At 45.2% G+C, this 115343-nt stretch carries 107 protein-coding genes and 6 pseudogenes (1 of these 113 running past the window's edge); 80 read left to right on the plus strand and 33 right to left on the minus strand.

Annotated features, from left to right (window positions below; translation table 11 throughout):
* The 11 genes from EJQ19_RS04065 to bshB2 all read left to right on the plus strand — a co-directional run.
* A partial coding sequence (locus EJQ19_RS04065; protein ID WP_164716304.1) for a Ger(x)C family spore germination protein occupies positions 1 to 1165 on the plus strand: 1165 nt, incomplete at its 5' end.
* A gap of 17 nt (positions 1166 to 1182) precedes the next feature.
* A complete protein-coding gene (locus EJQ19_RS04070; protein ID WP_126139922.1) occupies positions 1183 to 1383 on the plus strand; it encodes a CLC_0170 family protein in 201 nt (66 codons plus the stop codon).
* Positions 1384 to 1547: 164 nt separating this feature from the next.
* On the plus strand, positions 1548 to 1799 hold the full coding sequence (locus EJQ19_RS04075) for a YolD-like family protein (protein WP_126139923.1): 252 nt from the start codon (positions 1548 to 1550) through the stop codon (positions 1797 to 1799).
* 274 nt (positions 1800 to 2073) lie between these two features.
* Complete coding sequence (locus EJQ19_RS04080) at positions 2074 to 3180, plus strand: GerAB/ArcD/ProY family transporter (protein ID WP_164716305.1); 1107 nt, start codon at positions 2074 to 2076, stop codon at positions 3178 to 3180.
* Positions 3181 to 3197: 17 nt separating this feature from the next.
* Positions 3198 to 4760, plus strand: a complete 1563-nt coding sequence (locus EJQ19_RS04085) for a spore germination protein (protein WP_241242724.1) — start codon at positions 3198 to 3200, stop codon at positions 4758 to 4760.
* A 22-nt stretch (positions 4761 to 4782) separates the two neighbouring features.
* Positions 4783 to 5982, plus strand: coding sequence for a Ger(x)C family spore germination protein (locus EJQ19_RS04090; protein WP_126139925.1), 1200 nt, complete (start codon positions 4783 to 4785; stop codon positions 5980 to 5982).
* Between the two features lie 6 nt (positions 5983 to 5988).
* A complete protein-coding gene (locus EJQ19_RS04095) occupies positions 5989 to 6222 on the plus strand; it encodes a hypothetical protein (protein ID WP_126139926.1) in 234 nt (77 codons plus the stop codon).
* 111 nt (positions 6223 to 6333) lie between these two features.
* Positions 6334 to 7206, plus strand: a complete 873-nt coding sequence (locus EJQ19_RS04100; protein ID WP_126139927.1) for a DUF4846 domain-containing protein — start codon at positions 6334 to 6336, stop codon at positions 7204 to 7206.
* Between the two features lie 187 nt (positions 7207 to 7393).
* Positions 7394 to 8176, plus strand: coding sequence for an SDR family oxidoreductase (locus tag EJQ19_RS04105; RefSeq protein ID WP_126139928.1), 783 nt, complete (start codon positions 7394 to 7396; stop codon positions 8174 to 8176).
* 35 nt (positions 8177 to 8211) lie between these two features.
* Positions 8212 to 8556 (plus strand): YojF family protein, encoded by a 345-nt coding sequence (locus EJQ19_RS04110; protein WP_126139929.1) that lies wholly within the window; start codon positions 8212 to 8214, stop codon positions 8554 to 8556.
* 22 nt (positions 8557 to 8578) lie between these two features.
* On the plus strand, positions 8579 to 9235 hold the full coding sequence (gene bshB2, locus EJQ19_RS04115) for a bacillithiol biosynthesis deacetylase BshB2 (protein ID WP_126139930.1): 657 nt from the start codon (positions 8579 to 8581) through the stop codon (positions 9233 to 9235).
* Between the two features lie 27 nt (positions 9236 to 9262).
* On the opposite strand, the gene EJQ19_RS04120 is transcribed toward bshB2, so the two are convergent.
* Positions 9263 to 10465, minus strand: coding sequence for a bacillibactin exporter BcbE (locus EJQ19_RS04120; RefSeq protein ID WP_126139931.1), 1203 nt, complete (start codon positions 10463 to 10465; stop codon positions 9263 to 9265).
* 175 nt (positions 10466 to 10640) lie between these two features.
* Between EJQ19_RS04120 and EJQ19_RS04125 the strand changes: the two genes are divergently transcribed.
* Positions 10641 to 12032 (plus strand): amino acid permease, encoded by a 1392-nt coding sequence (locus tag EJQ19_RS04125; RefSeq protein ID WP_126139932.1) that lies wholly within the window; start codon positions 10641 to 10643, stop codon positions 12030 to 12032.
* 8 nt (positions 12033 to 12040) lie between these two features.
* On the opposite strand, the gene EJQ19_RS04130 is transcribed toward EJQ19_RS04125, so the two are convergent.
* Complete coding sequence (locus EJQ19_RS04130; protein WP_126139933.1) at positions 12041 to 12667, minus strand: LysE family transporter; 627 nt, start codon at positions 12665 to 12667, stop codon at positions 12041 to 12043.
* Between the two features lie 148 nt (positions 12668 to 12815).
* Positions 12816 to 13181, minus strand: coding sequence for a hypothetical protein (locus EJQ19_RS04135; protein ID WP_126139934.1), 366 nt, complete (start codon positions 13179 to 13181; stop codon positions 12816 to 12818).
* 222 nt (positions 13182 to 13403) lie between these two features.
* On the opposite strand from EJQ19_RS04135, the gene EJQ19_RS04140 reads away from it, so the two are divergent.
* Positions 13404 to 17015: an NHL domain-containing protein gene (locus EJQ19_RS04140; protein ID WP_164716306.1), complete on the plus strand. Its 3612-nt coding sequence runs from the start codon at positions 13404 to 13406 to the stop codon at positions 17013 to 17015.
* 84 nt (positions 17016 to 17099) lie between these two features.
* On the opposite strand, the gene EJQ19_RS04145 is transcribed toward EJQ19_RS04140, so the two are convergent.
* The gene (locus EJQ19_RS04145) at positions 17100 to 18746 is read right to left on the minus strand and encodes a DUF2339 domain-containing protein (protein ID WP_126139936.1); all 1647 of its coding nucleotides are present in this window, start codon (positions 18744 to 18746) and stop codon (positions 17100 to 17102) included.
* Positions 18747 to 18942: 196 nt separating this feature from the next.
* Here EJQ19_RS04145 and EJQ19_RS04150 point away from each other — a divergent pair, with 196 nt between their 5' ends.
* Complete coding sequence (locus EJQ19_RS04150; protein WP_126139937.1) at positions 18943 to 20904, plus strand: elongation factor G; 1962 nt, start codon at positions 18943 to 18945, stop codon at positions 20902 to 20904.
* An 18-nt stretch (positions 20905 to 20922) separates the two neighbouring features.
* Here EJQ19_RS04150 and spoVB read toward each other — a convergent pair whose 3' ends face one another.
* Positions 20923 to 22461, minus strand: coding sequence for a stage V sporulation protein B (gene spoVB, locus EJQ19_RS04155; protein WP_126139938.1), 1539 nt, complete (start codon positions 22459 to 22461; stop codon positions 20923 to 20925).
* 222 nt (positions 22462 to 22683) lie between these two features.
* On the opposite strand from spoVB, the gene EJQ19_RS04160 reads away from it, so the two are divergent.
* The 7 genes from EJQ19_RS04160 to EJQ19_RS04190 all read left to right on the plus strand — a co-directional run bounded on the left by EJQ19_RS04160 (position 22684) and on the right by EJQ19_RS04190 (position 28563).
* On the plus strand, positions 22684 to 23757 hold the full coding sequence (locus EJQ19_RS04160; protein WP_164716307.1) for a YheC/YheD family protein: 1074 nt from the start codon (positions 22684 to 22686) through the stop codon (positions 23755 to 23757).
* Between the two features lie 91 nt (positions 23758 to 23848).
* Complete coding sequence (locus tag EJQ19_RS04165; protein WP_126139940.1) at positions 23849 to 24532, plus strand: response regulator transcription factor; 684 nt, start codon at positions 23849 to 23851, stop codon at positions 24530 to 24532.
* A complete protein-coding gene (locus tag EJQ19_RS04170) occupies positions 24525 to 25781 on the plus strand; it encodes a sensor histidine kinase (RefSeq protein WP_126139941.1) in 1257 nt (418 codons plus the stop codon). The genes EJQ19_RS04165 and EJQ19_RS04170 overlap by 8 nt, the downstream gene beginning before the upstream one ends.
* A 94-nt stretch (positions 25782 to 25875) precedes the next feature.
* Entirely contained in the window at positions 25876 to 26304 is a 429-nt protein-coding gene (locus EJQ19_RS04175; RefSeq protein WP_126139942.1) for an FMN-binding protein, read from the plus strand.
* Between the two features lie 17 nt (positions 26305 to 26321).
* On the plus strand, positions 26322 to 27206 hold the full coding sequence (locus EJQ19_RS04180; RefSeq protein WP_126139943.1) for an FAD:protein FMN transferase: 885 nt from the start codon (positions 26322 to 26324) through the stop codon (positions 27204 to 27206).
* Positions 27207 to 28043 carry an RnfABCDGE type electron transport complex subunit D gene (locus tag EJQ19_RS04185; RefSeq protein ID WP_126139944.1) on the plus strand — a complete coding sequence of 279 codons (837 nt, stop codon included), beginning with the start codon at positions 27207 to 27209 and terminating at the stop codon, positions 28041 to 28043.
* A complete protein-coding gene (locus EJQ19_RS04190; protein ID WP_126139945.1) occupies positions 28009 to 28563 on the plus strand; it encodes a hypothetical protein in 555 nt (184 codons plus the stop codon). Before EJQ19_RS04185 ends, EJQ19_RS04190 begins: the two co-directional genes overlap by 35 nt.
* A 97-nt stretch (positions 28564 to 28660) precedes the next feature.
* Here EJQ19_RS04190 and EJQ19_RS04195 read toward each other — a convergent pair whose 3' ends face one another.
* Positions 28661 to 29179, minus strand: a complete 519-nt coding sequence (locus EJQ19_RS04195; RefSeq protein ID WP_126139946.1) for a DUF3231 family protein — start codon at positions 29177 to 29179, stop codon at positions 28661 to 28663.
* Between the two features lie 482 nt (positions 29180 to 29661).
* Complete coding sequence (locus EJQ19_RS04200; protein ID WP_126139947.1) at positions 29662 to 30426, minus strand: YheC/YheD family protein; 765 nt, start codon at positions 30424 to 30426, stop codon at positions 29662 to 29664.
* 213 nt (positions 30427 to 30639) lie between these two features.
* Here EJQ19_RS04200 and EJQ19_RS04205 point away from each other — a divergent pair, with 213 nt between their 5' ends.
* Positions 30640 to 31587: an NAD(P)-dependent oxidoreductase gene (locus EJQ19_RS04205; RefSeq protein ID WP_126139948.1), complete on the plus strand. Its 948-nt coding sequence runs from the start codon at positions 30640 to 30642 to the stop codon at positions 31585 to 31587.
* A 92-nt stretch (positions 31588 to 31679) separates the two neighbouring features.
* Here EJQ19_RS04205 and mreB read toward each other — a convergent pair whose 3' ends face one another.
* From mreB to EJQ19_RS04230, 5 genes are all read right to left on the minus strand, one after another.
* Entirely contained in the window at positions 31680 to 32723 is a 1044-nt protein-coding gene (mreB, locus tag EJQ19_RS04210; RefSeq protein ID WP_126139949.1) for a rod shape-determining protein, read from the minus strand.
* A 212-nt stretch (positions 32724 to 32935) separates the two neighbouring features.
* Positions 32936 to 34276: a sugar phosphate nucleotidyltransferase gene (locus EJQ19_RS04215; RefSeq protein ID WP_126139950.1), complete on the minus strand. Its 1341-nt coding sequence runs from the start codon at positions 34274 to 34276 to the stop codon at positions 32936 to 32938.
* Positions 34277 to 34304: 28 nt separating this feature from the next.
* Positions 34305 to 35417: a glycosyltransferase family 4 protein gene (locus tag EJQ19_RS04220; protein ID WP_126139951.1), complete on the minus strand. Its 1113-nt coding sequence runs from the start codon at positions 35415 to 35417 to the stop codon at positions 34305 to 34307.
* Positions 35414 to 36208: a DUF6492 family protein gene (locus tag EJQ19_RS04225; RefSeq protein WP_126139952.1), complete on the minus strand. Its 795-nt coding sequence runs from the start codon at positions 36206 to 36208 to the stop codon at positions 35414 to 35416. Before EJQ19_RS04225 ends, EJQ19_RS04220 begins: the two co-directional genes overlap by 4 nt.
* A gap of 343 nt (positions 36209 to 36551) precedes the next feature.
* On the minus strand, positions 36552 to 37463 hold the full coding sequence (locus EJQ19_RS04230) for a hypothetical protein (protein ID WP_126139953.1): 912 nt from the start codon (positions 37461 to 37463) through the stop codon (positions 36552 to 36554).
* Positions 37464 to 38075: 612 nt separating this feature from the next.
* Here EJQ19_RS04230 and EJQ19_RS04235 point away from each other — a divergent pair.
* Both EJQ19_RS04235 and EJQ19_RS04240 read left to right on the plus strand, forming a co-directional pair.
* Positions 38076 to 38456 carry a cupin domain-containing protein gene (locus EJQ19_RS04235; RefSeq protein ID WP_126139954.1) on the plus strand — a complete coding sequence of 127 codons (381 nt, stop codon included), beginning with the start codon at positions 38076 to 38078 and terminating at the stop codon, positions 38454 to 38456.
* Positions 38457 to 38469: 13 nt separating this feature from the next.
* The gene (locus EJQ19_RS04240; protein WP_164716308.1) at positions 38470 to 39522 is read left to right on the plus strand and encodes a Gfo/Idh/MocA family protein; all 1053 of its coding nucleotides are present in this window, start codon (positions 38470 to 38472) and stop codon (positions 39520 to 39522) included.
* 17 nt (positions 39523 to 39539) lie between these two features.
* On the opposite strand, the gene EJQ19_RS04245 is transcribed toward EJQ19_RS04240, so the two are convergent.
* The 4 genes from EJQ19_RS04245 to EJQ19_RS04260 all read right to left on the minus strand — a co-directional run bounded on the left by EJQ19_RS04245 (position 39540) and on the right by EJQ19_RS04260 (position 43366).
* Positions 39540 to 40280 (minus strand): helix-turn-helix transcriptional regulator, encoded by a 741-nt coding sequence (locus EJQ19_RS04245; RefSeq protein ID WP_164716309.1) that lies wholly within the window; start codon positions 40278 to 40280, stop codon positions 39540 to 39542.
* A gap of 148 nt (positions 40281 to 40428) precedes the next feature.
* On the minus strand, positions 40429 to 41805 hold the full coding sequence (locus tag EJQ19_RS04250; RefSeq protein ID WP_126139957.1) for a sensor histidine kinase: 1377 nt from the start codon (positions 41803 to 41805) through the stop codon (positions 40429 to 40431).
* Between the two features lie 4 nt (positions 41806 to 41809).
* On the minus strand, positions 41810 to 42382 hold the full coding sequence (locus tag EJQ19_RS04255; RefSeq protein WP_277600921.1) for a response regulator transcription factor: 573 nt from the start codon (positions 42380 to 42382) through the stop codon (positions 41810 to 41812).
* Between the two features lie 222 nt (positions 42383 to 42604).
* The gene (locus EJQ19_RS04260; RefSeq protein ID WP_126139958.1) at positions 42605 to 43366 is read right to left on the minus strand and encodes a YheC/YheD family protein; all 762 of its coding nucleotides are present in this window, start codon (positions 43364 to 43366) and stop codon (positions 42605 to 42607) included.
* 250 nt (positions 43367 to 43616) lie between these two features.
* On the opposite strand from EJQ19_RS04260, the gene EJQ19_RS04265 reads away from it, so the two are divergent.
* The 4 genes from EJQ19_RS04265 to EJQ19_RS04280 all read left to right on the plus strand — a co-directional run bounded on the left by EJQ19_RS04265 (position 43617) and on the right by EJQ19_RS04280 (position 46824).
* On the plus strand, positions 43617 to 44291 hold the full coding sequence (locus EJQ19_RS04265; RefSeq protein WP_126139959.1) for a response regulator transcription factor: 675 nt from the start codon (positions 43617 to 43619) through the stop codon (positions 44289 to 44291).
* The gene (locus tag EJQ19_RS04270) at positions 44281 to 45591 is read left to right on the plus strand and encodes a sensor histidine kinase (RefSeq protein ID WP_241242725.1); all 1311 of its coding nucleotides are present in this window, start codon (positions 44281 to 44283) and stop codon (positions 45589 to 45591) included. The genes EJQ19_RS04265 and EJQ19_RS04270 overlap by 11 nt, the downstream gene beginning before the upstream one ends.
* Before the next feature lie 134 nt (positions 45592 to 45725).
* The gene (locus EJQ19_RS04275) at positions 45726 to 46157 is read left to right on the plus strand and encodes a hypothetical protein (RefSeq protein WP_126139960.1); all 432 of its coding nucleotides are present in this window, start codon (positions 45726 to 45728) and stop codon (positions 46155 to 46157) included.
* A gap of 1 nt (position 46158) precedes the next feature.
* Positions 46159 to 46824 carry a PspA/IM30 family protein gene (locus EJQ19_RS04280; protein WP_126139961.1) on the plus strand — a complete coding sequence of 222 codons (666 nt, stop codon included), beginning with the start codon at positions 46159 to 46161 and terminating at the stop codon, positions 46822 to 46824.
* A gap of 88 nt (positions 46825 to 46912) precedes the next feature.
* On the opposite strand, the gene EJQ19_RS04285 is transcribed toward EJQ19_RS04280, so the two are convergent.
* Positions 46913 to 47422: a C40 family peptidase gene (locus EJQ19_RS04285; RefSeq protein ID WP_241242726.1), complete on the minus strand. Its 510-nt coding sequence runs from the start codon at positions 47420 to 47422 to the stop codon at positions 46913 to 46915.
* A gap of 316 nt (positions 47423 to 47738) precedes the next feature.
* On the opposite strand from EJQ19_RS04285, the gene EJQ19_RS04290 reads away from it, so the two are divergent.
* Both EJQ19_RS04290 and EJQ19_RS04295 read left to right on the plus strand, forming a co-directional pair.
* Positions 47739 to 48338: an undecaprenyl-diphosphatase gene (locus EJQ19_RS04290; RefSeq protein WP_126139962.1), complete on the plus strand. Its 600-nt coding sequence runs from the start codon at positions 47739 to 47741 to the stop codon at positions 48336 to 48338.
* Entirely contained in the window at positions 48335 to 49345 is a 1011-nt protein-coding gene (locus EJQ19_RS04295) for an alkaline phosphatase family protein (RefSeq protein WP_126139963.1), read from the plus strand. Before EJQ19_RS04290 ends, EJQ19_RS04295 begins: the two co-directional genes overlap by 4 nt.
* A 74-nt stretch (positions 49346 to 49419) precedes the next feature.
* On the opposite strand, the gene EJQ19_RS04300 is transcribed toward EJQ19_RS04295, so the two are convergent.
* Positions 49420 to 50619 (minus strand): COG4705 family protein, encoded by a 1200-nt coding sequence (locus EJQ19_RS04300; protein ID WP_126139964.1) that lies wholly within the window; start codon positions 50617 to 50619, stop codon positions 49420 to 49422.
* 247 nt (positions 50620 to 50866) lie between these two features.
* On the opposite strand from EJQ19_RS04300, the gene EJQ19_RS04305 reads away from it, so the two are divergent.
* On the plus strand, positions 50867 to 51379 hold the full coding sequence (locus EJQ19_RS04305; protein ID WP_126139965.1) for a P-loop nucleotide/nucleoside kinase family protein: 513 nt from the start codon (positions 50867 to 50869) through the stop codon (positions 51377 to 51379).
* An 87-nt stretch (positions 51380 to 51466) separates the two neighbouring features.
* Here the strand turns inward: EJQ19_RS04305 and EJQ19_RS04310 are convergent, their stop codons facing one another.
* Complete coding sequence (locus tag EJQ19_RS04310; RefSeq protein ID WP_126139966.1) at positions 51467 to 53179, minus strand: copper amine oxidase N-terminal domain-containing protein; 1713 nt, start codon at positions 53177 to 53179, stop codon at positions 51467 to 51469.
* A gap of 268 nt (positions 53180 to 53447) precedes the next feature.
* Here EJQ19_RS04310 and EJQ19_RS31710 point away from each other — a divergent pair, with 268 nt between their 5' ends.
* From EJQ19_RS31710 to cntE, 11 genes and pseudogenes are all read left to right on the plus strand, one after another.
* Positions 53448 to 53588, plus strand: coding sequence for a hypothetical protein (locus EJQ19_RS31710; RefSeq protein ID WP_164716310.1), 141 nt, complete (start codon positions 53448 to 53450; stop codon positions 53586 to 53588).
* Positions 53589 to 53782: 194 nt separating this feature from the next.
* Positions 53783 to 56851, plus strand: a complete 3069-nt coding sequence (locus tag EJQ19_RS04315) for a type 2 lanthipeptide synthetase LanM family protein (RefSeq protein WP_164716311.1) — start codon at positions 53783 to 53785, stop codon at positions 56849 to 56851.
* The gene (locus tag EJQ19_RS04320; RefSeq protein WP_126139968.1) at positions 56848 to 58986 is read left to right on the plus strand and encodes a peptidase domain-containing ABC transporter; all 2139 of its coding nucleotides are present in this window, start codon (positions 56848 to 56850) and stop codon (positions 58984 to 58986) included. Before EJQ19_RS04315 ends, EJQ19_RS04320 begins: the two co-directional genes overlap by 4 nt.
* Positions 58987 to 59001: 15 nt before the next feature.
* Positions 59002 to 59526 carry a TlpA family protein disulfide reductase gene (locus EJQ19_RS04325; protein WP_126139969.1) on the plus strand — a complete coding sequence of 175 codons (525 nt, stop codon included), beginning with the start codon at positions 59002 to 59004 and terminating at the stop codon, positions 59524 to 59526.
* On the plus strand, positions 59523 to 59945 hold the full coding sequence (locus tag EJQ19_RS04330) for a vitamin K epoxide reductase family protein (protein WP_126139970.1): 423 nt from the start codon (positions 59523 to 59525) through the stop codon (positions 59943 to 59945). Before EJQ19_RS04325 ends, EJQ19_RS04330 begins: the two co-directional genes overlap by 4 nt.
* A gap of 144 nt (positions 59946 to 60089) precedes the next feature.
* Positions 60090 to 60224 (plus strand): annotated as a pseudogene (locus EJQ19_RS33005) (hypothetical protein); the annotation flags it as partial.
* A 79-nt stretch (positions 60225 to 60303) separates the two neighbouring features.
* Positions 60304 to 61015, plus strand: a pseudogene (locus EJQ19_RS04340) (PAS domain-containing protein); the annotation flags it as partial.
* A 91-nt stretch (positions 61016 to 61106) separates the two neighbouring features.
* The gene (locus EJQ19_RS33010; RefSeq protein WP_126139974.1) at positions 61107 to 61418 is read left to right on the plus strand and encodes a PAS domain-containing protein; all 312 of its coding nucleotides are present in this window, start codon (positions 61107 to 61109) and stop codon (positions 61416 to 61418) included.
* Positions 61394 to 61624 (plus strand): annotated as a pseudogene (locus EJQ19_RS04355) (ATP-binding protein); the annotation flags it as partial. The gene EJQ19_RS33010 and the pseudogene EJQ19_RS04355, both read left to right, overlap by 25 nt.
* A gap of 219 nt (positions 61625 to 61843) precedes the next feature.
* Positions 61844 to 62395, plus strand: coding sequence for a glutathione peroxidase (locus EJQ19_RS04360; protein ID WP_126139976.1), 552 nt, complete (start codon positions 61844 to 61846; stop codon positions 62393 to 62395).
* 4 nt (positions 62396 to 62399) lie between these two features.
* Positions 62400 to 63104 (plus strand): annotated as a pseudogene (gene cntE / locus EJQ19_RS04365) (staphylopine family metallophore export MFS transporter CntE); the annotation flags it as partial.
* A gap of 70 nt (positions 63105 to 63174) precedes the next feature.
* Here the strand turns inward: cntE and EJQ19_RS04370 are convergent.
* The 3 genes from EJQ19_RS04370 to EJQ19_RS04380 are packed head-to-tail and all read right to left on the minus strand — an operon-like array spanning position 63175 to position 66863.
* Positions 63175 to 64263: a GerAB/ArcD/ProY family transporter gene (locus EJQ19_RS04370; protein ID WP_126139978.1), complete on the minus strand. Its 1089-nt coding sequence runs from the start codon at positions 64261 to 64263 to the stop codon at positions 63175 to 63177.
* Positions 64264 to 64276: 13 nt separating this feature from the next.
* Positions 64277 to 65428, minus strand: coding sequence for a Ger(x)C family spore germination protein (locus EJQ19_RS04375; protein ID WP_164716312.1), 1152 nt, complete (start codon positions 65426 to 65428; stop codon positions 64277 to 64279).
* Positions 65412 to 66863 (minus strand): spore germination protein, encoded by a 1452-nt coding sequence (locus EJQ19_RS04380; RefSeq protein ID WP_241242727.1) that lies wholly within the window; start codon positions 66861 to 66863, stop codon positions 65412 to 65414. Before EJQ19_RS04380 ends, EJQ19_RS04375 begins: the two co-directional genes overlap by 17 nt.
* Before the next feature lie 166 nt (positions 66864 to 67029).
* On the opposite strand from EJQ19_RS04380, the gene EJQ19_RS04385 reads away from it, so the two are divergent.
* Both EJQ19_RS04385 and EJQ19_RS04390 read left to right on the plus strand, forming a co-directional pair.
* The gene (locus tag EJQ19_RS04385) at positions 67030 to 67329 is read left to right on the plus strand and encodes an ArsR/SmtB family transcription factor (protein ID WP_126140046.1); all 300 of its coding nucleotides are present in this window, start codon (positions 67030 to 67032) and stop codon (positions 67327 to 67329) included.
* A 367-nt stretch (positions 67330 to 67696) separates the two neighbouring features.
* Entirely contained in the window at positions 67697 to 68863 is a 1167-nt protein-coding gene (locus EJQ19_RS04390; RefSeq protein WP_126139980.1) for an iron-containing alcohol dehydrogenase, read from the plus strand.
* 121 nt (positions 68864 to 68984) lie between these two features.
* On the opposite strand, the gene EJQ19_RS04395 is transcribed toward EJQ19_RS04390, so the two are convergent.
* Positions 68985 to 70034: an alpha/beta fold hydrolase gene (locus EJQ19_RS04395; protein WP_206438363.1), complete on the minus strand. Its 1050-nt coding sequence runs from the start codon at positions 70032 to 70034 to the stop codon at positions 68985 to 68987.
* A gap of 364 nt (positions 70035 to 70398) precedes the next feature.
* Between EJQ19_RS04395 and EJQ19_RS04400 the strand changes: the two are divergent.
* From EJQ19_RS04400 to EJQ19_RS32390, 11 genes and pseudogenes are all read left to right on the plus strand, one after another.
* Positions 70399 to 70716, plus strand: a pseudogene (locus tag EJQ19_RS04400) (arsenate reductase/protein-tyrosine-phosphatase family protein); the annotation flags it as partial.
* A 409-nt stretch (positions 70717 to 71125) separates the two neighbouring features.
* A complete protein-coding gene (locus EJQ19_RS04405; RefSeq protein ID WP_126139981.1) occupies positions 71126 to 71554 on the plus strand; it encodes a chemotaxis protein CheW in 429 nt (142 codons plus the stop codon).
* Positions 71555 to 71570: 16 nt separating this feature from the next.
* Positions 71571 to 73586 (plus strand): chemotaxis protein CheA, encoded by a 2016-nt coding sequence (locus tag EJQ19_RS04410; protein WP_241242728.1) that lies wholly within the window; start codon positions 71571 to 71573, stop codon positions 73584 to 73586.
* 10 nt (positions 73587 to 73596) lie between these two features.
* Entirely contained in the window at positions 73597 to 75183 is a 1587-nt protein-coding gene (locus EJQ19_RS04415) for a methyl-accepting chemotaxis protein (protein ID WP_126139983.1), read from the plus strand.
* 216 nt (positions 75184 to 75399) lie between these two features.
* The gene (locus EJQ19_RS04420; RefSeq protein ID WP_126139984.1) at positions 75400 to 76212 is read left to right on the plus strand and encodes a helix-turn-helix domain-containing protein; all 813 of its coding nucleotides are present in this window, start codon (positions 75400 to 75402) and stop codon (positions 76210 to 76212) included.
* Positions 76213 to 76304: 92 nt separating this feature from the next.
* A complete protein-coding gene (locus EJQ19_RS04425) occupies positions 76305 to 76682 on the plus strand; it encodes a VOC family protein (RefSeq protein ID WP_126139985.1) in 378 nt (125 codons plus the stop codon).
* A 538-nt stretch (positions 76683 to 77220) separates the two neighbouring features.
* Positions 77221 to 78219 (plus strand): helix-turn-helix transcriptional regulator, encoded by a 999-nt coding sequence (locus EJQ19_RS04430; RefSeq protein ID WP_126139986.1) that lies wholly within the window; start codon positions 77221 to 77223, stop codon positions 78217 to 78219.
* Entirely contained in the window at positions 78216 to 78518 is a 303-nt protein-coding gene (locus tag EJQ19_RS04435) for a putative quinol monooxygenase (protein WP_126139987.1), read from the plus strand. Before EJQ19_RS04430 ends, EJQ19_RS04435 begins: the two co-directional genes overlap by 4 nt.
* A gap of 44 nt (positions 78519 to 78562) precedes the next feature.
* Positions 78563 to 78769, plus strand: coding sequence for a DUF6157 family protein (locus tag EJQ19_RS04440; RefSeq protein ID WP_126139988.1), 207 nt, complete (start codon positions 78563 to 78565; stop codon positions 78767 to 78769).
* Positions 78756 to 79613: an aldo/keto reductase gene (locus EJQ19_RS04445; RefSeq protein ID WP_164716313.1), complete on the plus strand. Its 858-nt coding sequence runs from the start codon at positions 78756 to 78758 to the stop codon at positions 79611 to 79613. Before EJQ19_RS04440 ends, EJQ19_RS04445 begins: the two co-directional genes overlap by 14 nt.
* 96 nt (positions 79614 to 79709) lie before the next feature.
* Positions 79710 to 79890 (plus strand): annotated as a pseudogene (locus tag EJQ19_RS32390) (staphylopine family metallophore export MFS transporter CntE); the annotation flags it as partial.
* 125 nt (positions 79891 to 80015) lie between these two features.
* Here the strand turns inward: EJQ19_RS32390 and EJQ19_RS04455 are convergent.
* The 5 genes from EJQ19_RS04455 to EJQ19_RS04475 form a co-directional block, all read right to left on the minus strand.
* Positions 80016 to 80435 carry a disulfide oxidoreductase gene (locus EJQ19_RS04455; protein ID WP_126139990.1) on the minus strand — a complete coding sequence of 140 codons (420 nt, stop codon included), beginning with the start codon at positions 80433 to 80435 and terminating at the stop codon, positions 80016 to 80018.
* Positions 80432 to 81181 (minus strand): DsbA family protein, encoded by a 750-nt coding sequence (locus EJQ19_RS04460; RefSeq protein WP_126139991.1) that lies wholly within the window; start codon positions 81179 to 81181, stop codon positions 80432 to 80434. Before EJQ19_RS04460 ends, EJQ19_RS04455 begins: the two co-directional genes overlap by 4 nt.
* Positions 81182 to 81341: 160 nt before the next feature.
* The gene (locus EJQ19_RS04465; RefSeq protein ID WP_164716314.1) at positions 81342 to 82931 is read right to left on the minus strand and encodes a copper resistance CopC/CopD family protein; all 1590 of its coding nucleotides are present in this window, start codon (positions 82929 to 82931) and stop codon (positions 81342 to 81344) included.
* A 42-nt stretch (positions 82932 to 82973) separates the two neighbouring features.
* On the minus strand, positions 82974 to 83597 hold the full coding sequence (locus tag EJQ19_RS04470; protein ID WP_164716315.1) for an SCO family protein: 624 nt from the start codon (positions 83595 to 83597) through the stop codon (positions 82974 to 82976).
* 13 nt (positions 83598 to 83610) lie between these two features.
* Complete coding sequence (locus EJQ19_RS04475) at positions 83611 to 84030, minus strand: FixH family protein (RefSeq protein WP_126139994.1); 420 nt, start codon at positions 84028 to 84030, stop codon at positions 83611 to 83613.
* A 203-nt stretch (positions 84031 to 84233) separates the two neighbouring features.
* Between EJQ19_RS04475 and EJQ19_RS04480 the strand changes: the two genes are divergently transcribed.
* The 4 genes from EJQ19_RS04480 to EJQ19_RS04495 all read left to right on the plus strand — a co-directional run bounded on the left by EJQ19_RS04480 (position 84234) and on the right by EJQ19_RS04495 (position 89529).
* A complete protein-coding gene (locus tag EJQ19_RS04480; protein ID WP_126139995.1) occupies positions 84234 to 85070 on the plus strand; it encodes a sensor histidine kinase in 837 nt (278 codons plus the stop codon).
* A gap of 126 nt (positions 85071 to 85196) precedes the next feature.
* The gene (locus EJQ19_RS04485; protein ID WP_126139996.1) at positions 85197 to 86216 is read left to right on the plus strand and encodes an ABC transporter substrate-binding protein; all 1020 of its coding nucleotides are present in this window, start codon (positions 85197 to 85199) and stop codon (positions 86214 to 86216) included.
* Positions 86216 to 87205: a FecCD family ABC transporter permease gene (locus EJQ19_RS04490; protein WP_126139997.1), complete on the plus strand. Its 990-nt coding sequence runs from the start codon at positions 86216 to 86218 to the stop codon at positions 87203 to 87205. Before EJQ19_RS04485 ends, EJQ19_RS04490 begins: the two co-directional genes overlap by 1 nt.
* A 125-nt stretch (positions 87206 to 87330) precedes the next feature.
* Positions 87331 to 89529: a heavy metal translocating P-type ATPase gene (locus EJQ19_RS04495; RefSeq protein ID WP_126139998.1), complete on the plus strand. Its 2199-nt coding sequence runs from the start codon at positions 87331 to 87333 to the stop codon at positions 89527 to 89529.
* 55 nt (positions 89530 to 89584) lie between these two features.
* On the opposite strand, the gene EJQ19_RS04500 is transcribed toward EJQ19_RS04495, so the two are convergent.
* The gene (locus tag EJQ19_RS04500) at positions 89585 to 89950 is read right to left on the minus strand and encodes a c-type cytochrome (RefSeq protein WP_126139999.1); all 366 of its coding nucleotides are present in this window, start codon (positions 89948 to 89950) and stop codon (positions 89585 to 89587) included.
* A 239-nt stretch (positions 89951 to 90189) separates the two neighbouring features.
* On the opposite strand from EJQ19_RS04500, the gene EJQ19_RS04505 reads away from it, so the two are divergent.
* The gene (locus EJQ19_RS04505; protein ID WP_126140000.1) at positions 90190 to 90843 is read left to right on the plus strand and encodes a response regulator; all 654 of its coding nucleotides are present in this window, start codon (positions 90190 to 90192) and stop codon (positions 90841 to 90843) included.
* Here EJQ19_RS04505 and EJQ19_RS04510 read toward each other — a convergent pair.
* A complete protein-coding gene (locus EJQ19_RS04510) occupies positions 90813 to 91553 on the minus strand; it encodes a response regulator transcription factor (RefSeq protein ID WP_126140001.1) in 741 nt (246 codons plus the stop codon). The two genes, EJQ19_RS04505 and EJQ19_RS04510, sit on opposite strands and share 31 nt — an antisense overlap.
* Before the next feature lie 173 nt (positions 91554 to 91726).
* Between EJQ19_RS04510 and EJQ19_RS04515 the strand changes: the two genes are divergently transcribed.
* The 5 genes from EJQ19_RS04515 (at position 91727) to EJQ19_RS04535 (ending at position 96979) form a co-directional block, all read left to right on the plus strand.
* Positions 91727 to 92122 carry a cupredoxin domain-containing protein gene (locus tag EJQ19_RS04515; RefSeq protein ID WP_126140002.1) on the plus strand — a complete coding sequence of 132 codons (396 nt, stop codon included), beginning with the start codon at positions 91727 to 91729 and terminating at the stop codon, positions 92120 to 92122.
* 192 nt (positions 92123 to 92314) lie between these two features.
* Positions 92315 to 93682, plus strand: coding sequence for a PepSY-associated TM helix domain-containing protein (locus EJQ19_RS04520; protein WP_126140003.1), 1368 nt, complete (start codon positions 92315 to 92317; stop codon positions 93680 to 93682).
* Between the two features lie 96 nt (positions 93683 to 93778).
* Entirely contained in the window at positions 93779 to 96025 is a 2247-nt protein-coding gene (locus tag EJQ19_RS04525) for a heavy metal translocating P-type ATPase (protein WP_126140004.1), read from the plus strand.
* A gap of 148 nt (positions 96026 to 96173) precedes the next feature.
* Positions 96174 to 96386, plus strand: a complete 213-nt coding sequence (locus tag EJQ19_RS04530; RefSeq protein ID WP_126140005.1) for a cation transporter — start codon at positions 96174 to 96176, stop codon at positions 96384 to 96386.
* On the plus strand, positions 96383 to 96979 hold the full coding sequence (locus EJQ19_RS04535) for a hypothetical protein (protein ID WP_126140006.1): 597 nt from the start codon (positions 96383 to 96385) through the stop codon (positions 96977 to 96979). The genes EJQ19_RS04530 and EJQ19_RS04535 overlap by 4 nt, the downstream gene beginning before the upstream one ends.
* Positions 96980 to 97111: 132 nt before the next feature.
* Here the strand turns inward: EJQ19_RS04535 and EJQ19_RS04540 are convergent, their stop codons facing one another.
* From EJQ19_RS04540 to EJQ19_RS04550, 3 genes are all read right to left on the minus strand, one after another.
* The gene (locus EJQ19_RS04540) at positions 97112 to 98179 is read right to left on the minus strand and encodes a TIGR03943 family putative permease subunit (RefSeq protein ID WP_164716316.1); all 1068 of its coding nucleotides are present in this window, start codon (positions 98177 to 98179) and stop codon (positions 97112 to 97114) included.
* Positions 98180 to 98203: 24 nt separating this feature from the next.
* Positions 98204 to 99214, minus strand: a complete 1011-nt coding sequence (locus tag EJQ19_RS04545; RefSeq protein ID WP_241242729.1) for a permease — start codon at positions 99212 to 99214, stop codon at positions 98204 to 98206.
* A 143-nt stretch (positions 99215 to 99357) separates the two neighbouring features.
* Positions 99358 to 100377 carry a CobW family GTP-binding protein gene (locus EJQ19_RS04550; protein WP_241242730.1) on the minus strand — a complete coding sequence of 340 codons (1020 nt, stop codon included), beginning with the start codon at positions 100375 to 100377 and terminating at the stop codon, positions 99358 to 99360.
* A 275-nt stretch (positions 100378 to 100652) separates the two neighbouring features.
* On the opposite strand from EJQ19_RS04550, the gene EJQ19_RS04555 reads away from it, so the two are divergent.
* The 15 genes from EJQ19_RS04555 to EJQ19_RS04625 form a co-directional block, all read left to right on the plus strand.
* Positions 100653 to 101078, plus strand: coding sequence for a Fur family transcriptional regulator (locus EJQ19_RS04555; RefSeq protein ID WP_126140008.1), 426 nt, complete (start codon positions 100653 to 100655; stop codon positions 101076 to 101078).
* A 279-nt stretch (positions 101079 to 101357) separates the two neighbouring features.
* Positions 101358 to 102065 (plus strand): metal ABC transporter ATP-binding protein, encoded by a 708-nt coding sequence (locus tag EJQ19_RS04560; protein ID WP_126140050.1) that lies wholly within the window; start codon positions 101358 to 101360, stop codon positions 102063 to 102065.
* The gene (locus EJQ19_RS04565; RefSeq protein WP_126140009.1) at positions 102011 to 102889 is read left to right on the plus strand and encodes a metal ABC transporter permease; all 879 of its coding nucleotides are present in this window, start codon (positions 102011 to 102013) and stop codon (positions 102887 to 102889) included. The genes EJQ19_RS04560 and EJQ19_RS04565 overlap by 55 nt, the downstream gene beginning before the upstream one ends.
* 48 nt (positions 102890 to 102937) lie before the next feature.
* Complete coding sequence (locus tag EJQ19_RS04570) at positions 102938 to 103906, plus strand: metal ABC transporter substrate-binding protein (RefSeq protein WP_126140010.1); 969 nt, start codon at positions 102938 to 102940, stop codon at positions 103904 to 103906.
* 124 nt (positions 103907 to 104030) lie between these two features.
* Entirely contained in the window at positions 104031 to 105245 is a 1215-nt protein-coding gene (locus tag EJQ19_RS04575) for a GTP-binding protein (protein WP_126140011.1), read from the plus strand.
* Positions 105246 to 105267: 22 nt separating this feature from the next.
* The gene (rpmG, locus tag EJQ19_RS04580; protein WP_126140012.1) at positions 105268 to 105417 is read left to right on the plus strand and encodes a 50S ribosomal protein L33; all 150 of its coding nucleotides are present in this window, start codon (positions 105268 to 105270) and stop codon (positions 105415 to 105417) included.
* A gap of 83 nt (positions 105418 to 105500) precedes the next feature.
* Complete coding sequence (locus EJQ19_RS04585) at positions 105501 to 105998, plus strand: hypothetical protein (RefSeq protein ID WP_126140013.1); 498 nt, start codon at positions 105501 to 105503, stop codon at positions 105996 to 105998.
* A complete protein-coding gene (locus tag EJQ19_RS04590; RefSeq protein ID WP_241242731.1) occupies positions 105995 to 106867 on the plus strand; it encodes an AAA family ATPase in 873 nt (290 codons plus the stop codon). Before EJQ19_RS04585 ends, EJQ19_RS04590 begins: the two co-directional genes overlap by 4 nt.
* A gap of 75 nt (positions 106868 to 106942) precedes the next feature.
* On the plus strand, positions 106943 to 108073 hold the full coding sequence (locus EJQ19_RS04595) for an NAD(P)/FAD-dependent oxidoreductase (RefSeq protein WP_126140014.1): 1131 nt from the start codon (positions 106943 to 106945) through the stop codon (positions 108071 to 108073).
* On the plus strand, positions 108067 to 109719 hold the full coding sequence (locus tag EJQ19_RS04600) for a nucleoside recognition domain-containing protein (RefSeq protein ID WP_126140015.1): 1653 nt from the start codon (positions 108067 to 108069) through the stop codon (positions 109717 to 109719). Before EJQ19_RS04595 ends, EJQ19_RS04600 begins: the two co-directional genes overlap by 7 nt.
* A 24-nt stretch (positions 109720 to 109743) precedes the next feature.
* Positions 109744 to 110946 carry a GTP-binding protein gene (locus EJQ19_RS04605; RefSeq protein ID WP_126140016.1) on the plus strand — a complete coding sequence of 401 codons (1203 nt, stop codon included), beginning with the start codon at positions 109744 to 109746 and terminating at the stop codon, positions 110944 to 110946.
* A gap of 183 nt (positions 110947 to 111129) precedes the next feature.
* Positions 111130 to 112383 carry an ATP-grasp domain-containing protein gene (locus tag EJQ19_RS04610; protein ID WP_126140017.1) on the plus strand — a complete coding sequence of 418 codons (1254 nt, stop codon included), beginning with the start codon at positions 111130 to 111132 and terminating at the stop codon, positions 112381 to 112383.
* The gene (locus EJQ19_RS04615; protein ID WP_126140018.1) at positions 112380 to 113228 is read left to right on the plus strand and encodes a Rossmann-like domain-containing protein; all 849 of its coding nucleotides are present in this window, start codon (positions 112380 to 112382) and stop codon (positions 113226 to 113228) included. The genes EJQ19_RS04610 and EJQ19_RS04615 overlap by 4 nt, the downstream gene beginning before the upstream one ends.
* Positions 113218 to 114015: a class I SAM-dependent methyltransferase gene (locus EJQ19_RS04620; protein ID WP_126140019.1), complete on the plus strand. Its 798-nt coding sequence runs from the start codon at positions 113218 to 113220 to the stop codon at positions 114013 to 114015. Before EJQ19_RS04615 ends, EJQ19_RS04620 begins: the two co-directional genes overlap by 11 nt.
* Positions 114016 to 114065: 50 nt before the next feature.
* On the plus strand, positions 114066 to 115343 hold the 5' portion of the coding sequence (locus EJQ19_RS04625; protein WP_126140020.1) for an ABC transporter substrate-binding protein. It continues 303 nt past the right edge of the window; only the first 1278 of its 1581 coding nucleotides appear in the window; the start codon lies at positions 114066 to 114068; its stop codon lies beyond the right edge, outside the window.

Genomic DNA, 115343 nt, shown 5'->3' on the forward strand with positions numbered 1-115343 from the left:
GCTGACTGGCTGCTGGGATCGACTGGAGATCGAAGATCGGGCCGTCGTGCTGGCGATTGGCATTGATAGTGCGAAACCGGGTGATGAAAAGGAAACCAGCAATTCCACGCATATTCTCAAGCCGGATACCGAGAGCAGTAAGGGACTTATTCGTATCACTGTTCAAATTGCTGTCCCTGGCCGAATTCCGCTAGGGACTGGAGACGGTTCAGGTGGACCTGCCGGAGCAAAACCGGTTTGGGTTTTATCCAGTGTCGGATACACCGTAGAGGATGCTATTACGAATCTTCAGCAGCAGCTTGCAGATGAGTTATTTTTAGGCCATTTACGGGTCATTGTCATCTCGGAAGACGTCGCAAAAAAAGGAATTGAGAATGAAAACGACTTCTTTCGCAGGCAACCGCAAGTCAGACGAACCGTTTGGATGGTTGTATGCAAAGGCAGCGCGGCTGACATTATGAATGCCACACCGCAATTAGAACGTGTACCGACGTTGTATTTGTTAGCCACTTTGGAGCATGCCAGAGAGATGGGCAAGCTTCCCAACATTTTTATGGGCGTTTTTTTCAGTGCCAGTTCTTCCAAAGGGAAAGAAGGCATGATTCCTTATTTGGTATTAAAGAAGGAATCCAACATTGAAATCGCCGGGATGGCTTATTTTAAAAACGATATCATGGTCGGCACCACAACAGCCTTGCAAATCGGACATTATATGGCAATCAAGGAAATCAACCCAGGAGGGTACAAGGTTCTGTTGCAAATGCCAGACTCAAAAACAATGGTCATCTTCAAATCTACACATCGGAAGGCAAAAATAACGACAACCATCCAAAATGGCAAGGTTCATGCCTTCGTTAAATGTCAAATCGAGGGTGATTTAGTTGAAAAATCGAATGAAAATGTCCTCATTACAAAGGAAAACTTGAAGAAGTTGGAGGAAAAAATTCAATCAGACGGAACGATCGGTTTTAAAAAATTAATCCAGCAGACGCAAAAGAATGGCAGCGATATTTTCGGTTTCGGGGAATATGTGCGCGCGACGCAGCCTGCTTACTGGAACAAGGAAGTTAAAACGAAGGAAGCGTGGGAGGAACAGTATAAGGAAATGTCCCTTGATCTCACACTTCAGATTAAAATTAGACGTGTTGGAACGAAAACCAATTAAGGAGGAATCGGCCGCCAATGATTACCTTTAACAATTATACGATTTTACTTCTGTTGATCACGGGGCTGCTTATTTTGGTTTTCGATGTGAAGAATTATGGGAAAGCCAATATGCCTAAAGAGAAAAAAGTGGCGGTCATCGCCGGTTGTTTGAATATCTCTTTGGGCGTCATTTCGTTCCTTGGTTATTTGGCGTATGAGAAGTGGTTTTGGAAATAAATCAGAAGTCGATGTGGACAATGGCGTCTAGCAAATGAGGTTTGCTCACAGGATGAAAAAACGGTAACATAAAGAAATGGCGGTCAGGGAGTTTATCTCGTGCCGCCATTTTTCTTTTATGGCCGCCTTCATCGTCGGTTCAAAAAACATGGGAGGTTCCAACTATGGCAAAAGCAAAGATCCCCAAGCGACCAACTCGTGATGAGTTTGTATTAGAGGAACTTGGAAATCAAATAACGGAAGCATACAACGAAAAATCACAAGTAGAATTAACGATCTGGGCATGGGAAGAACCGCTGCGAGGTGAAATTATTCACTTGGATTCAAGGACAGGCAAAGTTCACGTTCAAAAAGCGGCAGAAGTAATAAAAGTCCCATTTATGGACATTATGGCACTTAATTACCCGCGGGACTGAAGTAGCGACGAGCGTAGCCTCTTGGGCTTAGGAAATAAGCATTGTTCGTATAGGTCAGCTCTTTCCTATTGGAACGGGCTGGCCCTGTTGTCTTGCTCGCATTCGCATAATTTTGTTAAAAAGCAGCAAACTACAGGAAGAATTTACAATGCCAAATTCCAATATCCTACTGGGACTTGGGGGTATATGCCTACCGCAACTCAGCTTTTTTCATGATATGTGTGATTATGGGGATATTATCAGAAAATGGAACCGAAATATGAGGGAAATCATTATGATGCGAAATGTCAAAATATCCGTTAACCAATTTGCCGTCATTGTGATGATCTTTACGATTGGTACAACCATTCTGGTCATCCCGTCAGGCCTTGCAGCGGCGGCTAAACAAGATGCGTGGATAGGCGCGCTGCTTGGCGTTAGTCTGAATATAGGAATGGTCTGCTTATACAACAAAGTTGGCAGTTGTTTCCCGAACATGACATTAATCGCCTATAACGAGCAATTGTTTGGCAAATGGCTGGGGAAGCTGTTCTCTTTTGGATTTATTTTTTTCTCCTTCGTCGGAGCCACGACGGTCTTGTTTTATATGGGCAATTTCGTCACGACTCAAGTGATGCCCGATACACCGATTCAAGCGATCAATGTACTGTTTGCTCTTGTCGTCGTTATGGGCGTGCGGCTAGGTCTCGAAACGATTGCTCGTGCAGCAGAGATCTTTTTTCCATGGATCATCATTCTGTTTATAGTGTTAGTGGCGTGTCTGTTACCGGAAATAGAAGTTGAGAAGCTGCAGCCTGTATACTCTTCTGGAGGAGGGGGGCTGGTGAGAGCGGCTTTGGAAGTGGCCGGCACGTCTTCTCTGCCTTTTATCGTTCTGTTCATGATCTATCCCGTTCATGTCATCCAGATTCGCAAAGCCAAGAAAGCCTACTTGCTCGGCACCCTTTTCGGCGGACTATGCTTCGTCGTAATCACGTTCCTGTGCGTTGCGGTGCTGGGCACCAAATTGACCGAAAGACTGATGTATCCGAGCTATGTGCTCGCCAAGGAGATTAATATCGGCAACTTCTTCGAACGTGTGGAAATTCTCATCGCGGGGATCTGGTTTCTAACCGTTTTTTTCAAATTAACCTTTTACTTCTACAGCTTCGTCATAGGACTGGCCCAACTTTTGAGGATGGACGATTATCGGCCCCTGACAATGCCGCTGGGCATGATTCTGGTCGTGTATTCTCTGGTTGTTTATCCGAACGTTGCGTATATGTCCAAATTCGATTCCGAATCGTTCATCCCGTATGCGCTGACTGCTGGAGGGCTGTACCCTCTGCTCATACTGATCACTGCACGCATTCGGAAGAAAACGGGCCAGGCGAAAGCTTGAGTAGGGGGAGGAAAACATTGGGTTTCTTCAAAAGGCTATTTCAGCACAGCAGCTACTTCTCTGTGGACGCCAGTCTGCTTCCTCCGGATCTGATGCAGCCGGTTCATTCACTATCGGAGGCTATTGCTGTCAATTTCGAGAGGGTTCGGGAGGTTTTTGGACACAGCGGCGATATCGTAATGCAGACAATTCACTGGGATGCGGAAGAACCGGTTGAAATCGGCTTTATCTACATTCAAGGCCTCGTTAGCGGAGCTTTGATTCAAAACTTGCTTATGGAACAACTGAAAACGGATTCGGCCGGCTTCACGCTGAACACGATCCGCAATGCCATCAGCACGCTTGGCCAAGCACGTGAAATTTCCGACTTTGAAGCGTTGTATCAGTCCATTTTAACCGGACAAACCATTATTCTACTGAATGGATTTGCGCAAGGGTTTGCGGCACAAACCCAAGGCGGGGAGCACCGCACCGTGGAGGAACCGTCAACGCAATCCGTCGTTCGAGGACCTCGGGAAGGCTTCACGGAGCAAATCAGTACGAACACGGCGATGATCAGGCGCAAAATCAAAGATCCGAATCTTTGGGTGGAAGCGATAACGGTCGGCCGCGTGAGCCGTACGGAAGTCGTTTTGATGTACATGAACGGCATTGCCAATGAGAAGCTGGTCACGGAAGCGAGGATGCGGCTTCAGCGGATCGACATCGACGCCATCTTCGAAAGCGGAAATATCGAAGAGTTGATTCAAGATGATTCCTACTCGCCTTTCCCGACGATATACAATACGGAACGTCCGGATGTCGTTGCCGCGGGCTTAATGGAAGGCAGAATCGCTATTCTAGTCGACGGCACGCCTTTTGTGTTGATGGCGCCCGCCTTGTTCATCCAATTTTATCAATCGGCCGAAGATTATTACCAACGCGCAGATTTTGCGACATTGCTGAGACTCCTTCGGTTTGTTTGCTTTTTCATCTCGCTGCTGGCCCCTTCGCTCTATATCGGCATCACGACCTTTCATCAAGAACTTTTGCCGGCTTCTCTGCTGATCAGTCTTGCCGCGCAGCGGGAAGGAATCCCTTTCCCGGCGTTTATCGAAGCGGTCGTCATGGAGGTCACCTTCGAGATTCTTCGCGAGGCTGGCGTACGATTACCGAAAACCGTCGGACAAGCCGTATCCATTGTTGGCGCCCTTGTAATCGGCCAAGCAGCGGTTGAAGCAGGGCTTGTGTCTCCAGCGATGGTGATTATTGTGGCCATAACGGCCATCGCTAACTTTGCCATCCCTTCCTTCAATATGGGGATCTCACTCCGTATTTTGCGCTTTCTGCTGATGTTATTTGCCGCGTCCTTCGGATTGTTCGGCGTCACGGTCGGGATCATCGCCATCGTGCTGCATCTGTGCAGTTTAAGATCGTTCGGTATTCCATATATGTCGCCGATGGCTCCATTTATTATGGATGACCAGAAAGATACGATCTTTCGGTTCCCATTATGGGCATTAGTCACAAGACCGAGACTCCTCAGTCAGAAAAACAACATCCGGGAGAACAACGTTCCCTCGAATAAGCAGAAAATTTGAGCTTATAGAAAGGAGCCGCGGTATGCGCAAGCCTATCATGCTGTTCATCGTTTGTTTCCTGATGATGATCGTCCTGTCAGGCTGTTGGAGCCGACGTGAATTGAATGATTTGGCCATTGCCGTCGGCATGGGCTTTGACAAAACCAAGGACGGTGTTCAAGTCACGGTGCAAATTGTTAATCCTGGCGAAGTTGCTTCCAAGCAAGGGGCGACGGGCTTAACGACGCCTGTAAGCTCGTTCAAGACTACGTCAAAAACCATTTTCGAAGCGCTGAGGAAATTAACGAATCAAAGTCCACGCAAAGTTTATTCGTCCCATCTACGTGTTCTTGTCATTAGTGAAGCATTGGCCAGAGAGGGCATCATGCCGATTCTGGACGGGATTTCGCGAAACCATGAGATGCGGGCGGATTTTTACATTTTGGTTGCCCGAAATGCGACTGCTGAGAGCATTTTGAATACATTAACCTCCATTGAGAAAATTCCTGCCAACAAGCTGTTTTCGACCTTGGAAATGTCGGCTAAAGTATGGGCGCCTACCGTAGAAGTCAGACTCGATACACTGGTTACCGATCTGCAAACGGAAGGCAAAGATCCGGTATTGCCGGGGATCGTGTTGAAAGGGGACCCCCGCAGAGGCGATGAGAAAAGCAGTATAAACCGAATTGCTGCGACAACGATTTTGGAAAATTCGGGATTGGCCGTTTTCAAGAAAGATAAGCTGATCGGCTGGTTGAATGAGGAAGACAGTAAAGGCTACAACTACGTGACCGATAATGTCGTAAGCACGGCTGGGGAGATTTCATGTCCATCCGGAGGCATAATTGCGCTTGATGTGGTGCGCACGAAAACGAAGATGAGGGGAGATGTGGTCAATGATGAACCGCGAATCTCGATCGACATCTTTGTGGAAGAGAACGTGGGGGAAGTCCAATGCAAGATCGATCTTATGGAGCCTCAAACGATCGCTGAGCTGGAGCAGATTGCGGAGCGCGAGGTGAACAACATCATCGAGTCCGTTATCCAAAAAGTCAGAAAATATAAAGTAGACATCTTCGGCTTCGGCGATGCCATTTATCGCGCCAATCCCAAATACTGGAGCCAGCATCATCAAAACTGGCAAGAGCTATTTCTCCATTTGCCGGTCGATGTGCATACCGAGGTCAAAATTCGCCGCGTCGGCACCGTGACCGATCCCTTGGTCCAACAGGCAGAGGAGTGATAACACATGTGGTCAATCGCAATGATACTCGCAGCTTCTGCCCTCATTGGACTGCTGGAAATTCCGGCACTTTGGAAGAAAAAACAGCGCAAAGATTTCATGATCTTCTGTGGCTTGCTGCTGCTTGGATCCATACTGGGCATCGCACACAGTTTGCGGATGAAGCTGCCTAATCCGTTGGATTTCATATCTTTCGTTTTTCAGCCGATCAGCAAAGTCTTGATCCGTTGGCTTGCGTAATGCTGCAAGGCCAATGTGAACCAGGAACTCGCAGGATCGTCTATTTAATGACAACTCAATTTACCAATAATAGTGAATAAAGATAATTACCTATGGACGGAGTTGCTTTTGATGAAAAGATGGGTGACGGTGACAGCCCTTTCTGCACTGCTGCTAAGCTCTTGCTCAGCAGGCGAGGAACGGATGACAGCGGCGGGTACGACTAGGGGCACCAACTCTCACAAACAACAATTAATCCACGCGAATGGAACGAATGTGATGGAACGGATAGCCGTGCCAAACGGTTATGAACGAGTTCCCGCAGAGGAAGGGTCTTATGGGGATTATTTGCGAAAAATTCCGCTGAAGCCCCATGGCACCAAGGTGCATTTGTTTAATGGGGAGCTTAAAGCTCACGAGGTTTACGAAGCTGTGCTCGATGTGGATGTGGGGGATCGAGATCTGCAGCAGTGCGCTGATGCGGTGATGAGGCTGCGAGCGGAGTACCTGTATGGCAGCGGCCAGCATGATCAGATTCACTTCAATTTTACAAATGGCTTTAAAGCTGATTATGCGACATGGAGGAAAGGGAATCGGATTGAAGTTACCGGCAACAAGGTCTCGTGGATCAAAAAGGGAACGCCATCCGACAGCTATGAGGTCTTTCGCAGTTATCTGAACATGGTGTTTGCGTATGCGGGAACACTGTCGTTGTCGAAGGAAATGAAGCAAGTGCCGCTATCGGAGATGCAGGTTGGGGATGTGTTTCTGGAAGGGGGCACGCCGGGACATGCCGTAGTCGTATTGGACATGGCTCAGAACCCCAAGACCGGTGAAAAGCTTTTTATTTTAGCGCAGGGCTTCACGCCTGCACAAGATATACACATTCTGGAGAATGCGAGTAACGGAAAAGGGAATCCCTGGTATTCCACTGCGTTTGAGGGGAAGCTAAACTCCCCGGAATGGACATTTACAAGGGAACAACTGTATAGATTCGCAGATTGATATCTAAAAGGATATCAGGAAAGCGGCATCAAGCGCATCAAAAAAAAGGGATGACCCAATATGGTCATCTCTTTTTGCTGTGAATGGAAAAATCCAGTAAGATGCCTTTCTATCTGTATAAACTTCATGTACACTTACTGGTATGAAGTACGTTACCGTTGGAGATGAAAGGGAAGGTTGGAATCTGATGAAAATGAGCGGCAATACGGTTCTTATTACAGGCGGATCATCCGGGATTGGCTTTGAATTTGCAAGTCAGCTTTTGCAGCTAGGGAATACTGTGATTATCACGGGGCGGGATCAAGCAAGGCTTGATGCCGCTAAGAAAAAGCTGCCAACGGTGCACACGTTTCAGAGCGACGCGGGAGACCCGCAAGCAATCGCAGATTTGTATGCGGCGGTGGTGAGTCAATTTCCTAAACTCAACGTCTTGATCAATAACGCGGGTTTTATGCGAAGAATCAATCTTCATATGGCGGGTAACGACCAGGACGATTTGAATAGCGAGATCGTAACGAACCTCAGTGGTCCTATCTGGATGGTACAGCAATTTTTATCGCATCTAAAAAGGCAAGAGTCGGCTGCGATTATCAATGTATCATCGGGACTTGCGTTCGTGCCTCTTCCGATTTCGCCGATCTATTGCGCAGCGAAGGCCGGCCTTCATTCCTATACGCTTTCACTCAGAGCACAGCTTAAAAACACCAGCGTCAAAGTATTTGAGCTGGCTCCGCCGCTGACAGAAACGCCGCTTGTGGATGCATTCGATTCGGCAGAAATGGCAGGTTCAAAGGCGATGCCAGTTGCTGACATGGTGAGTTTTGCGATCACAAGAATGAAGCGTGATCACTACGAAATCCGGCCAGGGCAGAGCAACGCTTTGAAAATGCTGAGCAGGCTCGCGCCGAATTTTATTTTTAGCCAGCTCAGTAAGTCTGTGGATCACATGCTGGGCCAGACCAACAAGTAAGTTAAGTCAACCAATCCGAAAGCCGAGGGAAGAACATGCAGCTTATCGACAAAACCAAAGTCCAGCAATTGATTGATCGTTTTATCGATCAGGAGTTATATATCCATCTTGAGATGACGACGGGAGCTTACGCCGCTCATCTGGATCGTACGAAGCACCCAGCCGCGACCTTCATTTCAAACGCCATGATTCGCTATACGCACGGCTCGATTTCCGGAGACGGACCTTATCGCGTAGGCTTGAAAACCGGGCAGGGCTGGGTGTATTCCGAGGGACTAACCCACTATGAAGAGACGGAGTCCGAAAGACTTATCCTTGCTGGGCACGATGCGGCGGGGAAACTCATTGTGGCTTTACAATTAAGCCGAGAGCTATTCTAGCGTAAAGGAGAATTTGAATCAAATGGAACGACATATCTTAGTTGTGCTTCCGCATCCTGACGATGAAGCATTCAGCGCGTCCGGTACGCTTGCTATGCACCTTAAGCAAGGGACAGGCGTTACTTACGCTTGTTTGACATTAGGAGAAATGGGCCGCAACATGGGGATCCCGCCTTTTGCCAACCGAGTTTCTTTACCCGCTATACGTAAACAGGAGTTGGAAGCCTCATGCCGTGCCATTGGCATCCGGGATCTCAGATTGCTTGGATTTCACGATAAAATGATCGAATTCGAGAATAAAGCGCAGTTAGATGGAAGCATCGAAGCACTCCTAGAAGAGTTGAACCCTTCGTTAGTCATCACGTTCCATCCGACACTAAGCGTTCATCCTGATCACAACGCATGCGGGGCGGCGGTCATCCGAACGGTTGGTCGCATGCCGACCGACCGAAGGCCAACCGTGCATTGCATGGCGTTCGCTAACAATCACGAACAAGTGATCGGCAAACCCGATATTGTTAATGACGTTAAGGAATTTCTTGAACAGAAGATGGCGTCGATTCAAGCCCATAAGTCCCAGTTCCAAGCCGCCGAATTGTTAGGCAGCAAGCAATTAACCGATCAGGAAATCCAGACGCGCTTCGGAACAGAACGATTTTGGACATATCGATTCGATTAAGGAATCCGACAAGCTTGGGAATAGATGCTAAGCATTCTTGGAAGGATGAATCGTTAGAAGGGCAAGAACAGCCGCTATGAGACATGCACCTGAAATTGTGTAGAACATCGCAGCTGTAGAAGCCCTCATTAAGACAGAGGCCAGGGGAGGTCCAGCAGCAACGCCGATAAATCTCATCGAGCTATAAATCGAGGTGATGCTGCCCCTCTGCTCTTTCTCAATCCCTTCGGTTATCATGGCATCTAGACAAGGAAGCGCTCCGCCAATTCCTATTCCGCATACGCTAATCCACACCATGAGCAAAAAAATAGAACCGCCCAGTCCGCATAAGATAAGCGTCCCCGTCATGATTACAATACTTCCGAAATTCATCCATTTCATTCGCGGTTTATTTTTACCGATGACTTTACCCGTTAAATACGAGGACAAACAAAGCGCAGCAAGCGGAATTGCAAGAACGCAACCCTTGAGAATGCCGTGAAGATTATACTCATCCTCCAGGATATCGGATAAATAAAATAGCGTGCTAAAAATAACCAACATGCATATACCGCCGATGGCGAATATGCCGTACAGCCAACGCCCTTTCTTTTTAAAAATGTGTATGAGGCTCTGAAAAAAGGTGCTGAAAGGAAGGGGAGCTTGTTGTTTTTTATCGTCGGGTACTTTAACAAGGAAAACCACCATAACGAGTGAAGCGGCGCACAGAACAGGGATCGCCAGAAAGGGAAGAAACCAGACAACAAGAGCAAGTGCAGAGCCAAGAATAGGACTAAGCACTTTGCCGAATGTATTGGCAGTTTCTATTAAACCCAGCCCCTTGCTTACCTCGTCATCGCTTTTAAACATATCCCCTACTAAGGGGATTACAATAGGAAATGCTCCCGCGGCGCCAATTCCTTGAAGGAAGCGGCCGATCATAATAATGGCATAAGGCTGGTCCATCCACCAAGCTCCGAGTCCTGAAATCAAGCCTCCGATGCCGGCGAGAACTAAACTTGGAATAATCACTTTTTTTCTACCAAAACGATCTGAGAAGTATCCGGCAATAGGGATGAGCAGTATGGCGACTGCGGAGTAAATCGTAATTAATAGGCTGACTTGAAACGAACTAATCTTCAATTCGCTTCGAATGGAAGGCAGAACTGGAATGAACATGGAATTCCCAAGAGTCATAATCAGCGGAATGGACGCAATTGCAATTAAATCCCTTGTCTTTTTAGATTCCACTTTGTTACGGCACCGACTTTCCTCGAAAGAATTAGATCGTCAGATAGTATTTCCTTCCGGCATAATTCCTATTACACTGATCAGAATTCTTGTGATACATTCATGCATGAAATTGCAGGTAAGGCAAACACTAGCATTGTTTTGAAGCTCGGGCAATGTAAAGGGAGGCCGAACAATGGGTAAACGCAATAATTCTGAGAAATCAGGTTCGATGACATGGTGGCAACTTTCCTTATTTGGCGTAGCTTGTACGATCGGTACAGGCTATTTTTTAGGTTCAGGTATGGCGATGCAAATGGCTGGCGGCACCTCCATGATTCTATTCGCGCTCGCTGCAACCGGGACATATCTTGTCTTTGATGTTCTTTCCCTAATGGCCGCGGCTGACCCGCAGCAAGGTTCTTTCCGCGTATACGCCAAAAAGGCATTCGGAAGATGGGCTGGCTTCAGCAGCGGTTGGGTGTATTGGAGCTCGGAGCTGCTTATTATGGGCAGTCAATTAACCGCTTTATCCCTATTCACCAGAATTTGGTTCCCCGCTATTCCGATGTGGATATTGGCTGTCGGATACGCCGTCCTTGGACTCGGGGTCATTTTATTGGGAAGTAAGCCGTTTGAAAGGGCGGAGCATGTGTTTGCACTGATCAAAATTTCCGCGATCCTAATGTTTCTTCTAATCGCTGTTGGTGCGATTCTACATTGGATTCCAGGAAATGGACATCCACAGTTTCCGACAACGAAGCAAGCTTATATGCCGGATGGTTCTCTTGGTATTTGGTCTGCGTTTATTTATGCGTTCTATGCCTTTGGCGGGATAGAGATATTAGGGATGATGACGTTGAGGTTAAAGGATCCGCAGGAAATGCCGAAATCGGGGAAAGTTATGATCGGTGGATTGGCCTTTATCTATATAGCTTCCCTAGCATTAGCTCTGACATTGCTCAAAGCCGAACGGCTGCAGGCAAAAGAAAGTCCTTTCCAGCTTGCTTTAAGCCAGTATGATCTACCGCTCGTTCCGCACATCTTTAATGCGATTCTCATCATTGCAGGGTTTTCTACGATGGTTGCCTCCTTATTCGCAATTACAACGATTATGGTCACACTCGCGAAAGATCGGGACGCTCCGCCCATCTTTGCCAAGACAACGAATGGGAACAGAAAATTGCCTGTCTATGCAATAGGCTTTACAACTTGCGGCATCGGTTGCGCCGTGGTGATGGCTCTTCTTTTGCCTGACAGCTTGTATGCTTATATCACGACCGCAGCCGGTATCATGCTGTTATACAACTGGCTCTTCATTCTCTTATCTGCTGGCCGTTTATTAGAGCTATCCGTCTGGGGAAAAATCAAGCGGGTGGCCGGCATGGTCCTCATTCTTGCAGCGATTGTCGGAACGGTGTTCCATGGTACAAGCCGACCGGGTTTCTGGGTTAGTTTGCTCTTTATTGCCGTCATCAGTTGCTTAACGTTATGGATGACGCGGAAATGGAGACGAGGTGACACTTCCGGAGAAAAGCAAGCTAGAGAACTGGTTATTTTCGAAAGAAAAAAAGAAGGCGCGCGATAACCTGAATTTTAAAAGAACAGAGCATGAACCGCTTTTAATCCGAAGTGAGCACCAAAGCCAATCAGCGAGAGGCCGGAAAGCACGGAGATAACTGCAAGAGATTTGGGCGTTAAATAACGCCGGAAAGTGCTTGCCAATGCAGCCATGGCAATATCCCATAGGAGAATGCCTGAAAACATGGCTCCCGTATAAAGCAGCACATGATCTTTATCATAAACGGCAATCGTTTCCGCTAAAATTGAGCCATAAATGCCAATCCAGAAGAGAAGGGTAAGTGGACTGGCGATGGACATAAAAAAACCGGAAAATAACGATTTGGCTAGTGTATCAGCACTTCGGGATTGCATTTCTTGTGTCTTTCTAGCGCCAAGCAAGCTTTCAATACCGGTATACAGCAGAACGAAACAGCCGAACAACCAGAGAAACGTTTTCATGAATTCTGTAGTTAAAAAATGAATGACGCCAAAATAAATGAGCAGCATCAATAGGCCGTCAGCGAGCATAGCGCCGACGCCAACAAGCCACGCATGCCAAAAGCCCTGCTTGATCCCCTTGTCCAATTGAGCGGCGTTAATAGGTCCGATAGGGGCAGCAAGGGAGAGTCCTAGAATAAAAAAGCTGAGAATTACATTCATGGGAGGACACCATTCCTCGATCAAAGTCACTGCCCTTCAATTTTTATGTCAAGGAAACGGCTTGTATGACAATAGCTTGATCCTACTCTTCATAGGTAGAATCATTAAAAAAGCTCGGCTTTAGCCGAGCTCGTTGGCAATTGTATGTTTACATGAACGATTGATTGTTTCTGAACTCTCGAGAGGACTGATTATACGGAGTGTTGATTTGATAATTTGGCGTAAAATGAGTTTGGTGAGTTTGGGCGTTGGACAATTGGCTGCATAAATTCGAAATCTGTTGAAGTTGTTGAATTGCTGTTTGATGCCCTTGGAGTGCAGTTTGAATAATTTGCGCCGCTTGCTGCTCACGTTGAGCAAGCTGTTCAAGTTGAGCAGCGTTGGCTTGTTCTTGTCGCATTAAATTTTGGTACTGCATGGATGCTTGTTGGGTTTGTTGTGTTAATTGTTGGACTAGATTTTCACACTGGGACACAATTTGTTGCGGGGACGCTCCGTAATAATTTTGCTGCATAGGGTCAAAGACCTCCTTAGGGAATTTAAAAACCTTTGCTAGTATTCTGAACTTTCCAGATCCTTATACAACATAAAAGCACAACCTTTTGCCAACTGCTCGAATGTTCAGAATCCGTTCAAAGCTCGTTGATATACTTATTCGGAAGTATCAAAACGTATATCAACTTGAGGAGCTGACAAAATGAGAAAGGGTTCATGGATAGGAAAGTTACTGCTTTGCATGGCAGTCTTGCTGCTAATGCTGCCAGTGTTCACACCTGAAACAGGACAGGCAGCCACTGTGACGTATGGCACCACCAAGCTGGCAGGTACAGGAACTGCGGGATATGGTGGGGATGGAGGAGCGGCAACTGCGGCGAAATTGAACGGGCCTTCCGGGATTTGGCGGGACAAGGACAGCGGGGTTACCTATATCGCGGATACCCAAAATCACCGAATTCGCAAAATTGCGGCTAACGGCGACATCAGTACGGTCGCGGGAACGGGAACAGGCGGTTTCTCCGGGGACGGCGGGGACGCCACTTCGGCTATGCTGAATCAGCCGACTGATGTCATGATGGACGGAAGTGGAAACATGTACATCGCGGACAGCAACAATCAGCGGATCCGTAAGGTGAGCGCAGATGGGAAAATTAGTACGGTCGCAGGCGCGAGCACGGGGCAAGCAGGCTATAACGGTGATGGCATAGCTGCCACATCGGCCAAGTTGAACTTCCCTTACGGTGTTGCACTCGATAAAGACGGAAATTTACTGATAGCCGATACCGCTAATTCGCGAGTCCGTCAAGTGAATAAAAACACAGGCATGATCAGCACGATTGTCGGCACAGGCGTTGACGGGAATTCCGGAGACGGCGGAGCGGCGACTGGGGCTCAAATCAGTCAGCCTTTGCACCTGGCGGTTGATGTCGATGGGACGCTTTACATTGTGGATGCTGGCAACCAGAATGCTCGCAAGGTTGATTTGGAAGGAAAAATAAGCACGCTCAAAGGAAAGAATCCTACATTTCCAAACATGCAAGAGCAATACCTGGAACTCAACTATCCACAGGGGATAGCGGTGGATGGAATGGGGAACGTTTATGTCCCTGACTCGCTTAATCCTGTTGTCCGAAAACTTGGCAGCGACGGGTACGTTTACAACATTCAAACAGATCAAAAGTTCGTGCATGGCTTGAAGGTCGATGGCAACGGAACGATCTTCTTTGCCGATATGAACAACAATGCGGTTTATCAAATGACGATTCTGTCACCGGATGCCGGATTGACCAGTGTGGCTGGCCAGACGGACATTGCACCAGGGGGCGGAAGCGGCGGTAACGCCGGCAATGCAGTGGCGTGGTCCGTGAACGTGCCGAACAGCAAATCTGCCATCGGGCTAGCAGATGTCGTGCCGGCGACAGCCGCTAAAGCTAAGCTGTATAGGGACAGCGGCTTTTCATCCGAAGTGACCGGGAGCGGGACAATCTCCCTGAACGAAGGCGGTGCAACAGCCGCCTATGTGAAGGTAACGGCGGAGGATGCCATTACGGTAAAGTACTACGCGATTACCATTAACCGGGCTTCCGCGATCAGCAATAACGCCGGTCTGACCAGTGTGGCGAGCAAAACGGACAGTGCGCCCGGCGGCGGCGGCGGAGCGGAGGCGGAGAGCGCGATAACATGGTCAATTCATGTGCCAGACAGTCAGTCCACTGTGGGACTAGCCGATGTTGTTCCGGCCACCAATGCGACCTTCAAGCTATATACGGACGAAGGTTTAACTAACGAGGTGACGGGCATTGACGTCATCCCGTTAACCTCAGGAGCAGCGACAGAATTGTATATCGTCGTCACGGCGCAAGATGCGGCGACTGTGAAATATTATGCGGTGGCCGTATACCGCGCAGCTCCGCCTAGCACGAACGCCGGTATGATCAGTCTTGCCGGCAAGACGGATACCGCGCCTGGTGGCGGCAGCGGTGGGACTGCGGACAATACGGTGACGTGGTCCATTTACGTGCCCTATGGAAAATCGGCCATAGGCCGGGCGGACATCGCAGCGGAAACCGGCGCGAGCTTCCGGCTTTTTACGGATAGCGGCTTCACCGAGGAAGTAAGCGGGGACGCGGTGATCCCGTTAACCGAAGCTGGAGAAACCGCAGTCTATGTAAAGGTAACGGCGGAGGACGCCATTACGGTGCAGTATTATACGATAACGATTACCCGTGCCGCGGCACCCAGCAGCGACGCCGGTCTAAGGAGCGTGGCGGGCAAGACGGCAACCGCGCCTGCTGGCGGTAACGGAGACACGCCAACGGACTCGGTGAAATGGGCAGTTTATGTAGCCAATAACCAATCGGTTATTAGCACAGGAGATATCGTCCCAGCCGCAGGAGCAACCTACAAACTGTATGCGAACGATAGCTTCTCTGCTGAAGTGACAGGAACGGAAACGATTCATCTAACGGCTGGCGGGACGACAGTGATCTATGTAGAGGTAACCGCAGAGAACCGACTGGCTGTTAAATATTACGAGGTGAGCGTCACACGCGCTTCTGATCCCGAATCCGGAGCTGCGGCACTGTTGCTTGTTGAGCCTCAAGGCATTGAAGTATATGTGAACGGGAAGGCTGAAAAGATCGGAACCTTGTCTACAACGAAAGTCAACGATCGGACAGTAGCCACCTTGGCGTTGGACCAGCAGAAAATTTCCGATAAGCTTGCTGCGGAAGGCTGGAACGCCTTAGTGACCTTGATCCTGAACAAGGAATCAGACGTAGCAATTGCCAAATTAACCGGTGAAAACATCGGAAAGCTGAACGAATACGGAGCAACACTTGAGATGAAAACGGCGAAAGCCTCTTACAAACTTCCATCCCGGGAGTTGGATTTGTCCAAGCTGGCAGCTGCAGTAGGAATCGGTTCGGATCTTCAGCATGTAGAGGTGCAACTCGAAATTGCAGACAGCGAAGCGGATAAGGTGAAGTTGGCGGAGGATGCTGCGAAGGCAGGAGGCTTCTCGCTCGTCGTTCATCCCGTGGATTTCACCGTGAAGCTGACGCATCAGGGCAAATCCTATGAAATTCCACGATATTCCGTCTATGTGGAGAGAACCATCACCCTGCCAGATGGTATGGATGCCGGCAAAATCACAACGGGGCTCGTCGTTGAGCCAGATGGTACAACAAGGCATGTTCCTACCAAGATTGAAAAAATCGACGGCACCTATTATGCGAAAATCAACAGCCTGACGAACAGCACATACTCGGTTGTTTGGCATCCAGTGACCTTTGCGGACATGGAACAGCATTGGGCGAGGGACGCGGTGAATGATATGGGCTCGCGTTTCGTCATTCAAGGCGTAAACGACTCGGATTTCATGCCGGATGCAGACATTACGCGAGCAGAGGTTGCAGCAGTCATCGTACGTGGACTGGGATTGAAGCATGGCGAAGGCGCCAATCCCTTCAGCGATGTTCCAACTGGCGTGTGGTATGAAAGTGCTGTTCGCACGGCAAACGCCTATGGCTTGATCGATGGCTTCGAGGACGGCACGTTCCGCCCGAATGACAAGATCACACGCGAGCAAGCAATGATGATCATTGCCAAAGCCATGACCATCAGCGGTTTGAAAGATAAGCTGCAAAGACAGGGCGCTGGCGCACAGCTCAGCCAATTTGCTGACGCAGATGCAGTCGCCGCATGGGCCAAAGAGAGCGTATCCGATACGCTGCTTGCGGGTATTGTAACTGGCAGAGATGGTAAAATATTGGCTTCCCAAGCCTATGTTACTCGCGCCGAAATCGCTTTGATGGTCAGGAATCTACTTATCAAGTCACAATTAATTTAAATGACAGCTTGAAAAGCTGTCCCTAGTGCCGAGATGAATGGCTCAGGGACAGCTTCTTTGTTTGTGAAAAAGGCGGAATAGCAATCATTCTTTTTTATAGAAAAAGCGAGAAAGCAAAACGCCAATGCCGCCAAGTCCAATGAATAGTACAGCTTTGATGACGATCGAAACAGTGGGGAGGTCGAAAAAGATGACCTTCATTAACGTTAAAAACAGTAAGGCTAGACCAGCAAGGCGGACTTGTTTGATCCCTTTTGTCAGACCATAGGCTAAGACGGTGATCGCATAGCCCACCCATGCAGATGAAATGGTTAAGTGCTGTACATTTTTGCTGACGTTCACCGTTAAAGCCGTCGTTACATCTGTGATAAAGAATAAGATGAACAGGCCAAGCCCGCAGTAAATCAATTTCCTGATTATTTTCGTTTGTTCTCCAATGGGGTACTTCTTTAAAAGGACTACAATGCCAGCTAGCGTAACCAGCAAAACAATCCATATAAAGGTATTCGTTGAAGCGAGAGCCGGCATTCCTTTTGCCAAATACGCTAATCCAACTAGACAACTTAAAAGGTAAATGAGCAGTCCGTTAATTTTCTGGCATAACGATCGAATGACAAGTCCAAGAGCAAGAGCAACAAAACCCTCAACCATAAACAGTCCAATCGCCGCATCGCTTCTAACCATATTCATCGTAAAGAAAAGTAAGGCATACGAAGCAATTGCAAGGGAGAAGGGCAGAGCTTCTCGAGCATTCTTTTTCCAAAAGTAAACAGATAACGCACTATATATAAGCGAAAAGGCTAACAGGATTGCATTTATTTCCAAGTCCTCCAAGTCAAACTTAAACCAGAGTGCTGTCAGGACGAAGCTGGCTGCCAAGACACGTAATGGATGGCTCAGAACTCCTTGTCTAAGCAAGACCGCTCCAAGCAGCATAGCATGCTGAATGAGTACACCATAGGCCAGCCAACGTTCAGAGGAATACGCACCTAAACCATAAATCAAAAAGGCCGGGTGGATCAAAATAAATGACGTATAGAACAAAATGACAAAGCGTTGTTTCATTGCAACTAGCATAAAGCTGACGTATAGGAGGACTTCATACGCTACAAAGAAGGCTGTGGATGGATTGTCGCCGTTCACTAAGAATGGCGTGAGAATGCCAGCGATGCTGGCCATAACGCCTAAAGCTTGTGATTTGTACCGATAGGAGAACCAAAGGCCCAGTGCCGTCCAAAGTACATTGAGCATAAAAGCGAGCGGCGCATTGATGAAATCATACAAGTAATTAGCGGCAAAAGTGGTTAACATGAAAATGCCAATAGAACCTCCCAAAAGAACTTGGGATAATAAAGGTCGGTTTCGAATATATTGCCGTCTTCCTAGATATATGAACGCACCGCCTGCAAGCAGGCCGAGGATACATCTCATTTCTTCTGTGATATAACCGCCATCCACCGCAGCTTTAAAGCCCCAGATCAAACCGATTAAAAGAACAAACATGAACACGCGGGGCAGCCATACCCTTGCAAGGAGATGCTCCCAATCGGTTTCTTTTTTCTCGCTAATGCTTATCGTCTCCCGACGAGGAATGGTTTCCGCGGCCCTTGGATGAGAATTTGCTTCGTTTTCTATCCGCTTGGAAGCTCTATTCGTTTTTAATTCGCGTACTTCCTTTTCAAGTTCCGCAATTCGCATTTCTAGATGATCTAGCCGTTCTTCAGGATTCAAGGGGGAATGCTCCCTTCCTAATTATTGGGTTTCACGCTGTTGTTACAAATTATACAAGGCAAAAGCCGACATTAGGAAGTACTAGGTTTATGTAGTACTGCGTTAGAAGGAAGAGTGCTCTTCCCATTTTGCAAGGGGAATGAAATAATAGGAAGAGAAGCAAAGACAACTCGTCGTAAGCAAGGAGAACGTTACTATGACCAAGAAGACGATCGGCTTGTTCGCGCATGTGGATGCGGGCAAAACCACTTTCGCCGAGCAGCTGCTGTACCATACGCAGAGCATACGAGAAAGGGGAAGGGTGGACCATAAGGATGCTTTCCTGGACAGCCACGACATTGAACGGCAGCGAGGCATTACGGTGTTCGCCGACCAGGCTGTGTTCTCGTATAAAGAAACAACCTATTATTTGATTGATACGCCAGGTCACGTCGATTTCTCGCCGGAGATGGAACGCGCCTTGCGGGTGATGGATTACGCTATTCTTATCATCAGCGCAGTGGAGGGCGTCCAAGGTCACACCGAGACGGTCTGGGAGCTGCTTCATAAACACCGCGTCCCAACATTCTTGTTTATCAATAAGACGGACCGAAGCGGGGCGAATACCGCTAAAGTACTTTCTGACATCCGAGAGCAGTTGACGGGCGATGTGTGCGAGATCACCGGCCTTCTAACAGATGTATCCATCGGAGAGGCATTGCTGGAAAGCATAGCGGAGCAAGATGAGCGGCTGCTAGAGGCGTTCCTGGCCAATACGGAGGATCAAGCATTCTGGCTTCAGGAGCTGCAAACGATGATTCGGAGCCGGCAGCTGTTTCCGTGCGCTTGGGGATCTGCGTTGCAGGATGAGGGAGTGGTTGAGTTCCTTGATCAGCTGCACCTGTTAACGACAACGCATTATAACGCGCGGGCTGAGGCTCTTTTCGGAGGACACGTATATAAAATTCGTCACGACGGCAGCGGGACTAGGCTAACTTTCATGAAGGCACAGAGCGGCAAGCTGAAGGTGCGCGATGAACTCCAGTATACCTTTGGGGACGAACCCATCCGTGAGAAGATTACACGGCTGTTCCTTGTGAGCGGGACGAAAATGCAGCCGGTTGATCAGGTTGCGGCGGGTGATCTGTTTGCGTTAACGGGTCTTTCCGCCGCTGAGGCTGGCCAGGGGCTGGGCGGCTGCAGCGGTAAGATGGTTTACGACATGATGCCGACACTGAAGTCCAAGGTGGTATTCGACGCATCACTCAACGTGAAGGATGTGTTGAAGGCGTTCCGGATCCTAAACGCGGAGGATCCGTCTTTGAATGTTATCTGGGAGGAAAGCTTGCAGCAAATCCACATCAATGTAATGGGCCTTATTCAGCTGGAGGTGCTGGAGCAGCTGGTGAAAGAGCGTTTCCATCTCGACATCGCCTTCGGGAGTCCAGAGATTTTATATAAAGAAACGATTCTGTCCGCTGCAATCGGCTACGGACACTTTGAACCGCTCCGGCATTATGCGGAAGTGCATTTGCGGTTGGAGCCGGGGGAGCGGGGCAGCGGCATTACGTTCGAGAGCGCCTGCCATCTCGAGGATTTAAGTCAGGGCAACCAAAACTTGGTAAAGATGCATCTCTTTGAACGAGATCATCATGGTCTCTTGACGGGGATGCCGATAACAGATCTTAAACTTACACTCTTGAGAGGCCGTGCTCATAATGAGCATACGCACGGCGGCGATTTCCGGGAAGCGACGTTTCGCGCGCTCAGGCAGGGACTGGAGAAGTGTGACAATGTCCTCCTGGAGCCCTATTACGAGGTGAAGATCAAAGTCGAGCTGGACGATCTGGGCAGAGTGTTGTCCGATATTCAAAAGGCTTACGGCCGGTTCGACTCACCGCAAACGACGGATGCGCATGCTGTTATTACAGGAAAGGTACCGGTCGCGACGTTTATGAATTACAGTACGGAGCTCGCGTCTTTTACGCATGGGCGGGGCAGCTTGCATATGACGTTCGGCGGCTACGATCTATGTCACAATTCAGAAGAAGTGATCGAGCGAATCGGCTACCGGAAGGACGCAGATCCACTCTACACCTCGTCTTCGATCTTTTGCGCCAAAGGGAGCGGGTACACGGTGTCCTGGGACATGGCCGAAGCGAAGATGCATTTGTTATAAAATAGGCGAGGCTGCCGTTTATGAATAGATTCTTCTACTCCTTCGCTCCCAGGCTTTCGTCAAAGACAGGGCTGCAAAGTAGGCAAGCAAGGAGAAGCCGACGGAGCCGAGGACATTCCATAGCAGACGAACGTCCAAGCCATCCAGATACCTCATCGCCAGAAGCCCGCAAAACATCATGATGATCATCGAAAAAGTGACTCTCGCATAGATGCGGATATCCATGTAGAACCCGATGCTGCCGGAAATTGAGTAGAAGTTAAGCATCGTGATGAGCACAATGCTCAAGCCTAGCGCAAAAGCAATTCCTACGATGCCAAAATGGCTGCCGAGCACGTAAATAGCTGCAATCTTGAACACCGTGGTAATGACATAATTCCACAGGGTGGCATTTGCACGTCCGAGCCCCAGCAGTATGGCATGTAGCGGCGCATCGAAATAATGCAAGAAAAACATCGGCGCTAGAATCTTCAACAGCAAACCGGCTTCCGGTGCGTTATAGATGAGAGTGGTTAGCGGTGTGGACCAAACGTACAGGATGACGGTAGCCGGTGCCCCGATTAAAAGGCCAAGGCGCATGGCTTGCTCCATTCTTGTGTGCATCAACAGACTGTTCTTGTTGGCGGCCGCTTCACTAATGGCTGGGATAAGGGCGGTGGAAAGGGATTGGGTGATGAAGCTGGGCATGAAGAGCAGCGGGAACGCATATCCGGCGATCATGCCGAACTGTTTGGTAGCCAAGGCAGTACCAATGCCGGCTGCTGTCAAGCTTGTCGTAATGAGCAGTGGCTGAAAGGCGCCGTAGAGCGAGTGAACTACGCCATTGCCGGTAGTCGGCAAGCCAATCCGAAGCAGCTCCACGAGGGTTGATTTGCCATTCCGGAGATGGGCAACCCATGTCTCTCCCGGCTGTTTGACTTCTCCGCGCATCTTGTAACTGGCAAGCAGAAACAGCAGACTGCTGATTTCGCTAACCACTGAGGCGGCCATAGCGCCTGCGGCGGCATAGTGAACGCCGTAAGGCAGCAAGACGTGTACCAATGCGAGCACGCATGCGATCTGTACGGTGTTCTCCAATACATCGGATGCGGCGATGGTGTGCATCCTTTGTTTCCCGCGGTAATACCCCTTCAGAACCGCCGAAACCGCAACGATCGGCGCAATGGGCGTTATCGCGAGCATGGCGTAATACGCTCGTTGATCGCTGAGCAGTATAGATGCGATCCATTTCGAGCCGAGCAGGGAGAGGGTCGTCAATGTGATACTGAGAAAGCCGGTGATGAACAAGGAGATGTGCAGGATTCGTCTTACTTTGGTCCGATCCCCACAGGCATCAGCCTCAGCGACAAGCTTAGAAATTGCGACTGGCAGACCCAGCTCCGTAACCGTGATGACCAGCGGAACCAGGGGATGTGCCATCATCAACAGGCCGATTCCATCCGCACCCAGCACCCTGGCTACGAACATCCCGCTAATGAAGCCAAGGATGCGGTTAATAAACGCGGAGACGGATAAGAATAACGTCCCTCTCATGAAGGTTTGTGACGGTTGTGACATTGGGCATCATGTCCTCCTGTTGATCAAATACTTCCATTGTATTTCATCATTCGGAAAAAAATGTGAACGCGATTTGAGTTAATTGCTCGGCATTATGCTGAACAGACATTGTAAGCACTCGGTTCCATTAGGATTTCCAATGGCATGGGCACTCACCGTGATCAATTTAATAAAGTTGAATATGGTGTTGTAGGAAACCATATGGAACGAGGAAGTGTCAACATGAAACAACTGATTGGCATTTTATTAGATTGGGCTACTTTCAAAGGAATTCCTCGGGGCAAGACTGGATATGAAAGTTTACGCATGTACAACAAAGCCGCGAATCAGCTTCTGCTACAGCCCTTTTATATGACTTTGAATACGATAAAGGGGAAGACGGCACTTGGATACACCTTACATGGCAGGAGATATAGACTTGTAAGGCATACAATACCAGGAGTAACACATAACCGGGATATTACGGTTTCAAAAGCGAATTCATCAAAGCTATCGAAATTAGCTGAATCCACGATTTTATATAATCGGATCAACAGGTTCAGTAAGCATCGCATCCATCGCATTCTTTTAACAAATTCAGAGCTTGCAAAGCTTCTCCCGCATACCGTTGCATATTCAAAATTGAATTTGGAAAGATTGATGTTCAACCATTCAACCTTATTCATCAAGCCGACGAAGGGTAGTGTCGGGGATGGAATTGTAAAAATTACTAAAAAGAATGGCGGTTTATGGGAGATTCATCTCAAAAAAGGTAAACCCCTCCGAAAATCAATAAAGCAAACGCAGGCATTCCTCCGCAATTTTATTGGAAATAGAACCTACATTATTCAAGAAGCCATCCCGCTCGCCTTATATAAAAAGAGACCTTACGACTTGCGCGTTTCTGTTCAAAGAGGCGCGGATGGGCATTGGAAGATAACAGGTATGGTAGGAAAAGTTGCGGCAAAAGGTCGTCATGTAACGAATGTTGCAAAAGGAGGAAAAGTGAGGCGCTGCGAAGAGCTTTTCCTTGAAAGTGGATTTCCGTTCATTGAGACAAAAGAAGCGATTCAGAAATCAGCCTTACAACTCGCACAATATATAGGCGGTAAGATTCCTCATCTCGCGGATATTGGATTCGATTTGGGATTAGATAGGGACGGGAACGTGAAGTTTATCGAAATGAATGCCCGCGATCAACGGATTACCTTTAGAAAGGCTAAATTATTTCAAACATTTTACAAAACGTATCTAACGCCGCTTCAATATGGAAAATATCTTCTGGAAACTAAAAAAGGTAGAAAAGGTCTTGTCTAATCGTACAAGGTCTTTTTCTTTTGTCTACTAATTGTTTGTTCATTTTCTGTTAAAATAATCGTATAAACTATTATGGCATGAGGTGTAAAGCTTGAAGGTATTGGTCGTAGAAGATGATCTCGATTTACTGAAAGCGATTTTAGAAATATTTGATAACGAATCGTTTGAAACCACTGGGGTCTCAAAGGGAGATGACGGATTCTTCCTTGCAGAGCAAGGCGGTTATGATCTCATTATTTTGGATGTTATGTTGCCCATTCTGAGCGGTTTAGAAATTGTAAAGCGATTAAGGAAGCAGCAAGTATTAACGCCAGTGATTATGTTAACCGCCAAAGACAGTGTCGAGGATTGTGTTAACGGATTGGATGCAGGTGCTGATGATTATATAACCAAGCCCTTTTCGACATCGATATTGCTCGCAAGAGCAAGAGCGGCATTAAGACGACGTAGCAGCGGTGATCTGGACGGCAATTTGACATGTGGGCCAATTGTCCTCGCAGTTAGTCTCAGGGATGCTTTTGTAGATGAGCAATCATTGAAACTAACACCAAAGGAGTATGAGCTCTTTGAATTTTTCCTTCGGAATAAAGATCAAATATTGTCAAGGGATCAGATTTTTGAACGGATATGGGGATTCGATTCCGACTCTGCCTCATCCGCCGTCGATGTGTATGTTCACCATTTGCGTAAGAAGCTTGCACCGTATGGAGGAGATCTCTTTTTAAAAACTATCCGCGGCGTAGGTTATCTGCTCAAAGGAGAACCTCATGTTTAATAAAACCCGACGCCAATTAGTTGTATTAAATTCGGTGGTGCTGATGCTTTTCTTAGTTATTTTCGGCATTATCCTCTATGTGCATATCGAGTACAGATTGCTGCATCAAGCGGATGAAGCCATCACGAATACGGCAAGAGCGATGCAACTGAGCTCCATTGATCAAATGCTGCAGACAGATCATCCTGAACCTGATGCAGATCGAGATACTTCCTACCTGTTTTGGGATGGGAAGGGGCGTCTCCTTAATCAATATCCAAAGCAAATGTTCTCTGAAAAAGAGGCCGTGGAATTAAAAGAGAGCAGCATGGATGGTACTGTACATGGTGTTACCTTGGGAAATCGAGCTTATCGAATGTTGGGATTTGCAAATTCAATGTCAGAGGAACTTTCAGGAAACATCCCACACGTCTCTTATGTTGTAGTTCTGAGAAGCTTCGGTGATGCAAATCATATGCTGGCAACCCTTCGTTCAGATCTGCTAATTGGTTTTTCCACTGGAGTTCTGTTCTCCTTTCTTGCGGGGTTCTACTTAGCGGGACGCTCACTCATCCCCATTCGCAGGTCGTGGGAAAAGCAGCAGCAATTTGTCGCAGATGCATCTCACGAATTGCGTACGCCAATTGCCGTCATTCAGACTAGATCCGAGCTTATGTTCAAACATCCACAGCATACCGTTGAAGAAGAAAGTAAGAACATTGCCCTTATTCTGAAGGAGAGCAAACGGTTGAGGCATCTAGTGGAAGATTTGTTGACGTTGGCTAGAACCGATTCAAATCAACTCCAAATTCATAAAGCAGAGGTGCCTGTACATCAGCTTCTTCAGGAGATCACAGAACAATTCACGCTGCTGGCTGAAACAAAGTTTGTTCATATTCGTGCAAGGATTGAACCATCTATACTTTGGGGTGACGAACAACGTCTTCGACAATTATTTATTATTCTTTTGGATAATGCATTAAAATTTACGCCTCCTGAAGGGATAATTGAAGTCAATTGTCATCACATATCCAACTCCATTCGGATTGTCATTAAAGACAGCGGAAGTGGCATCAGTGAAGAGGACTTGCCGAGAATTTTTGAACGTTTTTATCGAGGAGATAAGAGCCGCAGCCGTTCTGATGGTGGAACGGGCCTAGGGCTTTCAATTGCAGAATGGATTGTAGCGGCCCACAAAGGAACGATTGGCGTTCAATCTCAAATTGCGAAGGGAACTGAATTTCAAATTGTGTTACCCAAAAAACAATAAATCGCTTCCCATATGACCTTCATTTTAAGAAAATTTAAATGTTAGCCTCCTATAATCATCTAAAGAGATGATGCTTGTGATAGGAGGTTTTTTCATGGCAAAAATGGATACAAAATGGGTTGTGTTATGTACAGCAGCCATTGGAGCGATATACGCGGCAGGATATTATTCCACTGAAACGACGGGGGCGATGCAAGCACCTGCAACTGTCAATCAAGATCACGTGGAGAACTCAAGCATTACTCAAATCAACAGTAAATATAAAAACGGGACTTTCTATGGAACAGGATCTAATCGCCGAGGAACCATTCAACTTGCTGTTACCTTGAAAAATGATAGGATCACCGATGTGGAAATTACCAACTTTGGTATGCATTATTCGGAAAGAGATGTCGTTGATTTACCGCAAGAGGTCGTTCATCTCCAAAGTGCACAAGTCTCTAATGTATCGGGAGCGACCTACAGTACTCAAGCGTTTAAGGATGCCGTGCAAAATGCACTTGCACAGGCACTAAACGGGTAGTGGTGGAAATCATGATCATGAGAAAAACGAAGTTATTTATGGATACCGCCATTGACATACAAGTCGTTATGGATGCCTCACAAAACGTGATGGCTGCAGCTGCTATTGATCGAGCTTTTGAAGCCTTTCGAAAAGTAGAGCATGCCTGCAGCCGCTTTAACCGAGACAGCGAAGTTATGCAGGTGACGAAAGAGATTCAGACGCCTGTAAAGATTAGTCCCTATTTATTCGAGCCCCTGAAGTTTGCTTTGGAGATTGCCAAAGTTACAAATGGCTTATTCGATCCAACGGTTGGTAAAGCGCTTGAGGATTACGGCTTTAATCAACATTATTTATCCGGGGAGATTGTGGATAGCGTAGCAAATCGATCAGCCACCTATCAGGATATCACGCTCGATGATGAACATCGTACGGTGACCATCAACAAACCTCTGGTTATCGATTTAGGCGCCGTTGCCAAGGGATTTGCAATTGATGTCGCGGCATATGAATTGAGAGAATTTGCAGGATATATGGTGAACGCAGGCGGAGATCTTTTTGCCGGAGGATTCGATGAACGGGGAAGAAAGTGGCAAGTTGGCATCCAACATCCACTGCATAAAGATGAGGTTATTGAATGGCTTGAAGTATCCGATGAGGCTGTTTGTACTTCGGGAAGTTATGAGCGCACAAGCCCACTGAGTCCGGATATTCATCACATTATCAGCCCAAACAGCAAGCGTTCCCCTGATGAATGGGTCAGCTGTAGTGTGATAGCTAGATACGCTTTGATGGCGGATGCATGCTCTACAGCCATATTTTTAATGGATACGACAGAAGCGAGATCTGTACTAGAGCAATGGAATCTAAAAGGGATTCTAATTGATCAAACCTTACAAGTGAATCGAATAGGAGGTGTCTAAGTGTCCGGTACGCCATGGCTTCGAACGCCGAAAAGATACGTCATGTTCACCTTGATCGGCTTTCTTTGTATCGTGACGGTTTATTCATTGGATTTCAGTGGCATCCTAAACTGTGTCATTGCAGTTGGTGTTTCCGTTATTGCCGATCACTTGTACTCGTATTTGATTAAAAAGAAAAGGACTTTCCCTGACGGTTCAATGATAACCGGGATGATCATCGCCTTGATTTTGAGTACAAGCACTTCGTGGTATGTCGTTTCAGCAACAGCGCTTATCTCGATATCATCCAAATATTTGCTCTCTTATAAGAAAAAGCCCATCTTTAACCCAGCGGCTTTCGGTTTACTCGCCTCACTTCTTTTATTTCGAACCGGACAAAGCTGGTGGGGGGCATTCGGGGATCTGCCTGCTTGGACAACCATCTTGTTGTTAGTCGGCGGATACTGGACAGTAAACCGTGTCAATAAATTCCCTATGGTTTTTTCCTATCTTGGTACCACATTTGTGCTTCTTTTGATTATGGGAATTGTTCATTTCGGCGATGCAAGTGATGCATTTCGATCACCATTTATCAATGCAACCCTGTTCTTCGCACTTTTCATGCTCACGGATCCACCAACAACACCAGCCAAAGAGAAGGAGCAGTACATCTTCGGGTTCTTATGCTCAGCAGTTGGCGTAATTATTTATGGAATTTTCGGAGGCTTGATGTATTTATTTATCCCATTACTTATCGGGAATCTTTATAGTATGTTAAGCCGAAGTCAGTGGAAACATTCGTATTCTAATGGAGGAAAACAAAGTGAACAGAATGGCAAAAGGAAATCACAAGTCTAACCAGGGATGGATACCCCAAAAAGAGCAAATAGGAATGATCATAGCGCTTATAGTCGCTGTTGTATACTTATTATGGCAGTTAAAAGGGTTATTACAAACCCCCTCTGTGACACTTCATAGTAAACACTTTGAACATGTCTATAAAGATTTCGGGTCTTACGCAAGAATTGCTTTATTTGTAGTACTCGCTTACTACGTTCTCCTATTTGCTTTAAGACAGCGGATTTGGGGGAATCTAAGTCGTGTGAAAAAATGGCTTTCATCCGTACTGCGACTTGCTCGGAGATTACACACACCACTAGCGATCATCGCGATAGCCTTAATCGTGCTGCATACAGTTGCTGTTTTCATGTATGGTTTTAAGTTCGATTTTAATAATATTAGCGGGTTACTTGCTTTACTTGTTCTTCTTCCGGTTCCAGTCTCAGGAATACTGAGGTATCAACGGCTTGATCGGAAGTGGCATTTGAGATCAGGACTTGCGTTTGCGGTTCTCTTTTTAATTCACTCCTTTTTATAAAGCTAAATAGCCAAAAAACAAGCACCCAGAATAAAAGATGCTTGTTTTTCTGTTTTTTCAAGAGAATTTCAGGTTTCTAATGGGAGAAAATAAGTTTCTAGGCTTCAACTAATTCAGGTCTTTTGATTTGTAGTGGAGGAGGGATTAACCATCCTTTTTCTTTATTCATTTTAAGTAGTCTAAGACCTAGCGCAGCTTTTGCTGCATTGTATTTTGCAAATAAGGCTCCTACATCTTCTCGAGTTGAGGCTACCATACTTTGACTGCACGCAACTAAGCTGACGGAATTATCCGCCCAAATCATAGAAGCAAGCTCTTGATCCGAGAATTTTACGCCCAATGGGATATCCTCAAGTTTGGTTTCAGGGCGATCAGGGAGAGAAGGAGGAGGGACAATGCCATTGCTGGTTAAAATAGCATCACTTTCGCTTGCCTCGAGTTCAGCTTGATCAATGACATCGTTGATTAGTTTTTTCAGATCTTTATCCCCGGCGTGGAATTGGTACGCTCGGTTCACGGAAATACAACCTTTTGCTGCCATAGAGAGTTGCCAAAGGGCATAGATTTCACCGTAATGCAACGGTTCGTCTTTTTGATTACCGCTTAAAATTCCCATTCCTATCAGCTCCTAAAGTAAATTTCTTTCCGCTTATATAGTTCCCTGAAGGAATGATTTTAACCAGGGAGAAGAGGATTATTACAATATGTCCGGAACCGTAAGAAACAGATTCACATCGTCCGTGGCGATTAGCCCTCGCATCTATGAATCTTGAGAATATTATATATTAACTCAATTGAAAGGAGTTGATATATATGACAATTTTGGTTAATCAATTTTATGGAATTGTTTACAGAAACGCCAATGGAACAACAACCGTTTTTAATGCACGTGTAGTGGCAAGAGGGTTAACAAGAATACGAATTAAATTCATGAACGCGAGAGGTATCATCGTTTTTAGATTTCTGTTCATTCGCCAAATTCTTAGATTGGTCTTAATCTGAGATGTAAAATTTAAATGATTATATGAAATGAACCAGGAAGATGTCCATAAGTTCATCTTCCTTTTTGTGCAGAATTCACGTCTAATAATGAAATTGTTATCTCCTAAATCTTCCGTGATTTCGTGCTAATCGCAATGCTTTTCGATACATATTCTTATTTTTAAGCTGATTGAATATAAAGGGGTCTGGTGCCGTATTGACTTCGATAATCCACGGCTTGAACTTTGTATCCACACCAATATCGACACCAATTTCCTTGAAACCAGGATGTTGTCTTTGGAATTGCTCAGCGATTCGCAATCCAAGTATTTTTAATTTATTTATATAAGCTTGAGTATTCATTGGGCTTAAATAGGCGCCGATCAGGAGTTCAAGTGATATAGGTTTGCCGCTATTGTGGTAGTTAGTCACAATTTTCTTCGGATGTGCGACTCGACCGATATAGCCGGTAACTTCCCACTCATTTTTCATGTTTTTTTGGACCATAACTCTAATATCAAAAATCCGTCTTTGATAGGTCAACAGCTGAATACCTTTTTGAATTAAGTAGGCTCGATGTAGTTTCGATTTGCTCAAAGACTGAAACATAGCATTGTATGTTACAAATCTCCGCTTCACTTTATCTACCTTGTAAGTGAAGGTACCACCTCCGGTTCGCTCCACACGGATCACGCCTTGGCCAGAGGTGCCACGAACAGGTTTGACGTAAACCATCCTGTGCTTATTCAGCATCGTAAACAGATTGGTGGAATTCAATAATTTCGTCTCGGGGACAAAGGCTCTAACTTCCTTGCTGCGTAGCAATATTTTCGTTTTGAGCCATTTACTGCTCAATGTGCGTGACTTTCGAACTTTTTTCATCCGTTGCACCTCATCTTCCGTAGTGGGAGGCATATTGTTCGGGAGCTATAGTTAAAATACGCAAAATATATTACCTGGCTTCCTTATTTCGAGTATACTTTGAGTATTCAACTGCATCTTATTCGAAAAGAACAGAGCATTCTTGGAGATGAGTCTAAACAGGCTGGATATATTTAATTTTTCTTTTTCAAAGAAATTGGAGGAGGCTTGGCAATGAAAATTCTTATAGTTGGCCATTTTACACAAAATTCAAAATCAACGATTAAAACATATTTTCCTAATGACTGGGACATTGTAATTGTGCCGCCTGGAGAAGAAATGCTTCATCATATTGGAGACTGCCAGGTAATCATACCTGAACATATCAAAGTGGATCGCGACTTACTATCCAAGGCAAAAAATTTGAAACTGGTACAGACGGGGGCAGGGTATGATAATGTAGATATTGATGCCTGCACGCAACTAGGTATTTGGGTAGCTAATGCTGCAGGAGTGAATGCGCAGGCAGTGGCCGAGCATGTAATGGCGCTGATGTTGTCTTATTATAAAAACATACCGTACCTTGATAAATTCATGAAAACCAGAATAGATGAAAAACAGTTGGATTATATAGGAAGTGAATTGAAAGGTAAAACGGTAGGGATTATCGGCTTTGGTGCTGTCGGAAAAAAAGTAGCTGAGTTTTGCAAGGTTTTTGATATGAATGTGCTGGTTACTGCTAGACATGCCGTTGTACAACCTGACAGCTTTGTAAAAATGACGGATTTCGATAATCTTGTAAGTGTATCAGATATAGTCACTGTACATACATCACTGAGTCCGCAAACCAAACAGCTGATTGATAAAGGAGTATTCAAAAAGATGAAGAATACCGCACTTTTTATCAATACGGCTCGCGGTGGGATTGTCAATGAAAATGACTTAATCGCTGCTTTAAAAAATAAAGAAATTTCAGGAGCATGCTTGGATGTGTTTGAATCTGAACCGCTTTCAATTGACAGTGAATTAAGGGATTTGAGTAATGTTATACTTACTCCCCATACTGCCGGCATGCCAGATGGCGTCAAATTGCATAAGAAAAGATATGATTTCTTTGTGAATAATATAAAACATATAAAAAACGGGGAAGAACCTGAAAGCAAGCTTAATCAGGTGTTATAGTACTGATAATTTTTCATTACTGAGGACTGTTCAAGTGTAGAAAAAAAATGTCCCTAACGTCATCAAATGACTCGGGGACACTTTTCTACATGTTACATCGCTATTTCATCTTGCGGTTTCTCGTTAGATGGTAAGGACCAGCTTTTGCTGCGACTGCCGTCCAGCATCATCCCGGTGCCAATCGCTGTGCACTCTAGCGGATGATCGGCAATATGAACAGCAACACCAGTTTCCATCCGGATGCGCTCGTCGATTCCTTCAATTAAGGCGCCACCGCCGCAGAGCAAGATACCTTGCTCAATGACATCGCCGGCCAACTCAGGGGGAACCCGCTCCATCGTCGCTCGAATCGCTTCAATCAAGGTTTCCAAGAAATCATTGATAACCGTGAAAATCTCACTCGACTTGAGGGGGATGGATCGCGGCAAGCCGTCAACCAAATCCCGGCCGCGGATGTCCAGCGTACGCTCTGCGCTTGAATCGGTTGCTGTTCCGATTTCCTTCTTAATATGTTCCGCGGTGCGTTCCCCGATTTCCAGATTATAGGTTCGTTTCACGTAATCGCGAATATCCCGATCAATTGACAAGCCGGCACGGTTAATCGTTTGGCTGGCGACAACGCCTCCCAGCGATAGAATCGCAACTTGCGAAGTGCCTCCACCGATATCAAGCACTAAATGTCCGATTGGCTCGTCCAGACGAAGACCCGCGCCAAGGGCAGCGGCGATCGGTTCCTCAATGGCAATCGCTTTTCGAGCTCCTTTATGGACAATGGTTTCTTCAATTGCACGTTTTTGAACATTGGTGATGCCGCATGGTACCGATATGTAAATCTGTGAGCTTCGTAAAAAAGAGGGTCTGCCTTGAATTTTTTTAATGAAATATTGCAGCATGACACTCGTTCTATCAAAATTGGCGATAACGCCATTTTGCAGCGGGTACGTAATTTCTACATATTCCGGAGAACGGCCGATCATGGCTTGCGCCTCAAAGCCTGCAGCGATGAATTCCGACGTTACTTGATGGAAGGCGATTACGGAAGGCTCATTAAGCACAATTCCTTTGCCTCGTTCGTAAATGACAGTGTTTGAGGTGCCCAAGTCGATGCCAAAAAACTTATCAAACTGTTTAAACATAGTTCATTTCCTCCTTTATTGTAAGTAAGGGTCCGGCATGGAGGCGGAAGACGGGTCCCCATAGTATTCTTCGGGTACACCTGTTTTCAGGGGGCTGTTCGACAAGTTACTATATTGTAAAAATTGTAAAATGGAATATAAATAAAAAAGCATACAGGAGTGTCGCTGCTAAGCGTCACAAACGTATGCTTCTTTGCCATTTTAAGACTAGACTACCAGTGCATTGCAAAACGAGTGATATCTTTTTTTGCAAGTTCTTCTCCCATCTGCACTTCCATGAACTGAAGAGGTGTAACTGCCTTAATCCCATGTTTGATTCCGATTGGAATCTGTAAAGCTTCGCCGGCTTGAAGCTTGTGGAGCCGATCCTCTATGAGGATCTCCGCACTTCCTGACAAAATGGTCACGATTTCTTGGCATTTGAGATGTTGATGATAGCTCGTATTTTTTCCTTGTGTAAGCGTCACTTTCTTAATCATAATCTCAATGCCATCTTCATTTTTCCAATAATCGATGATTCGAATGGAACCCCATCTTTTCTCTTCATACATGGGCATCTGAGATGTTGGGCCAAGTATTTCCTTGATGCGATCAGCTTTATCCTTATTGGAGATAAGAATTCCGTCAGAGTTAGCAGCTACAATAAGATCTGGAACGCCTATTATTTCAATGGGATAAGGAAGTTCGTTGATTAGATGGGAATTACCAGCATCGTCAGCTATTCCTCCTGAGCCGATCACTTGATCCTCGAAATGACTGCTGAGCGATGCCCAACTCCCCAGATCACTCCAGAAACCTTCATAGTCCATGACAACAATTGGCTGTGTATGCTCGACGACTTCTCGATCGAAGCTTAGAGCTGCAAGTTCTTCGTATTTCGCGAGCCATGGTTCAACTTGGGTAGGATGTCCATTGTTTTTCAGATAAGTCAGCATGAACTTGAAGGGGAATGCAAAAATACCGCAATTCCACAAAGCGTGTTGCTCAAGTAAACGACTGGCTGTTTGAACATCAGGTTTTTCAATAAACTGACTGACGAAAGCATACTCAGGGTGCGCCTTCGGTAGAATTGGGACAATATAACCAAACTGATCAGAGGGGGTATTAGGTTTTGTTCCCAGGAGGGCAAGGTCTGCATGAGATCGAGAAAGAACTTCGGGAAATTGGTGAAGGAGACGAAAAAAAGCGGTATCTACATAGGTGTCTACGGGAAGAATACAAACCGTTTCATCTGGATCCATCTGTACGTTTTCATTAAGATAACTGACAGCTAATGCGACTGCAGTGAATGTTCCTCGTTTATAAGGTTCCGCAATGATTGGAATGTGCTCTCCTACATAGGCACGTGTTATTTCTACTTGAGTTTGATGAGTGACGATATAGGTGGATTGCAGCAGTCCGACCTCTTCCAGTTGCCTGCATAACCGCTCTATCATGGATTCGATGACCCCATCTTCGGATTTCAAAAGCTTAAGAAATATCTTAGAGCGTATCTCATTGGATAAAGGCCATAGCCTTTTTCCAGAGCCCCCGCACAATAGTACAATACGCAAGTTACCACGCCTCCTTGGGGAACCCCACCTATTTCTTAGATCTAATTACGGTTTCAAGTGAATGCTTCATTAGCTTCCCGGCACGATCCCATGAAAAACGCAGCATATCCTTTCTGCCTTGGCGTCCCTTGGCTCTGCAAAGTTCCGGATTCTCATATGCTCTACGCATGTTTGCCTTTAAGCTGATTAAATGCGGTTCTGCCCATAGTTGTCCTTTTTGCGCGAACAGATTGCTGAACTTTCTTGAAATGGCGTGGGAACTGTTCATACTAACGGATGGGTTTTTCAGCTGATACGAAAGGAGGAACGAGTTAGTGGGGGTAAGGAAATCCATTTGTCCGCCCCAGCCTGTCGCGATGACCGGTACTCCGCTAGCCAGTGATTCTAGGAAAGGAAGTCCTACACCCTCGCCACGAGTAGGGAGGACGAAAACATCGCCGAGCGTGTACAAACCTTTCAGCTGCTTTTCACTGATATGCTTGCCAATAATGACGATAGGTGCAGTGTTTTTGCGAATACCGAGTTTTTCCTTGTATTTTTTTATTTTTCGCTTAATCCATTTCTCATTCTCATAAGCCGCATAACCATTCGTTTTAATCACAAGCATAACGTTATCCTCGGAAGAAAATTCTTCCCAATACGCTCTCAGCAGGCCTTCTGGATTTTTGCGATGCTGGAAGCCGAAGATAGACACAAAAATAAATTTTCCTTCAGCACCGGGCAAACTCATCTTTTTATTGTCTGGATGAAACTCCCTTGTATTTACACCGTGGGGCACCATGTATATCGGTACCTTAACTCCGCTATTTCGTAATGCCCTCTTATTATGTTGTGAGGGTACACATATGGCATCGAACTTGTTCATATTCGAAAGCCAGCTTTTGGGGGTCTTGCTTGTTTCCCAAACCGTATTTAAAATTATCGGATCATAAGATCTTCGCAATTTCTTCCACTTCATCTGAGTAGGAATATGATGATAAATAAGAGCCTTCTTCGCATTTGAAGTTAAATAATCTTTTTTAGAACCGACGCTTACCGGAACACCTTGCCGCCTCAGTGCTCGCAGGTACGCTCTGCTTGCGCGTCCAAGACCGCTTTTTTTGTGCACAGGCCCTTTCCAAACAACAGTATAGGGCTTCATTTAACCATCTTCTTGATGGTTTTAACGTAACCTTTACGTTTGTGAAAAGAAATAGACCTGTATCGCTTTTGCAAAGCAGACATCTTGAGCGGAGATATATAGGGACCGCTCATATTCAAGCTTTTATTCAATGCAGGCTTTAAGATCATCTTCTCAGGTCTTGTTGAATATAGAAAATTGCCATATGTCTCAAATTCCGAGAAGGCAAATTGCTTGGATGTATTCATGCTATTGATAATTGCTGAATACCAGCTTCTGCTATGCCTATGCTCAATCGCTTGCTTCAACTGTTTAATTTTCGATTTTTCAAATAACATGTAGTGAGTTACAAAAGACATGCGAGATGAGCGGCTTTTTCCCATTAATTTTTTATACGTAGTGAAGTATTCGCCTTGACTCCAGTTTCTACAGTAGAAAACAGTCTTGTTGCCTACTTTAAAGACGTGCGGTCGGATGAGTATCGTGTCGGCATCAATGACCAAATAGTATTTTGAACTGCCTAACGTATCGCCGTTCATTTTGAGCAGCTGTTGATAAAGCCACCCAGATCGATTCCAAGTTTTTCCTTGATAATGAATATCTTTCTTCGTTATCGGCAGTACGGTATCTTCGTGAATGAATCTGCACTTCTTGCGTGAGCAAAGATCAAGCATACGCTGAGTCCGCGGAGCCACGATAATGATTTCTCGAATGGGGTGCTTCACAAATTTTCTAACGGCATCAATCACATGGGGAAGCGTACCTAAATCTTTTTCAATCGCGGGGATTATCACGTCAATGGGGGTTGTCATTCTCTCATCTCCATAATCAAATTGTCTGATTTATGATATGTAGAGATAAAGAAATGGGGTGGGTATATTGACGTGGAATTCATGTATTTAACAATATTAATAATTTTCATAAAGCAGAGATGAGGGCGTGCATCCTCAATAATTCGTATGTGCCTGCACAATCATTAATATCCTTTTCCATCGCGTTAGCAGTCAAGTCCATGAAAACCTCCGACTCAAACAGAGATCGTCACTCCTAAGCGGTCTCCCGCGTCGAGTTCGGAAGTAGCAACCATGATGAAATCGATCATCTCTACGGGAGGGAGCGGAATCTCTCGAAGGGGATGGGATCTCGTTAGCCGCTCTATTTCGCATACCTGAAACTCTTTTTGTTGGTGCCATCATAAAGTTTATCCAAAATATAGATTTGCAACCATGTTCCCAAAATCCATGTTGTAGAATAAACACCAAACCCCCACCAATATTTAAAGACGTTGAGATTAAATATATATAAAAGATAATGTTGCAAGAAGAGAAGACCTGAAACAATAATATACCACCACCACTTAGGCTTAAAAAAATATGTGGTCATTGCAGTAATTCCCTGTAAAAATGTTAAACCGGCATACATAGTAGCTGCAATGGCAGAAGGGGTCGAAAACAAATTGGCTGTTAACGTCTGAACTCCAAACAAATACATGAACCAGCCAGGTGATGTGAACCAATTGATACCCAATAATCCAAACAAAATATAGATAAAATTTAAAACTCGGCCGTTTCCTTTCAGGCTTTTCATATATATTAATTTTGTTACACCAAAAAGAATGATAAGACCAACAAATGTCATCCATGTCCGGTACCAATTATGACTATAAATACCTAAATATAAAAACAACTCTTCTATTAGGCAGTATAGAAAGATACTAATTACATACCAATAAAACTTTAGATTACGAGCTGCTAGCAAAACAGCTGTTGCTGATATAGACATCTGTGAAAAATAATTACCAATAATCGATTCATTGTGCCAATAATATTCAGCATGAGGAAGCTTAAAATGTTGCCATGATTCCGGTAAAATCTTTGGGTAGTATGAATAAGACTTAAAGTCAGCCATGATAATAATTTCACACATAACCGTTACTCCCACAATACTTATAAACAAACCCAATAAAAGCTTTTTTCTTTTGTTGTTAATTATCCCAAATGTTAGTTCTATCATAGAGGCAATTCCTAAAATTATATACCAAATTGTATTGGTCCAGAAATATTTCATTCTGTGCTCCTTCTTTTGGTCACAATATCCACTTAGTAGTATAGTATTCAACAAAAAAAATACATTTCATACTGAAATGAGCATTTTTTATCATCTATATTTTCATTCCGAATCGGCTGGCATTGCGTATTGATCCAGAAACAAAAAATCTCGTCTGCTACAATCAGACGGCGAATCGCAAAGGAGACAGCCAGTCTATTAATTGTGTTGAAGTGCCGCGATCACATCGACAACTAGCCGATCGGCTCCAGCGATAAGACCATTTGGATGAGATGACATGCCCAGTCGCACCACGACCAGATGCTGGGAGGGTACGAATGCATCTAAAGGTGCTGTGACTGATTCTTTTATATAAGGTATAAAATGAGACGTCGACTCCGTCTACAGGGCGACGACTTGCTCGCCCAGAGGTACCGCCACCGCCAAGGCTTTGGCGGTTTTTTTGTTTAATACGACAGTGGGTAAACCGACATGCTTAGAATTAAAGTTTCGATAATATCGATTTTACACAAATTATATCGCCTTTCAACATTTACAATCCAGTTTGTCAAGCCTATGATTAATTTATCAAAATATTGTACACAACTCATGTTTGAAAAGGAGTTTTAATTTATGAAAAAAACGGATTTTATCGAGAATAAGTCACGAGCGTATGAGACTCGACAAAACTGCCATGGTGGGACTGGTCCTTTTCAACTAAAGGATATTATTCAAACGGTTGCATCGAGCGATAGGCAGTACATCAAATTCATTCATGATGATATCATCCCGCCAGGTTCTACCTTCGGCTATCACCAGCATAACAGCGATGTTCCCATGGAAGAGTGGTATTACTGCATTTCTGGTCACGGAATCATGGAGCTTGATGGCAACCAATATGAGATGTCAGCCGGGGACATAAGCGTCTGCCGTGCATCCGGCAGTCATGGTCTTATTAATAACGGTCCAGAGGATTTAAGAATTATCGTGATCTATGCTTCTGCAATCAATTAACGGGGGGATACGCTTGAACAACAGAAAACTTAAAGTAGGTGTTGTCGGATTAACTGTGGGAGCTAGTCATGTTAAAGACTACGCTAGCAGCGACACCGTTAAAGAAATTGTGTTGTGCGACGTTGATGAATCAAGACTGAAAGAGATAGGCGATATATATAACATTTCAAAAAAATATACGGATTTCGATAAGATGCTGAAAGAGGAAAATTTGGATGCGATTAGCATCGCAGTTCCTAATTTTTTGCATATGAGACTTTCCATTCAAGCGATGGAAGCGGGCGTGCATGTGCTTTGTGAAAAGCCTATGGCAAGAAATGCGGTTGAGGGGAGAAAAATGCTTGAGGCTTCTCAAAAGTACAACAAGAAGTTGATGATCAACTTCAATCAGCGTTTTCTACACGAATGCCAAACGTTAAAATCCGTGATCGACGAAGGCAAGCTCGGCGAGATCTATTATGTGCGGACGCAGTGGCAACGAAGACGTGGGGTGCCATGGTGGTATCCGCTTTCATCAGGGAAAGAGGTATGCGGCGGTGGAGCTCTCATTGATCTTGGCGTCCATGTGCTTGACCGTGCTATGTGGTTTTGCGGGTATCCAGATCCAGAGTGGGTACTAGGAAACACGTTTTGCAAGGTCTCCAAGGACGAGGCTGCACGCAAAGGCATTCAGAATTTCGAGCTTGAGGACATGGGGGTAGCTATGTTTCGTATGACCAATGGGGTCATGCTTGAATTGGAAGCATCCTGGGCAAGCAATCGAGAGAACGAGATGATTACAACACGAATTTATGGCTCGAAGGGCGGTGCGGTCTTGCAAAGAGAAATTGGAGCTGTGAATGATGCATGTAATACAGTGTTTTTGGAAATCGGCGGAGAAGTCCGTAACATTCCTTTAGAAGAGATGAAGATTTCTAAGAAGCCGAACGTTCGGCAAGCGTTTCTGGATGCCATTATTAAGGATGAAGAGGTACCGTGCACACCTCAACAGGGACTTAAGATCACTCAAATGTTAGATATGGTTTACTTGAGCGCTGAAAATGGCACGCCTGTCAAATTCGAATGATGGATTGATGCAGTATTTCAATTACGAAATCTGCTTGGAGACATTCCTGTTTTTGACTGAAAAAAACGAGAAAAATTATAGATATCCGAAAAGCCGCAACTGCTTGCAATGTCCGTGATACTGAGAGTAGACATGCGTAACAGCGTCTTGGCCGTTTCCAGTCTGCAGCGCTGCAGATAGGCGTAGGGCGTAACTCCACGTTCTTGTTTAAAAATGCGAATAAAATGATCTGTCGTAAGAGAAAAGTTCTGGGCAAGTTCGCTCATATCATATTGCTGCTCTGGGTGTTGTTGAAACATGCGGCAAAGCTCATCAATTTTTATTGTATATGCTCCGGTTGATGTTGGCGTTATCTGTTGATATTCCGTAATAAGCGCTTGCAACCACACTTCCATTTGCGTCAAGCTATTTCTCTCTTCGGCTAAACGAAAGCGATTGAAAAGCTCAAGGACAAAATGATATTGATCAAAATGACGATGCTCAGGCAAGTCAGACAAGATATCCGGATTTTGCAATGTGAAGTCTATGTAACGTACATCGAGACTGGTATGTTCACTTTGAAAGGCGTCGACCTCGTTCTGATAATTGATAAAAAAAACATCACCGACGCTTAATTTGTAGCAGTTCTTGCCTAGCATGATTTGACCTTCTCCACCCCAAATACTCCATAAGGTAAACCCTGGATGACAACCGACGGGAACATGCCATTTCCATTCTGGAACGCAGTGTTTCCCGAAATGCATTGATAGGATATCCATATATTCACTCCGGTTAATGGGTATCGATTTTTCATAAATCATTGTTTCATTTAACTCTCAAATAGTCAAGCCATCATTTTGAAAGCGCTTAGTTTGAGTCGCGAAACAATACTTTATCGTAAAGAAGATTAAGTATTTGAAAAACCCTTCAACTTTCATTAAAGTTGAAGGGTTTTCTCATAGGAAGAGAAATGTTTACTACGGTTCCCTTATTCTGTTCGCTATTAATTTGGATGTTCCCATTGTGAAGAGTGACAATTGACTTTGCAATAGCTAAACCCAAACCAGATCCGCCCGTTTGTCTGTTTCTTGAACGGTCAACGCGATAAAACCGTTCGAAGACGAAAGGTAATTCTTCAGTAGGAATGCCTTTTCCGTCATCAATTATATGGATGCATAGATGAGGATCTAGATTTTCAAGTTGAATGTTAATGCTTTGATTCGCATATTTTAATGCATTATCCAGGATAATTAACAGTACCTGTTTGATTTGAAATCGGTCGGCTTCTATCTGAATAGGTTGAACGGAGGGATAAAGAAAAATCTTTTTACTTGAGAGGGGCTGAAGAAGCTGGATCGTCTCTTTACAGAGTGATACAAGATCAAAGCCGCTAATCAAAAGCTTAGCTTCCTGTTCTAATTCCGCCAACTCGAGCATTTGATACGTAACCTGCCTCATACGGATACTTTCTTTATGAACGGCATCAATAGCTTCCCTTTGAAGATCAATGTTCTCTAATCCCCATCTTTGAAGGAGTGACGTATAGCCTTCAATAATTGTGAGTGAGGTCTTGAATTCATGGGAAGCATCGGAAATAAACTGTCTTTGTTTCTGTACACTAGATTCGATTCGCTCCATCATATGATTAAATGTATCAGACAACTCATACAGTTCATCTTTTGATTTTCGATTTAGCGGGAGTTTTCTAAATTCGACACTCGTTTCAATTTCTTTCATGATTTTTATCATCCGTGAAAGAGGTAAGAATAGCAGTCTAGATAATAAAAAACTCCCCGAAATTGAAATGAGTATTGCCCCGAAAGCAACATATCCGATGATGATGAATAAGTGATACAAGCTTTGTTCTAATTCGATCGGTTCCGATATGACCTCCAGAGTTCCGATGATTTCAGTCCCATTTCGAATAGGGGTGCGAACAATCAAGATCTTTTGCTGAAGATACGTATCGAAGTAAAATTCTTTAATTTCCGAGTATTTAGGAGGGATATCCATTAATTCAAACCGGTCAGAAACTTGGTTTCTCACCGTTGATGTCTTGTCTAAGACACGAATCATTGTGTGATTTGAAAGATAATTGCTTAAAACTAAGCTCGAATTATTCTTATTAAGCAGATCAGAAGGATGTATATTTTGTACTATTTCATTTGCAGCAGCCTGCAAATTCTCCATTTCTTCCTCTTTTTCGAACCGCGCATAAAAGTGGTAAATCACAAAAATAATAGGCAACAGAATTGCAATTAACCAGACGAATAACAGTAAAGCGGCTTTTGTTTTAATTTTCATGTTATTAAATTTCCAAAATGTAGCCAACGCCTCGGATCGTTCGAATATTGGGGAAGGAGGAATTCAACTTTTTACGGAGATAGCGGATGTAGACATCCACAATATTTGAATTTCCCAAGAAAATGTACCCCCATACTTCGTTTAGAATTTTTTTCCGAGTAAGAATTTCGTTCGGATGCTCTATTAAATATAGGAGAAGTTGAAATTCTTTAGGAGTTAAATTAATCTTAACACCGTTCTGTAGAACCTCTCTTGTTCTGAGATTTACGATAGTTTCTTTCAATGAATAAATGAAAGGTACGTTTTTTTCGATTTCTAGTGTAGGCTCAAAAGACCGACTCTGATTGCGAATGCAAGCGCGAATACGAGCTAATAGTTCCTCCACATGAAATGGTTTCGTGACATAGTCGTGCCCGCCTAGGTCAAGTCCAGCCACAATATCAGTGGGAGCGCTGCAGGCTGTTAGCACAATAATAGGCGTTTCCGTATTAATTTTACGAAAGGATGTTAGGAATTCGAAACCATTTATGCCAGGCAATAAAATATCAAGCAGTATAAGATTCCAATTATCCTTCAATGCTTTCTCTTAGCCGTCTGAACCATCTAAAGCTAACTCGACTAAATAACCTGCATGCATAAGCTCCAACTGAAGAAGTCGTGCAATTTTCTCTTCATCTTCGATGACGAGTATTTTGCATGGCATGAAATACCACTCTTTTCCGGTTAACGCTTTTAAATACGGAGATTGACCGCATCTCATCATATGCATGATAAAAGTCGGTTGTGCTGCCGCGGTACATTACTTTCGTTTTACACGTATGAACCGGCCATTTTCTCGGGCATAACGTAGAACTTTGAAGAACATCTTTTTATCTTTTAATTGATTGAAAATAAAAGGATCAGGCGCTGTGTTAACTTCAAGCACCCATGGTTTTAAAGTTTTATCGATTCCGATATCAACACCAATTTCTTTAAATCCGGGATAACTTTTATGATAATGCTTTGCAATGCGATACCCCAAGTTCCTCAATCTATGGATATACTCTTTTTTCTTCTGTCCGTTTATATAGGAACCAAGCAATACTTCTAAAGGCAACGGTTTTCCGCTGTTATGAAAGTTCGTCACGATCTTGCGGGGATGGGCAACTCTTCCAATGTAACCTGTGGCTTCCCATTTTTTATGCGGGGTTTTTTGAACCATAATACGCGTATCAAAAATTCGCTTCTGATAGGTTAAGAGATGAATACCTTGCTGTACAAGATAGGATTTTTTTAATTTTGCTTTGTTTAGAGCGGTGAATAAGCCTTGAAATGTTTCAAATGATCTGGCTGTTTTACCAGACTGAAAAGTGTATTTGTGGTTTTTTTTCACACGAATAACACCTTGTCCGAAAGAGCCATTGATGGGTTTGACATAAACCATTTTGTACTTATTTAACATTTGAAAAAGATTCGATTGATTGTAAATTCGTGTTTCCGGAACAAATTTACGAAGTTCTTTGTTTTGTAATAGAACCTTCGTTTTGACCCATTTGCTGCCAACCGTTCTTGATTTATTCATTTCAGCACCTCTTACTTAGAAATTTTCGTCGCATATATCTTTTCTACGCCCTCGACGTGTTTTTCTTCTGAACTTTCTAGGTATCATATTCAAATTCAGCTGAGGGACATGGGGGAGAGCGTAGAAGCTAAATTTAAATTTTTCTAATCTTGTCATTTAAACTGCACTCTGTATAATGAAGTCTTAACAACTTGAAGGCATACAGTATGGTGTGTTATTTTGACATTATTCCATTGTGGCGGTGAATATTGTGAATATTTTACTTGCAGAAGATGATCCTAAACTTGGCAAGCTTATTAAATATGTTCTTGAGAATAAGGGTGGATATCAAGTGGATTGGGTACGAAATGGAGAAGATGCTTTAGCTTACGCGGAAGGGTCTTCCTATGATGTGCTGGTTGTAGATTGGATGATGCCCTTAATGGATGGGATCAATGTATGTAAGAAATTGAGATCTGATAGGTATTATAAAGCAATTTTGCTGTTAACTGCGAAAGATACGTTACAAGACAAAATTGTCGGCTTGGATGCTGGGGCAGATGATTACATAACCAAACCATTTGAAATGGACGAATTACTTGCACGTCTCCGTACATTGTTAAGACGAAATTTTGCACCGATTCATTCGGATGTAGCGACGTTTAGAGTATTTTCTTTAAATCGGAGCTCTCATCAATTATTTCGGAATAATGAAGAAGTTTTCCTTAGTCAAAGAGAATATCAGCTTCTTGATTTGTTTCTTCAAAACACCGGGAATGTATTAACTCGGGAAGTTATTTTAGACCGTATCTGGGGTGTCGGAAGTGATGTATCTTATAAAAATGTAGATGTAACGGTCAAGATGCTCCGAGATAAATTGGAATCTGATCTTGATCAACCGTTGATTCATAGCATCAGGGGGGTGGGTTATCGATTTGAAAATTAGATTATTTAAGAAAGGCGATGTATTCGTTCAAACGGAACGAAAATTAACCATTTCTTATACATGGCTAATGATATTATTCTTAGTACTGTTCTCAATGATTGTATCCGTCTTCTTTGTTGGCATGGCTTATAGAGAACAACGTCAAACGATTCGGAATACACTCTATGCGACTGAGAATGGTAAGCCATTGATTCCTGATTTAACTAATTCAGGTAATGAGGAACTATATTTTTACTATTTAACGACGACTGAAGGGAATGTATTAGAAAGTAGTGAAGCCTTTACTAGCGACTTCAGTTATAATCTGGAAACTATTGAAAAGTGGCAACCCCAAAAAGATGAGTTTCATTTAAAATGGTTGTCTATCCCTCACAATCATCATGAGGGTAAAAAAGGGGATAGAGACAAGTTGCTATTCATTGGGGCGCGTCCAACAATCCTAGGAGATGGCCAGAACGGATTTATTTATGTTGCCAAAGATGTGACTTTTTATGTAGAAGTATTCCAGAATCTTTTGGTTGTGTTAATTTGTATCCTTGTGCTTTTTTGTATGATTGCAGTATGGCTAAGCTTATCGATGTCTAAAAAGGCTATGATCCCCATACAGCATTCGTATCGGCAACAGCAGCAATTTCTTGCGGATGTTTCACATGAGCTTCGGACTCCGTTAAGCATAATGAACACTTCGATCGACGTAATTGAAATGGAAAATGGAAATGATTTCACACCAATGACGAAAGAAGTCGTTATTGATATGAAAGAAGAAGTGGAACGAATGAGTCGTATGGTACAACATTTATTGTTGTTAGCGCGTTCTGATTCAGGCTCAGTCCAATTTGAGATGGTGTTGTTTGATGTCGTTCCAAGGATCCGTCAGTGGGTACAGGCATTTGATGCCATTGCTAAACAGAAGGAGATTGTTTTAGACATTCATGTGCCTAATGCGCTCGTTGTTAAAGGTGATCTTGAACGTATAAAGCAATTGGTGTATATCCTCCTGGATAATGCCATTAAATACACGCCAGTTAAGGGGAGGGTAGATCTATTTGTTACCCAGCAGTCAAAGTATTGGAGTATTTCTGTTCAAGATTCGGGTGTTGGTATACCTGTAGATGAGAGACAGCGAATATTTGATCGATTCTATAGAGTTGAAAAGCACCGTTCGCGCGAGGAAGGCAGTGCTGGTCTTGGATTATCAATTGCAAAATGGATCGTTGAAGCCCATCAAGGCACCATTGAAGTTGAGAGCGTTATAAATCAAGGAAGTACCTTTACAGTGAAATTTTCTAACGAGGACTAAGCTGCGCCCTTTCTCTTTTTAAAGAGAAGGGCGTTTTTATTTTTCTTTTACCGTACTTTTACTTTTAGAAGTTATAGTTACTCTTGTGAAAACAAGAGCAAGGAAAACAGTGAAAATGAAAGGGTTGATGCTACTTGAAACCACGTAAGCGATGGGTTAAAAAAGTGCTTCTTATAGCTCTTATAGCTGGAGTAATTGGAGCAAGTGCTGCCGCGGCAGCTGAGATGGTAAGTCCAGAGCACAGAGAAGCTGCTTTTAATCACGTTAAACAAAGCGCACAACAGTTTATTCCGAAAAGTAATGAGAAACCGATAAGTGGACATGTTTCTTCAGAACATGACAAAGGACTGCGAGAAGCGGGCCATGAGCACCATGATGATGGGATGAAAGCAGGCATGGCAGTTGGAGGAACAGTTCTTGCAGCTGGATTGTTATATTGGATTGTGAGAGGAAGAAAAAGAAATAGTAAATTGCTTAAATCAAATAGCACGCATGCCATACTTCCAACTTCAGATTTCTTGGACCAATGGGAAAATAATCTAATTAACTCAAAGGAGACGAACTAAAATGGGTATCTTAAGAAGAGTAAAGGAGCTATTCTTAGCTGAAACAAATGGCATGTTAGATAAATGTGAGCAACCAATCAATATGGTAAATCAGTATATGAGAGAATTCGATGTGGAGCTTGCAAAAGGGCAAAAAGCATTGGCAAATCAGTTGTTTATAGAAAGAAGGCAAGCCGCGCTAATCGCCGAAACAGAAACGCAAATCGAAAAAAGGGATCGTCAATCAAGACTTGCTGTAAAACAAGGTGAAGATCAGATTGCAAAGTTGGCCATCCAGGAAAAACTGTTGCAAGAGAAAAAACTGGCAACATATAAATCACAATATGCAACGATTCAAGAGCAAACAAGTTTGCTCGAGGAGAGAATTGCTCAATTACTTGTTCAATCGGAAGAGTTTAATCATCGCCGTTTATTATTAGCTTCGCGTGCGAATGTAGCTAGCTCGTTAAAGGAGATGTCGCAAAGCGTAGTTTCTTTTCAGACTGAGAATGTTACAAAAGGTTTTGCACGTGCTGAGGAAAAAATAATGTTAATCGAGGCAGAATTGGAAGCCATGCAGCGTTTTCAGTCACCGGTCAAACGTTCCACACCCCAATACCTGGATCCAAGCCTCAAAGAGGATATTGAAAAGGCTTTGGATGAGTTAAAACAGTTGCCTGAAGAATAATATGGTAAGCAATTAGGACACCCGGTTTGGGTGTCCTAATTGCTTACCTATGAAATCATAGCTATTTCGTTACGCCAAAGGGCAAGATTCATTGAATTACACGGCGTGCTGTCTTGTAATGCTTGCTCCACCAACCAGAATTCATATCTGATACCGTTACGCCCGGACTGCCGTAGGTATGAAGAACCTTCCCGTTCCCCATATAAATACCAACATGATGAATAGGCGAATAGAAGAAAACAAGATCTCCTGGCTTAAGCTGATTTCTAGGGACATAAGCGCCAACTTGTGATTGTTCTTTAGAAGAACGAGGAAGTGTAATCCCGTACTTGCCAAATACGAACTGCGTAAAAGATGAGCAATCGAAGGCGTTTGTACGGCCCTTCTGAGTACCATATACATATTTTACACCTAGATATTGTTTACCTGTAGCAATAATATTGGTTGCTTTAGTTGAAACAGTATTTACTGTCGTGGCGCTCGCGGCATGTGCAGATTGAGTCGTCATTATAAGGTTAGCTGATGCAAATAAGGATAAACTAAGTGTAATTCCTAAAAGCGATTTGGTAAGGCGGTTCTTATTCATGTTGTTAGTCATGATTGGTATCCTCCTTGAAGATCGTGTTTTAGGTATCAATCACCTGTGATAACCTTAGCAGATCTAGAGACACCTAGAGATTACCAAACATGACGAAAAACAAGGTGTATTCCTGCTTATAGAACGATTATTAGAAATCGATGAGAGGTTGATGAGCAAAAACGTATTGACTAGTTGTAAAATACATGCTTGCTGTTATAAGTGAAGAAAGAAATGGGGCGGGGTTAATACTTCTCATTTTCTTCTCATCTTCATCTTGTAAAGTTAATGTAAATGCTCATATAGGTGCATTTACACTAACTAAAGGATGATGATGATGAGCTTCACAGAGATAGACTATCATGTATTTCAGGCGATTAATCAATTAGGAAATAACTTTTCTGTTTTAAATCCACTTATGAAGATCTTAGCTTCAAAAGCAGAGTATGTATTTGATATCGGCGTTGTTATGTACTGGTTTACAAGACAAGAAAAGCATCGTCGTATGGTTGCACAGTCATTATTTTCCGCTTCCATCGCATTAGCAATCAGTGGTATATTGGGTCATTTTTTCTATAGGGATCGCCCCTTTGTTACACATGCTGTATTGCAATTAATTCCGCATCCAGCAAATGCCTCATTCCCAAGTGATCATGCAACAGCAGCCTTTGTTATCGCCACATCCATCTGGATATTCAGTCGGAGATCCGGTTATATTTGGCTCCTATTAGCTGCAAGTATTGCCTTCTCCAGAATTTGGACTGGCGTGCACTATCCATCTGATATCATTAGCGGTGCAGTGATTGGCGTCTTAACCGCTTTGCTCGTGAATCAGTTATTCTTACGATCTGAAAAAGCTCTTAAGTTTTTAAAGGTGCTCATTCATGGATATGAAATCGTGGAATCGAAAGTTTGGCGCAAGAAAATTAGAGCATGAAAGTAACAGTTGCAATCATCATTTCTTTCCTTTTCGTGGTGACAGCATGCTCTAATTCGGTCACAAGTGAACCCGTGGCAACGAAGCTGTCTCTAGATGCGAATTCCATTAGTTCGCCATCTAGAGCTCCAGGAAGCTCCAGTCAGCCACTTCAAACGGAAATCGTTACTCCAAAGCAATCTCCCGCGGCGAATCCGGAAACAACAGTTCCGCCGCAATCGAAAGTTACAGTCCCAGCTTTTGAAGGATCTAAACCTGATCATGTCGTCATTGTAGTTGAAGAAAATCACTCTTACGAAACTTTGATTGGGAATCGAGCGGCACCTTATATCAATGCATTGACTAAGCAAGGTGCATTTTTTACACATTCATATGCAGTAGCCCATCCTAGTCAACCGAATTACTTCGTTCTATTCTCAGGCTCTAATCAGGGTGTAAAAGATGACTCTTGCGGACATTCGTTTAAATCGCCAAATTTAGCAAGTGAACTGGTGCAAGCAGGATTTTCATTTGCTGGTTATTCGGAAGATTTACCTGCGATTGGTTCCACTGTTTGTACAAATCATCAATACGGACGTAAACATAGCCCTTGGGTAAGTTTCTCCAATGTTGCAAAGGAAAGTAATTTACCTTTCTCACAGTTCCCAACGGATTATAATAAACTTCCAACAGTTTCATTTGTCATACCGAATTTGGATAACGATATGCATGATGGAACGATTCTATCCGCTGATGATTGGCTGAAAACCAACATTGGTCCTTATGTTACTTGGGCTCAAAACCATAATAGTCTACTTATACTTACTTGGGATGAGGATGATTCCTCAAAGGATAATCATATTCCGACGATCTTCGTAGGAGCCATGGTCAAACCTGTCACTATCGACCAACGTATAACGCATCTGAATGTTTTGCGAACTGTAGAAGATTTATATCATCTGCCATATTTGGGCGCAACAGCTGACGTATCTGCCATTCAAGGTATATGGAATGACAAGAAACGGTAAGTGTTACTAGGTTAAGACAAAAGGCTATCCCTAGAAAAGTCAGAAATGACTCGGGGATAGCCTTTATTTTGGTATTAGCTAGTAAGAGTTATCAGTGCTTCTAGTGCTGATTTGCATGCCTCTGTATCTTGATGTACAGCTCGTACTTGCCTCAGTACTTTATCAATAGCATTATCAACCTCGGTCCACTTCTTCTTGTTCATAGGTTTTAGCTTGGCTTCTGAAGTATCCCACGTATGCTCCAAATCATCAACGCGTGATTTAGCTCCAGCACTATTCCCTGTATTCACAAATCCAAGCGTATCCTCCGCAATTTTCTTAAAACTAGACAAATCCCCAAGCGGTGAGGTTTGCTGAACGGAGTTAGTTGGATCCCCTTGCGGTAGCGTAACTTGGAGATTCATACTACGCCAATAATAGCCGGCTCCACTTGCAATCACCAGTACACTCACAACTATAATGACTTGCTTAACGACGGAAATACCTTTTGTCATATTCATCGGCTTTGTTGATATAGGCGCGACAACATCTCGCTTCGAAATGGAAAGGAAAATGATGATCAGTATGATGGCCAAAAGAAATATGATGCTTGTTAACGTTGCACCTAATCCTAACCCACCGAAATCTTGCGTTTGTGAAAGCAAGTCCCCAATTGAAGCCCCTAAAGGACGCGTCATGATATAAGCAATCCAGAATGATAACACGGCATGTAGACCAACACGCCAGGCAATGATCACGCAGGCAATGACTGCACAAACAATGAGTCCTGTAACAAGGTAGCCGAGTCCGAGGCTTTCTGCCATGAGGTCCCCAGCAGCCGTACCAAGTGCAAATGTAAAAAGGATTGTTAACCAATAATAAGCTTCTCTTCGCTTCGTAAAGATGGAGTGGATCGAGAGCGTTTTCTCTTGGGCATACCATAAAGAAAAGCTAAGAATTAAGAAAACACTAAAAATGGCAGTGCTTAACTCAAGTGGGACGCCCATACTATCTGTCAAATTGTCAGTAACGAGTGTTCCAAAGATGCTGATCAACACGACGGTTAACCAATACAGACTAGGAATGTATCTGGTCGCTTTAAACTGAAAGAAAATCGCGATGAATAATAGAGCACCCATAACAATGGACGTACCCGTCAGACCGAAGCCGAGATTGACGTTAAGGAAATCAGCCGCGGTTTCGCCAACAGTGGTACACAAGACTTTAATAAGCCAGAAATAAATAGTGACTTCCGGTACCTTACTTAACAAAGCTTTCGTTTTATTTCTTTCCATACTTTTTCTCCTTTATAAGATGTTATAGGCACCGCCTTACTGTAAATCCTTAACATGAAAAAATGATGAGAATACGAGTACGAATACATTCATGGATATCTTTTTAGGGGAGGAGAATATGATGCCAAAACCGAATTCTTAAAGTTATATATTTGACAAAGCGAATAGAACGGCTTCCGCGGGGCAGCCGTCATTGTGCTAAAGCAATTATCGTTATCCATTTTATTTTTTGAAGGAGGCGAGTTTAATGCTATATATATTTAGTGGCTTGCCAGGCAGCGGGAAGTCCACGTTATCGTCAGCTTTGGCTAGAGAGTTACAGGCCGCGTATCTCCGGGTTGATGTCGTGGAGCAGGCTATGCGGGATGCTGGAACTTGGGTAGATGGACCTGCGGGTTACATCGTAAGTTATGCAATTGCATCGGAGAATCTCCGGTTGGGCCTCGACGTGATAGCAGATACAGTCAATCCTATACAAGTAACGCGCCAAGCTTGGCGCAACGTGGCGGAAAATCTTGAAACTCCGTTTGTGGAAATCGAAGTAGTCTGCTCTGATGATCGTGAACATCGACATCGAATCGAAACGCGTGTAGCCGATATTCCCGGCATTGTTCTACCTACGTGGGAGAAGGTCAGGAACCGACAGTACGATGCTTGGGACCGAGATCACATTGTCATCGACACAGCTCATCAAACTGTGTCCGAAAGCTTGACGACCTTACGTGAACAGTTGGATCGGGAGCGTAGAAAAATCAGTTGACTGCACTCCCTCAGAGACGATAGTTAGGCGTCAGTACCCAGAAAAAAGAAGAACCCTTGGAAAGTATCCAAGAGTTCTTCTTTTTTGTTATTCATAGTCGGCCAGTCCGAGATAGTGCAGAGAGAACAGGATTTCGAAGCTGTTCGCGGAATACGAACCTTCGACTCCGGACAGTTTCCGGAGGGTGTTCTTGTTGGCCACGGTCAAGGCGGCGTAGGCAGCGTCAGCCTCAAAGAAACTTTGCAGGCGGGGCTTTCCGTCACCGATCGCTTCATAGTATTTGTAAACAAAAAAGTACGGATTGTCCCACTCCAGATGCTCCTTGTCGACCACGACGTAGTCGTTCCAGTTGTCGCCAGTCTCGCCTTCTGGCGTAGGGACGGGAAGCCATAGGTAATTATAGGCTCCTCTACCGAACTGAGGGACGGTATGGGCGATAGGGTTGATCATTTTCCCCTTTGCTAGGCCGTCATGGACGACGCTGTCCGCGTCCAGGCCCGCAGCGGCGTCGAAGTTCCAGAGGAAGGCCGTATAGTAGTTTGTGTTCAAGCCGATGACGCTTTGGCGGTCGAAGAAATACTCCATACTATCCTTTTTCAAAGAAGCCCCACCGCTGTCCCCTCGGCTGCCCACCACAAGGTCCATTACTCCGATCTTATTCTCCTTAGCCAAGTTCGAGGCCAGATCCTTATAATAGATGCGCTGATTGGTATCCTTGAAGAGGCCAAATTCTTTATCTTCTTTTAAACGTTTTATGAAGAATGCAAGGTCATCTTGGGCGGTGTCCAGCCCTTTTTGATACTCGACTGGGGCAGAAGCGGCAACGGTCGGAACGGATTTTCCTACAGTCTGCTTGTGGTAGGCATCGTAGTTGTCAATGTACTTGGCGATTTCGCCTTTCGTCAGCAGAAGGCGGGAGACGGGCCATTCTGGGATAACGTTGATCGGAAGCTTCTCCTGAACAATTCCATAGACGGAAACGTCGTTCAGGTACTTGCTGTCGTTCTTGAAGTTGGAATAAAGGAAGTCGGACACGTATACATCATTCTTATTTTCCTCGACTCCATTCCACTCGAAGTTGCCAGGGAAAAACTTCATCTTGTGGACGTAGGTGAATGAAGGCACGTCGCTAGCCAAGCCGAAGATTTGAATCCCGGCGACTTTTCCACCGAGTTTTTTCTGCTCTACTTTCAGAGCGTCGTACAATTGAGGCGCGGTCTTGAACTGTGCCGTGTCTAGCAAAACATTATAGGTGCTCCTGAACTTGTTCATGAACAACTTAATCGAGGCCAGATCCTGGGCAGTCACCTGAAGGCTGTTGTAAACGAAGTAGTACCGACCGTCCGGCACAGCAGCACCCGTACTGATGATGACTTGATTGCGACTCTCGTCCCATTGGACGTCGGCTCCGAAACTTTCTGCGACAAACCGTGCCGGGACGAAAGTTCTCCCTTCGATTTTGGTCGCGGCGACGTCAAGCGGGACGGATTTTCCGTCGACTTCAGCTTTCGTATCGTTCAGGCGAAGAGTAACGACGATGCCATCCTTTGTACCTGTGACTGTCTGGGTAGCATCTTCCCAACCTACCTCCGCGCCTAGACTCTCGAGAATGGCTCGGAGCGGAACCATGACTCGACCGTTAATTTTTTGTGGGGAGACGTCAAAGTAGATAGGGCGACTGTCAATCGTCGCCGTGATCTCGGAGCTTTCGTCGCCGCTGGCAGTGGCGAGGTTGCCTAAAGGAAGCAGGGTGAAGATCAGAAATAGTAGGAACATGGAAGTCCATTGAAACCTTTTCACGTGGGTCTTACCTCCTAGGTTGTAGTTATGCCAATTTTTTCACAATTCCTGATTCTGGTCAATTACAAATTGGTTGGAGGGGGACAAGTTTCTGAACGTGTTGTCGAAAAGGGTTTGCGATACGCAACCGGTAAAGGGGATCCGGAAATTATTTATACGATCGTATAATACCGGAAAACCGTTTTCGATGGTAATTTATAGCAAGTGACAACAAAGTGAGTGGAGAACAAAGCAAATGACCAGGTACGCATGAAAGGAGGTGATAGAAATGGAACAACTGACGAGCGTAATCGATCTTCTGTCTGATGAAGAATTAGCCGAAATCGCAGGCGGAATGAGATGTCAGGACTGCAGCATGACTCACCAATGCGGAACTGATTTTACCGGCAATGCCGTTTGTCAAGGTTAATAGAATGATTAAGGCAGGGGGAAACCCCTGTCTGTCTTTTCAAATTGGTCATTAGAGGGAGAATTGGCATGATGATTAAAGATTGCAAATTCATAAATGCCGCTTATTTGCATGAACGGGAAATCCAAGATAAAGATGAGGGAATAGCAACTGACTCCGAGAATACAGAGCGGTGGCGCAAGCGTACAGGGCTTGTGCCGGAAGATCTGTTCACGCTCCGATTGAATAAAGAGAATCTGAATAAAGCGGAATTTGCCGCCGTTCTTAATCATACAAAGGATTTTACGCTCAAGCAGCAGCCCAAATGGGCTGAAACCCTTGAGGCTATTCTGAATCAGAAAGAGGAACAGGGCGATGAGGCGGCAAGCTTGCCTACCCTTCCGTTCTCCTCTTTTATACATCCATTCCTTTTATGGATGAGACGGAGACTGCTCGACCGGTTTCAGCAATGGGATTTGCAGGATCAATCCGCTCCCGTCAACCGCAGTGCATTGTTGGAGGATGTAGTCTCGTCGCTCAGCCAGACCCTCACACGGGTTGCAGACAGAACCCTCATTGCGGAGCTGCATCTTGCCAAACAAGCCCACGAGCTGAAGGGGGAATCGTCCGAGGAGCGTTTTCAATATTTTGTTGCACATCGCTTAAGCGCTAATCCCGATATTCTTATCATCCTTCATAAATACCCTGTGTTGGGGCGGCTGCTGACCGAATTGACCGAGAAACATACGGCGCATATTATTGAATTGCTGGAAAGATTCCAGAAGGATAAAGAGGAGCTCGAACAGCTCTGGCTGAAGGATTTCTCATGTATTGTCGGGTGCAAACGATCCGGAGATACGCATCAAGGGGGAAAAAGCGTCACTATCCTGCATTTCGCATCTGGCTCCCGTTTGCTGTACAAACCAAGATCGCTGGACATCGATAAGAAGTTTCAGGAGCTTCTGCAATGGGTGAACCGGCATGGAGCACAGCCTCAGCTGCCAGTCATGAAAGTGGTTAATAAACATGATTATGGATGGTCGGAATATATACAACACCAGCCATGCAGCACAGACGGTCAAATCAACCGTTTCTACCAGCGTCATGGTCAATATTTAGCACTATTGTATTTGCTGCAGGGAGCGGATTTTCACCATGAAAATGTCATCGCCTCGGGTGAATTTCCTTATCTCGTGGATCTGGAAATGTTATTTCACCGATACAGCGCTTCACTAGAAAGCAGCGTCAATTCTAATACAGCGGTGCAGAAGGCATCTGATTGGATGGTGGAATCCGTATTGAGAACCGGACTTCTTCCTTCCTACCGCTTGCGTTTTGGCTCTTTTGAGGGATTGGAGACAAGCGGGATCGGGGCTTTTTCCGGTCAGCTATTCAAGACGACGACCATACAGTACCAGAATCCAGGAACCGATGAGATGCGGCTGGTTAAGGTCGACCAAGCGCATTTTCAAACCGGGAATAACCGCCCCATTTTTGAGGGAACCGAAGTCAAAGCAGAAGCGTACACCGAGGATATAATCGCAGGTTTTAACCATATGTACCATCTTTTAATCGCTCATCAGGAAAGTATGGGTTCACCCGACGGACCCATAGCCAATTTTGCGTTCTGCCAGGTAAGAGTTTTGCTGCGCAACACGGATGTGTATGGGCAGATGCTGCAGGCTTCGCTACATCCGGGTCATTTGGTCAACGGCCTGGCGAGAGTCGAATTATTTGATTTTATGTGGAGGATCGCGGAAACGGTACCTGTTTTAGCCGCAGCAGTCCATTCCGAATGTGCCGATTTGCTGGAGCATGATATTCCTTACTTTTCTTCTAGCGTGAATTCGCGGGATGTATGGGACAGTAGAGGCAATAAAATCAGCGGCTTTTTCCCCAATGACGGCTTGTCGGTTTCCATGGGTAGGGTCAGGCGGCTGGGTGAAGAGGACAGGAAGAGGCAGGTCGCTATTATCCGCTCCTCTATGCTTACCTTGTTAAAAAGCTGGGAAAGTCCTTCTTTTCATCGTCTGGCAGCTTCGGATGAGATTGACGTATGCCGGCGCGATTCATTTAAAGCGGGAGCCATGGAAATTGCCGACCGGCTGGCGGCTTCGGCAATTTGGGGAGACAATCGTGATTCCGCAACCTGGATTGGAACAGGAAGAGATTCATCCGGCATGCTGCGTTACGCACCTATGGATTCGGGTATCTACAACGGGACGCTTGGGATGGCTCTTTTTTATGCTTATATGGCACAGGAAACAGGCGCCCATGACTATCGTACATTAGCCAGAGGGGCGGTTCAGACAAGTTTGGAATTTTTGAGATTCCCCGGCGCGGTATCGGGCGGCTCCGTATTCTACGGCCTGGCTTCCTACCTGTATGCTTTCTCGCATCTGGCGCCTCTCATGGGGGATCCATCTCTGCTGGAAACAGCTGTTCAATTATTACCTCGCTTCGACCGGCTTATCGAGGAAGACAAAAAGCTTGATTTAATGTCGGGCAGTGCCGGCATTCTGCTTGGCTGCCTTAGATTGTATGAACGAACCGGCGAGCCTGAGGCTCTGGCTGTCGCCAGGAAATGCGCCGACCATCTGCTGAAACATCGCGTTGCGGCAGCATCTGGAATCGCGTGGAGAACAGGTCTGACGTACCACCGGATGCTTGCCGGATTCTCGCATGGCGCGTCCGGTTATGCCGCTGCCTTAGCGCAGCTTGCCGCAGCGACAGGTGATGAGCGTTACATGGATGCGGCATCAGGAGCAATCTGCTACGAACGCAGTTTATTTGACAAGCTGGAAGGAAACTGGAGGGATCTGCGGACTGATGAGCCTTTAGCGGCGAATCCCGTCTTTTGGTGCCACGGAGCACCGGGAGTTCTGTTGAGCCGGCTCCTGGTGAATCCATATCGCCACGATGCAGAGATCCGTAATGAGATCCAGACTGCCCTTCAGACCACATTAAAACGTTGGCGGGGAACAAGCAACTGCCTCTGTCACGGGGATATGGGAAATCTTGATGTCCTGCTCGTCTGCGCAAAAGCCATGAATGATGCTAGCCTCTATGAACAGGTCTATCATCGGGCATCGCTGTCTCTAGATCATGCGCGCAAGCACGGATGGCAATGTGATGTTCCAGCTCAGTGCGACGCGCCAGGGTTCATGGTGGGACTTGCGGGAATCGGCTACGCGTTGCTGCGTCTGTCCAATCCCGAACTGCCTTCCATTCTCGCCCTGCAGCAGGCCGAAGCGCCAGTTGCTACAGGAAGTGTCGGAAGATGAGAAAACGGAGACGAGTCCCGTTCGTTGAACAAATGGAGCATTCGGAATGCGGGATCTGCTGCCTGGCGATGATTCTGGATTATTATCATTGTTATGTTCCCCTGCTTGAGTTGCGCGAGAAGGGCGGCGCGGGAAGGGATGGGGTAAATCTTCTTTCCTTGCGCAATATTGCCCGCGGTTATGGTCTTGAAGCTTACGGTCAAAGGACCGAAGTGGATAAAGGGTCTAAACTTGCCGAACCGTGCATTCTTCACTGGGAGAACAACCATTTCGTCGTACTGGAACGACTGACAGGCAGCAGGGCTATTATTGTGGATCCAGCGATCGGCAGGCGCAGCATTCCACTAACAGAGTTCAAGGAAAAATACAGCGGTGCGCTACTTGTGCTCCGTCCGACGGAGAAGCTGGCTTACCGCAAAAAAAGACCTTTGTGGATCGACTACATGAAGCTCCTCAGTCGACATACCCCGAGCGTGACCAAAATCATCGTCTGGTCCTTGTGGATCCAGATGCTTGCGCTTGTCGCCCCCATTTCCATCCGGTTTCTGATCGATGAGGTGATTGTCCCCCGGGAAACTGGAATTCTGACTGCGGTCGGGATCGGCTTTGCCAGCCTGTCCGTCATTCATCTTGCTTTTCTGCTGCTGCGCAGCAGGACGCTTGTCACCCTGCAAAATCATCTTGACTGGAATTTAATGAGCACTTTTTTTCATCGCATGCTGAGCTTGCCTTACAAGTTTTTTCAGCTGCGTTCCACCGGGGATCTGATTGTCAGGGCGAACAGCAATATGATGCTCCGGGATATCCTATCAACCCGAACTGTAACTGCGCTGCTTGACGGTGGAATGGTCGTGTTTTTTCTGCTGTTTATGCTGGACCGCTCTCCCACATTAACGGGATGGGTTGTTTTGACAGGCATGATCCAAGTCATCATACTCCTTGCGACGAGGAATAAAATCAAGCTGCTTGCACAGGAACAAATTTTAAAGCAGACGCTCGCATCCAATTCGTTTGTGGAAACGATACGGGGCATTACGGATGTCAAAGCGGGTGGCATGGAAAAGCTTGCTTATGCAAGGTGGGAACAGCTTTACAAGGAGCAGCTGGCGAGCGTGCGGAAGAGGGGGATTCTGGAAGCAAATGTGGAGAGTCTTGTCGACGGATTGCGGTTCGCGGCGCCTCTCGTTCTCCTGTGGATCGGGACGAAACAGGTTATTTCCTATCAAATGACGCTTGGCGAGCTGTTCGCATTCTTCACGCTGGCAGCTGCGTTCCTTACCCCGCTTACGACACTTGTCACGTCATTGAATCAAATGATCGTCATGGGCGCCTATCTGAACCGTATTCTGGATATTCATGAATACAAAGCTGAGCAGGATGACAGCGAAGTTCAGAAGCCGCCGACTCTGAGGGGCAAGGTAGAGCTGCGCAATGTCAGTTTCGGATATCATACCGAGAGCCCCGAGGTTATCCGGAAGGTATCGGTTACGATTAATCCTGGTCAAAAAATAGCGATCGTAGGAGCATCCGGCAGCGGCAAAAGCACATTGGCAGGGCTGCTGCTGGGGCTTTATCTGCCTACGGAGGGCGAGGTTTTTTTCGATGACCAGAACCTGACCCTGCTGGATAAACCTGCGCTGCGCAGTCAAATTGGCGTCGTCATGCAAAATACGTTTATTTTCAACCGCTCCATTGCCGAAAATATCGCAATTCATGATCCGACACTGACGATCAAGCAGATCGTGGAGGTTGCCAAAATGGCAGGCATTCATGATGAGATTATGCAAATGCCTTTAAACTATCAGACGCTCATTTCCGAAGGGGGAACGAATCTGTCGGGCGGGCAGAGACAGCGGATTGCGCTGGCCAGGGCTCTCACCAGAAATCCCGCCATTATTTTGCTGGATGAAGCGACAAGCGCGCTGGATATGTTGACCGAAAGAACCGTTGAACAGAATCTTTCCAAACTGCAGTGTACTCGAATTGTTATTGCGCACCGCCATAGCACCATAGTCAATGCCGATCTGATCCTGGTGCTGGAAGGCGGTAGCATCAAGGAGGCGGGCAGCCATCAGGAGCTTCTGGCAGGTGAAGGCTATTATGCCTCATTATACAAACAATTGCAGCCTACCTAGGAGGGGGTTAAAGAAATGCGGAAAGTTGTGATCAAGCTGCTTTTTGTTCTCGCCGCTCTCATTCCATTAGCCGGCGTATATGTGCTGAATAACGCTTCACTGGTCACGGAATGGTTTACGGATACAGGTGGAATCAAACAGGGGGAGATGATTCCCTTGGTTTCCGGCGAAGAGGTTGATGGCGGGCAGGTGGATATGAAGCAATACAAAGGAAAGAAATTCATTGCCATGATTGCCAAAATCGATTGTGAATCCTGCAAAAGCTCCTATCCCACCATCAAGAAGTGGAATGAATTATATCCCGACATTCCGCTTGTAATGGTGGGGGTGGGAGGAAAGGAAGAATACAGTCGGGTCAAGCATGAGCTGCAGTTTTCGTTTCCGATCCTCTCGGCCGATCAGGCGATGCAGGAACAATTCCTGATGAAAATCACGCCTGTCTTCTATGCCGTGGATGAAGAGGGCAGGGTGATAGAGCGGATGAACGGGTATCGGGTGAGGGACTTCAAAAAATTCATGGAAAAGGTAGAAATGATATGACCCGTCAGCGGAATACTCTCATCATCAGCATGGCAGCTGCGGGGATGTTGGTCTCTTTGTATTTATTCTGGTCGAAAATCACCAGCCAGTTTTTTTGTCCGATTGGCGATTGTAGTGTCGTGAACAACAGCAGGTATGCCTACATCGGGCCATTCCCGGTTTCCTTGATGGGGATCTCTTATTATTGTATCCTCATCCTGCTGATGGCCGTATACCGAAGAGGAGAGTATGCGTTAAAACCTGTAATTCCAAGACTGTATATTTGGGCAGGCTTCAGCTATTCAACTTATTTAAGCGGAGTTGAAGTGTTTGTGCTAAAAGCGGTCTGCATATGGTGTGTCATTTCCTATGTTCTGATGATTGGCATTACCATTGTTTCAAGTTTGAAACGTCCGAACACGAAGCCAACCACTGATTAATTGAATGGTTTTCAGCTAGCGAGTATTTCAAGTTTCACATAATTTCTTTACAAAAATGTCTCTATAATGTAGAAATCGTTATCCTTTGACGAACAGGCAGCCGGCACCGATCAATTACCGCACACGTTAGTTGCGCAGGCTTTTCATTATTCGCCGCGAGGTATGGCCTCCGTCTCTATAGAGGGGACAATCCTACAAACCAATCCTATGATTTGTAAAATTTTGGGCTTATCTGATTCCGAAAATCATCAACAGGAGTTTTCAGGAATTCATGCCTGAAGACGACTTTTTTGCACTGAGGGAGTTTTGGCTTCAATGCCTAGACGGCACGCTGAACTCCGCCAGTTTGAAAAGTCATATGGTTCACAAACAGTGTGATCTCCTACAGGTTTCCATCCTGCTATCTCTCATCAGGGACGAGTCTCGACAGCCTCTTTTTGTTATTGCTGAGGTTAGCGAAACAAGTAGAGAATCGAACAGGGCCGCAAATGAGCTTAAAGTCAAAACGATTCAATTGGAATCGTTCCTCGAACATAATGCGGATGCGATATGGATGATGAATATGCAAGATACGCTTTTAGAGGTCAATCCTGCCTTTGAAATGCTGTTTGGCTGGCCCGCCGCTGAGATTAAGGGGTCCAAGCTGCCGATCATCCCGGATTCCGAGGCGACGTTATCGCCACTTCGTGATCATCATGGAACGATCATAGGCATTACAGGCATATGCCGGGATGTGACCTCCGGAAATCGTACCAAGCAAGAGCTTCAAGTGAAGACCATGCAACTTGAATCCTTTATCCAACATAATGCTGACGCCATCTGGATGATTAATGAGCAAGATACCATTTTAAAAGTGAACCCTGCCTTTGAAACGCTGTTCGGTTGGTCTGCTGGTGAAATTAAGGGGCAAAAGTTGCCGATGATTCCGGGGGGTTCTCAAAGATCAGATGGAACACCTCCATCAAAGCATCAAAAATGGCGAAACGGTAGTCGACTTGGAAACGATCCTGCAGCATAAAAACGGCCAGCTGCTTGACGTGGAAGCTACACTGTCCCCGCTGATGGACCATGATGGACGAACGATCGGGATTACTGGCATCTGCCGTGACATCTCTGCAAGAAAACAAGCCTAACAGGAACTGAACGCTAGAACGATGCAATTTGGAGTCTTTTATTGAAAATAATGCGGATGCCATCCTGATTTGCAACAGCGATGAACGAGTCGAGAGTATGAATAAATCGTTTGAGGATCTGTTCGGGTGGCCGAAGGAAGCATTGGTAGGCATGAAGATCGCGTCGCTACCTTTTATTCCGTCTGAATACCTTGAAGAAACAAATCGATTATGCGAACGGATACGAAACGGTGTGCCCCTAAGCGGAATTGAAACGAGGCGGCTGCATAAGGACGGAGAGTACATCAATGTCATCATTTCCGCTTCACCGTTTTTCGATGGGAACGGAAAGCTATGCTGATTCGCCTTAGCGACGAAGGCTGCGGAATCCCTCCGGACGTTCTTTTGAAATTAGGGCAGCCATTTATCACAACCAAAGAGCAAGGAACCGGATTAGGATTTATGGTGAGTAAAAAAATTATTGAAAACCACGCGGGCACGGTCAATGTTCAGAGTGAAGTCGGCAAGGGCACCGTCATTGATATTCGATTGCCGATTTCCAATTAAGAAATCCCCCTTTAACAGAACTCATGTCGAAGGGGGATTCCTTATGGGAGCAGAGCTGTTATCCGACGATACAAACATAGGTGCATAATCGTGAATGAATATGGACCATATATTTGTTTTTCCTATAAAGTTAATAACTATTATATATTAGACCTATAACTGTTAGTGGCTATAATATGTATTTATTAACAATAGCATAGTTGGAGGGGGAGTGGTCTGATGTCTATTTATGATTTTCAGGTTAACTCAATTAACGGTGAGCTGGTTGAATTATCAATATTCCGGGGGAAAGTCCTCCTTATTGTCAATACTGCCAGTAGGTGTGGATATTCTCGCCAATTCGCAGGACTTCAAATGCTTTACGAAAGCCATCATGAGCAGGGTCTTGAAATACTCGGTTTTCCATGTAATCAATTTAACGAGAAAGAGCCAGGGAGTAACTTCGATGTACAGGAATATTGTAAGAGTATCTTTGGAGTGTCGTTTCCGCTATTTGAGAAATTGGAGCTTAGGGGTCCCACTGCTCATCCTCTATTTCAATATCTAACTCAACAAGCACCATTTCAAGGTTTCGATACTCAGACCTCGGGCGGTCTATGGATGCATAATTTTTTACAGGATAAGTATCCGGACATATACTCTGGTAACGGGATCAAGTGGAATTTCACAAAGTTTTTGATCGATCGAAACGGTGATGTATACGGTAGATACGAAACTGCGACGGAACCAAATGAGATAGAGTTAGATATTGAATCGCTTCTTTTAAGGTAAACAAATAATCACTATTGCAATCGTCACAGATGTGTTTGGCTATAGCATACGTATGGATAAAGAGAGGAAGCGGCCTGCAGCCAATCAGACGGAGAAACTTGGTGTGCTTCAATCCTTTAGTTAATTAATGAAAAATCCTTATCTGTTTAAATGCAGCGTCTTGATAGTGACCGCTTCAACTGTATTCGGGGCGATTACGAATTTCCTGCCGCTTTATGCCGCACAGATGAAATATGGGAGTGCCGGCATCTATCTCATGCTCCAAGCCGGAGTTGTTGTTTTGGCTCGCTTTGCATGGAGAAAGAAAATTCCCTCAGACGGAAAGTGGCATTCGTTCTTTATGATGGGTATTATTTTCATCTTGGCGATGGCAGCAGGATGCGTAAGCTATGCCATTGAAGGCGGGGGCGTTTTCTTCTATGCGGGCGCCGTACTGATGGGGATTGCACAGGCGCTACTCTATCCGGCGTTAACGACGTATTTGAGTTTTGTTTTGCCGCAGACGAGCCGAAACGTGCCGCTAGGTCTATACATCGCAACGGCTGATCTGGGTGTGTCGCTGGGAGGCGTCATTATGGGACCGATTGCGGATGCCACATCATATTCATTCATGTATATGATGTGTGCTGTGATCGGTGCGGCGATGATCGGTTTTGCCTATGATCGAAGAACGGTTTTTGTTGACGAAGGTGGAGAAATTAGGCAGTAGAGGGGGCGCTTTCCACCAAGAAGATTCACTGAAAGCCCAGATTGAGCGCACTTCACAACGTTAAAAACATTTACTGGAGGTTAGGTTTACGCTGTTTCAGGACGGCAATAATTAGCAGAAGAAGCGGTAACCCGGTGATGAAAATTGGGAGAACAACGTTTTTCCAGAATATAGGGAATGACATTTGTGATACCACAATGTTATTTGGAGAAAGTGCAATTAGAATTAAAATGACAGCGACAATTCCTGTCATCTTTCTCCACCTTATAATTCCAAATAATTTGGCTGTACCATAACTGGTCATGAACAAATACATGGATAGCTTAATGAAGATGCTGAAGATTAGGACGTTCACCGCGAGCACGTCAATATTTTGAATGAATTCCATAACGGACACATATTGACATATCGAATATACGGGGTAGATAAAATAAGTTGGCAGTACCGGACCAATAATCATACAAGTACTTGCCGCCATTACGACAAGCAGTATGCCAGCTAATGCAACCCCACCAATTGCTGTAACGGTGACTTTTCGTTGCGTAGGCAGAAATCCAATCAGCATCAACACTGCGATGGACTCTCCAAGGAATGATAACGTCCCAAGGCTTCCTTTTACTAAAGAGCTGAAACCATTCATGGGGGTTAATGGTAAAAGTCTATGTGGCTGGAAATCCTTTGTTAAAAATAAAGTTATCAAGATGATGGTTCCTACGATGAAGGGGCCGATGATCTCACTACAACGTCCTAAAGTTTGGATGCCACCATTTACGGTGTAGACCATCATCACGACCATCATAATCATAATAACCCAAATCGGTGTTTTGGAAAAAAGTGTCATAAACACGAAATCCGCGTACTCACGAAGAATAATACCCCCAACTGCAAACCAAATCACAAGATAGAATACGAAAAGTACTTTACCGAGCCACTTACCGATAATATCGGATACGAATTCATCAAACGTTTTTCCGGGATACAATAAACTCAATTTAACGGATATGTAGGTGATGACAAGGCTCGCCAGGAGAGCCAAAAACACCGATAACCATGCCACTTGGCCGCTTTCATTGAAGGCATCTCCGATAGCCAGTAATGCAGTCATGCCAATTTCCATCGTTACGAGCAGCCAGAACAGCTGATTCAAAGACAGCTTCATGTGATCCCAACTTTCATTTGACTTGAATCGAAGAATTTTGTTGTCCGAGTTGTTTGATTTCCAAATTAGTTCGAACGACGAGTTCGGAATTAACGAAGATCGTATCCCAATCCTTTTTGTGTTGTTTCCAATAGTTTGGGTGTTGTCGATACAATGTTTCTCCGATACCGAGCACGTCTAACTTAAAGGTATTCTGCACCTTATCTATGAGCCGAATCATCTGCTTGCTGATCTCCTGATTGAATGATTCTTGAAGTTTCATGAGATCAGAGTAATTAGATAACACAAGCGAAGTATTGTTTTCTTTTATGACGATATGCCCTTTAATTGCAATCTCAATTCGGATTTTGTCGGAATCCAAGGCTGTAATGCGGATTTTTCTTTTCGGTTGAAAGACAACTCCGGATGATTGACCCTGAAGTTCGGTCGTGAGAACTACATATTTGGCTAATCCAAGGATCCAGTCTCTATTATGAGCTTCTTCATTGTCAAGGTAACCCACTAACTGATTGTCATGATTGAATATAGCACGGCCATAGAACATCATCATTGGCTTAGCAAGGCCAGGGGGAAATATTTTCTGCATAACAGGCAGCGTTGGCGAACTTCCTTCTCCCTTGGAATTTATTAAATATTCAACTAAAGAACTTCCGACTATCCCCCCGGTAGCCTGATGAATTTTGATAGGCGCCATTCCCGGCAGCTCCTCTAGTGGATAGTTGACTTTCATAATATCCATCGCAGTACCATCTTTTACTACCCATATATCTGTCCGGAGTCTGCTATCTGGATCGTGGGTATAAGAGTCTAGAATTTCAGATATTCCGCTTTTTGCAAGCCTTTCTCCAATGAATAGATTGCGTCTATGCCCGCGAGTCATCGACCTTGATAGGTAACGCTGCATAATCTCGATCGATTCATAAATATTTCTGCCACTGCTTGTCTCAAGAAAATAAGACGGTTTCGATGATCCTTGTCCTTCCCCTTTTTTAGAGGGAATAAATAGTTGAGCAGTAGCAAGGTAACGTTTGTCCTTACCTTCGTCCAAATCAATCCCGCCTGCAAGATCAAAAACCTGATCGTTCAGCTCTTTTCGATCCCAGCAGCCGCATAGCAGACTCGCGAGTGTCAGGATTGATATGTAAACTTTACAGCTTCCCTTCATTACCAGTCTTCCTCCTGAACCCGGACTTTCCATATCTCATTCGACTAATATGCGTTCGTGGTGCTCTGATAAATACATCACTCAATTGCCGGAGACGTAAAGGGGAGACAGGGGACAAATACGGAACGCCGAACGGCTCCAAACGGGCCATGTGAGCTAAAAGCCCGATCGTTCCCATTGCGACTCCATATAGCCCGAACATACCTGAGAGGAGAAGCATCGGAAACCGAAGGATTCGAAAAGCGATGCTCATGTTGTAACGTGGTATGGCAAAAGAAGCAATGCCGGTCATCGAAACAACGATTACCATTGGTGCAGATACAATCCCAGCTTGGACGGCAGCTTGCCCGATGACAAGCGCGCCTACGATGCTGACTGCTGAACCTGTCGCCTTGGGCAAACGAATTCCAGCTTCACGGAGTGCCTCGAACATGAATTCCATCAATAATGCTTCAATGACGCTGGGAAATGGAACGCCTTCTCGAGCCGTCGTTATACTGAAAAGGAAATTCGTTGGCATGAGCTGTGAATGAAATGTTGTAATTGCTACGAACAACGAAGGAAGATAAAGCGAGATGGAGAAGAGAATTAGCCTTGTCCACCTCATAAGTGTAGCGAAAATGAAACGTTCATAATAATCATCTGCAGACTGAAACGTTGACCAAAACGTCATGGGGACGATTAATGCATTTGGCGAACCGTCCGTTAGTAAAGCGACTTTACCTTCTAAAATATTAGCGGCAACAATATCCGGGCGCTCCGTTAGTTGTATTTGAGGGAATGGAGTAAACGATACCTCCTCAATCATTTCTTCAATATAACCCGAATCTAAAATTGCATCCGTTCGAATGCGGTTAACCCGTTCCTTCACCTGACTCAATATGTTTTCCTGGACAATACCTTCCACATATACGATAATGACGTTTGTTTTCGATAACGAACCTATCTTGATCGATTCAAGTTTTAAACGAGTGGATTGAATTTTTTTACGAATAAGCGATGAATTTACTTCAACCCGTTCCGTAAAGCTCTCTCGAGGACCTCGAATTGACTGTTCAAATGTCGGCTCATCAATGCTGCGGCCATCTTTTGATTTCAAATCCAGCAAGATACAACTGGATCTTCCTTCGATAAATACCGCTGTTTGTCCTTGAAGAAGCAAGTTACAGACTTCTTGAATGAATCGCGTCTCGCTACTTGGCCCAACGGAAGAGATGTGAGCAGTCGTAAATAAACCACTCCATTCAGAGGAATCGGGTCGAAAGAGTTCATTGTTTAGTTTGTCTGTATCTACTAATCCGGCGATATAAATGATGAGTACGCTTTGACCGCCAGGAAGATGGATGGAGCGAAACGTAATATCGAAACAAGCATCGAACAGTTGACGCAGCATTTGTTCGTTCTCAGCTTGATTTTGAGAAATGAGTGTGTCCAACAGAATTTCACCTCACATATCCTTGCCAAAGCTATTTTTCCATTATTTCTCGTATTTATGCATAATGTGCTTACTTAGAAGTTAGATCAAAGGAATTTAATGTCTCGTCCTGAGTTTTGGAATATACAATTTGACATATCGCAAAACTGTAATGTATAATAGCGACATGGCCAACCAAATTGAAGTTTTCAAGGCACTATCCAATGAAGCGCGAATTCAAATTTTAGAATGGTTGAAAGAACCAACAATTCATTTTTCACCCCAGGAAGGGGCGGATTTAATTACAGTGGGGGTATGTGTAAGTCAAATCACTGAAAAATTAAACATGAATCAATCTACTGCCTCGCAATATCTATCCATACTTCAAAGAGCAGGATTGGTCCACGCTACACGCTTAGGGAAATGGACTTATTATAGAAGGAATGAAGATGCGATCAAAAATATTGGTCAGTTCCTTCAGAAATAAGATAATCAGAAATAAAGAAAACTGAATTCATTTATTGGATTCAGTTATTCTAAGAAATTCATATCGACAATTTCCGAATTATAAATTTTTTTTGTTTTTATATATCTATATTTTGAGATATTTATATTTATCAACTTAAGGAGGTGAGACGCTTATGTTAATATTGTCATCCTTGCAATAGATAAGTAATTATTTTGAAAGCTAACCGGAATGCGCGTTCGGGTTATGCTAGTTTCTAGATACCCTCTTTGAAAAAATAAATATCAATGCTCCAATAACATAGATGCATGTATGCCCTGAAATAGGGTGTAGCCTTATTGCTTTAGGTTAAACAATATTAATTTCAATAGAGAGAGGTATTACGAATATGGAAAATTTTGAATTTCATAATCCCACCAAAATCTTGTTTGGAAAGGGTCAAGTAAGCAACTTAAAAAAGGAAATTCCTGCATATGGCAAACGCATTTTGCTTTTGTACGGAGGCGGCAGCATAAAAAAAATCGGTCTTTACGATAAGGTGATTAGTGAACTCAAAGAAATTGGCACTCATATCATTGAGTTAGGAGGCGTTGAACCGAATCCTCGACTAACGACTGTCAATCAAGGGATTAGCCTTATAAGAGAAAATCAGCTTGATTTTATTCTTGCAGTCGGTGGCGGCAGCGTTATTGATTGTGCTAAAGCAATTGCCGCGGGCGTTCCCTACGATGGCGATGTATGGGATATCGTGACCGGTAAGGCAAAAGCATCGTCCAATTCTGTACCGATTGGCACTGTTATCACGATAGCGGGAACAGGATCTGAGATGAACGGAAATTCCGTTATCACAAATTGGGAAACGAATACGAAAGCGTTTTTCAACTCCAATCATGTACTTCCAAGATTCAGTATTCTAGATCCAGAGATTACATTCTCTGTACCTCTGGACCAGACGATATACGGCACCGTTGATATTATGGCCCATATCTTCGAACAGTATTTTCATGCTTCTAGTAACGCACCTCTTCAAGAAAAAATTGGTGAAGCGATTCTACGTACTGTCATTGAAACAGCACCAAAGCTCGTGAACGATTTGAACAATTACGAATACCGCGAAGTCATGTTGCTAAATGGTACATTGGCCTTAAACGGATTAACTGGAATGGGCGTTAGTCCGGATTGGGCAACGCATCTTATCGAACATGCCGTATCGGCCGTCCATGACATACCACATGGCGGGGGAATCGCGATTATTGCCCCGCATTGGATGGAACATGTCGCGGCCACACGACCAGAAAAAGTCGCACAACTGGGTGTTCGTGTATTCGATTTAGACCGGACAGGGAAAACAGATGCTCAATTGGCAGCGGAAGCGATCCAGTCTCTTAGAAAATTTTGGACCTCCATTGGAGCCCCTACGAAACTATCGGACTATGGAATTGATGACAAGGAAATTGAATTGATGACGGAGAGGTCTATGCTCGCCGATCAAATAGGAAACTATGTTCCACTTACAAAAGAAGACGTCAGAAAGATCTTGAGAAATTCTTTATAATGAATTATTAAGAGGGGCTGTCTCTTTGAGACAGCCCCCTCTTTGTAAAAAGACATTAGATAAGATTAAAAAGCCGCAAATAATGCGGCATTCGATGTTATTATGTGAAGATGAAAACTTCTTATCGAAAAAACTCCTTAAACTGTTTAATGATTTCTTCAGGCTGCTCTTCTGGAATCCAATGTCCGGTTCTTTTGAGTTCCACAACTTTCGGATTCATTGTATTTTCTTTTAGGAAAGGTCCCAGATCGCTAATGCCCGTTGAACCATAGATACCCAAGACCGGTACAGATAGTTTTTTATATGTGTTGAAATCGTCGATATCCTGTCGAAATGCCCGAAACCAATCGTTTGCTGCCCGAAGCGCATCAGGTTTTGCATAGGCCGCGATATAGATCGCTTTTTCTTGTGGGTTAAGAGCAGGTTTATCATAGGATAAATAATCGTAAGCCCAATTGTAGGCTATGTCCAGATTTTTACCTTGCAGCAATTGTTCCGGCAAATTGGGTACATTATTAAACGCCCACCACCACGGGAACTTAGCACGGGCTGGATTACTCACATCGTACGAGCCAGGTGGTGCCACGAGCGGTATCTTCAGCATGTTGTCGTCTGGATGTGAGATGTCGAGCATGGCTAGTTTTTTTGTGGCATGCGGGTAATTAGCTGCGAAAGCATAAGCGACCGTGGACCCTATATCATGGCCTGCAATATAAATATTCTTATAGCCAAGCTCGTTCATCAATGCATAAATATCGGACGCCATCGTTTTCTTGTCGTAGCCAGTTGTAGGCTTATCGGAACTACCCATTCCTCGAATATCGATGGAATAAACATGATAATACTTAGCTAACTCAGGCATTACCTTGCGATATTCATACCACGTTTCGGGCCATCCTGGTAATAGAAATAGCGGTTCGCCTTTGCCGCCTTCAACATAGTGAAGTTTGATTCCATTAACCGTTTTATTTCCATTATGAAAACCCTGCAGCGTTTTAACCAGTTCTTCGTCAATATTCTCGGTTCTACCCGAGTCAGAAGAGGCAGTGATAAATGTCGGTACTGTTCCCGTTGCAACGTTTAGCTTGTAGGCCAAGTATAAGGGGAAAAGCATTAGTGTTATGATCAGCAATCTAGCTATCTTTAGAGTCTTTAATTTAGTTCTTAACATCATAATTCCTCCTTTGACTTCATCATTTCACCATCAGCAGTTAAGTTTCCCTAGCCCAATATCCCATATTCATAACGGAAAGGAAAAATATAAGAATTAGCCCAAAAAAACCGAGTTAATTTTTGAAAGAAGTACCCGCGATTGCCGCACCCATAAGTGCATCTGATTTTCCTCCACCAGCAGGGCCGCCATAACCGATAACCTTAAATACGTGAATTTTGAAGCCAAGAATTTGTACCGAATACCACTCCACAAAGGGATGAATCAAATAAACCAAGATCGAAAAAGACGTATTGGATCCAGATATTACTTACTGTTAATACGCGGATCATTTCAATTTAATCAATTTTTTTTGATTAATAGAGTGAAGAGTGCTGGATTGGAGGCACATGGACTTAACCCTCGAGCAGTCCAAGTTATGAAAGAAGCTGACGTTGATATTACAAATCACACATCAGATGTAATCGACCCTGAAATCCTTCAAGAAGCCGATTACATCATTACGCTTTGCGGCCATGCAAACGATAATTGTCCGGTTGTACGTAATGATAAAGCAGAGCGATGGCACTGGGGATTTGAAGATCCAGCAAAAGCAACTGGTACAGAATTAGAAGTAATGGCTAAATTTCGTGAAGTTCGAGATTCCATTAAAAGCCGTTTAGTGCGGTTTGTGAAAGGGGGAACTGACCATGATAAAAAGAAGATTCAAACGGGACACGTTAATTCAAAACGAGAAGCACGGCAGCCGGCCCAAAAGATCGGCTGTTTTTTATTGGTTAAAGGCCAGCTTAGTTAATGTCTTTATTGCAGCCTGCCATTTTAGTGGCTGGTTATTAGAATTTTTTTGGTCATCGCTCCAGCTTAATGACATGCCTACAGAGTGTTTCTTTTCACCGATAGACCTGGGAGACTTGTGTTTTATAGATGTACAGATATCCGTATTTTAAAATAGGAAATTAGTGGTAATGTCGAAATTTGTAGGAATAATTCATATGTAGATAGAAACTGGAAAGGTGCGGGAATAAGAGCTTTAACGAAAAATAAAATTAATTCCTACATTTTAGGTGATTTGTAAGAAAGGAGCAACCCAAATGCAGACAATCGAACAAGAGCAATATGTTGAATTAGGCATTGGCCATGAGACTTATGCCATTCGAATTCAAGCTATCCACGAGATCATTAAAATGCAGGAAGTTACACAAATTCCGAATGCCATGGCGTATTTAAAAGGAGTCATTAATCTACGCGGTAAGATTATTCCTGTTATCTCATTAAGAAATTTGTTTGGCTTGATGGAAGAGGAATATACAAAGTTCACCCGGATTGTTGTCGTTAACCATGCTGCGGAAACGGTTGGCATTATTGTAGACCGGGTTAATAAAGTAACGAATCTCTCTGACATTCAACCGCCACCGGATTGTGTTGGGGGCATTAGCGGTAATTATTTCGCGGGCATTGGGATAACAAGTCATGGATTGGTTGGTATTTTAAAGCTTGAAGAAGTTTTGCTTTCTAATTAATTAGGAGTTGACATCCATGTCTTTATCTGAATACAAACAAGTTTTTCTAGAAGAATTGGAAGAACAGTTAGAGCTAATCGATGAATGCATATTGAAATTGGAACAAGACGGGAGAACGGATCTTGTTATACAAAACCTTTTCCGAGCTGCTCATACCCTAAAAGGATCTTCGGCGACGATGGGGTTCGAATCGATGAAGGAACTGACTCATGAGATGGAGCATCTCTTGGATCTTGTGCGTCATGATCGAATGGAAGTTTCGATTGGTCTTATTAATCTGTTGTTTAAATCCTTGGACTTACTCAAAGTGCTGAAAAATGAAATCGAAGGCACCGATCAGACGGTATCTAATATACTGCCTTTGCTGGCTGAGCTTCAAGCCTTTGCTTCAGAGAAAACCAACAAACACGTGGCTCCGGATATAAAAAAATCGCGACATGCGCTGAGCATTTTTGTGAAAACTAAAATTGGGGAGGCACAAGAGAAAGGAGCTATTGTCTGCTGGGTACATGTAACCATATCCAAAGATAGCATAATTAAAGGTGCGCGAGCTCATGTCGTATTCAAAAACTTAAATGATTGGGGCGAGGTTTTATTTACGGACCCATCCCCAGACAGCATCGAAGAGGGAAATGACAACGCTTTAGAGATCAGCTATGTGTTCGCAGGCAACAAAACAGCAGATGAAATAAAAAGCTATGTTGCTTCAATGATAGAAGTTGTCGGAGTTGAAGTTGATCTATTTTCAAGTGAATCTTCATCGTCTGAAGATGCTGCCCCTGAACCTGCTATTGCAGTTGAACAATCACCAGAAAATAGCTTCGAAACACGCAGCAATAAAAATCAGACGATAAGAGTGAGTGTAGAACGTTTAGAAGATTTAATGAATCTTGTAGGCGAGTTAGTTATTGATCAGACCCGTATCAGTCAAGTGGAACAGAACTTACTAAGGCAGAGCGAGTCGTTCAACGAATCTATGGAAGAGCTCGGTCAGATATCGGATCATCTGTCGCGAGTGATTAGTGAATTGCAGGGCAGTGTCATGAAGGCAAGAATGCTGCCTATCGAACAATTATTTAATCGGTTTCCGAGAATGGTGCGAGACCTTGCTCTCACACTAAATAAAGATGTGGAATTGGTCATTGAAGGCAAAGATACGGAGCTGGATCGTACCTTAATTGAAGAGATTGCGGACCCATTAATACATCTTATCCGTAATGCACTTGATCATGGGATTGAGGCCGCCGAGGATCGTATAATGAAGGGAAAGAGTCCTAAAGGTACTATTACAATTCGCGCAGCCCATGAAGATAACCAAGTTATTATCTATGTGGAAGACGATGGTTCGGGAATTGATGCGTCGAAAATTTTAAAATCAGCTATCCAGAAAGGACTTATCTTAGAAGCGGAAGCTGGAACGTATTCGGACAAAGAAGCCATCCACCTTATTTTCCATTCGGGTTTCTCAACGGCTTCTAGTGTAAGTGACGTCTCAGGACGCGGAGTAGGCATGGATATTGTAAAGAGCCATATTGAAAAATTAAATGGACTCATTGATATCCATACAGAGGTAGGGAAAGGCACGCAATTCAAAATTCGGCTTCCGCTCACGTTAGCCATTATTACAGGGCTGCTTGTTAAATTAAACGAACAAACTTTTATCATCCCAATGAGCAATATCGCCGAAATCATTAGAGTAACCCCACATGAGATTCAGTCATTGCGTGGAGAGTCTGTCATTTTACTAAGAAAACAAATTATACCCATCGTAAGTTTACATGACCAATTTCGTATCGAGAAGAAATCCAATAACAAAAATTATACGCAATTAGTCATCGTTGGCACTGCCGAAAAGCGTATCGCACTTGCTGTGGACGATCTTTTGGGAAACCAAGAGGTTGTCATCAAAACATTAGGTTCGTATATTGGCAAAGTCGATTGCATATCTGGAGCAACTATTCTAGGGGATGGACGAGTCGCATTAATTCTAGAAATATCTGCTGTTATTCGTCAAAACCAACTAACAACATGAGGTGAACATTATGAAATGGTACTTGAATTTGAAAACTTCTGTTAAATTAATCTCATCATTTTTAATTGTTTCTTTGATAATGGCTTTTGTAGGAATTTACGCACTTTTGAATCTGCAAACGATGAACCAAATCGCGCAAAACTTGTATTACAATAATTTAATGCCTGTCAAAGACTTGTCTGCGGCTCAAATTGATTATGAAAAATCAAAAATCCGGCTTCGCGACATTAGTCTAACGCAATCTAAGGAAAAGATGGATTCATATAACAAAGAAATTAATGATCTTAGAAAAGATGTTATCAGTCAAATAGATACATACCGAAATACAAAGCTTACAAAACCGGAAATTGAGTTACTGAAAGTCTTAGATGATGCAACATCCGAATATTTCAAACAATTTGATACAGCCCTAAAACTTGCTTATCTCGATGATCCAAGTGAATTCACTGCATATAAAGATGGTCCGCTAAACGTGGCTGAATCTAAATTTAGAGATGCTCTGGTGAATCTAGTTAACTTAAATATTAAGATTGCTGATGAAACAAATGATAGTGCAGAAACTGTTTATGCTTCTACTCGCACAACGACCATCGTCATTATTGTAGTGGCGGTTATACTTAGCCTTATATTTGGTATTGTCATTTCTCAAATCATTGTAAAGCCACTTAGGAAGATAGTCGCTATTGTTGGGCTTGTTGCAGAGGGAGATCTACGTCAGAAATCAGATATAGTTACAAAAGATGAAATTGGTCAACTTTCCACTTCTATTAATCATATGGTAAGTAGCCTGCAAAGTCTGATAGGAGGCATCGTTCAATCTTCACAAAGTGTTGCGGCTGCATCTGAGCAAATCTCTGCAAGCACAGAGGAAATAGCAAGTGGCAGTACGACTCAATCAAGAGATGCACGAATTATAACGGAATTATTCCAAGAGTTGTCCGATGCAATCAATACTGTAGCTGTAAGTGCAGAGGGGGCCGCAGAATTGTCAACACAAGCGGTTAACACAGCAACGGCAGGAAGTAGGGTCTTAGAAGCGTCAATAGAAGGAATGGAAGTTGTAAATAAGAAAGTCACGCTGCTGGAAAGCGATTCCGAGAAAATTGGAGAGATTATTGAAGTGATTGATGATATAGCTCAACAAACGAATCTGCTTGCCTTAAATGCTGCTATTGAAGCCGCAAGAGCAGGAGAGCAAGGAAGAGGTTTCGCCGTGGTTGCGGATGAAGTTAGAAAACTTGCTGAGCGAAGCGGAGAAGCAACAAAACAAATTACTTCGATTATTAAAACGATGCAGGAAAATACCAAGGCAAGTGTCCAAGCCGTGCTGGATAGCGTCGCCCAAACACAACAAACAGGTGCGGCTTTCCGAGAAATTGTCGAGAAAGTGAATGAGACTTCCAATATGGTAAATGAGATCGCTGCTGCTAGTGAAGAGCAAGCCGCACAATCTACGGAAGTCATTAATTCCGCGCAATCAATTGCCGCAGCAAGCGAAGAAGCCGCTGCCGCTGCTGAAGAGACGGCCGCAACAAGTCAATCTCTGGCTGAGCAAGCAGATCTCTTGAACAGCTCTATATCACAGTTTAAAATTTAGTTCGGTACAGTTATGCAAAATTTGACCCGCAGCTCGTTGCTGTGGGTCGTTTTTATATTTAAACTGCATTATTTAATTGAAAAGGACATATGTCCGTTTATCAGTTATTTGTTACAATACATTCATGAGGTGGAATACAGTCCTTGGCTAGCCAAGTTAGCCTTAAAAGCCGCCAAGTTGTCAAGATTTTTAACGTAATAGGAGGAGGAAGCGAAGATGAGCCATCCCTACCGACCCTTGCATGCTCCCCAATTGCAGCCGCAGTTGCATATCCACTCGCACAACTTCCGGGAGTTTGCGCCGAGCCGTCGCCTGGCGTCGCATGTAGCTGCCTATTGGACGGTGGATTTCCTTCCGGTGCCGGGAAATCCGGGACATCGAGTCATCCCCGATGGCTGTGTCGATATTATAGTGGACTTGTTTGCTTCATCAAGCAGGCAGGCCGCTTCTGTAGTAGGATTAACGACGCAAGTCGAAGTTTTGCAATTTGCAAAAGCTCGCTCAGTATGGGGCATCCGGCTGTATTCGGAGTCGGCCCGCACGATCCTGAAGTCTCCAATATCGACATTAACGGCAAATCGTGTGTTTTTGGAGGATCTCTGGGGACAAGAGGCTCTCGATTGGGTCGAAAAGCTGCTGACTGCCCAATCGTTACCAGACAGGATCGAGGTCGTCGAGCAGCAATTGGGCCAAATACTGGCTGCGACCGAGGCGCCTGCCCCCAATCTGGTCTACCAGAGCATGCAATATATCTACGAGGTCAAAGGTAATCTTTCCGTAACGGATTTGGCGGATAAAGTGAACTTCAGCGAGAGGCATCTGCGAAGGGCCTTTGAACTGGAGCTTGGCCTCAGCCCGAAGGAGATGCTCGGCATCGTCCGCTTTCAAAGCGTGCTGGAGGAATTGTACAGCGGAGACTATTTCAGCTTGACTGATTTGGCGCTTCAACACGGGTACTACGATCAGTCGCACTTCGCTAACGTTTTTAAGCGATATTACGGACTTCCACTCAAACGGCTGACCAAGTAGGAGTGAGGAAGTCCGTTTTTTACTATTTTGCAATGAGGGACAATTACTATAATAAGAGTGAAAATCAAGCAAGGCGAGAGGAGTTGCAAAGTATGGCGGTAAAGTTGAAACGAGTCGCGATTTACGTAGAAGAGATGAAGAGGGCGTTGGATTTTTATCGAGTGCTAGGGTTGGCTATTCCGGGCGGCGCCGACGAAGCGCATCACGTAGACGTGGAGCAAGAAGGAATTGTACTTGCATTCGATAGGGTGGAATCGGTAAAGCGTGTTTTTGAAGGTTGGGAAGATCCTGTCGGCTACCGGACCGAGCTCGCCTTTCAGTTTTCCAGCAACGAAGCGCTGGACGATGTGTACCGTCAGTTGACGACGCTTGGGTATGACGGCTTCCTCGAGCCGCAAGATACACCGTGGGGAGAGCGATATGCGATCATAAAGGACCCCGATAACAATTTAATCAGTCTCGTAGCTTAGCGAAGAGAAGGAATACGCCATTAAACAACAAGCAGATGGGAAGCACTGTCGCCAGTGTATTTTCGCCTGCTTGTTGCTTACAGAGGAATAAATGAATATTATCCGATTTCTTTAGAACAAATGGTGTCTTAAGAAACCGGAGCAAAAGCTAAAGGCGAACACTAGTTGAATCAATAAGTTTTAATTGTCATGGGTTTGGTGGAGGCTTCTTGAATCAGACACATCGGCGGTCACATCTTGCAATAGATAACTTAGAGCAAAATTTTGATATTGTGGGTTTAGGGGTTTAAGATAGCAAAGTTTTGTTACGCAACCGGGGAACGTTAGTACAGAAACTAAAATAAGCGAAGGGCAGGATAGCGGGGTCCACCTATCCATAATGTGGTATTATCTAGATATCAGCGAAAGTTGCTTCTAATAGCCTCTATTCGTCGTTTTGGATATTTTTAAATAACTGACTGCATTTGTCAGTGATTTAGGGTTATACTCAAAACGAGTTTGGAATAGTTTGGGTACACTTGGAAAGAAGGATTAGTTGATGACGAAATCGGACAATATGTTATCGATTCTCTGGATGCTGCGCTCAGGCAAGCGGATGACCGCTAAACAGTTGGCAGAAGAGCTCGAAATCCATGTGCGGACCGTCTATCGCTGTATCGATTCTCTGTGCGCCAGCGGGGTTCCAATCATTGCGGATTCGGGCCCAAACGGCGGCTATAGCATTCTAAGCCGGTTTACCGATTCCCCGCTCTTCTTCGATATCAAGGAGCAGAAGGCGTTGATCCATGCCTCGATATTAGCTAAGGAGTCTGGGTACCCCTACTCAGATGATTTAACCCGAGCGATGGACAAGATGATGCGTTACGCGAACGAGAAGCAGCTGGATCATCTTAAGAGTCATAGTACTGCCTTATCAGTCATTTATCCACGAACGGACGGAGTGCTTCAACTCTATCTGCAAATGCTGGAGGAGGCGGCAGGACAGGGTAGGACGGTAGAAATGCAATATGACACAGGCAAGGGTAACAACCGCCTTCCGCGACTGTTCGACCCTTATGGTATCGTCTATTGGAAAGGGAACTGGTATACGGTAGGGTATTGCGGTTATCGGGAGGAGCTGCGGAATTTTCGAGTGGACCGTATTCGCTCATTGCGGGAGACAGAGGGACGTTTCGAGCGTCCGGCGGGTTTCTCGGCTAAGGATCATCTACTCGATCATCTGCTTCCCAAGCCAACCGGACCAGCACAATTCGAGACTGTGCGGATTAAGGGGAAAGAGCAGGTTCTTAACGAGTTGTGCCAACACTGGTTGTTCGGCCACGCACTCGTGGAGCGTATGCCCGAAGAGGCCGTGTTCCAGTTAGAACATACGATGTTGCAGACGTATGTACCTTATTTTTTGATGGCGTACAGTACAGCCTTGCAGATTGAGTCGGAGCTGCTTATCGGGAAGATGGTGGAGGCAAACGCTCGAATGCTTGCGCATTACGAAGCCATGTTGGCAAATCCCACAAGAAGAGAGGAAGATGAACGATGAGCAAGTTCGCCATGTTCGGAAAATTAACGGCCCACGAGGGGAAACGGGAAGAGCTCGCGGAGATGATGCTGGCATCCAGCGCGACATTGAACGATATGGAGGGCTGCATCTATTATATCCTGCATGCGGCTGAAGACGATCCTAACGATCTTTGGATCACGGAGCTATGGGAGAGCCAGGAGTTTCATGCCGCGTCTTTGCAAAACGAGAAGGTATTGGAGCTAATCGGGCGTTGCCGGCATTTAATCGCAGGGGGCAGTGCCGTAAAGGTTCGGCCGCTCGGAGGAAAAGGATTTTAATTAAATCGATGAGTGGTGCTATACCTGATTCAGGAGGAATGAGGATGGACTGGAATTACTATGATACGTTCATTACCGTTGCTGCGGATTGCCCCTCAGAGACCGGAATAAAGCCCCTGTGCAAGAAAAACGGGAAAACAAAGCCGGGTATCGAATTTGAGTTACTCGCGAATAATCCGTATGGCTATACGCAGGAGGAGCTCCTGTACATCGTACAACGTTCTAAGGAGGATTATTATGCTATTTCGTGAACTGGGCAAAACGGGGATACGTATACCTGTTATAGGCCAAGGTACCTGGAAATTTGGTGAGGATAAAGGTCGGGAGCAAGAAGAAATTGAAGCCTTACGTTTTGGAATAGCAAATGGACTAAAGTTAATTGATACTGCTGAAGAATATGCAAATGGCGGAGCAGAAAAAGTTGTAGGTAAGGCAATACAAGGCATAAGAAAAGAAGTCTTCCTTGTGACAAAGGTTTCTGCTAGGAATTGTTCTTACAAAGGTGTTCTAAACTCTGCTGAGGCAAGTCTGGATCGTTTAAAGACAGGTCATATTGATTTGTATTTACAGCACTGGCCGAGTGATCAGTACGATCTTTCGGAAACAATGGGGGCAATGGTTGAACTAGTGAACAAGGGGTTGGTTAAATATGTTGGGGTGAGCAATTTCTCAATCCATCTAATGGAACGGGCACAATTCCATTTAGGTAAAGTACCATTGGTTTGTAATCAAGTTGGATACCATTTGAATGATAGAAGTATTGAGAGTGACGTTTTGCCCTTTGCTAAGGAGAATGGGCTTACGATTATGGGATATTCACCATTTGGGTATGCACCAGGTGTATTTGGTATGAAGGGTTTCCCTAGGGTCGGATCACAGGAAAGAAATGTATTAGAATCAATAGGGGTAAAATATAATAAAACAGCCCATCAAGTGGCTTTAAATTGGGTGTTAAGGCAGGAAGGATTAGTTTCTATTCCCAAAGCATCGAATAAGGAACACATTATAGATAATCTAAATGCATTGAACTGGGAGCTAGAAAAAGAAGATCTTGAACAGATAGAGTTTAACTTCCCATTCAGCGGTATAAGTTAAGCTAAAATAAACATTCCTGTATAGTCTAAGAAATGGGCTTTGTCAAAAAAGGAGCGCCTCGGTATGATAGGTTTGTCGACGGGTAAATACCCACACCATTTGCTGATGGGATGCGCACAAGCGTTGCTCTATCCCACATTGACGACCTACTTGTCCTTTGTACTCCCGCAGCCGAGCTGGAATCTGCTGATCGGTCTCTTTATGGCGACGGCTGATCTCGGGGTTTCCCTGGGGCGGAGTCATGATGGGACCGCTTGCAGACCTTACCTCGTACTCCTGAGCTTTCTTGCTTTACTGCTTGACGAGTTATCGTTCAGGGAACGCCAACGGAATTATGGCATATATCTCCCAATTATACTTACTAGAAAAACAGGTTCCTCCCATAAGGAAGAACCTGTTTTTCTACGCTTGTGTGCTTTCTCGTACAAACAACAGAATCGTTATAAGAGCAAACGCGACGAGAGCCAGGAAGGGGATCGTAATAAAGCCGAGCCAATTGATATACTGGCCACTGCAAGGAACGCCAACCGTGCATGGCAGTACTTTCGCCATGCCAGGCACTTTCTGTTCCAGGTAGTGAAAGAGGGAGAAGCCCATCCCGACGATACTTAATATGCGTGCATATGGGATGATTCCTTTGTCATTTTTGTAAGCGGCAAGACCTAGAAGGGCAGCGAGCGGATACATGCAGATGCGTTGAAACCAGCAGAGCTTGCAAGGCTCAAACAGCATGACTTCGCTAAAGAACAAGCTGCCACATAGCGCAATGACTGCAAGGATCCAGGCAAGATATAAGCGGTAGGACTTCAATAGCTCCTTCATTTTGCTGATTCACCTTGCGCTTTCCCGATCGCTTCTTTGATGGCGTTATAATTAAACGTATCCTGTGTCGCAACAGCTCGTCCGTTGATGTACACGGTTGGCGTACTGTTCACACCAAGCTTGGCGGCAATCGCTTCGTCACTTTTCACATCTTGCGCATAGGTTTGTTGATCAATGTCCCTTTTCAGCTTATCCCAATCCAGCTTTAAATTGGCGTCTTTCGCAATTTGAACTAGAGTATCCACCGTCGCCCAGTTTGTCTGCTCGTCCCCTTGCTTGGCATAAACCGCCTCATAAAACTTCCAAAACGCCTCCGGATTTTGACGATAAACGGCTTCGCCTGCCAAAGCAGCTGTTCTGGAGTCGCCATTTGGACTAATAATCGGGAAATTGATAAAATGCAGCTGCACGATTCCGCTATCGATAAAGTCCTTCTTTAATTTCGGCAGGATCGTTTTGTCGAATTGCATGCACGCAGGGCATTTAAAATCGGCAAATTCGACGATCTTAACTGGAGCATCTTTACTCCCTAGTGCAGGTTGCTGCTCATACTGAAATTCTGTCGAATCCACGAGCTGATTGGACTTAGAAGATGGGGAAGCGATACTGTAGACAATTAATGAAATAAACGCAAGTACAATAATGGCTAGCGACCAACCCATCAAGCGTTGGATGCGTTTCTTTTTCTCGGCTCCTTGTTGCAGCTGTCGCTTGTACGAATTTCTTTCAACTTTTGCGTTGCTCATAAAATCCTCCTGATCACAAATCAAAATCGAGTAACAAACACTACGATATGTAGTTTTAATGGCGACGATAATGATAGTCCATTTTTCTTGTAAGTTCAATGGCTAACTAGAGCTATTTCTGACTTTCCCTGCACAGAAAAGACACCCGGAAGGGTGCCTTTTAATAAACGAGAGACGCCTTGTCATAAACCGTCTCGTCATCATTCCGATCCATGACCCGCAGCTCAAAGTTCCATTTTCCCGCAAAAGGAAGGAAAGGACCTTTAACCGAGAACTGCGAGGGGTCGCTCGAAGCTCGTTCCAGAGGCACCTCAATGGGGGCGACGCTTGAATCATCCACATTTTGAATGAAGAGACGAACATCTTTAGGAACTGGTGCATCAACGGGGCCATGAGCTGTTATCGTAATCGTGTTGACGCCAGGCGAGTGGGGTGAAACTTGCATTCGGAAGTCGCCTTTCTCGCTTTTCTCCTGCCAGACAAGCGGACTATTCATCGGCAGCGGATTCAGATAGGTAAAAATCCCAACGATGAGAACGATCAACAGTATCAAGGCCGCATCGATTTTAATGAATGTCCAGAGCGCTTGAGCCGCCTTCTTTTTCATCCTGTAGCGAAGTATACCGCCAATGGCACAGACGACGATTACAAGTACGCTTTTCACAAGGAGGAGTTTGCCCCACTGGGTATAGAGCACATACGTCCATTTCGGCAAAATACCGAGTGCAAAACATACACCGGAAAGCGTCAGAACGACGATGCTCAGCAGCGCCAGCGAAGAGAATCGAGGCAGAAAATGCTGCACGGTTTCCTGATGTTTACGCCAATGCAGCAGGACAAATACAATTCCTCCTGTCCAGATCGAGGCAAACAGCAGATGCAAGTAATTAAGCTGCGCCAACTGCGTGACAGGTTCAAAGGACATCGCATGTCCATTTAATACTTTAGCTGCCGGAAGAAGCAATACCCAGCCCCAAGTAAGGACCTTGCTGCGTCCATTTACGAAGAAGCCAACTGCGATGAGTCCGAGTGTGAACAGCCACGAATGCCCGATTCGCGTTCCTGTGAGCAGTTCCCGGAAGCTTTGAAGGTCTGGAGAAATCAAAAGTTCAGGCAACTGAGCGGCCATCAACAAAAGAAATGCTGCCGCAAACAGGAGCTGCAAGTAGAAATCCCAGCGTTTCTGCATGCGAATCAGAACGTCGGAGGGAGCAGGGGGCGTAATCAAACGCCAGAACATCCAGCCAATTACGGTTAGAAAACTGACATAAAAGAGAAATCGAGCCCCGTACATCGCAGCTTGAAGCAAGGACAGATGAAGTGAAAGGCCGCCGCCAATCTCAAGACCTGCTTGTCCGTCTGGCGATACGGATCCAGCCGAACCCATCATGAACACATACGAGCCTTTCACCGGATGCCCATCGGCCGAAATAATTTTGTAGCTGACCGTGTAGATGCCCTCACTCAGCGTTGGCAGTTGCAGTGAAATCTCTTTCTGATCCAAGCTCATTTCCGCAGCCTGTTTCGTTGTTGGCCGTCCATTTTTGTCCAGCACTTTAATTTCAAAAAGTTCTTTCTCCAGACGCTCGTTAAATAACAACCGGATGTGGTCTGGAGATTCCGTTAAAGAACTGTTCGCAGGGGGGCTGGCATCAACCAGCGTCGAGTGCGCGTATCCAGGCTTCGCACAGACTACAAAAAGCATCATCATGAAAAGGAGGATTTTGACTATCCTTTGTGATACATGCATAGCAGGAGGGCTCCTGTCCATCGATTTGAATGACATCCATGTTTATAACGATTTCACTAACTTCTTAATGGATTTCTCGATTTCAGTGGTATCCATCGTTGTCCCCATATCAAATACTTGTCGGATCACACCTTCTCCATCGATTAAAAACAACGATTTGATCGAATGCGCAAATTGCCCATCCTTTTGTTTTACAACCATAATGCCGAAATTGTTGGCAATTTGCTGCGTTTCTTGCTCCGTTCCCCGAAGAAGCTGCCATCCTGGGCCCTGGTTAATGCCAATCTGCTTCGCGTAGGCTGTCAACGCTTCTGGCGTATCACGCTCGGGATCGAAGGTAATACTTAGAAACTCCACCTGATTGCCAAATATGCCGCTTTCGCTAAGGTGATTTTGCATCGTAACCATGTTCATCGTCGTAGCCGGGCAAATATCCGGACAATTGGCAAAAAAGAACTCAATCAGCCGCACTTTGCCCGCCGAATCACTGAGCCCCACAGGACTTCCTTGAATATTCGGAAGACTGAACGTCGGGGCAGTTCGCAGCTTAGGAAGTTTGGGGCCGCTTTGCCAGATTCCTATTGTGATGCAACAGCCTATAACGGCAAGGATGAGAATTGCACCTGGGATCAGCCAAAACTTGCGGTAAGCCATATGCATCTTCATTGACATTCTCTCCTTAATGGGCTGACGTAACCTTAAACTCGTAAGCCGGCATCGTATGTATGCCTGAGGCAGTCGTATGTGTAATGACATGATAAGTACCGGCGGCGGCAAATTTTTTGTCTATCGTATAGACCCCGTCTTCCTTTTTCACGGCTTTCACTTTCTCGTGCGGTGTGGAGAGACTCTCATTCCAGATTTCAAAGGTGAGCTCGCTGACTTTTTTGACAGGAACACCTTCTTGCGTAACGGTTGCCTGCAAAGTGACTTGTTCATTCTCCTTCGGCGCTTCAGGTGAGACTTTGAGTTCAACGTCAATCATTTTCATGCTGCCATGCTGCATATCTCCCATGTCCATGTCGCTCATATCGGAGTTTTGACAAGCTGTCAGCAGGAAGAGGAGAGAGAGAGAAGCTCCGACAATCCAGCGTTTCAATGTACTCGACACATCCTTTCAATGTTCATTCTTGCTATTATAATGGTTCTCGAAAGCGATGGCATGACTACAAAGAGCTATATCGGACAGGTATTCACAAGGAATAGCTCCTTCGAGCCATGTTGAAAAGACGAATCTTGCGTATAGTAAAGAGTGAATGGGACGTTAGTGATTAGCTAAAATAGGAAAGGATGCGCATAACCATGACTTATAAGCAAATGAAGTGGTTAATTCTTACAATTCCAACCGTTACACTGGCCTTATGGGAGTATTCGCGGCATCATCTATTTCTCGACTATATGTCCATGGAAGTCGGAAATTGGCTTGCGCCGCTGATTGAACTTGCTGTTTCTATCACATTTCTACTAAAGCTATTCTCGCTCATCGAGAAAACACAAGAAGAACTGAATCTTGAAAGGTCCAGACAAGCCGCCATGAAGGAAAGAGAACGAATTGCCAGAGAACTCCATGACGGCATTGCGCAGTCCCTGTTTTTATTGTCAATAAAAATGGATCAGCTGGAAGGGAAGCTTCCTCTGAATTCCGAGTATAAACAGCCCACAGTCAGTTTAAGAAATACCGTCTATCAGGTCAATGAGTATGTGAGACAAGCCATTTCCAACCTGCGCTACCCAATTGATCCGGACGCGCCGCCGTGGACACAGTACCTGTCAAGTATGGTGACGGATTTCATTTCAGAGACCGGTCTGGATGTGGAATGGAAGTGGGGCATCTCCGAAGAACGGCTCTCGACAAAGGAAAAAATTGAGCTTTATGCTTCCATTCGCGAAGCACTTTTAAATGTGCGCAAACACGCGCAAGCCAGCCATGTCTGGGTGCAAAGTAAAGAAAGTCACGATGGCACTTGGTCCTGTTCGATTGAAGACGATGGCAGAGGTATGCAGACGGACCCTTTTGCTTACCAGGAGCGCTACGGTCTCAAAATGATGCGTGAACGGGCCGCGGATATGGGCTGGCACTTGAGTGTTGTGAGGGAGCTTGAGCGAACACGTGTAGAGATAAGTAAGGCAGCGGCATAACAGGGGAACATCGTTCACATTTTTTTCACTTAAGAAGGTAGAAAATGACACTTTCGAGTCAGGCTTAAATCGGGTCAAGCAGACTAAGATAGAGGAGTTGTTTATATCCTGTTTAATGGAGGACTTATGTTGAAAAATTGGTATCTCATTGGGGCCGCCTGTTTGGTGATGTCCCTGTCGCTACTCGGTTGTTCCTCATCAAGCACCGGGCATCATGACGCTAGTCAAGCGCCTTCAAGTTCAAGTACTGCTGCTACTGCTGCTTCTCCTGCTGTAAGCCCCACGCCGACAACGGCTTCGGAAATCCGCTTCAAGGACAGCAAAGGTCAGGAAATCGTTCTGACCCAGAAACCGCAGCGTGTCGTTCTCCTGAATACGGAAGTGCAAGAACTCTTCTATCAAGTGGGGGGCAAAGCGGTCGGACTGGCAACTGCGCCAGGGATTCCGGTGCCGGAACAAGCCAAGGATGCGGTTCAGGTCGGACAGATTAACCAGGTCAGCATGGAGCAAATCATGAATCTGAACCCAGATCTCGTGATCGGCCAATCGATGTTTCATGCTTCATTGAAGGACACCCTGGCCGCATCCAAAGTGCCGCTGGCCCTCATTGACATCAACAGCTATGACGATATTAAAAAAGCGGCCGAGCTATTCGGCAAACTGGCGGGTACGGCCTCGACATCCCAGGGTGCGATCGCTCAGACGGATGCGAAAATCAAAGCGATCACCGATAAGCTTCCCGCTCAAAATCCGAAATATGCCATGATTACCATCATGCCAATGGGCATTAGCGTACAGAAGAACGGAGCGATTTCCATCGATGCCGCCAATCGATTGAAGCTGAAAAACGTTGCAGACTTGATGGAGGCCGGAATGATGCCCAGCTCCGCGCCTTTCAGTCTGGAGAAGCTGGCCCAGCTGGATCCGGATTACTTATTCTTTATCGTTCATGGAACGGAAGCGTATGGCAAAGAGAAATTGAAAACCGACATCGCCAGCAACCCGGCCTGGGGTTCGCTTCGCGCCGTGAAAGAAAATAAAATTTACTTCTTGCCTTCTCAACTCTTTGTGACGAATCCAGGCTTACAATTCGACGAATCGCTATCCTATTTGGCTAAATTGGCCTATCCAGACGCATTTAAGTAATGAGCGAGGGAAGAACAAGTCCAACGAAAGCGGTAATTCTTCTCATTCTGGCTGCGCTGGCTGCCGCAGGCACTCTGTGGAGCCTCGCCAGCGGGGCTGTACGGGTCAGTCCAGGCGAGATTGCCCGTATTCTGTCGGGCGTCGCAACGGAGCATTATGAAATCATCTGGAACATCCGCTTGCCTCGGACGATTGTTGCCGTGCTTGTAGGCGTCAGTCTCTCGATCTCAGGCGCGCTGCTGCAAGGCGTCATGCGCAATTCCATGGCGGATCCGCACATTATCGGCGTCTCTTCCGGCGCTGGACTATTTGGGATCGGCGTACTGATCCTATTTCCGCTGCATGCTTACTTGCTAACGCCGATCGCGTTTGCAGGAGGGCTTGGCGCGGCCGTGCTCATTTACTTGCTGGCCTGGCAAGGTGGCACGAATCCGCTGCGCATTATTCTCGCCGGTGTCGCCGTATCGGCGATGCTTAATTCGGGTATTTCGGCCTTATTAACCTTCTACAGCGATCGGGTAGGCGGCGCGTTAATGTTTCTCGCCGGCGGGCTATCGGCGAGAAGCTGGCCCCATGTTGAACTGCTGTTGCCTTACACCTTGGTAGGCATACTGTTGGCGTGTCTGAGCAGTCGCGGCATGAATATTCTCATGCTCGGCGACGCGCAGGCTAAGGCGCTGGGCATTCGCGTCGAGCCGTTTAAACTCTATATGACGGCCATCGCCGTGCTGCTCGCCGCGAGCACAGTGAGTGTCGCCGGCTTGTTAGGTTTTGTCGGCATGCTCGTGCCTCACGCTGCCCGGCTGCTCGTCGGACACGATTATCGCTGGCTGTTGCCTGCTTGCATGCTGCTTGGGACGGCTGTCATGACGGTGTCAGATACAGCGGCCCGTCTGCTGCTGGCGCCTGTTGAAATTCCCGTTGGGATTGTAACGGGGGTGTTAGGGGCGCCCTTTTTCTTATACTTGCTGCGCAGACGCAAAATGTAACCTGGCTAAAAGAGACTTCTACTAGAAATGGAAGTCTCTTTTTTCTAGTTTACGCATGTTCGACGCTCACACACCATATAGTTGCAGAGAAGAAATACTTGTACAAGACAAGGGAGGCGTGTTTGGTGAGTATAGCTACGATTCCCAGAAAAGTGACGCTGCAGATCGACGGGATGACCTGTTCCGCTTGCTCAGCCCGCATCGAGAAGGTCGTCGGCAAGCTATCCGGCGTCCAATCGATTGCAGTGAACTTACCTTTAGGGCGGGCAACACTTCAGCTGGATGCGGCTGCAGCTGATGAGGCTTCTATCATTGAGCGCATTCAGCTGCTCGGTTATGGCGCTAGAACCTATGAGGAGCATGTATCTCCTTATGAAATAGATAGAAGTCTCAGTATTCGGCTGCTTATATCGATCCTGCTGACGATTCCGATGATGTGGGCGATGGTGAGGCACTACGCCTGGACATCAGGAATTTGGATTCCTGAGTTGTTTCTGGCTCCATGGTTTCAATGGCTGCTGGCCACTCCCGTGCAGTTCGTCATCGGCGGGCCGTTCTACTTCAATGCGTTCAAGGCGCTGAAAAACAAAACGGCTACGATGGACGTGCTCGTCGTCCTTAGCACAACCTGTGCCTATATGTACAGTCACTACATGACGCTGCATGCGCTGAAGACGGGGATGCCCAATCCCCATGGCATCTACTTCGAATCGAGCGCCATGATGATTACTGTCGTCCTCTTTGGCAAATGGCTCGAAGCTTCCGCCAAACGCAGGAGCTTGCAGGCCATTCAGCTGCTCCGCAAGCTTGAACCTGAAACGGGGCGGAGGTTAGAGGGGGAAATTGCAAAGGTTGTCGAACTCCAGGAGATTCGCGTCGGCGATATGCTGCTGGTCCAGGAAGGGGAGTTGGTTCCCTTGGACGGCGTTGTGCTGGAAGGGCATGCATCGGTTGATGAGGCGCATTTGACCGGAGAAGCCGTTCCGGTTCACAAGCGTGTCCACGACCATGTATCAGGAGGTTCCCGAAATGTTGAAGGCACGCTTATGTTCCGGGTTACGGCTGCCAAAGGAGATACGGCGCTTGCCAAGGTTGTTCGGTACATTGAGGAAGCGCAAGGATCGAAGGCAAATATTCAGCGTTACGCCGATCGGTTGACCGCGTTCTTCGTGCCAACTGTTATTCTGCTAGCCATGCTCACATTCGCCAGTTGGATGTACTTCTTTACACCAGGCGATGCGAAGGGCGCTTTATTCAAAGCGATCGCCGTGTTAGTCATCGCCTGTCCATGTGCACTCGGTCTCGCGACACCGATCTCGATCCTGGTCGGCACCAGCCGAGCGCTGCAGAGCGGAATCTTGTTTCGCGAAGGCAAATCTGTCGAGCAGATGGCCAGCATTGACGTGGTGCTGTTAGACAAAACAGGCACGATCACGTTTGGAACACCTACGGTTGCGGAAATCCGTTCGGCGACCGGTCAAGAGATGAAGCTGCTGCGGTTGGCCGCTTCCGCGGAGGTGAAATCGCGGCATCCTTTTGCCAGTGCGATTGTCCGAGAAGCGGTTCGACAGCAGATTTCCGTTAGGGAGCCGGACGCTTTTCACGCCATGCCGGGCCTTGGTGTAAGGGCCATTGTCGAAGGGCATGAGATCCTTATCGGTTCCAGTGCATTTATGAAGCAGCACGAGATTCGATGTGAAGCCCCTGCCGGCTTGGACGACCGTTGGAGGGGGGAAGGGAAGTCGGTTCTGCACACGGCAATTGATGGCCGCTATGCAGGCCTGTTCGCACTCTCGGACAGGGTAAAGCCCACCTCCCCGCAAGCGGTCAGGCAATTGAAGAAGCAGCGGCTGAACGTCGCCATGCTTACGGGTGATCAGCGGCGTACGGCGGAAGTTGTGGCCGGACAGACGGGCGTAAGCATCGTATACGCGGAGATGAAGCCAACGGATAAAGTCCATATCGTAAACAAGCTGCAGCAGCAGGGGAAAAGAGTGGCGGTCGTCGGAGACGGCATCAACGATGCCCCTGCGCTGGCCGCCGCGGACATTGGCATCGCCGTCGGCACAGGAACGGATGTGGCGAAAGAAACCGCTGACATTAATCTGCTCCACGGCGATTTGCGCGGCGTGGCCGAGGCGTTCCGGCTTAGCCGCGCTACGATGCGTAACATCCGCCAAAATTTAGGATTCGCTCTCGTGTACAATGTGCTTGCGATTCCGCTAGCCTTTATGGGCGTGCTCCCTCCATGGATTGCAGGAGCCGCCATGGCGCTTAGCTCCGTCTCGGTAGTCGCCAATGCGCTGCGTCTACAGAGGCGCTAACAGCAACAATAAAACAGGCCAGCCGGTTCCCTTGGGAACGAGCTGGCCTTCTTGTTTATTTGTGTGTTTCGAGCCAACGTGCCAGGTTGGCAACCTCGTCTTCCTTCAGTCGATCTTTAAAGGCCGGCATCATGCCGCCTCCGCTCAACACTTTTTTGTAAATCTGTTCATCGGTCAGCTTCGTTCCGACTTTCTGTAAGTTCGGCCCGGCACCGCCGCCGAGCTCTGCGCCGTGACATGACATGCAGTTTTGCTTGAATGTCGTCTGCGCTGCGCCAGCATCCAACGTCCCTTCCGGCATTTTATTCGCATTCACCGATTGCTGAACATCGGACTGATGGGTCGAAGCTCTTTCCCATAAGATCCCGAGACCTAAAGCAAACGCAAAACAAAACAGGGCGAAAAATCCCCACTTTTTCATCAGATTCACCTCCTCAATTTCACCTTATGTGAGAGCTTGGACATACTTATTGATCGTAAATGTTTATGGGGTCGGATGCTATGGCTAGAAAGAGCTATCTTGGTCAAACGTCATAAAAAGGTCACAGAAGACGCCGCTATACGCAGAAGAATAGCCCGATCGAGCCATTTTGAATTTTTTATTATGGCGTATAGTAAATAGTGTTAGAAGAAAGACAAGTCCGAAGGGAGAATGGCAGGATGAACTCATCGTTTCGCATCGTAATCGTGGATGATCATCCGCATGCAAGGGAAGGAATCCGCTCCATACTTAGCAGCGACGAGTCGTTTGAGATCGTTGCCGAGGGACGCAACGGTTTGGAAGCGATTCGATTAACCGAGGAATGGATGCCGGATTTAATCTTAATGGATATTAAAATGCCGCTCATGAATGGGCTGGAAGCAACCAAGCAAATTAAAGAGCGGTTTCCTTATGTTAAAATCGTGATGGTTACCATTTCCGACGACATTACGGATTTATTCGAAGCGATTAAGCGGGGCGCCCAAGGATATTTGCTTAAAAATCTCAGCGCAGATTCCTGGCATGAATATCTGAAAGCCGTAGCAGTGGATGAGGCGCCAATGTCTCGTGAGCTAGCCCTGCAACTGCTTCGCGAATTTTCTGCGAAGGAAAGGCCCTCCACGCCTCCCGATGCTTCGATTACAGCCAGAGAGACGGAGATATTGAAATGGGTGGCTAGCGGCAAGTCCAATCGCGAAATCTCGGAAGGGTTATGCATTTCAGAACATACGGTCAAAAATCACTTGAAAAATATTATGCAAAAACTGCGAATGGAAAACCGTGTACAGCTAACCAGATATGTCTATGAGCAGGGCTGGACACCGGGCGATTGAAGAGGTTGATCCTCGAGTCGGTAGCCCAATCCCCAAATCGTTTTAATTAAATCACAGCCAGGAGATAAAAAATTCATTTTTTCACGCAGCCGCTTGACATGCGTATCAACAATGCGTTCGTCCGCTTCGCTGTCGCGTTGCCAGACTTCTTGCAGCAGCAGCTCGCGGGAGCATACTTTGCCGATGTGCATGGCCAAATAGTGCAGAAGTTCGTACTCTTTTAAAGTCAGAGACATTTCCTTGCCTGCAACTAGAACGCGTCTAGCGTAATGCTCAATGACAAGCCGCGGCCTCAAGAACTGATTGCGAAGGACAGGCTCTTGTTGCCAGAAGCGTTCCGGCGAGGTTCGTTTCAACAACGCTCGGATGCGAAGCACGAATTCCTTGGGACTGAACGGCTTGGTTACATAATCGTCTGCGCCGGCTTGAAATCCTTCAATCCGATCTCGCTCTCCGGCTTTATCGCTGACAATAAGCATGGGGGTAGATTTGAAATCCCGAATCATCCGGCAGGCTTCAATACCGCCTATTCCCGGCAGCATACCATCCATAATGATGAGATCATACTGTTTGTCCAGCGCTAACATAATGGCTTTTTCGCACGTATCCGCTTCTTCAAGGATGGCATCCTTCTCCAGATGCGCTCGGATGAGGTGGCGAATCCGTTCTTCCTGATCAGCCACAAGCACGCGATAGTGTCCTTTTTTCATTGCCAATTCACCTCTCATTTGTGCCTCATTGTAACGTGTTTCATCACCTTGCAACATGGCTCAAAGGAGTTATTTTCATCGCTTTGACGTAAAAATGACTCGAACGAGTCAGACTAATTTGGCAGCACGCGATTATGATAGAGTAAACGGTTTGAGTGAAAGAAGGTTAAGACATGAAAATGAATACAACAAAAATCGTACTTTTCTCTGTAACAGGACTTGCCGTACTGGTTGTGACGCTTTTACTAATTTTTCGCTCTCCTTCCGCTGACCTTGATCCCTTAGCCGCTGAAGCGGAGGCCGGTTATCAAGTCGCAACCGTCTATGTCACGGATGAGGGCTTTTCGCCGGATCATATTGAGCTTCAAGCAGGCAAACCTGCCAAAATCAACTTCAAGAAGCCTTCCAAGCTAACTTGCATCAAAAGTTTGGTGACGCGCGAGCTCGATCTCGACGTTCCGCTATCCAAGGGGGATAACATCGTCACGTTAACGGATTTGAAGCCGGGTGAGTACCGTTATCACTGCGGTATGTACATGTATTACGCAACGATCTCTGTAAAAGGGTAAGAGAAGAACATCATGATGGCTGCCGGCAGTTTGGCAGTCATTTTGTTTAAGCACGATGCATGGACGCGGTTCCCCGTTCATCATTTGTTCATCACTTCCTAGCACTATCGAGTCATTTCAAATTATAAGGCGGCAAGTATAATGTAGTCTGAATCGCATGCAGATCCGACATTGAAAGGGGAACCTATCGTTATGAGCATTAGCATTGAGGCGGCAACCGCGGTGGCGCAGCCCACCAGAACCAGGCAGCTCTATGCGGCAATCTGGCGCTGGCATTTTTATGCGGGAATGATTTTCGCGCCATTCCTGGTTATTCTGGCAATTACCGGCGGCATCTATTTATTCAAGCCGCAAATCGAGTCCGTGATGTATAAAGACTATTACTATGTGCAGCAAGGGGGGCAGCAACTAACAGTTCAAGAGCAGATTCAGAAAATGAACGCCGTTTACCCTGAGGCGAAACTTAGCAAAGTCAAGCCTTCTTATGCGTCAGACCGCTCGACGGAAGTAGAAGTTTCGAATCAAGGGAAGACGCTTCTTGTTTATGTTAATCCCTACAACGGCAACGTGCTGGGTACGTTAGATCCCAATACAAAGCTCATGCAGTTGATTCGGAATTTTCACGGCAAATTGATGGTCGGTACGACGGGTGATCGTATCATTGAATTGACCGCCTGCTGGGCGATGATTCTCCTGATTACCGGTGTTTATCTGTGGTGGCCGCGAGGAAGAAAATCGATTTATGGTATTATCCTTCCACGCATCAAACAAGGAAAGCGGACATTCTGGCGCGATATGCACGCAGTAACGGCTTTCTGGCTTTCTCTCTTTATCGCGGCGCTGATTGTGACTGGTCTTCCTTGGTCAGGCGTCTTGGGTACGTATATTGGTAAATCTGCAACCTATCCGGACGGCATGTTCTCCTTTATGCCAACCAAGCTGCAATCCACTGTTCCGACGAAGGATGTCGTAAGCGGCGTGCCTTGGGCGGCCGAGCAGCTGCCCATACCTAACTCAACGCCAGGTATCGCAGGAGCGATTTCAGTTGAGCAAGTCATGCAGCTGGATCGGGTAAAAGAGCTTGCACCCGGCTATCAAATTGCGCTGCCCAAGAACGAGAAGGGCGTCTACACCATCTATTCCACGACCGCAGATCCAAAGAAACAAGCTACGCTTCATATCGATCAATACAGTGGTAAAATTTTAGCCGATCAAAAGTTCCAGGATTTCAGCTTCATGGCCAAAGCCGTAACGTTGGGAATCGCGTTGCATCAAGGGGAACTGTTCGGCGTTACGAATCAGATCGCTTGTTTGCTGGTCTGCTTGGGTATTATCCTCGTTGCTATCAGCGGTGTAGTCATGTGGTGGCTTAGAAAGCCAGCCGGGCGTGTGGCTGCTCCACCTCTCCCGAAGGATTTTAAAATGGTCAAATGGGTGGCGCTGATTACGATCGCGTTAGGCATCGTGATGCCATTAGTCGGAATTTCACTGCTCATTGTGCTGATTCTGGACGCTCTGATCATTCGCAGAATACCGGGGCTCAAACGTTTAGTCGGTTAACCAAATCTGTGCTTGACGAAAAACGCTAAGCTGCAAGATCAGTGCAATTAGCGTTTTTTCTTGCCACAGATAAGAAATCGGAGGATCTTTACTTTCATGCGTACGACAGTCAAAGAGCAGGTTGTTTTGGATATTGGAGGCATGACATGCGCAGCTTGCTCCAATCGGATTGAGAAAGTGCTTTCCCGCTTTCCGGGTGTGACACAAGTTCGTATTAATTTAGCTTTAGAAACGGCTTATGTCTCTTATACGATTGAGGAAGTTACAACAACCGACATCATTCATAAAGTTGAAGCGTTAGGCTACACGGCAGTTATCCAAGAGCGGGGCACCTTGCGGAAGTTGCAAAGCCAAAATCTAGCTAGGCAGAAAAAGGAAGTTTTTCTTTCTGTTCTTCTCTGTTTGCCGCTCTTGTGGGCAATGATGGCACACTTTACGTTTACCGCATTCGTGCCTGTTCCGTCCCTTTTATTGAATCCCTGGATTCAATTTCTGCTCGCGACCCCGATCCAGTTTTACTATGGCATGGCTTTCTATAAAGGTGCTTACTATGCCATGCGCAATCGGTCGCCGAATATGGATGTCCTTGTTATATTAGGCACCACAACTGCTTATATCTATAGTGTGTATTTATCTATTCTCTGGTCTCAATCTTCAGGAGCCGGGGATATGAATATGACTTATTTTGAGACAAGTGCTTTTTTAATTACATTTATTAAACTCGGAAAGTGGCTCGAAGCGCTGACCAAAGGACGAACAGGGAATGCACTGGAAAAGCTGGCAAACTTACAGGTTAAAACTGCCACCGTTCTGCGCAATGGCGTGGAAATTCAAATCCCAATTGAAGCGATTCACATGGATGATGTGATTCGCTTGAAGCCCGGGGAACGCGTTCCGATTGACGGTGAAGTGCTGTCTGGCTCCACTTACGTTGATCAATCCATGATGACAGGGGAGAGTAAGGCGGTTTACAAAGCGCAGGGCGACTTGCTGTTTGGTGCAACGCTGAACAAAACAGGAAGCGTAACCTATCGTGTGAATAAGAAATTGGAGGATACAGCACTCCATCAAATTATTCAGCTTGTCAGTAAAGCGCAGAGCACGAAACCTCCTATTCAGCGAGTGGCGGATGTCATTTCTGAATTTTTCGTTGGAATTGTGATTATCATTGCATTTGCTGCTTTCATCATCTGGTATATTTGGTTGACCTCACAAGATTTTGGCATCGCCATGCAGGTTGCCGTTTCTGTCCTCGTTATTGCCTGCCCTTGCGCTCTGGGATTGGCAACGCCGACATCCATCATGGCAGGATCAGGAAGAGCTGCGGAGCTTGGAATTTTGTTCAAACGGAGCGAACAGCTCGAGCGGCTGCACAAAGCCGATACGGTTGTTTTTGACAAAACCGGTACCCTTACAAGGGGGAAACCGGTATTGACAGATATGATCGTCTTTGCTGGAGAAGAGACTCTATTTCTCCAGATCGTTGCCTCTGCGGAAACGCTGTCTGAGCATCCGATCGCTGCTGCGATTCTAGAGGCTGCACGAGAAAGAGACATCACCTTGCTGGAGGTGACAGATTTCACAACTGTTCCAGGCTGCGGCATTCAAGCGAAGATTGGCGGCAATATCGTGATGATCGGAAATGGACATTGGTTGAAGACGAACAAGGTTGACGTCGTACTAGGCTTAGGGCACGTCTCTGATCTTGAAGAGACAGGAAAATCCGTTATTTTTGCAGCGATAAATGGCACATTAACTGGGCTGTTGGCAGTGACAGATCAAGTAAGAGACTCTGCCGTGCAGGCAGTAAGAGCACTGAACGCAATGGGAAAAGAAGTGATCATGTTAACTGGTGATGGGGAGGAGGCCGCACGTGTTATTGCTAAGAAAGCTGGAATTCAGCATGTCATCGCCGGCGTGCTTCCGGATGGTAAAGCGCAAGTCATCCGAGAATTGAAAAAGTCGCATAAACGACTACTTATGGTTGGGGATGGTATTAATGATGCTCCAGCTCTTGCAACGGCCAACTACAGTATGGCCCTGAGCAACGGCACAGATATTGCCATGGAAGCCGCTGATATTACCATCATTCACGATAATCTTATGCGGATACCGCAAGCGATCCAGATCAGTCAGATGACAATCAAGAACATTAAACAAAACTTGGCAGGATCTCTGATTTATAATGCGATTGGCATTCCCATCGCCATGGCCGGCATGCTGATGCCCTACCTGGCAGGTGCCGCGATGGCGCTTAGTTCAGTGACGGTTATCCTGAATGCACTTCGTTTGCAGAAGATGAACTTACCGAGGGATAGAACACAAGGAGGGGAGTCAATTTGAACATGCCGGATATGGATATACATATTGGCAAGCTATTTCCTGTATTCTTATTTCTATTATTGATCGGTACCGTAACGCTATTCTGGATATGGTCGACCATCATAAACCGTCAAGACGACTACGAAGAGGATTAGAATGGAGGAGGACTATGCACAAAATAACAATGATCGTTGAGGGCATGTCGTGTAATCATTGTGTAAGGACAATAGAGAGTGCCTTGCAGCAGCTCGGTGCTATGGGGAAAGTGGACCTGGCTCATAAATCTGTTCATATAGAATACGATAACTCGAATACCGCGATTACCCAAGACAAACTGAAAGAAGCCATTGAAAATAAAGGCTTTGAGGTAGTTGCCCTATGAGGAAGGTGCTTGCTACTATCGTCTGGCTATGTACCATGATCGTTATGCTGCTGCCAACATTAACTGTCTCTGCCCATGAGCATGGAGGGGAGGGCGCCTCAGACACGCAGGCAGCCATATCGAAGCTGACAATGAACACTGGAATCGTATCTGCGATTTTCGTGCTAATTGTCGTCCTCGTACTCATTTTCAATCTGCGATCTAAAAGCAAATCTTTATCCAGCATGACGGGGATGATGGCGGCGATGACGATTGCGATGGTATCGAGTTTAATTATCGGCACAATAGCAGGAATACTCTTGGGGACCCTGTTCTTGCCAACCGTGATCGGCGTAACATTCGGGATGCTAGTCGGTTATATTTCGGGGAAATCCCTGCACCTGTTAGCTTCCTTGGATGGCATGCTAGCCGGACTCATGGGAGGGATGATGGGGGCTATGCTGGGGGTTATGGTTATCAGTGATTACCCGACGCTCTCCATTCTTTTTATGGATGCCGTGCTCGTGGTTTCAATGACAGTCCTCTACAAGCTTTTAGATCATGAAGAGGGGACTGAACGCGGAAAAAATCTAAGAGACGAAACCTTCGAATAGCTGAATCGAAACGCAGCGGCAGCCGGCCATGACGATCGGCTGCCGTTTCAAGGTTAATAGGAAGTTATCAAATTAAAATAAGAATTCAGGTCATTTTTCTACAAGTCTTAAAATTTTGGAATTTCACTCTAACTACTTCAACACGTTCAGCGGTTCGAAATTTGGATACACATAAGGAGAACTAGGGGCAGCAATTTTCTCAATTTGGGTGGCTGCTATTTTAAAGATGTCGTTTCCATTATAGTTTCCATTTTGAATCGTACCCGTCACTTTAACCCATGTATCTTTTGGAAAGTTTTGCGCCGTGGGAAAATCGATCAGTACGCCGTAGGGTGAAGCATCTGCTGAACAGCAACTAACCGCAAAACGTCCAACAACAAATTGGCTTGTTGTCATCTTATCTTCTCTATAAACGAAGCCAGTAAGCTCAATTTTTTTACCTATAAAGTTGTCTTTAAAGAGGTCAATGGTTGACAGGATTTCCATGTAGATTTCTGGCTGAACAATAATACGATCCTTTTTATAGAGTATAACGCCCATCTTCGCAAAATCTTCATTCCATTCGTCAGGCGCTTGGAACAATTTTTCAATGTCAGCATCTTGTTGAGAAACAGGTGCAACTTCAGACTGGGGCGTTGGATGATCGGAAGGTGGCGTTTTAGCGCTAGTAGCTGGTTTAGGAACAACTGTAACTTTGCTATTGTCATCGCGGCTACTCGTTGAAGGGCTCGGAGATGCTGTCGCATCTGATGCATTTACACTTGTACTTCGAGTGCTAGATACATCGGTAATGGATGCTTCTTTGGGTTTGGCAAAATTGGAAGTACCAGCCGAAAGGTTTATTCCCTTAGCAGCGACCATAGTGCTGTTTAATGCAGTATCAGGTAGTAAAAAGCCGATCATTAGAGGCAATATGAGGAGTCCATAGGCAAGCGTATTACGCGTGCGCGAGCTTGTAACGGGCTGCTCACATTCACAAGCTACAGGCTTACCCCAATATGCACGAAGTGCCAAGTAGCCTTGAAAGATCGCGATAATATACAAGATGACAGAAGCCGTTTTAACGTAAATCATCATTCGTGGAGCAATGTAGTATTGAAGAGCATCGGATTTGGTTAGATACACAATATAGCCGGAAAAGCCAAGCAGAATGATCGTACGAAGGAAATAATGAAAGCTGGTTATTCGAACTTGATTCAAGGGTATACCTCCTACAGGCTAATTTTAAGATAAAAAATGCTCCCAAAACAGTGAACAAGCGAGTACGGTGGTTGAAATTAAGAGTATGAGAAACAAGACAAAACGGGTCTTAAAAACCGAAAGAAGCATAAGTGTGCTTTTGAAATCAAGCATAGGTCCGAACACAAGGAAAGTAAGCAATGAACCAGATGTAAATGACGTTTGAAATGACGACGCCACGAAAGCGTCTGAGGTCGAGCATAAGGAAAGGATATACGCAAAACCCATCATAAAAACGTGAGAGCTAATAGGGCCTTGGCCAATGGCAAGAAGACTTTCGCGATGCATAAAAACCTGAATGATGGCTGTAAGCATGGAACCAAATATCAGATATTTACCCATATCAAAAAACTCATTGGAAGCATGGACGAAAAATGTGTTTAATTTTCTTGAAATACCTCCAGTATGTTGATGGCTATCCAACTCTTGTTCGGTCAAAAAACTGGTTCGACTGATCCGTAACGGATTACTCTTGATAAAACGATAAAGAATTAATCCGATAACAATAGCCACGAGGAAAGCTAGTCCCATTCGAGAATAGGCAATAGTTGGATGATTTCGAAAAGCCATAAATGTAGCCGCGAACACAATAGGGTTAATAATAGGACCTGTAATAATAAAAACGACTGCAATGTAAACAGGCATGCCTTTAAGTATAAGTCTTCGAACGACAGGAATCATACCACACTCACACATTGGAAACAGAATACCCAGCAGGCACGCGAACAGGATACCAAGTAAGGGGTTTTTGGGAATAAATCGCTGAATCGCTTGCTCAGATACAAATGTTTGGAGTAATGAAGACAATAATACACCAAGTAAAATGAAAGGCATTGCTTCTAAGAGAATGCTGATGAAGATGGTTTTGAATGTTTGTAGATGCTCCGCTGTAACAAAACTTGAAAAGAAATTAAAATCTTTTAAAAGAAGAACAATTAAGATAAAGCAAATGAACGCCATAATTTGCATTGTAGTCTTATCTATCGTACTCGGCATCGTTAACTCCTTAATCAAAATAATTACTATTATATCGTATGATAGGATAAAGAGATATAGGACATATTAATTTAGGATGATCATACAAAAAAAATAACAGCCCGCAAGAAGTGAATCCCCAGTGGCTGCATTATTTCTGAAAATTAAATATGCTGCAACTCGAGTAAGCGATTTTCCCAATCTTCTTCGAGAGTTCTTACATTCAAATCTAAACCAATTAAAACAAGGTAAGGAGTTCCCTTGAAGGGTGTAGGTTGCCAGTTCATACGTTTACCAGCAAATTGCATGAGAAATGTTTCACGTTGAGGTCCAATCATTAAGTAACCTTTAGCGCGAAGAAGCTTAGAACCCCAGTCAGCTAAATAACGCTCAATAAAGCGTTGACTCATAGAAAGTTCGATTGAAATTGGGATGGATATACTCTGTATACGTGAAAAAGATGCACTTGGTGTTGAATCCGTGGATTCATGCGTTGATTTTATTATTTTATGCATGTGCATGTTTTTGTTAAAGCTTGTTGAACTGACAAGCTGGGATTGCCTTGGCTGAAGATCACTGAAAATTAAGTTTAAATCGAATTTGCTATGTGTCGTTGGCAGTAACAATGAGCGTTCATTGTATTTTCGGATTGTTTTTTCAATAGTTTTAAGTAGTTTGTCACTGACTAAATCTATTTTGTTTAAAATAAGCACATCCGCAACTTCCATCTGTCTGCGAAGTGTGTGAACCAGCTCGCGGTCCGAGGCGAAGATACTGTTATAGTCAAGTACATTCTCAGCGTCGAGTACGGTGATGACTTTATGTAGTTTCACATAAGGAAGTAATACGGGTTCTGTGAGAGCATCGACGATTTCCTCAGGATTGGCGACACCCGTTAATTCAATAAATATAACATCTGGTTTGCGTATCAACAGTTGTTTAATGGCATCGCTAATGTCGCTCTTCTTAGAGCAACAGATGCATCCATCGAGTAATTTGGCCAGATTCACATCCGGTGAAGCTTCTTGCAGAAGATGTCCGTCTACATCTTGTTTCCCCAGTTCATTCATAAGAACAGCAGGTACAAGGTTGAAGTCTGCCGTTTCTTGCAGCATGCGAATTAATAAGGTTGTTTTACCGCTGCCAAGAAAACCGCTCATAACAATTACTGGAATTTTGCTCAAAAGGAGGACTCCTTTACACGGGAATAATAAGTAATTATTACGGTTTGAATTATAGTATAAAACAGGACTAGCTGCAAGATTGGCGAGAAAATGGAACGATCGTATAAAGTGATATGAGGCATTTTTCTTACAATGTCTCTGAAGGTTTGGATATATCACCGGATGCTACGAAATACACCCTTGTTTTGCAAATTTGGCATTGCGCTGCTTGCTTGACTAACATGAAAATATCCTTCACTATACATATATACATGAAAGCGAAGAGGGTATGATAAATGTCAGAAAAAACAACGGTCAAAGAGATGATTGATATTATGGTTAGGCATGGCTGGCGGATTACAGAGCAGAGGCGAACGTTAGCAGAAATTTTCTCCAAATCAGACGGTTACTTATCGCCTAAATACGTATATGATCAAATGGTTCTGGACTATCCCAGTGTTAGTTTCGATACTGTATACCGAAATTTACGCTTATTGAGCGATATGGGTGCTTTGGAGCAGTTTTATTTTATGGAGGGTGGTTTGAAATTCCGCGCCAGCTGCGTCCATCATCATCACCATCATTTGATCTGTACCAACTGTGAAAAAACGCTTACATTTGATTATTGTCCGATGGAACAAACGCTGCAGCTTCCTGGCAATTTTACGATTGTCAGTCATCGATTTGAAGTGTATGGCATTTGTGAAGAGTGCCGAAATTAGGTTGATAGATACTTGATCAAAGGGTTAATTCAACAGTCCATAAATAGGGTTGTGGATTAATCTCTTTTTTTGAAGTATTGACATTAGAAATAAAACAAGATATATTTTACGATGAAATATGTAATGTTTACGATTTAAGAAAAGCGATAAACATTAAGATATATTCTTTATCGAATAAGAATATAATTGGATGATTGTTCATATCATTTAAGCGTAAAAATTACATTCATTAATCGTAATTATTACTTGATACGTGAAATGATGAAGGGATCTGAGAATATGCTAGTTGCCTCAATGAAAGAGGTTGAATACGGCTATGGCGAAACGCCTTGCATTCAAGATGCCAACGTAGAGATTCAATCAGGCGAGTTTGTTGCGGTGACAGGACCTAACGGAGCTTCAAAGTCAACACTGCTTAAGCTGTTATTGGGCCTATATAAGCCTTGGAAAGGCGACGTTTATCTATCAACTAAGAATAGTGATGGGAACAAGCTCAGAGTTGGTTACGTTTCTCAACAAATCGCTGCTTTTAACAGCGGATTTCCCAGCACGATTCTTGAGTTTGTAAAATCAGGAAGAGCCGCCCGAGGTTCTTGGTTCCGCAGGTTACAAAAGGAAGATATGGATCAGACAGAGAAGGCATTACGGCAAGTAGGGATGTGGGGATTGCGCGATCGGAAGATTGGGGAGCTATCAGGTGGACAGAAACAACGTATCTGTATTGCACGAGCTCTTGCTCAAGAACCGGACTTGCTAGTATTAGACGAGCCCACAACGGGAATGGATCAAGAAAGTCGTATGGGCTTCTACGAACTAATGAATCATCAAGTAAAGGAACACGGAAGAACGGTAATCATGGTTACACACGGTTTATCTGAAGTAAAACCCTACCTCGATCGAATCATTGAGTTGGAACGAAAGGAGGAAGGCGGATGGAAATGTTGCACTACGACTTCATGCAGCGGGCATTTTGTGCCGGTGGGCTAATCGCACTTCTAGCTTCTGTGCTTGGCGTATACCTTATGCTGCGACGGCAAGCCTTAATGGCTGACATGCTTTCACATGTTTCTCTTGCGGGCGTAGCTGGCGGAGCCTACTTGCACATGAATCCTACCATAACCGGATTTGTTGTAGCGACGTTAGGTGCGGTTGCAGTGGAATACGTCAGAAGATCTTATAAGACATACAGTGAAATCTCAGTAGCTATCATCATGGTTGGTGGTTTATCGACTGCGGTGGTACTCATGAATCTCAATCAAAGCATTAACAAGGGCTTTTCCGCCTACCTCTTTGGTTCAGTAGTGGCTGTTAATCAGACCGAGTTGTTCCTTATGTTTGCTGTTGCAATTATAGGCGGAACGTTTTTCTTTGTCTTCCGGCGGCCGCTTTATCAAATCACATTCGATGAGGATACCGCTAAAACAAGCGGACTGCCGGTTTCATGGATATCCCTTGGGTTTAGCGTAGTAACAGGCATGATTGTCTCCGCGGCGATGCCAATTGTAGGTGTTTTACTCGTATCTGCACTAGTTGTACTTCCAGCTGCATTAGCTATTCGCATTGCTTCAAGTTTTTATTCAGCCATATTAATTGCTATGGGAATTGGACTTCTCGGCGTATTCTCTGGTCTGACGGCATCCTATCAGCTGAGTACACCACCTGGAGGAACAATTGCTCTTTTGCTGCTGTTTTTCCTTATTGCTGGCATTAGCTTAAAGAAGGCTTTAGTTAAATTGGGAAAAGTAAGAAATTCAAAAAGTTTGGAAGGGGAAGTTGCCCCTATCAATAGCATGCCTAGTTTGTCCGAATAGTACCCGCTTTCACATCAATTTATAATATTTTTAGGAGGATTAAATTAAATGAAAAAAACATGGGTTGCACAATCGCTCGCATTTACAGCTTTATCTGCCGTCCTATTATCAGGGTGTTCCACGGGGGCGTCCCCAGCTAGCACAAATCCTGCTGCAGGTAGTACTTCCAAATTAAAAGTCGTAACCACTTTTTATCCGATGTATGAATTCACCAAGCAGGTTGCTGGGGATTATGCTGATGTGATAGGACTTATTCCGGCAGGAGCTGAGCCTCATGATTGGGAGCCAAGCGCAAAGGATATGGCGCAGCTTAAGGATGCGAACCTATTCGTTTATAATGGGATCGTAGAAGGTTGGGCCGAGAAAGCACTGGAAAGCACACCTAACGATAAGCGTGTTGTTGTGGAAGCCAGCAAAGGTCTAGATCTTATGGAAGGCTTGCCTGAAGAGGAAGAAGAGGGGGAGCATGACAAACACGAAGAGGGTGGCAAGATTCTTGATCCTCATGTGTGGCTTGATCCGACGCTCGCTCAGAAAGAAGTTGCAGCCATACAAGCAGGATTAACAAAAGCTGATCCCGCCCACAAAGATGACTACCAGAAGAATGCAGATGCATACATTGCTAAGCTGAAAAAACTGGACGAGGCTTTTAAATCAGACCTGAAAAATGTAAAATCCAAAGATTTCGTAACACAGCACGCGGCGTTCGGCTACTTGGCCAAGGATTACGGTTTAAAACAAGTTCCAATCTCCGGCTTATCTCCAGAACAAGAACCGTCACCGGAAAAAATGGCGGAAGTGATAAAATTTGCCAAAGAAAATCAAGTGAAAACTATTTTCTTTGAAACATTGGTCGATCCTAAAATCGCGCAAACCATTGCCAAGGAAATTGGTGCGAAAACAGATGTACTGAATCCAATCGAAGGCTTGACCGATGAGGATAAGAAGAATAAGCTGGATTATATTGGCATTATGGAGAACAATTTAAAAGCTCTGAAGAAAGCATTAAACGAATAAAATGATAGTAAAGTGAGTAAACTGTTTCTAATAATCGTAAAAATTACACCTAAAAAGCAAACTTTGGTTTGCTTTTTATCCGCCAATAAAAGCGTAAAAATTACAACTAATAGAGGTGTCTTGCATGTCAACATCAGAAAAGAAAATACCAGTAACCGTCTTAAGCGGTTATTTGGGAGCAGGGAAAACGACCTTGCTTAACCATGTTTTAAACAATCGCGATGGTCTAAGAGTAGCGGTTATCGTCAATGATTTAAGCGAAGTGAATATCGATGCAGACCTTATTCGAGATGGTAGCGGAATTTCAAGAACGAGTCAATCTCTTGTGGAAATGTCCAATGGCTGCATCTGTTGTACGCTTCGGGAAGACTTGCTTAAGGAAGTCGAGAAGCTAGCCAAAGAAGATAAGTTTGATTACATCTTGATTGAATCAACGGGTGTTGGCGAACCACTGCCAGTGGCGCAAACATTTACATACATCGATGAGGAACAAGGTATCGATCTTTCCCAGTTCTGTCGTTTGGATTGTATGGTGACGGTTGTAGACGCTTATCGTTTTTGGCATGATTATGCTTCCGGAGAGACGCTGCTCGATCGCAGCCAAGCTGTCGATGAGAACGACACGAGGGATGTCGTTGATTTGCTCATAGATCAAATCGAGTTTTGTGATGTGCTCATTTTGAACAAATGCGATATGGTTAGTGAAGAAGATCTGAAGGAATTGGAGGGTGTGCTTCGCTCGCTGCAGCCAAGAGCCAAGTTAATTCGCTCTGTACATGGGGCAGTAGCCCCTGCGGATATCTTGAACACACATTTGTTCGACTTCGACGAAGCAAGTACATCAGCAGGTTGGATGAAAGAAATGGAGAAAGAAGCACATACGCCTGAAACGGAAGAATACGGGATAGGTTCTTTTGTCTATGAGCGAGTGAAGCCGTTTCATCCAGAACGATTAATGCAGTGGATGGAGGATTGGCCGGCGGAAATCGTAAGAGCGAAAGGAATCATGTGGCTGTCTACGCGAAACGATTTTGCTCAAAATATGAGTCAAGCTGGGCCCTCTATACGTTTCGGACCCGCAGGCTATTGGGTCGCTGCGCTCCCGGAAGAAGAGAAGCAGGCTGTTCTCTTAGAAGATGCTGATCAAATCAAGCATTGGGATGAGACTTACGGCGATCGGATCAATAAAATCGTGTTTATCGGCATGGACATGGATAAGAATGAGATCATTCAATCCCTGGATGCTTGCTTATTGACAGATACGGAGATGCAGGAAGACTGGACCCAATATGAGGACATTCTGCCCAATGCAGCGATGGAAGAAGTAGCAGTAGGCTGATTACAAACTGGAGGTGAATCCCATGAGAGTTGTCATTACATTAGCTTGTACAGAAACCGGTGACCGTAATTATACAACAACAAAGAATAAGAAAAATCAACCGGCTCGTTTGGAACTGCGCAAGTATTGCCCACGTCTGAAGCGTCATACGCTTCATCGTGAAACGCGCTAATCTTACTATTCATAAGGGAGGCTGGGCTGCTGAGCCCTGCCTTCTTTTATAGGGTCAAATTACAGGTATTGAGGAATGTGCACATGTCAAAATTGAACGTTAATGGATCTGATGAGATTTTACTGAGCAGACACTCAGAAGCACAGTGGAATCGAAGAGAGCAGGAACTAGTAAGATGGACTTCAAACGCCAAGCTACGTAGACGTCCGAAACAAACAATGCTGCTGGATCAGGTGCATGTCGATGCTGAACTTCATAAAGCGCTTAGGCTGTTAAACCAGAAGCAGGTCAAGACGGAATATTCCTGTGCGGGAGTCAGTGTACTGGATGAGCCAGAAGATCACTCCCTATATGCCTATTTAACCATATATTCTTCCAAGGAAGCAGATCGCTTTGTTCAATTAGCAATGAAGAGGATGAAACATCGTCTGATGGTCACTTATGAACCTGAACGCAACAGGTACGATTTATCTTCCTTTTACATAGGTCATAACCGGTCATTTTGTCTACTGCTGGAGAGAAGTGCTGAAATATTTAACAATATAGAACCTAATAGGAACGAAGGAGTTAAGTTAAGTTGAATAAAAACAGTAAGAACTACAATCGAATGCCCAAGTCCAAAGGAATTGAAACCGCCACGGTGTATTTACCAATGGAATGTGCAAAGAAAATCAAACATATGGTATTACAAGAGAGCAATCGACAAATCATTGATGAATTTCTTATCATTCAAGGGATGAAAGAGAAGTTTCTGGAAGCTGATGTTTCGATTCCAAACAAAATCGTCATGTTCGGCCCACCAGGTACAGGTAAAACATTGACAGCTTTTTATTTAGCCCATAAATTGAATTTGCCACTTATTGTGGTTCGTTTGGATGCGATTATTCATAGCCATCTGGGAGAAACAGCTAGCAACATTAGGAAAATTTTTGAGTTTGCCAAAGCTGCGACCTGTGTTCTGTTTCTAGATGAGTTTGATGCCATCGCAAGGGCACGAGATGCTATCGATGAGGTCAAAGAAATGGCACGCGTTGTGAATACGCTCCTGCAATGTTTGGATGAGTTCCAAGGTGACAGTACCTTTATCGCCGCGACGAATCTGGAGGAAGAATTAGACAATGCGGTATGGCGCCGTTTTGATACGAGGATGACGTATGACCTTCCGGGACTAGCGGAGCTCAAGCAGTTTTTGATCAATTTGCTTGGAGAATCGGAATCAAGCCTGCAAGTTATTGAACAGTCAACCCCGATTCTCCGCGGATGCAGCTTCGCGGATATTGAGCAAATTATTCTCAAAGCTAAACGCAAAGTGATTATTGAAGACAGCGAAATGAGCTATGAGAAAATTGCCGACGCTTATAAGGCCTACAATCCTAAAGCACAACAAGGAGATTTTAAGATGAGCAGTCGTACAAGCGGGAATGAGGAAGGACAGCTGGTTTGGAATTAGTTATAAACGATTATAGTTTCTATAGTCGCACCTTTTAATCGTAATAATTACAATAAATCCGAGCGAGGTGTAGAAATGAAAACATATGAATGCATCATCGTAGGAGCAGGTGCGGCTGGCATTGGGATGGGGTGTGTGCTTCAGGATTTGGGCATAACCAACTTTTGCATCCTGGATCGAAGTGAGATTGGCGCTTCTTTTCTGCTGTGGCCCAAAGAAATGAGGCTGATCACCCCCTCATTTACCAGCAATGCCTATGGGATGTTAGATCTGAATGCGATTGCACTCAGGACATCGCCTGCGTATACGCTCTGTACGGAACATCCAACAGGCGAAGAGTACGCCGAGTATTTGCAGGCCATCGCTGACTTTCGAAAACTGCCAGTACAAACAGGTGTTGATGTTGCACAAATTTATAAGAAGAAGGAAGTCTTCAAGCTCGAAACCTCTATCGGGGGTATGACCTCCCGCAATGTGATTTGGGCAGGAGGCGAGTTTCAATATCCGAATCTGTCTCCTTTTCCCGGAGCGGAATACTGTCTCCATAACAGCTTGGTTGAGGCGTGGAGACAAGTGGAAGGTGATGAACAACTCATTATTGGCGGTTATGAAAGCGGTATGGATGCCGCCATACATTTATGCCGTGCAGGCAAGAAAGTCATCGTCATCGACAACAGCGGCCGCTATACGGGAAAGGGAAGCAGTGATCCGAGTGTGGAATTGTCTCCTTATACCAAAGATCGTTTGGAAGATATCATGGAAAACGGCAATTTCTCTATGATAAGTAAATATGAAGTGAAATGGGTAGAACCCACAGAAGAAGGCGGTTTCCTCGTGTATTGTGAAAACGAAGAGGGAACAAGTCGAATGCTGAAATCTAACCAGCGGCCGATCTTGGCGACTGGCTTTAAAGGAAGTTTGTCAATGATTGAACACTTGTTCTTGCATGGTGATAAGGGGGAAGTACTGCTCACTGCACAAGATGAGTCAACGTTAACCCCAGGATTATTTGTGGTTGGGCCCAGTGTCACTCATGGTAATCTGCTTTTTTGTTTTATTTATAAATTCCGACAACGTTTCGGTGTCGTAGCGAAGGCTATTGCAGAGAAGTTGGGCATGGATCCTGATGCCGTCCTTGAGGATTATCGCGCACATGGCATGATGTTAAGTGATTTATCCTGCTGCGGGGAGGACTGTCAATGCTGAACCAAGCTGAAGCCAAGGTGGAGCGCGGAAACGTCGTTCTCGTTGGCTTTGAGTCCTCGGGTAAATCCGCTTTATTTCGCGGGTTAACGGGTTATGATACCGGAGAGGAATCGAATTTCCGGGGTTCGACAATCTTTGCTCGTAGAGGAACATGGACCTCGGAGTACGATGTGGTCGATTTGCCTGGCATTCGCTTGAGAGATGACAGCCAGACGACGCAACTAGCGTTAGCAGAAATACTAGAGTCTGATGCGATCATTCTGGTAGTTCGAGGGACGCATGCCCAGGTAGAATTACCACTTCTCTTGGAGACGGTAAATTTTGATCGTAAAAGGGTCATGTTGTTATTAACCTTCGAAGACAAGGCAACACATGGTTTACAAATGGTAGCGGATTCCTATAGCGAACGGCTAGGCATTCCTGTGATGATAGCGGATACGCGAAATTTGCCTCCGATTCGAAAAGGAATGTTACTTCGAGCTTTTGAGCAGGCAAAGCCTATTGTCAGAAAACCTGTCTTGCTGGAAACGCCTGATTTATTGGCAAGTAAGCCGCAACAAACCTGGTTTGAGCATCCCATATGGGGACGCCCGCTAGCGATACTTACTACTTTGTTGGTGTTTGCAGTCCCTGTTATGTTGGCTTTTTTACTTTCTCAGTGGTTGCAACCCATCGTAGACAATAATCTTATTGAACCGATAAAAGAGCTCTTAGTGAACACGCCTGCGATGCTCCAAACGATGTTGATTGGCAACTACGGCATGATTACGCTTGGTTGGTACTCCTTTCTGTGGGCATTCCCTGTTGTACTCCTGTTGGGGATCAGTATTGCCAGCTTGGAAGAGAGTGGGGTAAAAGATCGGATTACGGATGCTCTGGATGGTTGGCTTCGTTATGTTGGCCTTACCGGACGTGATCTTGTACCCGTGCTTTCCGGATATGGCTGCAATGTTGTCGCCGTCTTTCAAAGCCGAGTATGCAGCGCGTGTACGCGCAAATCCTGCGTATCCCTGATCACTTTCGGTTCTGCTTGCAGCTATCAGATCGGTGCGTCTCTATCCATCTTTGGCACTGCGGGTCATGCCGGATTGTTTGTGCCCTATCTATTTCTTCTCTTTGTTATTGGCGCTGTGCATACAAGAATTTGGAATCGCAAGCAAGGACCACTGCCTACACCCCTGTATACAAATAAAACATTCCTGCAGAAGCCTTCCATTCGAGCTATCTTCTGGCGTGTTCGTGCCGTGACGAAGCAATTTCTCTTTCAAGCCATGCCGATCTTTCTGCTGATCTGTCTGGTATCAACTTTACTTGAGCTAACAGGTACCATGCAGCAATTGACTGCATGGGCAGGACCGGTGCTCCATATCTTTCATTTACCTGCCGAAGCAGCTGGAGGTATTATTTTCTCTATTTTGCGTAAGGATGGCTTATTGACATTAAATCAAGATGAAGGTGCTTTTCTCCAGTCTCTAGATGCTGATCAAATTTTTGTCCTTGTATATCTAGCCTCGACATTAACAGCCTGCCTGGTTACGTTATGGACAGTTAGGAAAGAACTGGGTTGGCGATTTGCGTCCTCTTTGGCAGGAAAACAAGTGCTGACTTCTGCGTTAAGTGCATTATGCCTTGCATGGTTGATCTAATAAAAAATGGGAGCGTGAAAAACGATGAAAAACGTTATAGCTGAAAATGAACGAATTCCGGTTACCGTGTTAAGCGGATATTTGGGTGCCGGCAAAACGACTGTACTTAATCATGTACTGAATAATCGCGAGGGCTTGAAGGTAGCGGTCATTGTCAATGATCTGAGTGAGGTCAATATCGATGCTGATTTGATTCGTGAAGGCGGGGGACTAAGCCGCACCGATGAAAAGCTCGTGGAAATGTCTAATGGCTGCATTTGCTGCACACTTCGCGATGATCTGCTGAAGGAAGTCGAGCGGCTGGCGCTGGAGAAGAGATTCGATTACATTCTCATTGAATCGACCGGCGTGGGAGAACCTGTTCCTGTCGCGCAAACCTTTACGTATGTAGATGAAGAGAACGAGATCGATCTGGCGAGGCTGACTAGACTGGATTGTATGGTAACCGTTGTTGACGCCTATCACTTCTGGCAGGACTATCATACGCGTGAAACTCTGAAGGACCGCGGACAGGAAGCAGGAAGTGATGATGATAGAAGGGTGGTTCAGCTGCTGACAGAGCAAGTAGAGTTCTGTGATGTGCTGATTGTGAATAAATGCGATATGGTGACAGAGGCTGAGCTTAAAAAACTGCAGAAAGCTTTAAAGGGCTTGCAACCTAGAGCTAAGCTTATCAGAACGACTCATGGTCAAGTGAATCCAAAGGAAATCCTGAACACCCACTTATTCGACTTTGAGGCGGCGAGTCAATCGGCAGGCTGGATTCAGGAGCTGCAAAAAGAGGCGCATACCCCGGAAACAGAAGAATATGGCATCTCCTCCTTTGTCTATACGCGCAAAATTCCCTTTCATCCTGAGCGATTCTCCAAATGGTTGGCTGCATGGCCGAAATCGGTTGTTCGCTCTAAAGGGTTAGTCTGGTTGGCTACGCGGAACAATACGGCGCTTTCCTTCAGTCAAGCTGGTGTTTCCAAACAGCTGTCACCAGCAGGTCTGTGGGTAGCTGCGTTATCGGCTGAAGAACGATTCATGCATTTCGGAGAAGACTATCCGAAATCCCCCGATTGGGATGAGACTTGGGGAGATCGTGTGACCAAGCTTGTTTTAATCGGTATCGATATGAATCGAGATGAAATTACGCGCACCTTGGATGAAGTGTTGTTAACAGCGGAAGAGATGAACACGAACTGGAGGGCATTCAAGGATCCATTTCCTACTTTCAAATAAAACGATGGTCAATTATAAATGATTGACACTGGATAATTATGTATAGTATATTCTGTTTAATTGTAATTTTTACAATTAAATTAATGTGGTTTATTATTAATACTTGATGATGAGGGGAGGAAGAAAGCAAACAGCAGCACCTTAATTGAGAATGAATACTATTATTAAGTGTTGGAGGTTGTTATGGCACATATTTTGATGATTGAGAGCTGGGTGGGGGCTAGCGGTAATTTATTGCCGCCACTCCTAAAGTCAATGGGACACACGTATACTTTTGTTACTCGCAAGCCGGGGCATTATGACAGTGGATTTGGCACAGAGAAGCATCCCGTTCTAAGATATGCCGACGCGGTTCTCGTTACGGAGACGAATGACTGTGAAGGTTTAATTGAATTCCTGCGACCCTATCATTTTGATGGTGTTATTACAGTTTGTGACTATTACATCGAAATCGTGAGAGAAGTAGCCAAAGCGTTTCATCTCCCATCCCCTTTCCCCGATGAAGTGAAAACGGTACGTCAGAAGCATCTTATGCGACAGGCGCTTGACCGTGCTGATCTTGCAAACCCGAACTATCGGCTTGCGCATAGTTGGGAGGAAGTAGAACAGGCTGCAAATGAAATTGGTTATCCGCTTGTTGTAAAGCCTGTAGACCTTGCATCTAGCGCCTTTGTCAGCCTCATCCAAAGCGCCAAGGAATTACAAAAAGCTTATGATGCGCTTGAAGCTTTTCCGCTTAATTTTCGAGACCAAGAGAGAGAAAGCACCTATCTTCTTGAGGCGTACATGAGTGGAGAGGAGGTCAGTGTGGAGAGTGTTTCCTATAATGGCGAGACCACAATAATCGGCATTACGGACAAATCCATTACAGGAACCCCCTACTTTATCGAAAATGGTCACATGTTCCCGGCAAAGCTAGAAGAGGGGATGTATGAGGATGTAACGACATTTGTACGTAATGCACTTCAAGCAGTCGGCTTCGATCACGGGATAGCCCATACCGAAGTGAAGCTTACGGTCGATGGCCCTAGAATTGTTGAGATCAATCCCAGAACGGCTGGCAATTATATTGTGGAACTCATTGAACGCGTAACGGGCATAGATTTACTCCAAGCCTTTGTTGAACTTTCTTTGGGCATAAAGCCTGCTTTAGCCAGAAAAGATAGTGGAATAATGAGTGCTGCTGCGCTGTTTCTCGTTCCCCCTCAGTGCGGTACCATTACGCACGTCCAAGGAATAGAATCTCTCGCGTCGGATGAACACATTGCCCGCTACAAGATGGAGGATTTTATCGGTAAGTCCGTTGAGACTCCCATTGATAATGCTTGCTACTTGGGCCATGTGATCACGCAAGACACGGAGGGTCATAATGCTAGGCACTATGGCGAAGAAGCGCTTAAACGAATTATCTTGGGATTCGATCCTATAAAGGAGTGATTAATCTGCAAACGCAAGCTCCATTGGCCGTAATAAATTTACGAGAAGCTATACTAGAGGGTAAGCTTGGCCCCAAGCCTGATACATTGCCGGTAACCGGATCCTCCTATATTTACCAGACTACACAGTTTCCATCCTCTACGACCAAATATCACAATTATTATTTACTGCTAAGAGTAGAATCTTATTTCGGAGCCTGCTCGCATACCTCCGCCCAGTTGAATATGGAAGTAGCAGCTGAGTTTTCAGGGCTTTTCCTAGATGCTGTTTTGCAAGATGAGAGGCTGCCCGCACAAATTGCAGCGATGGATGCGTACTTGGGCGTCATTTATCCACACATAACGAATTGCACGAAGGTGGTTGAGCTTTCGGCGGGAACTCCTATTCATAAAGCCAAACAGCGTGATGCGCTAATTGCGCAGGTTGCTGATATTCGGCCCTCACAAAAAGTTGCGCTTATAGGTGTGGTCAACCCCTTGGTAGAAGCTATTCAGGAACGAGGGGGAATCTGTTTGCCTTGTGATCTGCAGATGGAAAAGACACAAGCAGGACACGTTGTTGAGAAGGATATGAACATCGTGCTGGATCAGGCCGACAGTGTCATTTGCACAGCGATGACGTTAAGCAATGGCACGTTTGACCTTATCCTTGAGCGTGTCAGAGAAAGGCAGATCCCATTGACCGTCTATGCCCAAACGGGAAGTGCCGTGGTAGCTCAATTCATGAATAATGGCGTGACGGCGCTAATTGCTGAACCGTTCCCCTTCACGCAGTTCAGCGGCTCATCTTCTCAGCTCTATTGTTACACCAGCAACAATGGAAAGGAAGAAACGGATGAATATTAAAACGGATACCGATAACTTCTTACATACGAATCCTTCGCTTTACCTGGTATTTAACGGGGAGCATGACCAAAGTATGGCCCAATTTATACATAAGCTTTTGATTGAATATAAGGTAGGGAAGAGAGTGCTGGATATCGGTTCAGGACCTGGGCGCGAGGTGGCGTATCTGAATCGTGCCGGTTATGAGGCAGTGGGACTGGATAACTCTGAAGAGATGCTTTCCTGGGCAAAAGATCACTATCCTGACCTGATCTTCGTCTATGGGAATCAGTCTGACTTTTCACTTAAGCAACAGTTTGACGCTCTTTATTGCGTGGGAAGCACGTTTTTGTACAATTTCACCAACGAGGAAGTCCTCGCAAGTTTACAGTGTTTTCGCAAGCATCTTCATACAGGGGGATTGCTGTACCTGGATATGCGAAATGCCGCCTTCTTCCTGACCCCAGAGGGGCAGCGATGGTTGACCGAAGATCTCGTAGAGCAGAGAAAAGTAAACGAGACTGTTGTTTCCCTGCAAACACGCTTTAGCATCGACTTGCCGAATCAAATGCTCGAGCGGGATTATCGCTGGACCATCGAAGGCCAACCCCCTATTGTCGAACATCTGAGACATCGTCTTCTATTCCCTCAAGAATTAGTACAATATCTCACGTCAAGCGGTTTCCGCCTTCTGCAGCTATTTGATAAACCGGCCCCCCATATTGACACCTATGATCCGGAAAGTCCTTTCATTTATAGCCAAAGCTTGCGAGGAAGACGTATGCAGGTCATTGCACAAGCAATCTAGGAGGAACATAAAAATTATACGTTATGGACAAAGGAGTTTGTGAGACGACGATGAAAAAGCTATTATTAATCCTTTCTGTAGGTGCAATCATGACAGTAATGGGGTGCACGAATAAAACGGGTACACCAAGCGGCACGGCAACCAGTACAGCATCTAGTACGGCAATCAGCACGACTGACCCAGCAAAGAATAAAGAGCTCACTGTGGCATCGCAAGACATTGCCGCAAGCTTGGACCCAGTAAAGCCGCTTACGTCCAGCTATTTAAGAGGCATAGGGGCCGGTGAAGCACTGTTTAGAGTAAACCCGAAGGGAGCGATCGAACCCTCTCTGGCAGAAAGCGCAAAAGAAATCGATCCGACGACATGGGAAATTAAATTAAGACCCAAAGCGAGCTTCTGGAGTGGAAAAGCCATTGATGCCGCTGCCGTGATCGCCTCGCTGGAACGCTCGAGATCCCTGGATCTGACGGCGAAGCCTTACTTGGACGACTTAACCTTCTCGAAGGTCGACGATTTCACGATCGGTGTGAAGACCAAGCGCAGCCATCTGCAAGTGCCGCTGAATCTTTCTTACTATCAGACCATGATTGTTAATGCCGATGCCAAACAGGATGCTGTAGATACGATGGATCTTTCCGGTATGTATAAAGTGGTTGAATTTGTCCCTAAACAAAAAATGGTGCTGGAACTGAATAAAAACTATTGGGGGAAAGCGCCCGTCATCCCAAGGATTGTCTATCAAGCGATCAGCGATGAGCAAACGAGGGTGCTGTCCGCATTAAGTGGAAAAAGCCAGGTGGTCTTAAATATACCAGCAACAAGCTTGGCTCAATTCAAAGATAATAAAGAGGTCAGGTTATCGGCTACGCCGGCGGCTAATACGCAAACGATTTATTTGAATCTGAACAAACCTCAGTTCGCCGATGTGAAAGTCAGGCAAGCTCTATCCTGGGCGCTAGATCGAAATGAACTAGTCGTGCTTGCAGCAGAGGGGCAAAGTACACCGATTACGACATGGCTAAGCTCCAACCCTGCTTACCAAGAAGCCAGAAATGCCGTATACTCGAAGACGGACCTGGACAAAGCAGGGCAGCTGTTGGATGAGGCGGGATGGAAAAAAGGTTCGGATGGCATCCGTACGAAGGACGGCAATCCTTTAACCCTGCGATTGATGACTTGGGGTGGCGATAAGGCTTTAGGTGAAGCTTTGCAAAGCCAATGGACCAAGATCGGAATTAAGGTTAGTGTTCAGCATGGCGACTACAGTTTAATCGAAACGGCTCGGAAATCGGGTGACTGGGACGCTTCTATTGAGGCATGGAACACG

The sequence above is a fragment of the Paenibacillus whitsoniae genome (assembly GCF_003955665.1).
GTDB classification, from domain to species: domain Bacteria; phylum Bacillota; class Bacilli; order Paenibacillales; family NBRC-103111; genus Paenibacillus_E; species Paenibacillus_E whitsoniae.

Coding starts and splice junctions, on each gene's coding strand:
- EJQ19_RS04430 (WP_126139986.1), top strand. CDS start 77,221: ATGACGAAATCGGACAATATGTTATCGATTCTCTGGATGCTGCGCTCA.
- EJQ19_RS04415 (WP_126139983.1), top strand. CDS start 73,597: ATGAAATGGTACTTGAATTTGAAAACTTCTGTTAAATTAATCTCATCA.
- EJQ19_RS04305 (WP_126139965.1), top strand. CDS start 50,867: ATGCTATATATATTTAGTGGCTTGCCAGGCAGCGGGAAGTCCACGTTA.
- EJQ19_RS04250 (WP_126139957.1), bottom strand. CDS start 41,805: ATGAAAATTAAAACAAAAGCCGCTTTACTGTTATTCGTCTGGTTAATT.
- EJQ19_RS04170 (WP_126139941.1), top strand. CDS start 24,525: ATGTTTAATAAAACCCGACGCCAATTAGTTGTATTAAATTCGGTGGTG.
- EJQ19_RS04425 (WP_126139985.1), top strand. CDS start 76,305: ATGGCGGTAAAGTTGAAACGAGTCGCGATTTACGTAGAAGAGATGAAG.
- EJQ19_RS04620 (WP_126140019.1), top strand. CDS start 113,218: ATGAATATTAAAACGGATACCGATAACTTCTTACATACGAATCCTTCG.
- EJQ19_RS04525 (WP_126140004.1), top strand. CDS start 93,779: ATGCGTACGACAGTCAAAGAGCAGGTTGTTTTGGATATTGGAGGCATG.
- EJQ19_RS04070 (WP_126139922.1), top strand. CDS start 1,183: ATGATTACCTTTAACAATTATACGATTTTACTTCTGTTGATCACGGGG.
- EJQ19_RS04130 (WP_126139933.1), bottom strand. CDS start 12,667: ATGAATGTAATTCTCAGCTTTTTTATTCTAGGACTCTCCCTTGCTGCC.
- EJQ19_RS04375 (WP_164716312.1), bottom strand. CDS start 65,428: ATGAAGGGAAGCTGTAAAGTTTACATATCAATCCTGACACTCGCGAGT.
- EJQ19_RS04535 (WP_126140006.1), top strand. CDS start 96,383: ATGAGGAAGGTGCTTGCTACTATCGTCTGGCTATGTACCATGATCGTT.
- EJQ19_RS04230 (WP_126139953.1), bottom strand. CDS start 37,463: ATGAAATATTTCTGGACCAATACAATTTGGTATATAATTTTAGGAATT.
- EJQ19_RS04505 (WP_126140000.1), top strand. CDS start 90,190: ATGAACTCATCGTTTCGCATCGTAATCGTGGATGATCATCCGCATGCA.
- EJQ19_RS31710 (WP_164716310.1), top strand. CDS start 53,448: ATGGAACAACTGACGAGCGTAATCGATCTTCTGTCTGATGAAGAATTA.
- EJQ19_RS04110 (WP_126139929.1), top strand. CDS start 8,212: ATGCAGCTTATCGACAAAACCAAAGTCCAGCAATTGATTGATCGTTTT.
- EJQ19_RS04175 (WP_126139942.1), top strand. CDS start 25,876: ATGGCAAAAATGGATACAAAATGGGTTGTGTTATGTACAGCAGCCATT.
- EJQ19_RS04150 (WP_126139937.1), top strand. CDS start 18,943: ATGACCAAGAAGACGATCGGCTTGTTCGCGCATGTGGATGCGGGCAAA.
- rpmG (WP_126140012.1), top strand. CDS start 105,268: ATGAGAGTTGTCATTACATTAGCTTGTACAGAAACCGGTGACCGTAAT.
- EJQ19_RS04410 (WP_241242728.1), top strand. CDS start 71,571: ATGTCTTTATCTGAATACAAACAAGTTTTTCTAGAAGAATTGGAAGAA.
- EJQ19_RS04160 (WP_164716307.1), top strand. CDS start 22,684: ATGAAACAACTGATTGGCATTTTATTAGATTGGGCTACTTTCAAAGGA.
- EJQ19_RS04440 (WP_126139988.1), top strand. CDS start 78,563: ATGGACTGGAATTACTATGATACGTTCATTACCGTTGCTGCGGATTGC.
- EJQ19_RS04320 (WP_126139968.1), top strand. CDS start 56,848: ATGAGAAAACGGAGACGAGTCCCGTTCGTTGAACAAATGGAGCATTCG.
- EJQ19_RS04095 (WP_126139926.1), top strand. CDS start 5,989: ATGTGGTCAATCGCAATGATACTCGCAGCTTCTGCCCTCATTGGACTG.
- EJQ19_RS04245 (WP_164716309.1), bottom strand. CDS start 40,280: ATGGATATCCTATCAATGCATTTCGGGAAACACTGCGTTCCAGAATGG.
- EJQ19_RS04465 (WP_164716314.1), bottom strand. CDS start 82,931: ATGCATGTATCACAAAGGATAGTCAAAATCCTCCTTTTCATGATGATG.
- EJQ19_RS04205 (WP_126139948.1), top strand. CDS start 30,640: ATGAAAATTCTTATAGTTGGCCATTTTACACAAAATTCAAAATCAACG.
- EJQ19_RS04610 (WP_126140017.1), top strand. CDS start 111,130: ATGGCACATATTTTGATGATTGAGAGCTGGGTGGGGGCTAGCGGTAAT.
- EJQ19_RS04515 (WP_126140002.1), top strand. CDS start 91,727: ATGAAAATGAATACAACAAAAATCGTACTTTTCTCTGTAACAGGACTT.
- EJQ19_RS04520 (WP_126140003.1), top strand. CDS start 92,315: ATGAGCATTAGCATTGAGGCGGCAACCGCGGTGGCGCAGCCCACCAGA.
- EJQ19_RS04530 (WP_126140005.1), top strand. CDS start 96,174: ATGCACAAAATAACAATGATCGTTGAGGGCATGTCGTGTAATCATTGT.
- EJQ19_RS04195 (WP_126139946.1), bottom strand. CDS start 29,179: ATGGGAATTTTAAGCGGTAATCAAAAAGACGAACCGTTGCATTACGGT.
- EJQ19_RS04405 (WP_126139981.1), top strand. CDS start 71,126: ATGCAGACAATCGAACAAGAGCAATATGTTGAATTAGGCATTGGCCAT.
- EJQ19_RS04595 (WP_126140014.1), top strand. CDS start 106,943: ATGAAAACATATGAATGCATCATCGTAGGAGCAGGTGCGGCTGGCATT.
- EJQ19_RS04330 (WP_126139970.1), top strand. CDS start 59,523: ATGACCCGTCAGCGGAATACTCTCATCATCAGCATGGCAGCTGCGGGG.
- bshB2 (WP_126139930.1), top strand. CDS start 8,579: ATGGAACGACATATCTTAGTTGTGCTTCCGCATCCTGACGATGAAGCA.
- mreB (WP_126139949.1), bottom strand. CDS start 32,723: ATGTTTAAACAGTTTGATAAGTTTTTTGGCATCGACTTGGGCACCTCA.
- EJQ19_RS04075 (WP_126139923.1), top strand. CDS start 1,548: ATGGCAAAAGCAAAGATCCCCAAGCGACCAACTCGTGATGAGTTTGTA.
- EJQ19_RS04480 (WP_126139995.1), top strand. CDS start 84,234: ATGACTTATAAGCAAATGAAGTGGTTAATTCTTACAATTCCAACCGTT.
- EJQ19_RS04290 (WP_126139962.1), top strand. CDS start 47,739: ATGAGCTTCACAGAGATAGACTATCATGTATTTCAGGCGATTAATCAA.
- EJQ19_RS04280 (WP_126139961.1), top strand. CDS start 46,159: ATGGGTATCTTAAGAAGAGTAAAGGAGCTATTCTTAGCTGAAACAAAT.
- EJQ19_RS04135 (WP_126139934.1), bottom strand. CDS start 13,181: ATGCAGCAAAATTATTACGGAGCGTCCCCGCAACAAATTGTGTCCCAG.
- EJQ19_RS04460 (WP_126139991.1), bottom strand. CDS start 81,181: ATGAGCAACGCAAAAGTTGAAAGAAATTCGTACAAGCGACAGCTGCAA.
- EJQ19_RS04565 (WP_126140009.1), top strand. CDS start 102,011: ATGGAAATGTTGCACTACGACTTCATGCAGCGGGCATTTTGTGCCGGT.
- EJQ19_RS04570 (WP_126140010.1), top strand. CDS start 102,938: ATGAAAAAAACATGGGTTGCACAATCGCTCGCATTTACAGCTTTATCT.
- EJQ19_RS04490 (WP_126139997.1), top strand. CDS start 86,216: ATGAGCGAGGGAAGAACAAGTCCAACGAAAGCGGTAATTCTTCTCATT.
- EJQ19_RS04140 (WP_164716306.1), top strand. CDS start 13,404: ATGGCAGTCTTGCTGCTAATGCTGCCAGTGTTCACACCTGAAACAGGA.
- EJQ19_RS04300 (WP_126139964.1), bottom strand. CDS start 50,619: ATGGAAAGAAATAAAACGAAAGCTTTGTTAAGTAAGGTACCGGAAGTC.
- EJQ19_RS04445 (WP_164716313.1), top strand. CDS start 78,756: ATGCTATTTCGTGAACTGGGCAAAACGGGGATACGTATACCTGTTATA.
- EJQ19_RS04605 (WP_126140016.1), top strand. CDS start 109,744: ATGAAAAACGTTATAGCTGAAAATGAACGAATTCCGGTTACCGTGTTA.
- EJQ19_RS04435 (WP_126139987.1), top strand. CDS start 78,216: ATGAGCAAGTTCGCCATGTTCGGAAAATTAACGGCCCACGAGGGGAAA.
- EJQ19_RS04080 (WP_164716305.1), top strand. CDS start 2,074: ATGATGCGAAATGTCAAAATATCCGTTAACCAATTTGCCGTCATTGTG.
- EJQ19_RS04100 (WP_126139927.1), top strand. CDS start 6,334: ATGAAAAGATGGGTGACGGTGACAGCCCTTTCTGCACTGCTGCTAAGC.
- EJQ19_RS04390 (WP_126139980.1), top strand. CDS start 67,697: ATGGAAAATTTTGAATTTCATAATCCCACCAAAATCTTGTTTGGAAAG.
- EJQ19_RS04180 (WP_126139943.1), top strand. CDS start 26,322: ATGAGAAAAACGAAGTTATTTATGGATACCGCCATTGACATACAAGTC.
- spoVB (WP_126139938.1), bottom strand. CDS start 22,461: ATGTCACAACCGTCACAAACCTTCATGAGAGGGACGTTATTCTTATCC.
- EJQ19_RS04235 (WP_126139954.1), top strand. CDS start 38,076: ATGAAAAAAACGGATTTTATCGAGAATAAGTCACGAGCGTATGAGACT.
- EJQ19_RS04470 (WP_164716315.1), bottom strand. CDS start 83,597: ATGAAGATGCATATGGCTTACCGCAAGTTTTGGCTGATCCCAGGTGCA.
- EJQ19_RS04545 (WP_241242729.1), bottom strand. CDS start 99,214: ATGCCGAGTACGATAGATAAGACTACAATGCAAATTATGGCGTTCATT.
- EJQ19_RS04455 (WP_126139990.1), bottom strand. CDS start 80,435: ATGAAGGAGCTATTGAAGTCCTACCGCTTATATCTTGCCTGGATCCTT.
- EJQ19_RS04500 (WP_126139999.1), bottom strand. CDS start 89,950: ATGAAAAAGTGGGGATTTTTCGCCCTGTTTTGTTTTGCGTTTGCTTTA.
- EJQ19_RS04285 (WP_241242726.1), bottom strand. CDS start 47,422: ATGACTAACAACATGAATAAGAACCGCCTTACCAAATCGCTTTTAGGA.
- EJQ19_RS04105 (WP_126139928.1), top strand. CDS start 7,394: ATGAAAATGAGCGGCAATACGGTTCTTATTACAGGCGGATCATCCGGG.
- EJQ19_RS04260 (WP_126139958.1), bottom strand. CDS start 43,366: ATGAATAAATCAAGAACGGTTGGCAGCAAATGGGTCAAAACGAAGGTT.
- EJQ19_RS04225 (WP_126139952.1), bottom strand. CDS start 36,208: ATGACAACCCCCATTGACGTGATAATCCCCGCGATTGAAAAAGATTTA.
- EJQ19_RS04585 (WP_126140013.1), top strand. CDS start 105,501: ATGTCAAAATTGAACGTTAATGGATCTGATGAGATTTTACTGAGCAGA.
- EJQ19_RS04575 (WP_126140011.1), top strand. CDS start 104,031: ATGTCAACATCAGAAAAGAAAATACCAGTAACCGTCTTAAGCGGTTAT.
- EJQ19_RS04485 (WP_126139996.1), top strand. CDS start 85,197: ATGTTGAAAAATTGGTATCTCATTGGGGCCGCCTGTTTGGTGATGTCC.
- EJQ19_RS04510 (WP_126140001.1), bottom strand. CDS start 91,553: ATGAAAAAAGGACACTATCGCGTGCTTGTGGCTGATCAGGAAGAACGG.
- EJQ19_RS04555 (WP_126140008.1), top strand. CDS start 100,653: ATGTCAGAAAAAACAACGGTCAAAGAGATGATTGATATTATGGTTAGG.
- EJQ19_RS04385 (WP_126140046.1), top strand. CDS start 67,030: ATGGCCAACCAAATTGAAGTTTTCAAGGCACTATCCAATGAAGCGCGA.
- EJQ19_RS04560 (WP_126140050.1), top strand. CDS start 101,358: ATGCTAGTTGCCTCAATGAAAGAGGTTGAATACGGCTATGGCGAAACG.
- EJQ19_RS04295 (WP_126139963.1), top strand. CDS start 48,335: ATGAAAGTAACAGTTGCAATCATCATTTCTTTCCTTTTCGTGGTGACA.
- EJQ19_RS04325 (WP_126139969.1), top strand. CDS start 59,002: ATGCGGAAAGTTGTGATCAAGCTGCTTTTTGTTCTCGCCGCTCTCATT.
- EJQ19_RS04360 (WP_126139976.1), top strand. CDS start 61,844: ATGTCTATTTATGATTTTCAGGTTAACTCAATTAACGGTGAGCTGGTT.
- EJQ19_RS04220 (WP_126139951.1), bottom strand. CDS start 35,417: ATGAAGCCCTATACTGTTGTTTGGAAAGGGCCTGTGCACAAAAAAAGC.
- EJQ19_RS04200 (WP_126139947.1), bottom strand. CDS start 30,426: ATGAAAAAAGTTCGAAAGTCACGCACATTGAGCAGTAAATGGCTCAAA.
- EJQ19_RS04420 (WP_126139984.1), top strand. CDS start 75,400: ATGAGCCATCCCTACCGACCCTTGCATGCTCCCCAATTGCAGCCGCAG.
- EJQ19_RS04090 (WP_126139925.1), top strand. CDS start 4,783: ATGCGCAAGCCTATCATGCTGTTCATCGTTTGTTTCCTGATGATGATC.
- EJQ19_RS04395 (WP_206438363.1), bottom strand. CDS start 70,034: ATGTTAAGAACTAAATTAAAGACTCTAAAGATAGCTAGATTGCTGATC.
- EJQ19_RS04370 (WP_126139978.1), bottom strand. CDS start 64,263: ATGAAGCTGTCTTTGAATCAGCTGTTCTGGCTGCTCGTAACGATGGAA.
- EJQ19_RS04125 (WP_126139932.1), top strand. CDS start 10,641: ATGGGTAAACGCAATAATTCTGAGAAATCAGGTTCGATGACATGGTGG.
- EJQ19_RS04600 (WP_126140015.1), top strand. CDS start 108,067: ATGCTGAACCAAGCTGAAGCCAAGGTGGAGCGCGGAAACGTCGTTCTC.